Origin of the sequence: Streptomyces sp. NPDC093510 (assembly GCF_040683555.1) — a bacterium.
Classification (GTDB): Bacteria; Actinomycetota; Actinomycetes; order Streptomycetales; family Streptomycetaceae; genus Streptomyces.
The window spans coordinates 114932-228534 of sequence record NZ_JBFBEE010000011.1 but is presented as its reverse complement, the minus strand read 5'-3'; the positions used below and the strand labels follow the sequence as shown (position 1 = coordinate 228534).

102 protein-coding genes, 2 tRNA genes and 1 pseudogene (2 of these 105 running past the window's edge) are annotated in these 113603 nt (G+C 70.9%); 60 read left to right on the top strand and 45 right to left on the bottom strand.

All coding sequences use genetic code 11. The annotated features are described in order from the left end of the window. Positions 1-139: the 3' portion of a chaplin gene (locus tag AB0N81_RS19685; protein ID WP_365359883.1), read on the top strand. The gene continues 119 nt to the left of window position 1, outside the view; 139 of the gene's 258 nt are visible here — the last part of the coding sequence; the start codon falls outside the window, past its left edge; its stop codon occupies positions 137-139. A gap of 97 nt (positions 140-236) precedes the next feature. Beyond that, complete coding sequence (locus AB0N81_RS19680) at positions 237-1214, top strand: chaplin (RefSeq protein WP_365359881.1); 978 nt, start codon at positions 237-239, stop codon at positions 1212-1214. A 345-nt stretch (positions 1215-1559) separates the two neighbouring features. Here the strand turns inward: AB0N81_RS19680 and AB0N81_RS19675 are convergent, their stop codons facing one another. Beyond that, complete coding sequence (locus tag AB0N81_RS19675) at positions 1560-2816, bottom strand: FAD-dependent oxidoreductase (protein ID WP_365359879.1); 1257 nt, start codon at positions 2814-2816, stop codon at positions 1560-1562. Then, positions 2809-4119: an ATP-grasp domain-containing protein gene (locus AB0N81_RS19670; protein WP_365360077.1), complete on the bottom strand. Its 1311-nt coding sequence runs from the start codon at positions 4117-4119 to the stop codon at positions 2809-2811. The genes AB0N81_RS19675 and AB0N81_RS19670 overlap by 8 nt, the downstream gene beginning before the upstream one ends. 129 nt (positions 4120-4248) lie before the next feature. On the opposite strand from AB0N81_RS19670, the gene AB0N81_RS19665 reads away from it, so the two are divergent. Further along, the gene (locus AB0N81_RS19665) at positions 4249-5391 is read left to right on the top strand and encodes a glycosyl hydrolase (protein ID WP_365359877.1); all 1143 of its coding nucleotides are present in this window, start codon (positions 4249-4251) and stop codon (positions 5389-5391) included. Between the two features lie 30 nt (positions 5392-5421). On the opposite strand, the gene AB0N81_RS19660 is transcribed toward AB0N81_RS19665, so the two are convergent. The 8 genes from AB0N81_RS19660 to AB0N81_RS19625 all read right to left on the bottom strand — a co-directional run bounded on the left by AB0N81_RS19660 (position 5422) and on the right by AB0N81_RS19625 (position 14959). Further along, entirely contained in the window at positions 5422-6561 is a 1140-nt protein-coding gene (locus tag AB0N81_RS19660; protein WP_365359875.1) for a GNAT family N-acetyltransferase, read from the bottom strand. Continuing rightward, the gene (locus AB0N81_RS19655) at positions 6558-7208 is read right to left on the bottom strand and encodes a lipopolysaccharide biosynthesis protein (RefSeq protein ID WP_365359874.1); all 651 of its coding nucleotides are present in this window, start codon (positions 7206-7208) and stop codon (positions 6558-6560) included. The genes AB0N81_RS19660 and AB0N81_RS19655 overlap by 4 nt, the downstream gene beginning before the upstream one ends. Continuing rightward, positions 7205-8395 carry a glycosyltransferase gene (locus AB0N81_RS19650; RefSeq protein WP_365359872.1) on the bottom strand — a complete coding sequence of 397 codons (1191 nt, stop codon included), beginning with the start codon at positions 8393-8395 and terminating at the stop codon, positions 7205-7207. Before AB0N81_RS19650 ends, AB0N81_RS19655 begins: the two co-directional genes overlap by 4 nt. Then, positions 8392-9093, bottom strand: coding sequence for a polysaccharide deacetylase family protein (locus AB0N81_RS19645; RefSeq protein WP_365360075.1), 702 nt, complete (start codon positions 9091-9093; stop codon positions 8392-8394). The genes AB0N81_RS19650 and AB0N81_RS19645 overlap by 4 nt, the downstream gene beginning before the upstream one ends. Before the next feature lie 76 nt (positions 9094-9169). Beyond that, positions 9170-10924, bottom strand: coding sequence for a lipid II flippase MurJ (locus tag AB0N81_RS19640; protein ID WP_365359870.1), 1755 nt, complete (start codon positions 10922-10924; stop codon positions 9170-9172). Continuing rightward, entirely contained in the window at positions 10921-12264 is a 1344-nt protein-coding gene (locus tag AB0N81_RS19635; protein ID WP_365360073.1) for an O-antigen ligase family protein, read from the bottom strand. Before AB0N81_RS19635 ends, AB0N81_RS19640 begins: the two co-directional genes overlap by 4 nt. 53 nt (positions 12265-12317) lie before the next feature. Beyond that, positions 12318-13832: an exopolysaccharide biosynthesis polyprenyl glycosylphosphotransferase gene (locus AB0N81_RS19630; RefSeq protein WP_365359868.1), complete on the bottom strand. Its 1515-nt coding sequence runs from the start codon at positions 13830-13832 to the stop codon at positions 12318-12320. Next, positions 13829-14959, bottom strand: a complete 1131-nt coding sequence (locus AB0N81_RS19625) for a glycosyltransferase (protein WP_365359866.1) — start codon at positions 14957-14959, stop codon at positions 13829-13831. Before AB0N81_RS19625 ends, AB0N81_RS19630 begins: the two co-directional genes overlap by 4 nt. A 390-nt stretch (positions 14960-15349) precedes the next feature. Between AB0N81_RS19625 and AB0N81_RS19620 the strand changes: the two genes are divergently transcribed. The 7 genes from AB0N81_RS19620 to AB0N81_RS19590 all read left to right on the top strand — a co-directional run bounded on the left by AB0N81_RS19620 (position 15350) and on the right by AB0N81_RS19590 (position 19861). Further along, positions 15350-15589, top strand: a complete 240-nt coding sequence (locus AB0N81_RS19620) for a chaplin (RefSeq protein WP_365359864.1) — start codon at positions 15350-15352, stop codon at positions 15587-15589. 288 nt (positions 15590-15877) lie between these two features. Beyond that, positions 15878-16549, top strand: a complete 672-nt coding sequence (locus AB0N81_RS19615; protein ID WP_365359862.1) for a hypothetical protein — start codon at positions 15878-15880, stop codon at positions 16547-16549. Positions 16550-16830: 281 nt separating this feature from the next. Beyond that, positions 16831-17109: a hypothetical protein gene (locus AB0N81_RS19610; protein ID WP_365360071.1), complete on the top strand. Its 279-nt coding sequence runs from the start codon at positions 16831-16833 to the stop codon at positions 17107-17109. Between the two features lie 230 nt (positions 17110-17339). Beyond that, positions 17340-17840, top strand: coding sequence for a DUF5949 family protein (locus AB0N81_RS19605; protein WP_365359860.1), 501 nt, complete (start codon positions 17340-17342; stop codon positions 17838-17840). Beyond that, the gene (locus AB0N81_RS19600; protein WP_365359858.1) at positions 17840-18511 is read left to right on the top strand and encodes a vitamin K epoxide reductase family protein; all 672 of its coding nucleotides are present in this window, start codon (positions 17840-17842) and stop codon (positions 18509-18511) included. Before AB0N81_RS19605 ends, AB0N81_RS19600 begins: the two co-directional genes overlap by 1 nt. Then, complete coding sequence (locus AB0N81_RS19595) at positions 18490-18951, top strand: tyrosinase family oxidase copper chaperone (RefSeq protein WP_365359856.1); 462 nt, start codon at positions 18490-18492, stop codon at positions 18949-18951. Before AB0N81_RS19600 ends, AB0N81_RS19595 begins: the two co-directional genes overlap by 22 nt. A gap of 37 nt (positions 18952-18988) precedes the next feature. Further along, positions 18989-19861 (top strand): tyrosinase family protein, encoded by an 873-nt coding sequence (locus tag AB0N81_RS19590; RefSeq protein WP_365359854.1) that lies wholly within the window; start codon positions 18989-18991, stop codon positions 19859-19861. A 145-nt stretch (positions 19862-20006) separates the two neighbouring features. Here AB0N81_RS19590 and AB0N81_RS19585 read toward each other — a convergent pair whose 3' ends face one another. After that, positions 20007-20312, bottom strand: coding sequence for a chaplin (locus tag AB0N81_RS19585; protein WP_365359852.1), 306 nt, complete (start codon positions 20310-20312; stop codon positions 20007-20009). 269 nt (positions 20313-20581) lie between these two features. On the opposite strand from AB0N81_RS19585, the gene AB0N81_RS19580 reads away from it, so the two are divergent. Next, positions 20582-20872, top strand: coding sequence for a hypothetical protein (locus tag AB0N81_RS19580; RefSeq protein ID WP_365359850.1), 291 nt, complete (start codon positions 20582-20584; stop codon positions 20870-20872). 39 nt (positions 20873-20911) lie between these two features. Here AB0N81_RS19580 and AB0N81_RS19575 read toward each other — a convergent pair whose 3' ends face one another. Beyond that, positions 20912-21616 (bottom strand): M23 family metallopeptidase, encoded by a 705-nt coding sequence (locus AB0N81_RS19575; protein ID WP_365359848.1) that lies wholly within the window; start codon positions 21614-21616, stop codon positions 20912-20914. Positions 21617-21683: 67 nt separating this feature from the next. After that, complete coding sequence (locus tag AB0N81_RS19570) at positions 21684-22106, bottom strand: STAS domain-containing protein (RefSeq protein ID WP_365359846.1); 423 nt, start codon at positions 22104-22106, stop codon at positions 21684-21686. Between the two features lie 279 nt (positions 22107-22385). Between AB0N81_RS19570 and AB0N81_RS19565 the strand changes: the two genes are divergently transcribed. After that, positions 22386-23705, top strand: a complete 1320-nt coding sequence (locus AB0N81_RS19565) for an FAD-dependent monooxygenase (protein ID WP_365359844.1) — start codon at positions 22386-22388, stop codon at positions 23703-23705. 243 nt (positions 23706-23948) lie between these two features. Here the strand turns inward: AB0N81_RS19565 and AB0N81_RS19560 are convergent, their stop codons facing one another. Next, positions 23949-24200: a hypothetical protein gene (locus AB0N81_RS19560; protein WP_365359842.1), complete on the bottom strand. Its 252-nt coding sequence runs from the start codon at positions 24198-24200 to the stop codon at positions 23949-23951. A 101-nt stretch (positions 24201-24301) separates the two neighbouring features. Here AB0N81_RS19560 and AB0N81_RS19555 point away from each other — a divergent pair, with 101 nt between their 5' ends. After that, positions 24302-25678 carry a glutamate decarboxylase gene (locus tag AB0N81_RS19555; RefSeq protein WP_365359840.1) on the top strand — a complete coding sequence of 459 codons (1377 nt, stop codon included), beginning with the start codon at positions 24302-24304 and terminating at the stop codon, positions 25676-25678. Between the two features lie 79 nt (positions 25679-25757). Here AB0N81_RS19555 and AB0N81_RS19550 read toward each other — a convergent pair whose 3' ends face one another. Both AB0N81_RS19550 and AB0N81_RS19545 read right to left on the bottom strand, forming a co-directional pair. Next, the gene (locus tag AB0N81_RS19550) at positions 25758-26369 is read right to left on the bottom strand and encodes a hypothetical protein (protein ID WP_365359838.1); all 612 of its coding nucleotides are present in this window, start codon (positions 26367-26369) and stop codon (positions 25758-25760) included. Between the two features lie 113 nt (positions 26370-26482). Beyond that, positions 26483-26932, bottom strand: coding sequence for a DoxX family membrane protein (locus tag AB0N81_RS19545; RefSeq protein ID WP_365359836.1), 450 nt, complete (start codon positions 26930-26932; stop codon positions 26483-26485). A gap of 194 nt (positions 26933-27126) precedes the next feature. Here AB0N81_RS19545 and AB0N81_RS19540 point away from each other — a divergent pair, with 194 nt between their 5' ends. From AB0N81_RS19540 to AB0N81_RS19525, 4 genes are all read left to right on the top strand, one after another. After that, a complete protein-coding gene (locus tag AB0N81_RS19540; protein ID WP_365359834.1) occupies positions 27127-28350 on the top strand; it encodes an amidohydrolase family protein in 1224 nt (407 codons plus the stop codon). A gap of 54 nt (positions 28351-28404) precedes the next feature. Further along, complete coding sequence (locus tag AB0N81_RS19535) at positions 28405-29355, top strand: FkbM family methyltransferase (RefSeq protein ID WP_365359832.1); 951 nt, start codon at positions 28405-28407, stop codon at positions 29353-29355. An 88-nt stretch (positions 29356-29443) separates the two neighbouring features. Beyond that, on the top strand, positions 29444-30373 hold the full coding sequence (locus AB0N81_RS19530; RefSeq protein WP_365359830.1) for an alpha/beta hydrolase: 930 nt from the start codon (positions 29444-29446) through the stop codon (positions 30371-30373). 13 nt (positions 30374-30386) lie between these two features. Continuing rightward, complete coding sequence (locus AB0N81_RS19525; protein WP_365359828.1) at positions 30387-31211, top strand: MerR family transcriptional regulator; 825 nt, start codon at positions 30387-30389, stop codon at positions 31209-31211. 48 nt (positions 31212-31259) lie between these two features. Here AB0N81_RS19525 and AB0N81_RS19520 read toward each other — a convergent pair whose 3' ends face one another. The 4 genes from AB0N81_RS19520 to AB0N81_RS19505 all read right to left on the bottom strand — a co-directional run bounded on the left by AB0N81_RS19520 (position 31260) and on the right by AB0N81_RS19505 (position 39175). Next, complete coding sequence (locus AB0N81_RS19520) at positions 31260-32078, bottom strand: glycosyltransferase family 2 protein (RefSeq protein ID WP_365359826.1); 819 nt, start codon at positions 32076-32078, stop codon at positions 31260-31262. A 431-nt stretch (positions 32079-32509) separates the two neighbouring features. Next, positions 32510-36700 carry a WD40 repeat domain-containing protein gene (locus AB0N81_RS19515; RefSeq protein ID WP_365359824.1) on the bottom strand — a complete coding sequence of 1397 codons (4191 nt, stop codon included), beginning with the start codon at positions 36698-36700 and terminating at the stop codon, positions 32510-32512. 453 nt (positions 36701-37153) lie between these two features. After that, positions 37154-37651 (bottom strand): hypothetical protein, encoded by a 498-nt coding sequence (locus AB0N81_RS19510; protein ID WP_365359822.1) that lies wholly within the window; start codon positions 37649-37651, stop codon positions 37154-37156. Between the two features lie 327 nt (positions 37652-37978). Continuing rightward, complete coding sequence (locus tag AB0N81_RS19505; protein WP_365359820.1) at positions 37979-39175, bottom strand: DUF4365 domain-containing protein; 1197 nt, start codon at positions 39173-39175, stop codon at positions 37979-37981. A 374-nt stretch (positions 39176-39549) separates the two neighbouring features. Here AB0N81_RS19505 and AB0N81_RS19500 point away from each other — a divergent pair. Beyond that, a pseudogene (locus tag AB0N81_RS19500) lies at positions 39550-40017 on the top strand (LacI family transcriptional regulator); the annotation flags it as partial. Between the two features lie 4 nt (positions 40018-40021). Here the strand turns inward: AB0N81_RS19500 and AB0N81_RS19495 are convergent. From AB0N81_RS19495 to AB0N81_RS19480, 4 genes are all read right to left on the bottom strand, one after another. Beyond that, positions 40022-41158, bottom strand: coding sequence for a hypothetical protein (locus AB0N81_RS19495; protein WP_365359818.1), 1137 nt, complete (start codon positions 41156-41158; stop codon positions 40022-40024). 1 nt (position 41159) lies between these two features. Further along, positions 41160-41663 carry a DUF4365 domain-containing protein gene (locus tag AB0N81_RS19490; RefSeq protein ID WP_365359816.1) on the bottom strand — a complete coding sequence of 168 codons (504 nt, stop codon included), beginning with the start codon at positions 41661-41663 and terminating at the stop codon, positions 41160-41162. Positions 41664-41953: 290 nt separating this feature from the next. Beyond that, positions 41954-42027: transfer RNA gene (locus AB0N81_RS19485), tRNA-Pro, on the bottom strand. Between the two features lie 131 nt (positions 42028-42158). Beyond that, entirely contained in the window at positions 42159-43085 is a 927-nt protein-coding gene (locus AB0N81_RS19480) for a metallophosphoesterase (RefSeq protein ID WP_365359814.1), read from the bottom strand. Between the two features lie 127 nt (positions 43086-43212). Between AB0N81_RS19480 and AB0N81_RS19475 the strand changes: the two genes are divergently transcribed. Continuing rightward, positions 43213-43677: a GatB/YqeY domain-containing protein gene (locus AB0N81_RS19475; protein ID WP_365359812.1), complete on the top strand. Its 465-nt coding sequence runs from the start codon at positions 43213-43215 to the stop codon at positions 43675-43677. Between the two features lie 204 nt (positions 43678-43881). Here the strand turns inward: AB0N81_RS19475 and AB0N81_RS19470 are convergent, their stop codons facing one another. Next, entirely contained in the window at positions 43882-46194 is a 2313-nt protein-coding gene (locus tag AB0N81_RS19470; protein WP_365359810.1) for a transglycosylase domain-containing protein, read from the bottom strand. A 385-nt stretch (positions 46195-46579) separates the two neighbouring features. On the opposite strand from AB0N81_RS19470, the gene AB0N81_RS19465 reads away from it, so the two are divergent. Continuing rightward, on the top strand, positions 46580-46924 hold the full coding sequence (locus tag AB0N81_RS19465; RefSeq protein WP_030782081.1) for a WhiB family transcriptional regulator: 345 nt from the start codon (positions 46580-46582) through the stop codon (positions 46922-46924). A gap of 116 nt (positions 46925-47040) precedes the next feature. Here AB0N81_RS19465 and AB0N81_RS19460 read toward each other — a convergent pair whose 3' ends face one another. Next, entirely contained in the window at positions 47041-48393 is a 1353-nt protein-coding gene (locus AB0N81_RS19460; RefSeq protein WP_365359808.1) for an ArsA family ATPase, read from the bottom strand. After that, complete coding sequence (locus tag AB0N81_RS19455) at positions 48390-49370, bottom strand: ArsA-related P-loop ATPase (protein WP_365359806.1); 981 nt, start codon at positions 49368-49370, stop codon at positions 48390-48392. Before AB0N81_RS19455 ends, AB0N81_RS19460 begins: the two co-directional genes overlap by 4 nt. Before the next feature lie 82 nt (positions 49371-49452). On the opposite strand from AB0N81_RS19455, the gene AB0N81_RS19450 reads away from it, so the two are divergent. The 4 genes from AB0N81_RS19450 to AB0N81_RS19435 all read left to right on the top strand — a co-directional run bounded on the left by AB0N81_RS19450 (position 49453) and on the right by AB0N81_RS19435 (position 52400). Next, complete coding sequence (locus tag AB0N81_RS19450) at positions 49453-49614, top strand: DUF4177 domain-containing protein (protein WP_003975360.1); 162 nt, start codon at positions 49453-49455, stop codon at positions 49612-49614. Next, positions 49611-50081: a RidA family protein gene (locus AB0N81_RS19445; protein WP_365359804.1), complete on the top strand. Its 471-nt coding sequence runs from the start codon at positions 49611-49613 to the stop codon at positions 50079-50081. Before AB0N81_RS19450 ends, AB0N81_RS19445 begins: the two co-directional genes overlap by 4 nt. Before the next feature lie 98 nt (positions 50082-50179). Next, positions 50180-51055: an NUDIX hydrolase gene (locus AB0N81_RS19440; RefSeq protein ID WP_365359802.1), complete on the top strand. Its 876-nt coding sequence runs from the start codon at positions 50180-50182 to the stop codon at positions 51053-51055. A gap of 514 nt (positions 51056-51569) precedes the next feature. Beyond that, a complete protein-coding gene (locus tag AB0N81_RS19435; RefSeq protein ID WP_365359800.1) occupies positions 51570-52400 on the top strand; it encodes an MBL fold metallo-hydrolase in 831 nt (276 codons plus the stop codon). A gap of 187 nt (positions 52401-52587) precedes the next feature. Here the strand turns inward: AB0N81_RS19435 and AB0N81_RS19430 are convergent, their stop codons facing one another. Beyond that, positions 52588-53262 (bottom strand): Crp/Fnr family transcriptional regulator, encoded by a 675-nt coding sequence (locus AB0N81_RS19430; protein ID WP_016642758.1) that lies wholly within the window; start codon positions 53260-53262, stop codon positions 52588-52590. Positions 53263-53621: 359 nt separating this feature from the next. Here AB0N81_RS19430 and nth point away from each other — a divergent pair, with 359 nt between their 5' ends. The 3 genes from nth to AB0N81_RS19415 all read left to right on the top strand — a co-directional run bounded on the left by nth (position 53622) and on the right by AB0N81_RS19415 (position 56665). Then, positions 53622-54530 (top strand): endonuclease III, encoded by a 909-nt coding sequence (gene nth, locus AB0N81_RS19425; RefSeq protein ID WP_365359798.1) that lies wholly within the window; start codon positions 53622-53624, stop codon positions 54528-54530. 73 nt (positions 54531-54603) lie between these two features. Next, complete coding sequence (locus AB0N81_RS19420) at positions 54604-55410, top strand: CoA pyrophosphatase (RefSeq protein ID WP_365359796.1); 807 nt, start codon at positions 54604-54606, stop codon at positions 55408-55410. Between the two features lie 49 nt (positions 55411-55459). After that, positions 55460-56665 carry a MarP family serine protease gene (locus tag AB0N81_RS19415; RefSeq protein ID WP_365359794.1) on the top strand — a complete coding sequence of 402 codons (1206 nt, stop codon included), beginning with the start codon at positions 55460-55462 and terminating at the stop codon, positions 56663-56665. Positions 56666-56704: 39 nt separating this feature from the next. Here AB0N81_RS19415 and AB0N81_RS19410 read toward each other — a convergent pair whose 3' ends face one another. The 6 genes from AB0N81_RS19410 to AB0N81_RS19385 all read right to left on the bottom strand — a co-directional run bounded on the left by AB0N81_RS19410 (position 56705) and on the right by AB0N81_RS19385 (position 64624). Beyond that, the gene (locus AB0N81_RS19410) at positions 56705-56893 is read right to left on the bottom strand and encodes a hypothetical protein (RefSeq protein ID WP_365359792.1); all 189 of its coding nucleotides are present in this window, start codon (positions 56891-56893) and stop codon (positions 56705-56707) included. 129 nt (positions 56894-57022) lie between these two features. Continuing rightward, positions 57023-57994 (bottom strand): alpha/beta hydrolase, encoded by a 972-nt coding sequence (locus AB0N81_RS19405; RefSeq protein WP_365359790.1) that lies wholly within the window; start codon positions 57992-57994, stop codon positions 57023-57025. Further along, a complete protein-coding gene (locus tag AB0N81_RS19400; RefSeq protein ID WP_365359788.1) occupies positions 57991-58488 on the bottom strand; it encodes a phage holin family protein in 498 nt (165 codons plus the stop codon). Before AB0N81_RS19400 ends, AB0N81_RS19405 begins: the two co-directional genes overlap by 4 nt. Before the next feature lie 52 nt (positions 58489-58540). Continuing rightward, the gene (gene nhaA / locus AB0N81_RS19395; protein ID WP_365359786.1) at positions 58541-59944 is read right to left on the bottom strand and encodes a Na+/H+ antiporter NhaA; all 1404 of its coding nucleotides are present in this window, start codon (positions 59942-59944) and stop codon (positions 58541-58543) included. Positions 59945-60184: 240 nt separating this feature from the next. After that, complete coding sequence (gene acs / locus AB0N81_RS19390; RefSeq protein ID WP_365359784.1) at positions 60185-62143, bottom strand: acetate--CoA ligase; 1959 nt, start codon at positions 62141-62143, stop codon at positions 60185-60187. A gap of 117 nt (positions 62144-62260) precedes the next feature. Then, the gene (locus AB0N81_RS19385) at positions 62261-64624 is read right to left on the bottom strand and encodes a SulP family inorganic anion transporter (RefSeq protein ID WP_365359782.1); all 2364 of its coding nucleotides are present in this window, start codon (positions 64622-64624) and stop codon (positions 62261-62263) included. A 297-nt stretch (positions 64625-64921) separates the two neighbouring features. On the opposite strand from AB0N81_RS19385, the gene AB0N81_RS19380 reads away from it, so the two are divergent. Further along, a complete protein-coding gene (locus AB0N81_RS19380; RefSeq protein ID WP_365359780.1) occupies positions 64922-66193 on the top strand; it encodes a hypothetical protein in 1272 nt (423 codons plus the stop codon). Positions 66194-66254: 61 nt separating this feature from the next. Here AB0N81_RS19380 and AB0N81_RS19375 read toward each other — a convergent pair whose 3' ends face one another. Beyond that, positions 66255-67235, bottom strand: a complete 981-nt coding sequence (locus AB0N81_RS19375) for an ATP-binding protein (RefSeq protein WP_365359779.1) — start codon at positions 67233-67235, stop codon at positions 66255-66257. 101 nt (positions 67236-67336) lie between these two features. Between AB0N81_RS19375 and AB0N81_RS19370 the strand changes: the two genes are divergently transcribed. Next, positions 67337-68191, top strand: a complete 855-nt coding sequence (locus AB0N81_RS19370) for an oxidoreductase (RefSeq protein ID WP_365359778.1) — start codon at positions 67337-67339, stop codon at positions 68189-68191. Between the two features lie 394 nt (positions 68192-68585). On the opposite strand, the gene AB0N81_RS19365 is transcribed toward AB0N81_RS19370, so the two are convergent. Further along, entirely contained in the window at positions 68586-69410 is an 825-nt protein-coding gene (locus AB0N81_RS19365; RefSeq protein WP_365359776.1) for an HAD-IB family hydrolase, read from the bottom strand. A gap of 277 nt (positions 69411-69687) precedes the next feature. On the opposite strand from AB0N81_RS19365, the gene AB0N81_RS19360 reads away from it, so the two are divergent. From AB0N81_RS19360 to AB0N81_RS19325, 8 genes are all read left to right on the top strand, one after another. Further along, positions 69688-69945 (top strand): hypothetical protein, encoded by a 258-nt coding sequence (locus tag AB0N81_RS19360; RefSeq protein WP_365359774.1) that lies wholly within the window; start codon positions 69688-69690, stop codon positions 69943-69945. Beyond that, positions 69933-71054 carry a septum site-determining protein Ssd gene (gene ssd / locus AB0N81_RS19355; protein WP_365359772.1) on the top strand — a complete coding sequence of 374 codons (1122 nt, stop codon included), beginning with the start codon at positions 69933-69935 and terminating at the stop codon, positions 71052-71054. The genes AB0N81_RS19360 and ssd overlap by 13 nt, the downstream gene beginning before the upstream one ends. After that, a complete protein-coding gene (locus AB0N81_RS19350; RefSeq protein WP_365359770.1) occupies positions 71051-72226 on the top strand; it encodes a TadA family conjugal transfer-associated ATPase in 1176 nt (391 codons plus the stop codon). Before ssd ends, AB0N81_RS19350 begins: the two co-directional genes overlap by 4 nt. 8 nt (positions 72227-72234) lie before the next feature. Further along, entirely contained in the window at positions 72235-73086 is an 852-nt protein-coding gene (locus AB0N81_RS19345; RefSeq protein WP_365360069.1) for a type II secretion system F family protein, read from the top strand. Further along, positions 73083-73871, top strand: coding sequence for a type II secretion system F family protein (locus tag AB0N81_RS19340; protein ID WP_365359768.1), 789 nt, complete (start codon positions 73083-73085; stop codon positions 73869-73871). Before AB0N81_RS19345 ends, AB0N81_RS19340 begins: the two co-directional genes overlap by 4 nt. A gap of 201 nt (positions 73872-74072) precedes the next feature. Then, positions 74073-74249, top strand: a complete 177-nt coding sequence (locus AB0N81_RS19335) for a DUF4244 domain-containing protein (RefSeq protein ID WP_365360067.1) — start codon at positions 74073-74075, stop codon at positions 74247-74249. After that, positions 74236-74622: a TadE family type IV pilus minor pilin gene (locus tag AB0N81_RS19330; RefSeq protein ID WP_365359766.1), complete on the top strand. Its 387-nt coding sequence runs from the start codon at positions 74236-74238 to the stop codon at positions 74620-74622. Before AB0N81_RS19335 ends, AB0N81_RS19330 begins: the two co-directional genes overlap by 14 nt. Beyond that, on the top strand, positions 74619-75032 hold the full coding sequence (locus AB0N81_RS19325; RefSeq protein WP_365359764.1) for an Rv3654c family TadE-like protein: 414 nt from the start codon (positions 74619-74621) through the stop codon (positions 75030-75032). Before AB0N81_RS19330 ends, AB0N81_RS19325 begins: the two co-directional genes overlap by 4 nt. Positions 75033-75352: 320 nt before the next feature. Here the strand turns inward: AB0N81_RS19325 and AB0N81_RS19320 are convergent, their stop codons facing one another. Continuing rightward, positions 75353-77836 carry a DEAD/DEAH box helicase gene (locus AB0N81_RS19320; protein ID WP_365359762.1) on the bottom strand — a complete coding sequence of 828 codons (2484 nt, stop codon included), beginning with the start codon at positions 77834-77836 and terminating at the stop codon, positions 75353-75355. Between the two features lie 80 nt (positions 77837-77916). Here AB0N81_RS19320 and bldG point away from each other — a divergent pair, with 80 nt between their 5' ends. The 11 genes from bldG to AB0N81_RS19265 all read left to right on the top strand — a co-directional run bounded on the left by bldG (position 77917) and on the right by AB0N81_RS19265 (position 94191). Then, the gene (gene bldG / locus AB0N81_RS19315; protein ID WP_003975386.1) at positions 77917-78258 is read left to right on the top strand and encodes an anti-sigma factor antagonist BldG; all 342 of its coding nucleotides are present in this window, start codon (positions 77917-77919) and stop codon (positions 78256-78258) included. Between the two features lie 157 nt (positions 78259-78415). After that, on the top strand, positions 78416-78847 hold the full coding sequence (locus AB0N81_RS19310; RefSeq protein ID WP_365359760.1) for an ATP-binding protein: 432 nt from the start codon (positions 78416-78418) through the stop codon (positions 78845-78847). A 294-nt stretch (positions 78848-79141) separates the two neighbouring features. After that, positions 79142-81544, top strand: coding sequence for a sodium-translocating pyrophosphatase (locus AB0N81_RS19305; protein ID WP_365359758.1), 2403 nt, complete (start codon positions 79142-79144; stop codon positions 81542-81544). Positions 81545-81759: 215 nt separating this feature from the next. Beyond that, a complete protein-coding gene (locus AB0N81_RS19300; RefSeq protein ID WP_365359757.1) occupies positions 81760-82329 on the top strand; it encodes a small secreted protein in 570 nt (189 codons plus the stop codon). A gap of 85 nt (positions 82330-82414) precedes the next feature. Then, positions 82415-83941 carry a class I SAM-dependent methyltransferase gene (locus tag AB0N81_RS19295; RefSeq protein ID WP_365359755.1) on the top strand — a complete coding sequence of 509 codons (1527 nt, stop codon included), beginning with the start codon at positions 82415-82417 and terminating at the stop codon, positions 83939-83941. Positions 83942-84117: 176 nt separating this feature from the next. Next, the gene (locus AB0N81_RS19290; RefSeq protein WP_365359753.1) at positions 84118-84315 is read left to right on the top strand and encodes a hypothetical protein; all 198 of its coding nucleotides are present in this window, start codon (positions 84118-84120) and stop codon (positions 84313-84315) included. 325 nt (positions 84316-84640) lie between these two features. Further along, on the top strand, positions 84641-87469 hold the full coding sequence (gene topA, locus AB0N81_RS19285) for a type I DNA topoisomerase (RefSeq protein WP_365359751.1): 2829 nt from the start codon (positions 84641-84643) through the stop codon (positions 87467-87469). Positions 87470-87564: 95 nt separating this feature from the next. Then, entirely contained in the window at positions 87565-90867 is a 3303-nt protein-coding gene (gene tmk, locus AB0N81_RS19280) for a dTMP kinase (RefSeq protein ID WP_365359749.1), read from the top strand. Positions 90868-90973: 106 nt separating this feature from the next. Then, entirely contained in the window at positions 90974-92179 is a 1206-nt protein-coding gene (locus AB0N81_RS19275) for a DNA polymerase III subunit delta' (protein ID WP_365359747.1), read from the top strand. Positions 92180-92410: 231 nt separating this feature from the next. Then, positions 92411-94033 carry an alpha/beta hydrolase gene (locus AB0N81_RS19270; RefSeq protein WP_365359745.1) on the top strand — a complete coding sequence of 541 codons (1623 nt, stop codon included), beginning with the start codon at positions 92411-92413 and terminating at the stop codon, positions 94031-94033. Positions 94034-94117: 84 nt separating this feature from the next. Further along, positions 94118-94191: transfer RNA gene (locus tag AB0N81_RS19265), tRNA-Thr, on the top strand. Between the two features lie 273 nt (positions 94192-94464). On the opposite strand, the gene AB0N81_RS19260 is transcribed toward AB0N81_RS19265, so the two are convergent. Together AB0N81_RS19260 and AB0N81_RS19255 are read right to left on the bottom strand one after the other, a co-directional pair. After that, a complete protein-coding gene (locus tag AB0N81_RS19260; protein WP_365359743.1) occupies positions 94465-95133 on the bottom strand; it encodes a YdcF family protein in 669 nt (222 codons plus the stop codon). A gap of 14 nt (positions 95134-95147) precedes the next feature. Beyond that, positions 95148-96248: a helix-turn-helix domain-containing protein gene (locus AB0N81_RS19255; RefSeq protein WP_365359741.1), complete on the bottom strand. Its 1101-nt coding sequence runs from the start codon at positions 96246-96248 to the stop codon at positions 95148-95150. A 153-nt stretch (positions 96249-96401) separates the two neighbouring features. Between AB0N81_RS19255 and AB0N81_RS19250 the strand changes: the two genes are divergently transcribed. From AB0N81_RS19250 to AB0N81_RS19225, 6 genes are all read left to right on the top strand, one after another. Further along, entirely contained in the window at positions 96402-96827 is a 426-nt protein-coding gene (locus AB0N81_RS19250; RefSeq protein ID WP_365359739.1) for a hypothetical protein, read from the top strand. A gap of 11 nt (positions 96828-96838) precedes the next feature. Beyond that, positions 96839-97240, top strand: coding sequence for an ATP-binding protein (locus AB0N81_RS19245; protein ID WP_365359737.1), 402 nt, complete (start codon positions 96839-96841; stop codon positions 97238-97240). After that, the gene (locus AB0N81_RS19240) at positions 97237-97815 is read left to right on the top strand and encodes a hypothetical protein (protein WP_365359735.1); all 579 of its coding nucleotides are present in this window, start codon (positions 97237-97239) and stop codon (positions 97813-97815) included. Before AB0N81_RS19245 ends, AB0N81_RS19240 begins: the two co-directional genes overlap by 4 nt. A gap of 10 nt (positions 97816-97825) precedes the next feature. Next, the gene (locus AB0N81_RS19235) at positions 97826-98953 is read left to right on the top strand and encodes a radical SAM protein (protein WP_365359733.1); all 1128 of its coding nucleotides are present in this window, start codon (positions 97826-97828) and stop codon (positions 98951-98953) included. Further along, complete coding sequence (locus AB0N81_RS19230) at positions 98950-99117, top strand: hypothetical protein (RefSeq protein ID WP_365359731.1); 168 nt, start codon at positions 98950-98952, stop codon at positions 99115-99117. The genes AB0N81_RS19235 and AB0N81_RS19230 overlap by 4 nt, the downstream gene beginning before the upstream one ends. Positions 99118-99195: 78 nt before the next feature. Further along, positions 99196-100065 carry a GNAT family N-acetyltransferase gene (locus AB0N81_RS19225; protein WP_365359729.1) on the top strand — a complete coding sequence of 290 codons (870 nt, stop codon included), beginning with the start codon at positions 99196-99198 and terminating at the stop codon, positions 100063-100065. Between the two features lie 354 nt (positions 100066-100419). Here the strand turns inward: AB0N81_RS19225 and AB0N81_RS19220 are convergent, their stop codons facing one another. Together AB0N81_RS19220 and AB0N81_RS19215 are read right to left on the bottom strand one after the other, a co-directional pair. Then, positions 100420-101130, bottom strand: a complete 711-nt coding sequence (locus tag AB0N81_RS19220; protein WP_365359727.1) for a hypothetical protein — start codon at positions 101128-101130, stop codon at positions 100420-100422. A 144-nt stretch (positions 101131-101274) separates the two neighbouring features. Continuing rightward, positions 101275-102174, bottom strand: coding sequence for a LysR family transcriptional regulator (locus AB0N81_RS19215; RefSeq protein ID WP_365359725.1), 900 nt, complete (start codon positions 102172-102174; stop codon positions 101275-101277). A gap of 120 nt (positions 102175-102294) precedes the next feature. Between AB0N81_RS19215 and AB0N81_RS19210 the strand changes: the two genes are divergently transcribed. Further along, entirely contained in the window at positions 102295-102657 is a 363-nt protein-coding gene (locus AB0N81_RS19210; RefSeq protein WP_365359723.1) for a nuclear transport factor 2 family protein, read from the top strand. A 41-nt stretch (positions 102658-102698) separates the two neighbouring features. Here AB0N81_RS19210 and AB0N81_RS19205 read toward each other — a convergent pair whose 3' ends face one another. Next, complete coding sequence (locus tag AB0N81_RS19205; RefSeq protein WP_365359721.1) at positions 102699-104702, bottom strand: protein kinase; 2004 nt, start codon at positions 104700-104702, stop codon at positions 102699-102701. A 201-nt stretch (positions 104703-104903) separates the two neighbouring features. Between AB0N81_RS19205 and AB0N81_RS19200 the strand changes: the two genes are divergently transcribed. The 3 genes from AB0N81_RS19200 to AB0N81_RS19190 all read left to right on the top strand — a co-directional run bounded on the left by AB0N81_RS19200 (position 104904) and on the right by AB0N81_RS19190 (position 107037). Beyond that, a complete protein-coding gene (locus AB0N81_RS19200; protein WP_365359719.1) occupies positions 104904-105497 on the top strand; it encodes a TetR/AcrR family transcriptional regulator in 594 nt (197 codons plus the stop codon). A 114-nt stretch (positions 105498-105611) separates the two neighbouring features. Beyond that, a complete protein-coding gene (locus AB0N81_RS19195) occupies positions 105612-106172 on the top strand; it encodes a cupin domain-containing protein (protein ID WP_365359717.1) in 561 nt (186 codons plus the stop codon). Positions 106173-106260: 88 nt separating this feature from the next. Continuing rightward, positions 106261-107037: a glucose 1-dehydrogenase gene (locus tag AB0N81_RS19190; protein WP_365359715.1), complete on the top strand. Its 777-nt coding sequence runs from the start codon at positions 106261-106263 to the stop codon at positions 107035-107037. Between the two features lie 13 nt (positions 107038-107050). Here AB0N81_RS19190 and AB0N81_RS19185 read toward each other — a convergent pair whose 3' ends face one another. The 3 genes from AB0N81_RS19185 to AB0N81_RS19175 form a co-directional block, all read right to left on the bottom strand. Further along, positions 107051-107743 (bottom strand): response regulator transcription factor, encoded by a 693-nt coding sequence (locus AB0N81_RS19185; RefSeq protein WP_365359713.1) that lies wholly within the window; start codon positions 107741-107743, stop codon positions 107051-107053. Continuing rightward, the gene (locus AB0N81_RS19180) at positions 107707-109329 is read right to left on the bottom strand and encodes a histidine kinase (protein ID WP_365359711.1); all 1623 of its coding nucleotides are present in this window, start codon (positions 109327-109329) and stop codon (positions 107707-107709) included. The genes AB0N81_RS19185 and AB0N81_RS19180 overlap by 37 nt, the downstream gene beginning before the upstream one ends. Positions 109330-109641: 312 nt before the next feature. Continuing rightward, positions 109642-110598, bottom strand: a complete 957-nt coding sequence (locus AB0N81_RS19175) for an alpha/beta fold hydrolase (protein WP_365359709.1) — start codon at positions 110596-110598, stop codon at positions 109642-109644. Positions 110599-110803: 205 nt separating this feature from the next. On the opposite strand from AB0N81_RS19175, the gene AB0N81_RS19170 reads away from it, so the two are divergent. Next, on the top strand, positions 110804-111565 hold the full coding sequence (locus tag AB0N81_RS19170; RefSeq protein WP_365359707.1) for a response regulator transcription factor: 762 nt from the start codon (positions 110804-110806) through the stop codon (positions 111563-111565). Beyond that, positions 111555-113603: the 5' portion of a HAMP domain-containing sensor histidine kinase gene (locus AB0N81_RS19165; RefSeq protein WP_365359705.1), read on the top strand. Its footprint extends 258 nt past the window's final position; only the first 2049 of its 2307 coding nucleotides appear in the window; its start codon is at positions 111555-111557; its stop codon lies off the right edge, out of view. Before AB0N81_RS19170 ends, AB0N81_RS19165 begins: the two co-directional genes overlap by 11 nt.

Below are 113603 nucleotides of genomic sequence, written 5' to 3'. Positions count from 1 at the left end.
GGCCGCCAACTCCCCGGGTGTCATCTCCGGCAACGTCATCCAGGTGCCCGTCCACGTTCCCGTCAACCTGTGCGGCAACAGCATCGACATCGTCGGTCTCCTGAACCCGACGTTCGGCAACACCTGCGTCAACGACTGACGTAGCGGCCCAGCCTTTCCTGCTGTGCCTCAGCCGGCCTTGGCAGCCCTCCCGGCGCCAGGGCCGGCTTCCCATCGGACAGAGAAAGACCACTAGATTGCGACAGGCCCTCAGCAAAGGAATGCTCTCCGCCGCGGCCGCCACGAGCATCCTGTCCCTGTCCGGCACCCACGCGTTCGCCGCTTCCGGAGCGAACGGGCAGGCGCTGGACTCGCCAGGCTTCTTGTCGGGCAACAACGTGCAGGCCCCGCTGGAAGTGCCGGTGAACGTGTGCGGCAACTCAGCGGACGCCGCCGCGGGATTGAACCCCTCGTTCGGCAACAAGTGCGGCTCCGGCTCCCACTCCGGCTCCCACTCCGGACCCGTACGACAGAGCCCTGCCCGGCAGAGCCCCGCCCCGCAGCGCCCTGCCCCGCAGGCCCCCGCCCCGAGGAGCCCCGACGCCTCACACGGGGGGCAGAGCGCCCCGAAGGCGCCGCCGCGCGCCCGCGACCGCTCCGACGACCGCTCCGACAGCTCTCACAGCCGCGACAGCTCCACGTCCGGCTCCGCCGCCCGCGGTGACACGACCCGGTCGCCCGGCGTGGGGGCGGGCAACAGCGCGAAGGCCCCGGTCGACGCGCCGGTGAACGCCTGCGGCAACACCGTGGGCATCGTGAACGCCCTCTCCAGCACCTTCGGCAACCGCTGCGGTCAGGACGGCATGCACCAGGGGCCGCCCGCTGTCCGGCCACCCGCTCCCGGGCAGCAGCCGCCGGCCCCCGGTCAGCAGCCGCCCGGCGCCACGCCGGAGGACCCCGCCGGTCCGCGGCCCCGTGCCATGCCCCCCGAGTACCCCGGGGACCCCGGGACCCCCGGTAATCGGGCCCCCTCCAGGGTGTCGTCGGCAACGGCGCCGGACCACAAGCCGCAGGGCAGGCACGCCCGGCGGCCGGTCCACATGGAGGTGCCCGGAACCCATCTGGCCGCCACGGGCTCGGATGCCGGGTTGCTCGGAGCCACGGCCGCGAGTGCGGGCCTGCTCCTCGGCGGCGCGATCCTGTACCGGCGGGGGCGTGCCTCGTCCCGGCGCTGACCGGACGGAAATCACGGTGCCGGGAAATGCAGTACGCCGGCAGGGAAGCCCAGACGGAATTGCTGAATGGCTTCCCTGCCGGCGCAAGGGAGGTAGAGACTTTGGCCTGCCCTTTGGGGGCGTCGCTCACCCACGGCATAATGCCGACGGCTGGCGGGAAGCGACCCGGCCTGTCCCAGTGAAGCGAATTCAGTGCATCACCGAATGGGCCGCGCGGGAACCGAGGTTCACCCATTCGCCCGCCGTGTCACTCATAAGAGAACCGGTTGGTGGCTCGGCTTCGGTGGAGCGATCACGTACACGGAAGCCGAGCCCGGTGCCGTCTCCGCGTCACCTGAACCGAGGCTAGAAGCGCTGGAGTTGAGGGGCCGCGCGCCACGCCTTTTCCTCCGGGCTTCCCACCCGATCAGCGCGCCGCAGATACCGTTCGACGCCTTTCACCAGACGTCCCGCGGTGAACGAGGCCCCGTACACGAAGCGCATGGCGGGTCCGAAGCTCGACGCGGTCGTCAGGCCGGCCAGGAAGAGCCCGGGGAGCGAGGACTCGAATCGGTCGCCGACGAAGGGCGTCCCGTCGGCGAGGGAGCGCAGGCGGCCGCGGACGTCCGGGGGCAGGACGCCGATGCGGTGGGTCGTCGCCCGGAAGCCCGTGGCCGCGATGATGTGGTCTGTCTCGAACCGCAGGCCCCCGCCGGTGGTGCTGCCCGTGCGCACCCGGACGCGGCTCCCCGCGGGTTCGGCCGCCTCGACCCGGTGGCCGACCCGCACCTCGACGCCCGCCTCGACACGGTCCCTGACCCACCACGCGCCGGCCGGGCCCAGCGCGCCCGCGGCGACACGGGCCCGTGCCGACTCCGGGAGCCGTCGGAAGGCGCCGGGGGTGTCCGCGTAGAACTTGTTGCGCCAGCCGCAGCCGAGACCCGTGTGCGGGGCGCGCAGCGACTCACGCCAGGGGCGCTGCCGGGGCGGCGGCAGGGTGTTCCAGCTGACGCGCGGTGACCGGGCGAGGATTCGTACCCGGGTGCCCTGCTCGGCCAGCAGGGCGGCGGTCTCCAGGGCGGCCTGGCCCGCGCCGAGCACCGTCACGTCCTTGCCGCGGAAGCGCAGCAGGTCGGCGTGGTGGCTGCTGTGCGAGACGTGAGCGCCACTCAGGCCGCGTACGGCAGGGGGGATCTCCGTGAACGGCAGGACACCCACCGCCAGGGCCACGGCCCGCGCGTGGTGGATCTCGCCGTCCTCGGTCCGTGCCTCGTAGCCGCCCGGGCAGGTCCGGACGGAGGAGATGAGGCGTTCGTCGACCGGCGGCGCCGCCTGCTCGGCGAACCAGCAGCCGTACGAGGCGAAGTGTTCGACGGGGAGGGGGCGGCCGTGTTCGGCGGGCAGGCCTTCGCGGGCGCAGTACGCGGCCAGGCCGTACCGGCCCGCGGGGTCGGACAGGTCGGACGCCCACGGCTCCGACTTGAGGAACATGCCGCGCGGCATGTGATCCCGCCAGGACGCCATGGTCCTGCCGAAGACGCGTACGTCCAGGCCGGCCGCCGCGGCGTGCGAGGCGACCGACAGGCCGTAGGGGCCCGCTCCGACGATCAGCAGGTCATGCATCGGTGACTGCTCGCTCTCTGTTCGGTGTGCCGTGGAGGACCGCGGGCGCGTGCTGCCGCGCCCTGACCGACAGGGACGTCAGGACCTTGCGCGCCCGGTGGCGTACGCCGTCGCGCAGCCGCCGCAGCACGTGGTGGCGCCACAGGCGGCGCAGGGCGGCGGCGGGCGCGGGGTCGTCGGCGGCGTGCCAGGCGAGTTCGGTGGCCGGTGCGGGCGTGCGTCGGCCGGGGCGGGGCAGGGCGCGCAGCGCGGTGAGGGGGGCGTAGTTCTCCACCACGAAGGTGCGGCCCACCAGGGGCCGCGGGGCGGGCACCGGCCGGTGGGTGAGGTCGAGGTGCAGGGCGCGCACCACGTCCGTGTCCGTGCCGTCGGCGAAGAGGCGGAACTGGGCGCCGGGGCGCGGGTTGAAGTCGATGAGGTGGAAGGCGCCGGTGACGGCGTCCCTGCGGAAGTCCAGGTCGAAGATCCCCTGGTACTCCAGGGCCGACACCACCTGTGCGGCGGCGGTCCACAGCGCGGGGTTCTCGGCCCAGTCGCCGCTCACCGTCAGTCCGGCCGAGCGCGGCCACGACCGGTGCTTGCGGCCCGTGCCTCCGCCGCGTACGACACCGCTGCGGCCTGCGCACCCGTGGACGAACCAGTCCGCCTCGCGGGCACCCGGCACGAAGGCCTGGAGGAGCAGGCGGCTGCCGGCCTCGGCGCGGCGCTCGTACAGCGCGGTGGCCTCGTGGCGGGAGCCGATCAGGGTGGTGCTGCGCAGTCCGGCGTCGTGGGGCAGCAGCCACGGGCGGCTCCACTTCGCCACGACGGGGGTACCGGGTGCCCCGAGGCGGCCCATGGCCCCCGCGGCCTCGGCGGCGGACTCCGGTGCCAGGGTCGTCGGGTGCGCCACGCCCGCCTGCGCGCAGACCTGGGCGAGGGTCGCCTTGTCCGCGACGCGCTCGGCCACGTTGCCGGCCACGCGGGGCAGCAGGAAACGGTCGGTGAGTTCTCCGTACAGGGCGCTGACCGCGAGGGCGCCCGCGTCGTCCAGGGGGATGAGCACGGCCGGTCCGGCGAGCCGGTGCGAGACCCGCCGCAGCACGGCGGCCACCTCGGCGAGCGATGCCCCCGGTGCGGGTGGCGCGTGCATCCGGTGCAGATATCGGGACCGCTGTACGGGGCTGTCGCGGTCGTCGGCCACCAAATGGACCTCGATTCCCGCGCGGCCGAGCGAGCGCACGGCGCCCAGCGTTCCGTGGTGGAAGGGATTCCTGTCGATTCGCAAGAGGACCGCAGGAATGCGTGTATCCAGAGGCTGCAACGTCACCCTCGCTTAACGATCGCCCATGCGGGCGATGTGGCGGAACTCAGGATTAGAAACACGATTGGCGCAATAGAAATAAATATGACGGAGTGTCAGTGAAGTGAGGCAGCAGAACGAGGAGCAGGTATGGGCCCACACGCCCCACAGTGTCTTCGACGCGGTAAGCGTCTCGCCGTCATTGCCGCCGGAATCGTGTCGTCGTTGACCCTGGCCTCCGTGCCGGGACACGCCGTCGGCGTCGCGGACGACGGTGAGCCTCCCAAGGGCGTCGTCGCCGCCCCCGCCTTCGGCGCGTATCTCGACTACGGACCCCGCGGGGTCGAGCGCATCGGTGAACTCAGTGAGTGGCTCGGCGGCACCGAGCTGCGGGTCGGTCACACGTACCTTCCGGGCGATCGCTGGAGCAACATCGAGGGCGCCCCGGACTTCCTGGAGAACTGGGCACAGTGGCGCAAGGAGAAGGAGAACAGGCTCTTCGTGCTCAACGTCCCGATGCTCGAACGCAACGAGGAGGGCGTCGGCGACGACGAAGTGGCCCGGATGCTGGGACAGGGCGCCGCGGGGGACTTCGACCGCCACTACCGGGTGCTCGCCGAGCGCCTTGTGGACCTCGGCGTGCCCGACACGGTCGTCGTGCTCGGCTGGGAGATGAACGGCACGACGTACACCCATCGCTGCGGTCCTGACCCGGAGTCCTGGAAGAAGTACTGGAACAGGATCGTCACCACGATGCGGTCGGTGCCGGGGCAGAAATTCAAGTTCGACTTCACGCCGAGCAGAGGGCGGGACGCCGTTCCCTGGACGGAGTGTTATCCCGGTGACGACACCGTGGACATCGTCGGCATGGACTCGTACGACCAGCCGCGCGGAATGTCGTTCGACGAGCAGGTGAATGAGCCCTATGGGCTCCAGCGGCACGTGGATTTCGCGGCGGAGCACAAGAAGCCCATCTCGTATCCCGAATGGGGGCTTTTCCGCAACGGCGACAACGAGGACTACATGCGCCGCATGCTGAAATGGATGGACGAGAAGAAACCGCTGTACAACACGGTCACCGATTACTGCCCGCACGGAGTGTGGCAGTGCAAGGACAATCCCGCGTCGGCGGAGGTCTACCGCAAGCTGCTCTCGGGCCGCGACGAGCCGCCGACCGAGCCCGGGAAGCCCTCGGACTGCTCGGCGGTCGGATTCGGCGACTGGATCGAACACTGGCTGGGCGGCAAGGTGTGTCTGCGCTTCGACTGGTGGAAGGACGAGCAGAAGCGCTGAACCACCGGCGCGACACGGGGGCGCGAGCCGTCACGACGAGGCTCCGTCGCCCCCGCGTCGCGCCTCGCGTTCGCGCACCCGCCGCTTCGCCCACTGGCGGCCGGAAGCACCCCAGGCCACCGCGTACACCAGGGGTGCGGTGCGTCTGCGGGCCAGCAGGAAGCGGCGGTTGGGGACCGGTTCGGGCCGCCAGTGGTGCTTGTACGGCTCGTTGCCGCGCAGCAGGCTCAGCGCGCGCGGGTGCTCGCCCGCGGTGTGGCGGGTGCACGCCTCCAGGAGCATCGTCGCCACGTCCACCTTGCGCTCCCTGAGCCGCGGGTGGGCGCCGTACAGATAGCCGCCGGCCAGCGTGCCCGACAGCAGCGTCAGGTCCGCGGCCAGCACCTCGCCGTCCAGGCGGAACTCGGTCAGCACCGCCTCGCCCGCCGCGACCATCGGACGCATGGAGCGCAGCAGGTGCTCGTGGAACCGCGGCTGGAGGTGCTCGGAGGTCACCTTGCGCCCCTGCCACTGCAACTGGTGCAGGTGCAGCAGTGTCCGCACCGAGGACTCGACCTCCTCGACGGGCACGACACGGCTCTGCACGCCCATGGCCGCCAGCTTGCGCATCTTCGCCCGGGTGCGCTGGGCCCGTGGCGTCGGCAGCCGCTTGAGCAACCCTTCCATCGGCAGCGCGGGAAGTTCGAGGCAGTGTGACGCGGCCAGCGTGCGCCGGGGGGCCGGCCACCGTTCGTAGAGGCTCTCCACACACGCGCCCGGCCGGACCTCGCCGAAGTCGATCAGCGCGGTCCGTGCCAGCGCGTACAGCCCGGAGAGGAGCGCTTCGGTGCCCTCCTCCTCGTACGAACCGTCCAGCAGGACGTCGGTGAAGTCGGAGATCGCGCCGCCCAGCGGCTTCAGCGCCGGAAGCGGCCGGTCCACCCGCATCAGCGGCGCGGCGGCGATCAGCCGCCCGCCCTGGTGGACCAGGAGCACCCGCAGCCGCCCAGGACTGCCGTACGACCGCCACCAGGACGACAGCCACGCATGGCTCTGGAACGGGGTCGCCGCCGCACACGCCCGGTACAGCCGGCCCCACGGTTCGGCCAGCGCCTCGAAGTCGTCCTCGTCCACGCACAGTTCGGCCACGGGCAGGCTGCTCCGTACCGTGCTCGCCGGTGCCGTGCTCATGGCGCGCTCCGCACCAGGGCGGACGCGGGCCCTGGCACGGAGGGCCCCGCCGACGCCTCCGAACGCGCGCGCGGACGGACCAGGAGCCCGAGGCCGCCGAGCAGCCCGCCGGCGCAGCCGCCGACCAGGGCCGTCACGCCGGTGGAGAGCGACGAGGGCGCGTCGGGCAGCAGGGCGCGGGAGAACGGCAGCAGTTCGACCTGGGTGCTGTCCTTGGAGTGGTTGGCGCTCGTGGCCAGGGACCGTGCCACCGCGTTGGCGGTGACGGCGGCGGACGACGGCTTCTCCGCGGTCGCCGAGACCGCGATCATCGGCGCGTCGGGGGACGTGACCACCTGCACCCTGTCTTGCAGCTCCGTGGCCGACATGCCCGCCGCCACCTGCGCGTCGCCCAGCACGGCGAGCTGCGTGGCGACCCTGCCGTACGCCTGGGCGAAGCCGAGTGCCGTGGTCGGGTCCGCCTTCGCCTGCGGGACGGCGACGACGTAACTCGTGGCCGTGTACTGCGGGGTCTGCAGCACGCCGTACCCGGCACCGGCCAGCAGGCCGAGGACCGCGCAGGCGGGCAGGGCCGACCAGCGGGGCAGCAGGGCGAGGCGGTCGCGCAGGGGGCCGATGCGCGAGCGCACGTTCACGGAGTCACTCATCGAGGGGTCACCTCCAGGGTCGGGCCGGGCGCAACTGACGTGTAGACGCCCATCAGCTGGTCGGCGCTTCGGGTGATGCTGTAGTGCCGTACCGCCGCCGGTGCCTCGCGGTGCGGCGGTACGTCGCCGCGCAGGCCGCGGAGGGCCTGCGCGAAGGAGACCGGGTCGCTCGGGCAGTAGGCGGCGCCGGAGCGTTCCCCGGGGGCGAGGCCCTCGATGGCGGGGCAGGACGCGTAGAGGACCGGGAGCCCGCTGGCCAGGCCCTCGACGAGCGCGAGACCGAAGGCCTCCTCGGGGGAGGGGGAGGCCAGGGCGTCCATGGCGGACAGCAGCGAGGGCAGGTCGGGGACGCGGTCCGCGGCCGTGCTGCTGCAGGTACCGCTACCGGTGTCGGTACCGGTGTCGGTACCGGGGGTCTCGTGGGTGGATTCGCCGACGAACCGTACGCGTCCCGCGAGGCCGAGCCGGACCGCGAGCCGCCGCAGCTCGGGCTCCTGAGGACCGCTTCCCACCAGGACGACGACGACATCCTCGGGCAGCTGGGCGGCCGCCCTCAACAGGACGTCGAAACGCTTGCCGGGGGCCAGCCGCCCCACACCGCCGACGACGAACGCCGTTTCCGGCAGCTCCAGTTGGTGCCGCGTACGGGTGCGGGCCGCCGCGTCGAAACGGAAGCGCTCGACCTCGATGCCGTTCGGCACCACCCGGATGCGCTGGCGCGGCACGCCCCACCGGTGCAGCCGCGCCCCCACGGCGGGCGAGACCGCGACCGTCACCCGGCCGAGGCGCTCCCCGGCCAGATACAGCGCCCGGACCCCCGCGGTCAGCGGCCGCCCCTCCATCTGCGAGTCGCCCAGGGAGTGTTCGGTGGCCACCACCGCGCGCACCCCCGCCATGCGGGCCGCGATGCGTCCGTACAGGCAGGCACGGTAGAGGTGGGTGTGCACCACGTCGTACCGGCCCGCACGGATGAGCCGGACCAGCCGCGGCAGCGCCGCCAGATCGCGGTTTCCGGCCATGCCCAGGTCGATCACGCGGTGCCCGTCCGCCTCGATGCCCCGCGCGACGGTGCCCGCGTTGGTGAGCGCGACGACGTCGCTCGATGTGGGCAAGTGGCGCAGCAGCAGGCGGAGTTGCTGTTCGGCGCCGCCCACGCCGAGCCCGGTGATGATGTGCAGGACCCTCATCCGGTCACCGCCGAGCGGTCCAGCGCGCGGCGCCTGAGCCGGTTCGTGCGCAGCTTCAGCCGAAGGCGCCAGGCCGTGTCGCCCTGGCTGATGTGGACGCGGGGCAGGGCGTACGTCCCGGCGAGCGGTCCCGGCGCGATCGCGCAGGCGTACCCGTACCCGGCCTCCCGCACGGCGGTCACGACCCGCTCGTCCACGTGCCCGTACGGGTAGCAGAAGCCCCGCACCTCGCCGCCGGTCAGGTCGCGCAGCGCGGCACGGCTGTCGTGCAGCTCGCGGCGCAGCAGCCGGTCGTCGGCGGCCGTCAGGTCGACGTGGGTCAGCCCGTGCGAGCCGATCTCCATGCCGCACTCGGCGGCGTGCCGGATGCCGTCGGCCCCGAGGAGCGGTTTGCGCGGGCCGAGCGGGTCCCAGGCGTTGTCGCCGTCGAGGCGGCCCGGCAGGACGAACAGGGTGGCCGTGCAGTCGTGCTGCTGGAGCAGCGGCAGCGCGTGCTCGACGAAGTCGCGGTACCCGTCGTCGAAGGTGAGGCCCACCAGGTTGTGCTCCTGGCCCTGCGCACAAGCCTCCAGCAGGTACTTCATCGACACGCCGCGCAGCCCCTGGCGCCGCATCCACCGCAGCTGCGCGGCCAGCCGGTCGGGCGCGACCGTGATCTCGTACGGATCGTCGGACGGGTCCGCGACGGAGTGGTACATCGCCACCCACGCCGGGGTACGGGGCGGCCGGAACCGCAGGAAAGGCTCCGTGCCGGACGGCGCGGGCGGAGTGAGCTCAACGGACATGACGCAGCTTTCTGCTGACGGAACGGAGGGCGGTCGCCCAGGGCTGCGCCCCCAGGAGCAGGCCCAGGAGCACGAAAGAGACGGTCACCACCGTGAAACTCGTGAGGACGGCCGGGACGGGCCGGGCGATGTGCCGCACGACCAGCGCGCCGAGCACGGCGGCCCCTCCCGCGGCGAGCACCAGCCGGGCCAGCTGCCCGACGACGGCCCGCGTCCTGACCGGCACGGTGCGCGGGCCCGTGCCGCGCAGCAGGAGCACCGCGGTGACGCAGATGCCGGTCGCGTTGGCCGCGGCGATCCCGCGCACACCCCACGTGCCGACGGTCAGGAAGCCGATGCCCGCGGTGGTGACGATGCCGATGGACATCGCGAAAAGCGGGGCCCAGGTGGTCCTGGCGGCCGAGAAGTGCGCACGGGCCAGCGCGCCCACCATCGTGTGACCGAGCAGGCCCAGGGCGTAGACGCGCATGACCGACGCGGTGGCGGCGGTGTCCCGCGCGGTGAAGGCACCGCGCTGGAAGAGCAGTTCGACGAGCGGGTGCGCGGCGGCGATGACGGCCGCCGCGCCGACCAGCACGACGCACCCGGCGAGGACGAGGTCGCGCTCGACACGTTCGCGGGCGCGTTCCGTCTCGCCCTTGGCCAGGGCACGGGCGACCACGGGAAAGGTGACCGTGCACAGCATGAGGGAGAGGGCCATCGGCATCTGCGCGACCTTCTGCGCGTAGTTCAGATGCGAGATGGCCCCGGCGGGCAGCGACGAGGCGAGGAACCGCTCGATGAGGACCTGCGACTGGCGGCACAGGGCGAACAGCAGGACCGTCCAGATGAGGGTGGTCTGGAGGGTGGGCGTGGGCGCGGGTGCGGGTGCGGGCGCGGGTGCGGCTGTGGCTGTGGCTGCGGGTGTGGCTTCGGACGCGGGTTGGGGCTGGGGCTGGGGCTGGGCTTCCGGCCGGTACGGGCGCCGCAGCTGCCGCCACAGCGAAGGCGCCTGTACGACGACCATGAGGACGCCCCCCACCGCCACGCCCGCCGCGGCGGCCCGTACCCCCAGGGGCACCGCCAGCGCGAACAGGGCGGCGATGATGGCCGCGTTGTAGGCGACGTAGACCGTCGCGGGGGCGACGAACCGCTGGTGGGCCCGCAGCGCCGCGCTGCAGTAGCCGGTGAGACCGAAGGTCAGGGCGCAGGTGGCGGTCACCCGGGTGCAGTCGACGGCGGGCCCGGGGTCGGGCAGCCCGGGGGCGAGCACCGCGACCAGGTACGGGGCCCCCGCGATGAGCAGCACCGCCGCGCCCGCGAAACACAGGGCCATGCGCGGCAGCGACGCCCGTACGAACTCCCGCACCGGATCGACGGCGGCGCCGTCCCCGCGGCGGGCCAGCGCCAGGCTGAACGCGGGCACCAGGAAGAAGGCCAGCCCGTCCTCGATGAGCAACGTCGCGGCGAGCTCGGGGAGCGTCCACGCCACGAGGAAGGCGTCGGTGTCGGTGCCGGCACCGAAGAAGTGCGCGAGCGCCTGGTCGCGTACGAGCCCCAGGAGCGAACCGGCGACGGACAGCACGGCTGTGACCAGCGCGGCCTTGGCGAGGAACGAGCCGCCGGTCCTTCCGCCGGTCTCCCGGCCGCCCTCGGGCCCGGTGCCGCCTTCGGGCCCGATGCCGCCCTCGGCTGCGGGGCCGTCCGGGCCCGCAGCCGTGGCCGGTCCCGTCCCCGCGGCCACCGGCGGCGGCACGGTCGTCATCGCGTACCCGCCTCTCCGGGCCGCTCCCGTGCGCCGACCGCCCACCAGGCCGCCATGCCGAAGGCGATCGCCGTCAGGACGGTGGAGGGCCCGCCGATGTCGGCGTACACGAAGTCGATCAGCTGCCAGACCAGCAGCCCGCACGCCACCAGCGCGCAGTCCAGCTCGGGCCCCCCGGAACCGCCCCCGGCGCCGCCTCCGACGCGCTGCCGCCCCCACCGCCGCACCCCGCACACCAGGAGCGCCACCCAGCCGCCGGCCAGCGTGACGAGGCCGAGCAGACCCTGTTCGCCGAGCACGAGCAGGTACATGTTGTGCGGGGAGAGCAGCGGCTGGCGGACGAAGCCGCTGCCGGCGCCCGCCGTGTCACTGGCGGCGGACAGGGCCAGCGAGGCGTGGCTGTCGCGGTGCTCGGGGAAGCCCTTCAGGCCCACTCCGGTCACCGGCTGCCCGCGCCACATGTCGACCGACGCGGCCCACATCGTGTAGCGGTCGGTGACGGACTGGTCGGGTGTGTCCGTGACCTGGGTGATGCTGCTGAGGCGCTCCTCGAGCATCTCGGAGCCCACCCCGAGCCCGGCCACCAGGACCACCCCGGCCGCGCCCGCGGCCAGCAGCGCCCGGCCCGCTCTGCGCACCCCCGCGAGCAGCAGCACCGTCGTGCAGGCCGCCGCGGTGGCGATCCACGCGCCGCGGCTGAAGGACAGGGCGAGCGGCACGGTCAGCAGGGCCGCGCACACCACCGCCGCGGGGCGCCGGCGCGGCGTGTGCGGGCGGAAGGCGAGTGCCAGCGCGCTGACGAGCCCGTACGAGACGACGGTGGCCATTCCCATGACGTCCGTGGAGCCGAACGTCCCGACCGCGCGGATGTCCTCGCCCATGTACGAGGCGCCGGTGCCGGTCAGGTTCTGGTGTACGCCGATGCCGCCCTGCCACAGTCCGAGCGCCACGAACGACCAGGCGAGCAGGCGGAAGTGGTGCGCGTCGCGGATCAGCGTCAGGACGGCCGCCGGGACCAGGACGAAGATCTGGAGGTAGCGTGCGGCTCCCGCGACGCCGGTCGACGCGGACGAGGCGCCGAAGGCGGCCACGGTGATGCCGACGACCGGCATTCCGATGAGCACCGCGGCGGTGCGGGTCAGCGGGCGCCGCCCGGCCCGCACGGCGCGTACGACGCAGAAGCCGACGACCAGTGCGGACACCGCGTCGGCCACCGTGCCGGTACCTCCTCCGCCGCCTCCGGAGGAGGTCGCATCGGCGGGCACCGGCAGTGCGAGGAGGGCGACCAGGAGCACCACCGGCAGCACCGGAGCGCTGCGCCTCAGCTCGGGGAGGACCACGTCGGACAGGCGTGACCCGTGCGGCACGGCGACGGACGTGTGGGTCACCGTGGTCAGCTCCCCGTGCGGCGTACGAGGCAGCCGAGGGTGCGGAGCAGGATGCACAGGTCCTGCCAGAACGACCAGCTGTCGATGTAGGCGTTGTCGAAGCGGCACCGGTCCTCGATGGAGGTGTCGCCGCGCAGGCCGTGGATCTGGGCGAGGCCGGTGATGCCGGTCGGCATGCGGTGCCGGTGGGCGTAGTCCGGATAGCTCTGGCTGAACTGCGCGACGAAGAAGGGCCGTTCGGGCCGCGGGCCGACCAGGCTCATGTCGCCCCGGAGCACGTTCCACAGCTGGGGCAGCTCGTCGAGCGAGGTGCCCCGCAGGAACCGGCAGAAGGCGCTCATCCGGTGCTCGTCGGCGACGCTCCACCGGGTCGCCGCCTCCTGCTGGTCGGCGGGCCGGTGGGTGCGGAACTTCAGCAGGGTGAACAGCTGCCCGTCCTTGCCGACGCGTTCCTGCCGGAAGATCACGCCGGGTCCCTCCACGGCCCGCAGCACCAGGGCGCAGGCCGCGAGGACGGGCGCGGCCACCAGCAGCAGGACGCCCGACACCGCGATGTCCAGCAGCCGCTTGCCGATGCCGATGCCGCGGGACCCGGCGGCCGGCAGGGGGCGGCACGCGAACCCGGCCACGTACTGCCGGGGTCCGCCCGGCGCGTGCGCGGCCTCCGCGCAGCGCGGTTCGAGCTCCCACAGGTCGCAGCCGAGGCCGCGCAGCGCCGACAGCCGTGCGGCGGGCCCGGGCCCGGGGCCGTGGCCGTGGCCGGTGAGGAGGAGCACGGCCCGCACATCGTTCTGGATCACCGCCCGCTGCAGCTCGTCCTCCGTGCAGAGCACCGGCAGTCCGGGCCCGGCCTCCGCCGCCGTTCCGGGGGCGCCGTCCTCGTCCCGCTGGGGCGGGTCCGCCGTCTCGCTCACGATGCCGACGGGCCGCATGCCGCAGCCGGGGCGCCGCAGCAGCGCCGCCGCCACCGCGCGCGCCGGACCGCTCGCCCCGAGCACCAGCACCGGGCTCGGCCTGCGCAGGGTGGCGGCGCGCCGGTGCCGGTGGACGAGCGCGCGCCCGCAGAGGCTCAGCAGACACTGCGTCAGGGCCAGGCCGAGCAGCGTCCGGAGAGGGAGCGGCGCCGACCAGGGCAGCGCGGGGTAGAGGGCCGCGGTGAGGGACCAGGCGAGCGCGATCCGCCCGGTGACCGAAGGCACCTGGCCGAGCGTGTCGGGCATCGCGGTGTACTCGTACAGGCGGCCCTGGATGTTCAGGAGCAGCACGCCCGCCACGAGCAGGGGGGCCAGTACGGCCTGCTGTCGCGGTTCGCCGAGCAGCAGCAGGCCGAGGAGGGCGGCGGCGCAGTCGGCGGCCACCAGTGCGGCGGCCGGGCACCGCCGGCGGTCCTGCCGCCGCGCCGACGCCCCGGCGCGGCGTGCCGTCGCCTCGCGTGGTGCGACGACGAAGGTTCCGGGCGGGGCCTGGGTGTCCTGCCGTGGCTGAGCCGATGAGGAGGCAACGGTCCGTTCCGCACTCACGTGGTGGTGCACTCCCTGTATCCGGTGGGCGCCGTGCCCAGAAGCTCGTCGTAGACCTCGTCGATGGCGGCCGCGGCGCGCCGTGCGTCGTGGTGGTCCAGTACGTGGCGGCGGCCGCGCCGCCCCAGCGCGTCCCGCAGTTCTCCGTCCCGCAGCAGGGTGATCAGGGCCTCCGCCAGAGCCCGGGGGTCCTCCGGCGGTACGAGGGCGTGCGGGCGGTGGCCGGGCGGCAGGCTCTCCCGGGCGCCGTCCACATCGGTGACCACGACCGGGCGGCCGCAGGCCATGGCTTCGAGCGGGGCCAGCGCCATGCCCTCCCAGCGGGACGGCAGGACGACCACGTCGGCCGCCCGGTACCAGGGGGCGGCGTCGGCCGCGGCCCCGGCGAACGCGACCCGCGGCCCGGCCCGCTCCCGCAGCCGGCCGGCGTCGGGCCCGTCCCCGACCAGGACCAGCCGTGCCTCGGGCACCCGCGCGGCCACCGCGGGCCAGGCCCGCAGCAGTACGTCCTGCCCCTTCTGGCGGCAGAGCCGGCCGACGCACACCACCAGGGGGACGGCCGCGGGGTGCTGGTCGTCGGGGGCGAACCGGACGGTGTCGACCCCGTTGGGCACCACCGAGTAGGAACCGGTGATTCCGGCCCGCAGGCCGGTGCTCCGCTCCGCCTCGCTGACGCAGACGATGCGCGTCGCCCAGCGGGCCGCGCGGCGTTCCCAGAGGCGGGCCAGGAGCGCGGTGGGGCCGCCGACCGCCTCGAAGGACCAGGCGTGCGGCTGGAACACGGTGGGGACGCTCCCGCGCAGCGCGAGGCGCGCGGCGAGCCCGGCCTTCGCGCTGTGCGCGTGGACGAGTGCGGGCCGCACCGTGTCGACGACGCGCTTCAGGTCCCTCGTCTCGGCCCCGAGGCGCGGGCCGGGGGAGCGGGACGCCTCCCAGGGGTGGACGCGTACGCCGAGGGAGCTCAACGCCCGGGGCAGGAAGCCCTCCTGCGGACAGGCCACGTGTACGTCGGTGCCCGCCGCGGCCTGAGCCGCGGCCAGGTCGACGACGACCCGCGCCACGCCGCCGTCCACGGGCTGGCTGATGTGCAGGACCCGCGGCGGAGGGGGTGCTGAAGGCAGAGGCATGCGCGTCTCCCTCGAGTCAGTGCGGCAGAGGGACGACGAACACGCGACGCAGGCCCGGGGAGTGACGCATGACGGCGTTGGCCTTCCGAGTGTGAGAACTCTGAACCACAGCGGAGTTGGGGCGATTCGCAGCGAATATACGAATCTGAACGCGTATGAGTGGAATGCCCTAAAGGGGAAGCGCAACTGTAGCCGCTGGAACGAACGGCTCCGTCAACCTCTGCACGTGTGTCGGAATGGTGAAGGCCGCCGGTCCGGCTGACGTCACCGCAATGGATCGCGCCGCGTATCACCCGTCTGGGCGCACAACTCGGCGCGGCGGTCAGCAGTTGATCCCTCTAGACGGGCATCCCGCCCGTACGTCGCATCATCACCAAGGAGCAGCACCCCATGTCGCGTACCACCAAGGCTCTCGCCCTGTCCGCCGTCGCCGCCGCAGCTGTGGCCGGATCCGCGGGTGTCGCTGCCGCCGACAGCGGCGCGCAGGGCGCCGCCACCAACTCCCCCGGCGTCATCTCGGGCAACGCCGCTCAGGTGCCGGTCCACGTTCCCGTCAACGTGTGCGGCAACAGCGTCAACATCATCGGCCTGCTGAACCCGGCGTTCGGCAACCAGTGCGCCAACGACTGACGCACCGTCTGATGTGAACGGCCGTCCCCGTGGAAGCGGGGGCGGCCTTTCCGTGCGTCCGCACGGAGCCCGCCCGCTCCGACGGCAACGGACGGGCCTCGCGACGTGCCCCGAATGGAGTGTGCGCCGCCGAACAGCCGACCGACCGTCACATCCCCTCCCGACCTGCGCGGATGCCCGCGCTCCCCAGGCAGGGGCGATACCTCGCGCAGCCGCTCGGTTGCGGGCGGCCCGCGCCGCTCCCACGGTGATCACAAGATCCGACGCATCACCGAAAGGGAACCACCTATGCGCGCTCTGCCCGTACGGCGCCTCGCGACCACCGCTCTGTGCGCGACGCTGCTTCTCGGCACGGCCGGCCCGGCCCTCGCCTCCCAAGGTGACGCCACCCGCGACGAAGCCCCGAACGCCTCGAGCGCTCCCGCCCCTGATGCGAACACCCTGCTCGGCCAGGTCCAGCAGCTGAGCGGCCTCGGCGGTGTCCTCACCCCCGTCACCGACCTGCTCGCCGCGTTGCTCAAGGCGAAGGACAACAAACTGCCCGCCGAGGACGTCAAGCAGCGCACCGAAGCGGTGAAGAAGGCGATCGAGGCCGTCGCCAAGCCGCCCGTCAAGGCGCCCGCGGACCCGGCCGCCGCGATGCCGCAGGCCCCCGCCGTGCCGCAGCTGCCGACCGGGGGAGCGGAGCGCGCCGCAGGGGCGCCGCTCGACCCCAAGGGCGACGCCGTGGCCGCGCTCCAGAAGGCCGTCGACGCCCTGGTCAAGGCCACCACGGCCGGCGACCCCAAGGCGGTGCTCGCGGCGGTCCCGCCGGTCATCTCCAGTCTTGTCGACACCGTCGTCGCCACCGTGACGGGCGGCGGCCTGCCCAAGCCGAACGTCCCCGGGCTGCCCAAAGCGCCCGCGGCGGGCCTCCCGCAGACGCCCGCGGCGGATCTCCCGCAGACGCCCGCGGCCTGAGTCCGCTCCCGCCCGTCGTTCCGGACGCTGTCCGGCGCGGCGGGCTTCTCTTTGCGTGCCGTCAACCACCGCCATAAACAGGCCGGTCGATATGAGGATGAGACGCCTTCTTCATTCGTCCTCCATTCGGCCTTCATTCGAGTGGGTTCCCGGAAGTTTCAGGGCCAGGGGTTTCCGTACCGGGCCGTGCTCGTTAGTCCCGGTGAAGAGAGACGACAGGCAGACGAATGCCTGAACGGTGCTCGCCAAAGGCGACGCGCGTCGCCAAAGAAAGGAACATGATGAAGGCCCTGAAGGCTGCCGCTGTCCTCGCCGGTTCGATCGCCGTCGCCGGAACCGCCGCGCCCGCGTTCGCCGACAGCCTGACGCCCACCAGCCTGAACGGTGGTCTCGACGCCCTCACCAGCCAGTCGCTGCTCGACACCAAGCCGGTGGGCACGAACATGCTCGACACCGAGAACCCCAACTCCGTCGCCAACACGGTCATGGACACGGTGGAGGGCCTGAACTCCGCAGGCGGCCCCAGCGAGCTCCTCGGCGGCCTCCCCCTCGCCAAGTAGTGGGTCGACGGTCGCCCGAGGTCGCCCGAGGTCGCCCGAGGTCGCCCGAGATCGCCCGAGATCGCCCGAGGCCGTGCAAGGGCCGGTCATCTCCGCCACGAACCGGCCCTTCGGAGCACCCGTCACCGGAGCCGACCGGGTGACCCCTTCGTGTGATGGCGCGCCCCCGCTGGGCCAGTCGGGTGACAACCGGACCGGGCTCGTCCGCCCGCGTCGCTACGGTTCCCCCCATGACCACAACTTCCAGCGAAGAGCGCCCCTTTCAACCGGCCGACCTGGGCACCCTGGCTGTTCTCGCCTGGAGCGGCGAGCACCCCGATGACGAGAAGGACATGCCCTTCCTGCTGGCCTACTCCCTCGGTGACACCGAGGGCGGCCCGGAAGCCACGGCCGAAGCGATGCGCACCCTTCTCGACGACGCGGGCCTGCCCATCGGCGGCCCCCTCGTCGACGGCGCACGCCACCCCTCCCTGCCGGTGACCCTCCTCGTCCAAGGCGACCAGGCCGTCGTCAACATGCCGCACCTGAACGCCCAGTGCGTGGTGCCGCCCGAGTGGCTCGCCGCCGTCAAGCTGCGCGGTCACGCCTACTTCCTGGCCACCACGCGCGCGTGGCCCGAGGCCAAGCCCGGCGAGCCCGTGCCGAAAGAGACCCTCGGCGAGTTCGCCGCCGACGAGGAGACCCTCCTCAACGCCACGCACTGCCTGCTGCCCGCGCGCAGCCTGCGCTGATGCGCCGCACCACCGAACTGCCGCACCGGGTGCCACCGCAGGCCGCCGGCCCGTCCGGTGCGGCCGCCGCCCCGCCCCCCGAGGCCGTCGCCCGCGAGCAGCGGTCGGGCAGGCCGCTCGGGCTGCTCCTGGTGCTCACCGGCGCAGCCGGGCTGCTTGCGGCGTGGGTCATCACCCTCGACAAGCTCAAGCTGATGGCGAACCCGGACTTCGTGCCCGGGTGCAGCCTCAATCCGGTGGTCGCCTGCGGCAACATCATGAAGAGCGAGCAGGCGGCGGCATTCGGCTTTCCCAATCCGCTGCTCGGGCTCGTCGCGTACGCCGTCGTGATCTGTGTCGGCGCGGGCCTGATCGGCGGCGCACGCCATCCCCGCTGGTACTGGCTGACCTTCAACGCGGGCACCGCATTCGGCGTCGCGTTCTGCGGCTGGCTGCAATTCCAGTCCCTCTACCGCATCAATTCCCTCTGCCTGTGGTGCTGTCTGGCCTGGGCCGCCACCACCCTCATGTTCTGGTACGTGACGGCACACAATGTGCGGTCCGGATTCCTGCCGGCCCCCCGCGCTCTGCGCACCTTCCTGGGGGAGTTCACCTGGGTGCTTCCCTTCGCGCATCTGGGTGGCGTCGGCATGTTGATCCTGACGCGCTGGTGGGACTTCTGGACCGGATGAAGAAGCGCCTCACCGACCGTGTGACCCGTCGGCACCTCATCGGGACGGCGGCCGCCGCGGTCGTCGCCGCCGCGGGCATTGTCCGGTCCGTACCGGACCCGCCGGGGCCTGCCGCTCCCGTGCCTGCCGCTCCCGTACCGGACCCGCCCGTGCCGGGCCCGGCGGGCGCGTCCGGGGGCGTGCCGTTCGACGAGATGTACCGGGGCCGGCATCTCCAGGGCAGGCCGGTGCCCGAGCCGCCGGGCGGGCCGGCCGGGCATGACTCCGCAGGCTGGCACGTCACCGTCGACGGCCGGCGGCTCGGGCTGATGCGCCGCGCGGACGGCAGCTACCTGAGCATGGTGGACCACTACGAGTCGTACGCGACGCCGCTGGCCGCGACCCGCGCGGCCGTCGACGAACTCGGCCCACTCCAGGCCCTGAGCGGCCTCGGCCACTGAGCCGGACACCAGGCCCCTGAACGCGGAAGGGACGGACATGGCCCACACCCGCAGGAACCAGCGAAGCCTCGGCCGGGCAGAGCGGCGCCGCTTCGTCGACGCGGTGCTGAAACTCAAACGCCGCGGTGAGTACGACGAATTCGTCCGTATGCACATCGACTTCTACGTGTCGGACGGCGATAAGGAACTCAGGGTCGCCCATATGACCCCCTCGTTCTTTCCCTGGCACCGGCGTTTCCTGCTCGAATTCGAGCGGGCGCTGCAACGCCTCGACGCCGGCGTCGCCGTCCCCTACTGGGACTGGACGAAGGACCGCAGCCCGGCCGCCTCGCTGTGGGGCGCGGATCTGATGGGCGGGAACGGGCGGCGGGAGGACCGACAGGTCACGACGGGCCCGTTCGCGTACAAGAGCGGGCACTGGACCATCAAGGAGTCGGTCACCGACGGGGAGTTCCTGACGCGTGACCTCGGCCGCTCCAAGGAGCCGATCGGCCTGCCCACCGCGCGGGACGTGGAGCACGCCATGGCCGACCCCCTCTACGACGCACCGCCGTGGGACTCCACGTCTCCGGAGGGCTTCCGCAACAAACTGGAGGGCTGGACGTCGGCGCGGGGCCCGGAGCGGTGGCAGAACCACAACCGCGTCCACCGCTGGGTCGGCGGCCACATGCTGGGCGGCGCCTCGGTGAACGATCCCGTCTTCTGGCTCAACCACGCCTTCGTGGACCTGCTGTGGGACCGGTGGCAGCGCCGCCACCCCGGCTCCGCCCGCTATCTGCCCGAGCGGCCGCCGGGCCTCGGTTCGTCCCAGTACCGGCGCATCGTGGCCCGCGGCGAGCCGATGCCGCCGTGGGACGTCCCCCCGGACAAGCTGCTGGGGCACAAGGGGCTCTACGCGTACGGGGCGTAGGCCGGGCAGGGCGCGGGCCGGACGGGGTGTGGGCCGGGCGTGGTGTGGGCCGGACATGGCGAAGCCCCCGGCGGAACGCGCGGCGGGGGCTTCGTCAGCGTGCTTCGTCAGTCTGTTTCGTCAGCCTGTTTCGTCAGCGGGTTGGTCAGCCGCCGTAGCCGGAGCCGCCGTTGTGGCCGCCGTTGTGACCGTTGTGGCCGCCCTTGTGCTCACCGTTGTCGGCGCACTTGTTGCCGAAGGTGGGGTTCAGCAGGCCGATGATGTCGACGGTGTTGCCGCAGACGTTCACCGGGACGTTGAGCGGGACCTGGAGCAGGTTGCCCGAGATCACACCGGGGGAGCCGACGGCGGCACCCTCCGCACCCGCGTCCGCCATGGCCATGCCGGAGCCGCCGAGGACGACTGCGCCGGTGCTGAGGGTGACGGCGGCTGCCTTCGCGATGCGAGACATCACGTTCTCCTTTGATTTTGAAATAGAGCGGCTGCCCACACGCAACCGCATTTCCTCTAACGGCCGACGTCAACGCGAGGTCACGGCTCGGAAGTGCGACGGGATCATGCCGAACTTGATTTCCGTGGCAAGTGCCAGATTTTCTTTCGGCATTCCGATGCGGGGCCGTCGGGTCATCGCCGGTTGCGGCGTTGTCGATATGTGGGACTAATAGGCCGGCCGGGTGGCGGTACCCGTGACCTTCGGACGGCTCGAGCGGTTCTGAAAACATGACATCAGCACGACGACTCATCGCCGCCGTCTCGATGGCCGCCGGTGCGGCGGCTCTGGCCGCGCCGACAGCCCAGGCCTCCACCCCCACCGACGACACGGGGAAGCTCTCGGTGCTCCGCACCATCGACGGCATCGCCAGGGACGGCATGCCCGAGGACCAGGCCCGCCAGCTGCCGACCGTCGAGAGCCAGCTCCGCGGCATCGAGCAGCTCAACCAGTTGAACCAGCTGAACCAGATCACGGGCCTGGTGGCCCCCCTGACGAACCTCGTGCCCGGCATTCAGTAGAGACCGGCGGCGGGCGGCCGGCGGACGGTCCAAGGGCCGTCAGAGCAGCCGCACCCCGCGACTGGCCAGATAGCTCACCGGATCGATGTCCGAACCGTATGCGCGGCGGACCCGTACCTCCAGGTGGAGGTGCGGGCCCGTGGCACGCCCGGTGGCCCCGCTCCTGCCGAGGAGGTCACCGGCTGCGACGTCGGCTCCCTGGCGCACCGAGATGCTCGACAGGTGGGCCACGAGGGAGTAGTGGCCGTCCGGCATCCGCACCGTCACGGCGTTGCCGTACGCGCCCGACCACCGGGCGACGAGGACGACGCCCCCGCCCACGGCGTAGACCGGTGTTCCCTGCGGAACGGCGAGGTCGATGCCCGTGTGGTGTCCGGCGAGCCAGTTGCCGCGTACTCCGTAGGGCGCACTCACCCGGAATCCGCGGCGCAGGGGCTTCGCGTACTCCTGCGGCGGTCCTTCCGGAAGCCCACGGTGCTCGTCGGCGCCGAGACGGTCGTCCGCCTCCGCCAGGAACGCCTCGAACTCGGCGTCGTACTCGCCGGAGCAGACGTGATCCGGATCGTGGTGGTCCGGATCGTGGTGGTCCGATGCGTGGTGGTCCGATGCGTTGTGGTCCGGCCGGGCGACGGCGCGGGACGCTGTCAGCGGTACAGAACCGCCGACCAGCAGCGCCGCGGCGGCACCCAGAACGCGGCGCCGTGGTGTGGCCGCTTCTGCCGCGCTCGCTATGTCGTGTTCCATGTCCGTCAGCTCACTGGTGCCGGGCCCGGACCGCATCTCGGGTGAGCCGCCTGGCGTAGGGAGCCGGTCACGCCGGCGGGGTGATCCCTCCGTCCGTGCTGCGCTCGGCGGGTGGCGGCCAGTGGGGGCGCGCGGGTTCCGGGAGGGACCGCAGGGCCTGGCCGACCGAGGTGTGCGACGAGAACAGGGCCGTGCTCCCGCTGTGTTCGAGCAGCGCGGCGAGGCGGCGGCCCACGCCCGCGAGCATCAGGTCGCCGGCCCGCCGCCGCAGGAGCCAGTGCAGTGCGAGCAGGCAGTTCAGGCCGCGGGAGTCGCAGAAGGTCAGGGCGGTCACGTCGAGGACAATGTGGCGCCGGCCCGCGTCGACGGCGCCGGCCAGGGTGTCCATGAAGAACTTCTCGGATGCCTGGTCGAGCTCGCCGCTGAGCCGCACCACGGCACAGACGTCGGATTGGGCGAGGCCCGCAATGGACAGACGGTGGGACGGCATGCCCATCACACCTCCAGGGCCGTCGGGGTGCACCGGTCCGGCGGCAGATCCGGACCGGCTCGGAGATCCGCACTCCGGGTATACAGGATCGGCGGGGAGACGTCAGCCCGCACGGGCCAAGTCACAGCCGGCACCGGACGCACTCGGCCGTCCGACCGGAACGGACAATTCACCCGTCCGTCCGGCAGCGGGAAATGCCCTGGCCGCCCCGCCCGCGCTTACGTTGGTGCTCCCCGGCCCTCTCCCGTCGATCAGGCCGAAGACCTTGCAGGAGCGCGCGTGAAGATCGATTGCGTCGGTGGCGGCCCTGCCTCCCTCTACCTGGCCGTTCTGATCAAACTCCAGCAGCCGGATCACGAGGTCACGGTCCACGAGCGGCGCCCGGCCGGTGCCCGCCACGGCTGGGGCGTGACGTACTGGCCCGACCTCCTGGAGGACCTGTACGCCCACGACCCCGAGAGCGCACGGCTCATCGAGGAGCAGTCCGTGCGCTGGCAGGGCGGATTCGCCCATGTCGGTGACCGGACCACCGCGCACGACGGCGACCCGGGGCACGCCATCGCCCGGCACCGGCTGCGGACCGTCCTGGCCGACCGGGCCCGGTCCCTGGGCGTACGGCTGGAGTTCGGCAAGGAGATCGGCAGCAGTACGGACCTGCCCGACGCCCACCTGGTCGTCGCCGGTGACGGGGCGCACAGCAGGCTCCGCACGGAACACGCCGCGCCGCTCGGCACGCGGGTGACCACGGGCGCCAACCGCTTCATCTGGCTCGGCACGACCCGCGTCCTCACCGCGTTCACCTTCGCCTTCGTCGAGACCGAACACGGCTGGATCTGGTGCTACGCCTACGGCTTCAGCGCCGAGCACAGCACCTGCGTCGTCGAGTGCTCCGCCGCGACCTGGGCGGCGCTGGGCTTCGACCGGCTCGACCGCTCCGAGGCCCTGCGCCTGCTGGAGAAACTCTTCGCGGACCTCCTCGAAGGCCACGAGCTGCTCGACGGCCGTGGGTCGCCCGACGGCCGTGAGTCGCCCGGTCGCGGGAACCCCGAGAGCCATGGGAGCCGTGAGAGCCATGGGAGCCATGGGAGCCGTGAGAGTCCCGCCCAGTGGCAGGCCTTCCCCACCGTCACCAACGCGTCCTGGTCGTACGGCAATCTCGCGCTGATCGGCGACGCCGCACACACCACGCACTACTCCATCGGGGCCGGCACCACGCTCGCCCTGCGCGACGCGATGAGCCTGGCCCGTGCGCTGCGGACCGCCACCGCTCCGTCGGAGCTCCCCGCCGCCCTGGCCGCGTACGAACGCGAACGCAAGCAGGCCCTGCTCTCGGTGCAGAGCGCCGCCCGGCACAGCGCCCAGTGGTACGAGAACCTGCCCCGCTACATGGGCCTGGAGCCGCACCAGATGTTCGCGCTGCTCGGCCAGCGCCACTCGCCGCTCCTGCCCCACGTGCCGCCGCAGCTCTACTTCCACGTGGACCGGGCCGTCGGCCGCCTCCAGGTCCTGCGCTGGCTCAAGCAGCGCCTGGGGCCCCGCCTGGCCCGCACGCTGCAGAGCCGCCACGGGGCGGAGCGCAGCGGTTCTCGGACGGGCTAGACGTGACGTCCGGCAGCAGCACGCGGGCCCGGGCCAGGGCGAGGGAGCTGTCGTCGGTGTGGGACAGGACGCACACCTCGGGGATGCTCTCGATCCGGGCGATCAGGTCCTTCGCGTGCCGTCGCCCGACCAGCACCAGCACCAGCACCAGCACCAGCACGGTAAGCACACTCCCCATCCTCCTCCCGGCCCCGCACGTGTCCTGAGCGAGCGGCCGGAGGAGGACCGACACAGGCTGGTGCGTCAGGCGGTGGCGGCGTCCGTGCTGGTCCGTACGGAGTCAAGGCCGGTGTCGACCACGGACAGGGCGATCTTGCCCGCGTCCATCACCTGCTGGCCCTTCTCGGTCGGGTCCATCAGGGTCTCGCCGACCACCCGGCCGACGTTGCCCTTCCCCTCTTCGGCCGGGGGAGCGGCGGCGTGAGCGGGTGCGGTCGCGGCGACAGCGGCGGCGGCCAGGGTCAGAGTGGTGAGCAAGCGCTTCGAGTTGTTCATGGTCTCTCAAACGGCGGAGAGCGCCGGAGGGTGCGCCGACACCCCCGGTAACCCGGGCAATTCCGCCGTCCGAGCGATCCGCACCCGAAAGGATCATCACCGTGGGGTTGCACAAGGTGTCCGCCGGGACCCGGCAGGCGTACGACGACGTCTACAGCACGCCGATCAGCGCGCGCGGTCTGGCCGCGCACCGCGTCCCCGAGCACAGCTCCGACCCGCGCGCGGTGGCCGCGATGGTCGAGGACGAACTGGCGCTCGACGGCAACTCGTCGCAGAACCTGGCCACGTTCTGCACGACGTGGGCGGAGCCCGAGGTGCACCGCCTCATGGACGCGTGCATGGACAAGAACATGGTCGACAAGGACGAGTACCCGCAGACCGCGGAGATCGAGTCCCGCTGCGTGCACATGCTCGCCGACCTGTGGAACTCGCCCGAGGGGCGGACCACCATGGGCTGTTCCACCACCGGGTCCAGCGAGGCGGGCATGCTCGGCGGCCTCGCCCTCAAGTGGCGCTGGCGCGAGGCGCGCAGGGCGGCGGGCAAGCCGGCGGACCGGCCCAACCTCGTCTGCGGCCCCGTCCAGGTCTGCTGGGAGAAGTTCGCCCGCTACTTCGACGTGGAGCTGCGCCAGATTCCGCTGGAGCCCGGCGCGACGGGCCTGCGCCCGCACCAGCTCCGCCAGTACGTCGACGAGAACACCATCGGCGTCGTCGCGATCCTCGGCGTCACCTTCACCTGCGACTACGAGCCCGTCGCGGAGATCGCCGCCGAGCTCGACGCGATCCAGGCGGACACCGGCCTCGACGTGCCTGTCCACGTGGACGCGGCGAGCGGCGGCTTCGTGGCGCCCTTCCTCCAGCCGGACCTGGTCTGGGACTTCCGCGTGGAGAGGGTCGTCTCCATCAACTCCTCGGGCCACAAGTACGGCATGGCGCCGCTCGGCGTCGGCTGGATCGTCTGGCGCTCGGCGGACCACCTCCCGGAGGACCTGGTCTTCCGCGTCGACTACCTGGGCGGCGACATGCCGACCTTCGCCCTCAACTTCTCCCGTCCCGGCGGCGAGATCGTCGCGCAGTACTACACGCTGCTGCGGCTCGGCCGCGACGGCTACCGCAAGGTGTACGAGGCGTGTGCGGCGAGCGCGCGGGCGCTGGCCGACGAGGTCGCGGGCATGGGCCCCTTCACGCTCCTCTACGACGGCCGCGGCGCGCTCCCCGCGGTGTCCTGGACGCTCACCGATCCGACGACCGGGTTCACGCTGTACGACCTGACGGAGCAGCTGCGTACGCGCGGCTGGCAGGTTCCGGCGTACCCGCTGCCTCCGGAGCGCCACGAGACGGTGATCCAGCGGGTCCTGGTACGGCACGGCATCGGGCACGACAAGATCATGCTGCTGGCGAGGGACCTGCGGGCGGCCGTGGAGCGGCTGTCGGGCGGGTCGACCGGCGCACCGGAGAGCGCGGCGTTCCACCACTGAGGGACGGTGGCGCCATCCGGTGCGTCGTCCCTCCGGTGTGTCGTCCCTCCGGTGCGCCGCCCGTCGTACACGTCGTCTCTCAGAAGTGCATCATCGACATCAGTTCCGGGCTGCGCAGGCCGGTCGGCGTCTCCGGGAGGCGCCGGCCCTGCTGCATCCAGCCCGCGTGCTCCGCGGCGGCGACGGCGTCCGCCTCGGCCTCGTCCGCCGCGACGTTGAGCGTCTCGTCCGCGCCGAGTGCGTCCCGGCCCGCCGCGGTCGCGGCGGCCTGCGAGGCCTTGAGGGCGGCGCGGCAGGCGGTGGCGGCGGGCTCGCTGTCGCCGTCGTGCAGCCGGGCCATCTGGGCGGCCTGCGCGGCGGCGGCCGCGGCGTTGCGCGCGCAGCGGGAGTCCGCCGCGGGGTCGGGGGCGCTCTCGGAGAGCACGGCGAGGGCCTGGGCGGAGACGCGGGCCGCGTGGGCGGTCTTCCAGGAGGTGTTCTGCTCGGCGCCGTGCTGTTCGACGTAGTGGTGGATCGCGGCGGTGCGGAGGGCGGCGCTCTTGGCGCGTGCGGCGTGCCCGGTCCGCAGGGACGCGTGTCCGGTCCGCAGGGACGTGTGTCCAGCCTGTACGGGCGGTTCGGGGCCCGCGGCGAGGGGCGCGTCGGGCTCCGCTCCGGGGGAGACCTCTTCTTCGTGGGTGCGGTCGCTCATCGTCATCTCCTCGTCCGCGGGGTGGGCGGTGCCGGGTGACGGGCAGGGTGGCAGCTACGGCGGCAACAGGCCATACGCGTGCGGTACTTCGCCCGTGGACGGGCGGCTCGCGGTCAGACGAGGATGCCGAGGGCCGAGTCGAGTGACCACGTCTGCCAGCTCCAGGTGAAGAAGGCGACCAGTGAGGCCAGCGCCATCATGAGGTTCTGGCCCTGTTCGGCCCAGTCATGGATCATCAGGACCAGGTAGATCAGGTTGAGGACGAGTCCGCCGACGAGCGCGATCGGCGTGAGGAAGCCGAGGATCAGGCCGAGGCCGAGGGCCAGTTCGGCGTAGGCGACGACGTACGCCATCAGGCGGGGCCGGGGCTTCACCATGGTGTCGAACCCCTTGCGCACGACCGGCCACCGGTGTTTCTCGGCGATCCCCGCCGCCCAGCCGATCCCTCCGCCTCCAAACCACTCCTTCTTGTCCTTGTGGCGCCAGCTCTCCAGCCACCACAGGCCGATCCCGATCCGGAGTACGGCCACCCACTCGGCTCCGCCGAGCCAGATCGTCTGCATCGCGCGCCCTCCCGAGGCCGCCGCCATCAACTGACGGGGCGTCAGTTCAGCGGATCGGGTCGGAACGCGCAAGGGGCCCAGTTGCGGGCGGGCGCTTGCCGTCACCCATGGGAGGCCATAACCTCGGTTCGATGGAATCTGATGGAGCGTCAGATTTGGGTCGGGGAAACCGGCAGGCAGTAGGGGGCACAACAGTGGTCAGCAGCGAGGTCGGCACCAAGGAACTCCCCCGGGTCATCAGCGTGGACGACCACGTGATCGAGCCCGCGCACCTCTTCGAGAAGTGGCTCCCCGCCAAGTACCGCGACCGGGGCCCGAAGCCCTTCACGGCCGGCATCGGCGAGCTGGAGTACATCGGCGGCAAGTACAAATTCACGACGGACCCGGCGGGCCAGATCACCGACTGGTGGGAGTACGAGGGCAACATCTTCCCGTACAAGCGCATCATCGCGGCCGTCGGCTTCTCGCGCGACGAGATGACGCTGGACGGCATCACCCGCGAGCAGATGCGCAAGGGCTGCTGGGACCCGCAGGCCCGCCTCGCCGACATGGACCTCAACCACGTCGAGGCGTCCCTCTGCTTCCCGACCTTCCCCCGCTTCTGCGGGCAGACCTTCTCCGAGGCCAAGGACAAGGAGGTCGGCCTCGCCTGCGTCCGGGCGTACAACGACTGGATGGTCGAGGAGTGGTGCGGCGACAGCGGCGGCCGGCTGATCCCGCTCTGCCTGATCCCGCTCTGGGACGTGGACCTCGCCGTCGCCGAGATCAGGCGCAACGCCGCCCGCGGGGTGCGGGCCGTCACCTTCAGCGAGATCCCGACGTATCTGGGTCTGCCGTCGATCCACTCCGGATACTGGGACCCGTTCTTCGCGGCCTGCGAGGAGACCGGGACCGTCGTGAACATGCACATCGGCTCGTCGTCCCAGATGCCGGCCGCGTCCCCCGACGCGCCGCCCGCGGTGCAGGCGTCGCTCTCCTTCAACAACGCGATGGCGTCGATGATGGACTTCCTCTTCAGCGGCGTCCTGGTGAAGTTCCCGCGGCTGAAACTCGCGTACAGCGAAGGGCAGATGGGCTGGATTCCGTACGCCCTGGAGCGCGCCGACGACGTGTGGGAGGAGCACAGGGCCTGGGGCGGCGTGAAGGACCTGATCCCGGAGCCGCCCTCCACGTACTACTACCGGCAGATCTTCTGCTGCTTCTTCCGCGACAAGCACGGCATCGAGGCGATCGAGACGGTGGGCGTCGACAACGCCACCTTCGAGACCGACTACCCGCACGTCGACTCGACCTGGCCGCACACCAAGGAGGTCGCGGCCGATCACGTCGGCCACCTGCCGGCCGAGATCCAGTACAAACTGCTGCGCGGGAACGCGATCCGCATGCTGGACCTGCCGTTCGACCGGACCGGCAGGTAGGCGGCGACCGGGGGGCGGATACGGTTCATTCGACCGCGACGGAGAGGCGATCGGATGAGCACCCCCCACATGAGCGCGTCCCGCACGAGCACCCCCCTTTCGGAGACCCTCGTCACGCTCGGGCGCCGGTACGTGCGTGACGCGCCCGGCACCCTCGGCAAAGCGGCACTCGCGGCGAAGTTCCTGAACCCACACCTCCGCGAGAACCCTCGCCGACGGGTGGTCGAAGCCATGTTCGGGGCCAGATTCGCCGTCGACACCCAGGACCTCATCCAGCGGTACATCTACCTGTACGGGGCCTGGGAACCGCACATGATGCGCTGGCTCGCGACCCGGCTCGGGCCCGGGGACGTCTTCGTCGACGTCGGCGCCAACATCGGCTTCCTGAGCGTCTACGGCTCCCGGCTGGTGGGGCGTACGGGGCGGGTGGTGTCGATCGAGGCGTCCCCCGTCTTCCACGAGCGGGTGCTCCGGCACGCCGGGCTCAACAGGTGCGACAACATCCGCGCGGTCAACGCCGCGGTCTCGGACAGCCACAAGACGCTCACCTTCGTCCTCGCGAGCTCACGCAACATGGGCGCGAACAGCATCGTGCCCTGGGACGGGCCGGCGGAGTCCACCTTCGAGACGCAGGCGTGCCCGCTGCCCGAGCTCCTCGAGACCGACGAGATCGCACGGGCCCGGGTGATCAAGATCGATGTGGAGGGCGCGGAAGGCGGCGTCGTCCGCGGGCTCGCCCCGATGCTCGGCGAGCTCCGTCCCGACGCGGAGATCACCGTGGAGGTGACTCCGGAGCGCATGGAGCAACTCGGCGACTCCGTGGACGAGTTGCTGGACACGATGCGCGCCCATGGTTTCCACACGTACCGCCTGGCCAACGACTACGCGCCCGAGAGCTACCCGAGCGCCCTGCGCAGGCCCGAACCCCCCGTGCGGATGCGCGGACCGGTCACCGGTGAGAGCGACCTGATCTTCTCCCGGACCGACGCCGAGACGCTGGTCTGAACGGGAGCCCGAACGGAAGGGGTTGGACGGAAGGTTCTGGACGGACGGGGTTGACCTTGCCCCTGCGTCAGGGTTGGAACCTGATCGCATGACGAACGACAGCATCACGAACGACAACACCCCCTCGGTCCTGCCCGCGCCGCCGGTCGGGGGGTTCCAGGAGATCGACGGCCGCCGCCTCTACGTGCACCGGTCGGGCAGTGGCGGACCGGCCGTGGTGTTCCTGCCGGGCGCGAGCGCGGTCGGCCTCGACTACTTCGGCGTACAACAGGAGGTCTCGCAGTTCACCACGGCCGTCGTGTACGACCGTGGGGGCACGGGCTACAGCGACCCCCTGCCGCTGCCCCGCTCCGCCACCGCGGTCGCCACGGAACTCCACGAGCTGCTGCGCGCCCAGCACATCCCCGGCCCCTACGTCCTCGCGGCGCACTCCCTCGGCGGCTTCTACGCGCACCGGTTCGCGCAGCTGTATCCGGAGGACGTGGCCGGTCTCGTCTGGATGGACGCCCTCCACCGCGACTGGGACGACGTCATGCCGCCCGAGGCGAGGCTGGCCGCGGTCGAGCGGATGGGGCCCGACCGGGCGCAGTTGGAGCGGATGCGCCCGGCGATGAACGAGATGAGGGCCGAGTTGCTCGCGGAGTACCCGGAGCACGTGCGCGAGGCGCTGATCGACGCCAAGGGAAGTGACGCGTGGACCCGCGCGGGCCTCGCCGAGCGCACCGGGCTGGCCGCCGTCGCCACCGAACTGCGGGCCGGCCCCGGCGTTCCCGACGTCCCGGTGGTCGCCCTCACCGTGGTGGGCACCGACCCGGCTCAGAAGACTCTGACGACGGACAGGACGCTGCGGGAGATGCTCGACGGCAGGACGAAGCTGGACGCGGCCCTGGTGAGCGCCGTCTCGCACGGGGAACAGCGCGTCATCTCCGACACGGCCCACCACCGGCTCTGCTTCGACCGCCCCGACGCGGTGGTCCGGGCGATCCGGGACGTGCTGGCCCGCGCGGCAGGCTTCTAGACTCGACGCGACCATGTCGTACGACGACGAAGAGCTGAGGGGGACGGTGCTCACGATCGGACGGCTCGCCGCCACCGCGGGCGTGACCGTGCGCACCGTTCGCCACTACCACCACGTCGGCCTGCTGCCCGAGCCCGAGCGCGACGCCTCCGGCTACCGCCGCTACAGCGCGCAGGCGGCGGTGGACCTCATCCGGATCAGGACCCTCGCCGACGCCGGGGTGCCACTGGCCCGTATCGACGCGCTGCTGCACGCGCGGCCCGCCGAGTTCGCGGCGGCCGTCAGCGACATCGACGCCGAACTGCGGCGCAGGATCGACGAGCTCACGGAGTACCGCCGCCGGATCACCGAACTGGACAGCGGCGAAAGCCTCGTCCTGCCGCCCGAGGTGGTCGCCATCCTGAACCGGATGCGCGACCTCGGCGTCAGCGAGCGGAGAGTGCGGCTCGAACGCGACGCGTGGATTCTGATGCGGGCCCTGGACCCGCACGTCGTGCCGGAGCGGCTCCGGGACAAGAACGCCGCCCTCGACGACCCCGAGACGGTGCGCCTGTATCTCGCCTGCGACCGGTCCGTCGACTGGGACGTGCACGATCCGCGTCTGGACCGGCTCATCGACGACCTGGACGCCTGGGAGATCGCGCACGAACGGGATGGACAGGATGAACGGGGCGAACGGGGCGAACGGGGTGAACGGGGCGAACGGGGTGGCGCCCGGCCTGGGCACGTGCGGCTGGTCTCGTCCCGGATCTCCGAGGCGTCACCGGCCTGGCAGCGCATCGTCGAGACGCTCGACCACCGCGCCGAACAGCGCAGGGCCGCCGGACGCGACAGCTGAGAGGGCATGGCCGGGGGGGGAGGAGGGAAGGGGCGGGCGGCCGGCTGTTCAGCCGGCGGTGCCCGAAAAGCGCCACCCGTACGTGGCGAGCGCCCTGGCCCGCGCCTCCACCACCGCCATCCGCGCGGCCCGCTCACCCGTGTCGACATGGGCGCTCTGGCCGGTCGCCTGGCCCTCCCACTTCCGGTAGAAGAGGCCCACCTCGGACGAGAACCAGCCGCGGGCCACGGCGTTGAGCGCCAGCAGGAGCCCCGTGTCCTCGGAGGCTGGCAGCGCCATCCAGCCGCCCAAGGCGACGAGCAGGTCACGGCGGACGAAGAGCGTCGCGGGATGGACCGGCGCCCGGTAGTCGTGCTCCGCCCAGTGGTCGAGCACCGTGCCGCGCTCGACGGGCCCGTGCTCCGGATCGCCGGGGAACCCGGCCGTGGAGCCGTCGGGGAGCAGGTCGAGGGCCCGTGAGGTGGCCCACCCGATGGCCGGGTCCGCCTCGAGCGCCGCGAGGTCGCGGGCCAGCGCGCCGGGAGCGAGCCGGTCGTCGGCGTCCAGGACCTTCACGTACTCGCCGTCGGCGTGCGCGAGAGCCATGGTCCGCGCGACCCCCGGGCCGCCGGGCCGCCCCTGGCGGAACGTCACGCGCTCGTCGTCCGGGACATGCGGCGCGACCTGGTCGCCCCTGCCGTCCTCCTGGATGAGCCAGTGCCACTCCCACCCCGCCGGGAGCTCCTGCCGGCGGAGCGACTCGTAGGCGTCCGGCAGGAACGGGGCCGAGGGAGCGTGCACGGCGGTGACGATGATGACGCGCCGACGCACGCTGCGGCGGAAGTCGTCCGCGATCTCCTCGTATGCCTTGGGCGCCTGGCTCACCATGGGCCACACCCTACGACTCCTAAAGAGGAGCCACTGAGCGTCAAGAAGTTTCGGTACGAAACGATCTCGCGTTCTAAATCCTGAACGCCCGAACGGGCATCGCGTATGCCCGAATAGCGCCCGGTAATTGGATGCGCTGCGGAGGGTGATCCCCGAGGTCACGGGGGTGTCCGGACATGGAAGGGCCCGACCGCTGGCGACGGGGGATGCACCAGCGATCGGGCTCTGCGGACAACAGTAACAAGGCTTATTGCGCGGCGGGAGTCAACTCTGCGACCAAAGTATGGAGTTGTGATCGGGATCACGTCGGCTGATTCGTGCGGGACGGCGGGATTCACGCCAGGACAACGGGATTCGAGCCAGCGGAACGTTTAACAGGAGAGCGAACGGGTGCGCAAACGTGAGGAGTGGAGGGGAGAAACAGTCGGCCGTTACTCGTCGCACGGCGGGTCGTACGAGAGGCGGGGCAGATACTCATCCCATTTCTCCCGCGTCAGAACACCCCGCGTGGTCGCGCAAATACGGCGTACGGCGTCATCCGTGTCCAGGTCCCACAGCCGTACCGTGTCGGTGCCGCTCGACACCCCGATCATGTGGCTCTGCGGGCTGAACGTCAGGAAACTGCCCGTCTTGGCGTTGGGGCTCATCGACTGGCCGATGGGCGAGACCTCCGAGGGGTCGTCGACGTCCCAGAGCCGCACCGTGTTGTCGTTGCCGCCGGTCGCCAGGATCTGGCCGTCCGCGCTGAACGTCACCGACACGACCGCATCGGTGTGCCCGGTCAGCGGCGCGGCGAGCCGCGCGGGCCTGCGGGGGTCGCTGATGTCCCAGAGCCGGACCGTACCGTCGTCGCTGCCGCTGGCCAGGGTGCGGCCGTCCGGGCTGTGGACGATCTGGTTGACCGGGCCCTGATGCCCCTTGAGAGGCTTGCCGAGCGGAGTGGCGCGACGCGGGTCGGTCACCTCCCAGAGCCGGACGGTGCCGTCCGCGCTGCCGCTGACCAGCGTCCGGCCGTCGTTGCCGAACTCGAGGGAGTTGACGTACCCCTGATGGCCGGTGAGCGGCGGGCCGAGCCTGCGCGGGCGCGACGGCGAGCGGACGTCCCACAGCTGGATGGTGCGGTCGGTCTGGGGAGTCGCCAGCGTGCGCCCGTCGGGGCTGAAGGCGAGCGCCGCCGCGAACCGCGTGCGCAGCGCGATCGGCGGCCCGTGCGGGACGGGGCGCCCGGGATCGGCGACGTTCCACAGCCGCACCGCGTGGTTTCCCGTGAGCACCGCGAGGGTGCGGCCGTCGGGGGAGAAGACCGGCGAGCGGACGTTGCCCTCCCCGGGCCGGAACGGCTCGCCCAGCGCCACCGGCCGGTCCGGACGCCGCACGTTCCACAGCCGGACCTTCTCGTCCCGGCCGGCCGTCGCGAGCACCTTCCCGTCGGGACGGAACGCCCCGATACGTCCGAGCATGTCCGCCGTCGAGACCGACCAGAGCCGGACCTTGTTGTCGCCGGTCCCGGTGGCGAGCGTCCGCCCGTCCGGGCTGAACCCCAGCGCGTACATCTCCCCGCTGCTGCCCGCGAGAGGCTCGCCGACCTGCGAGGGATGCGCCGGATCGCGGACGTTCCACAGACTCGCCGTGCTGTCCGCGCTGGCCGCCGCGAGCATCGTGCCCGCCCGGTTGAAGGCCACGGACCACAGCGGACCGGTGTGGCCGGTGAGCGGCGTGCCGAGCGCCTTGCCGCGGCGGGGGTCCCTGACATCCCAGAGCCGGATGGTGCTGTCCGAGCCGCCGCTGGCGAGAGTGGAGCCGTCGGGGCTGAACGCCACGGAGTGCACCGTGCCGGCGTGCCCGCGCAGCACCTTGCCGATGGGCTCGGGGCGGCGCGGATCATCGGTGTCCCACAGCCTGATCACGCCGTTGTCGCCACCGGCCGCCAGCGTCCGCCCGTCGGGACCGAACGCCACGGAACGCACGGCGGCGGTGTGGCCGGTCAGCTTGGCGAGCGCCTTCGGCCGGGCCGGCTCGTCCACGTCCCACAGGCGTACGGCGTGATCCTCGTTGGCGGCGGCCAGGGTGCGCCCGTCCGGGCTGAAGGCGAGCAGGTAGATCGTGCCGCCGCGCCCGGGCACGGGCTGGCCGAGGAGCCGCGGGTGGCGGGGGTCCCGCACATCCCACAACCGGATCGTGCCGTCGTCCGAGGCGCTGGCGAGGGTCTTGCCGTCCGGGCTGAACACCGCGGTGCTCACCCAGCTCCTGTGCCCGGTGAGGGGCTTGCCCAGCGGTTTCGCGCGCGTCGGGTCCGAGACGTCCCACAGGCGGACCGTCCGGTCGTAGCTGGCGGTGGCCAGAAGCCGCCCGTTCGGGCTGAACGAGGTGAGGTACACGGCACCCTTGTGACCGAGGAGCGGTGTGGCGAGCGGCGCGTTCACGATCGAGATCAGCCGGTTCTGGATGCCCTCGTCGTCGGGCCGCAGGCGGTGCGCCACCAGATCCAGCTGCGCGGACAGGGACGAGTCCGCGCGCTGGGCCCGGTCGGCCTCCGCGACGACCTGCTCGAACACCGCGTCGTCCCGCTGCTGCCGCGCGTTCACCGCCGATACGACGGCCACGATCGCCAGAACGACCAGGACCGCCACCGCGCCGCGGCTGAGCCAGACCATGCGCCTGCGCAGCCTGCCCGAAGCCGCGAGGAACTCCACGGCGCCCCGCGTCAGATACGTGTCACCCGCGCTCTTCGCCCAGGCGCGTGCCTGCTCCAGCCGGGAACCCCGGTAGAGCAGCGACGAGTCGCGCCCCGACTCCTCCCACGCCTTGCCGTCCTCCTCCAGCCGCTGGCGCAGCAGGTGGTCGTTGCGGTCCTCGTCGATCCACTCGCGCAGCCGCGGCCAGGCGTGCAGCAGCGCCTCGTGCGTGATCTCCACGGTCTCCGCGTCGAGGGTCACGAGCCGGGCGCGGACCAGCGCCTCGAGCGACTCCTCCGTCTTGTCGGGGTCCGTCGACTCCTCCGCGAGCTGGCGGCGCGTCCCCCGTCTGCGGGTGGCCTGGGTGTCCTCGCCGAGCCGGACGAGCCGCATCAGGAGCAGCCGCGCGGCGGTGCGGGCCGCCGGGTCGAGGGCGGACCAGGCGCGCTCGGCGGTCGCCGCCACCGCGCCCTGGATGCCGCCCGCCGCGCGATATCCGGCCAGGGTCAGCCGCCCCGTCTTCCGCCGCTGCCAGGTGGCGAGCAGGGCGTGGGACAGGAGCGGCAGCACTCCCGCGTCGTGCGCCCCGCGCGGCCCGTCCGTGCACACTTCCCGGACGATGAGCTCCGCGAGGCCCGGTTCCAGTTCAAGACCCACGGCCTTGGCCGGTCCGGTCACCGCCTTGCGGAGCTCGGCGGTGGTCAGCGGGCCGAGCACCATGTGCCGGTGCTGGAGGGCGTCGGCCAGTTCGGGGTAGCCGAGGCACTCCTCGTAGAAGTCGGCGCGTATGCCGAGGACGACGAGCGCGGGCGCCCGGTCGTCGCCGTCGGCGGGGGAGCAGGCGGCGTGGAGCAGCTGGATGAAGGTACGCCGGTCCGTCTCGTCCGGGCAGAGGGTGAAGGTCTCCTCGAACTGGTCCGCGATGATGACGGGACGCGCGGCGACTGCTCGCGCATCGACCGGCCGGGCATCGACTGCCCGCGCATCGACCGGCCGGGTGGCCGGAGGCGTGCTCCCCGCCACGCCGCCCTCACGCCCGGACCCGGAACCGGACGCGGACCCGGACTCGGACGCCGTCCGCTCCGCCCACGCGACGACGGACTCCCGTACAACTCGGGCGAATTCGGGCGTACCGGGTTCGCCGACCGTACCGGGTTCGCTGGCCGCGCTGGCCGCGCCAGCCGCGCCGACCGCGCTAGCCGCACCGACCGTGCCGTCCTTCGGGACGGCGCGCGCGAGCTCCGGTATCTGCCGGATGAGCTCCCCGAGCGGATCGCTTCCCGGCATGAGCTGCAGGATCGGCCCGGTGGCCCGGCCGTCCCCATCGCACAGCGCACCGTTGCGCAGGGTGGGCACGAGCCCGGCGTGCAGAAGCGACGACTTCCCGGCGCCGGACGCGCCCACGAGCATGACGAGACCGCCCGCACCCTCCGCCGCGCGGAGCTGCGAGACGAGCGCCTCCGTACTCCGCTCCCGGCCGAAGAACCACTGGGCGTCCTGCTGACGGTACGAAGCGAGCCCCCGATACGGACAGACGCTCTGGACCTCCGGAGCCTCGCCGCCGCTCCCGTCCCCGTCCTCCGCCGACCCCGGGGCCCGCTCTCCGACCGGGTCGGCCACCGCGCGCTCCCACAAACGGTGCCACTGCGCCATGTCGTACAGACCGACGGAGACGGGCGCGGGCCGCTCCCGTCGCGCCTCGGGAATCAGCACGTGCAGCACCGCGGCGAGGGCGGCGAACTGGGCCGGCACGTTCTTGGCCCGCCGCCAGTCGCTGATCCGCTGCGCGGACACCCGTACGGGCCGCCCTCGCTCATCGACCCGCTGCAGCCGGACGACCGCTTCGGCCACACGCTTGAGGGGCGGGTTACCGGCTTCCTTGTACAGCAGCGCGAGACGTTCCGCGAAGCTCGTGCGTGCCCCTGAGTCGGAACTCAAGGCCTCCACCCCTTACTTCCGCCGCGCCTGAACATCCGGACCGGAAAACTCACTTTATACGGCTGACCTGCGGCGAAGGTGTCCGGACGAGGGGGCCACCTCCTCTGCGGGACCCGTAACTGGCAGGATCTCGTCGCAGTAGCGAACCCACCACGCAGCGTCCTGGCAGGTCACCGGTCCGGTGCTCGCCGAGGCGGCACACGCCACCGACGATTCTGAGCCCGGCTCGCGCCACAGTGACGACGGGCTCGTCGCGTGGCCCCAGAGTCCAGCGCAGCGAGCCATACCCGGATCTCGTCCACATCAAAGACTTTCCGGACATCCCCTGATCCGCGCCGAAACGGAGTTTCCTCCACTGATCGGCGCTGTACGCGTCGATCGGTGCCGGTCCCCACGAGGGGAGGGACCGGCACCGGTCCGACGCGGCCCTGCTCCGGAAGGGGCCACCGGAGGGGCACCGCCTCATCCGCTATGCGGGAGTCGGCACAGGACGATCGACCAGACAGTCGCGGGTTCCAGCCCGCCATGAGGCGGATCTCCTTCGACGTACACCGAGGAGCGGACCGCGGCCTCCCGGAAATGGCTGAACCCACCCATGGAGCGACCAGCCACTTCTTCAAGGACTCCTCCCCGAGCCTGTAGCGCTGCCCGGAACCGGTCGAAATGCACGTGCTCCGCGAACTCCCCGTACGACCGTGCGAGCGGAGGAGGAACCACCCCCGCGAGGCCGTGAGCCAGCCGATGGATCTGCAGCGAGGCCGACACGGATTCCCAGCGGCCGTCGCGCCTGGTGAAGGCGACTTCGACGAGCCCATAGTCGCGCCGCATGTGAGACTTCGTGACGTCGTCCAGAAAGTCGCCTCCGAGCCCCTCCTCCCAGACCTCCGGAGGGGCGCCGAGGGGGATGTCGAGCACCTCGTTCCGCAGGGCCGCGGTCACGTAGAAATCGATGTCCGGCATCAGTCGGCCTTCGGCTCGTTCGGCTTCTCCGCGATCTCCAGAGACGCGACAAGGGCCTGCCCCTCAGAGAGGATCAGGCCCTTGACCTGGTGTTTCAGCTGTCGGGGTGGCGGGATTTGAACCCACGACCTCTTCGTCCTGAATGAGGTTCGGTGGAGATGGCCATCAGCTTGGAGGTATTTTCCCTGGCCAGGGGGTTGTTACGAATAGATTTGGAATGGTTTTGCGGGGACTTGGGGAGCGAGTCGGCTCCCGAATGGCTCCCAGCAGCGACGAGCCTTGCCCAGGAGACGCTTGTCCCCATCCGGAGCCTGGAGCCCCACTGTTTCAGACACGCTTGGATACGGTGGGTTCCGGTTCGGGGATGCGCCAGACGATTCGGACCTGCTCGTCAAGGGGGAGCGAGGGGCCACCGACGTAGATGCGGTGGATGAGATACAGGACGGCCAGCCGGAATGCCTCTGGTTCGATGTCGTCCACACCGGCCACCTTCGCCCAGCTCAGCTTGTTCACCTGGCGGACGATGTGTGGCTCAGTTTCGAGAGGGCCTAGCTCGGCGACAATCTCTGGTTCGAGTTCGCCGTCCTCTCGCATGGCCAGGATCGAGCGCGCTATCAGGTCGGGCTCGGCTTCAATCCGGTCGAGAATGCGGGCGAGGACGTAATCGTGGATCACGTCCGCCTCGATCTTGCCATGCTCCTCGGACTCCTCGCCTGTGCAGCTCGGACACCCCTTGCATTCCATAGGTTCGAAGAGGTCGCCCTCAGGCCCTTCGTCGGCTTGCCGAGTGGAGATGAAGCACGAGGCTGCCCACATGATCTCGGATCGGCTCAGCTCCAGATCTTCGGCGGACCACAGGTCAGGGTCGGCGGGTCCGCTGCCTTGTTTGCCCTCCGGCACTGGAAGCTCGGAGCGCATCAGGGACTCCAGGCTGACCCAAATGGGCTCCCAGCCCTGGGTGCTGAGCAGCAGAGTCGCCACAGCGTCCCCTGGGCTTTTCCAGAAGATGAGGTCCTCGTCGTCGCCATTGACGAAGTGCAGAACGTGGTCCGCCGGGTCGAATTCGACTCCGGACATCTCGCCCAGGTGGGTGAGGACAGCTTGTCGGCCTCGATAACGTCCGACGTAGCGGCGGGCATGAGCGACGAAGGACTCCATGGTGGTGCCGTCCAGTACCGCGTTGGGGCTGACGCCGATGAATCGTGGCGGATTGAGTGGACCGAACCGGCGGAGCTGGTGGGTGGCATTCGCCCAGTGCAGTCTCGTGGTGTCCGGGTCGTACACCACGCAGTAGACAGGGATGTTCCCGTTCGCCCAGGTGTCGCCGTGCCGGTCGATGGGCACCGCGTAGCCGTTGCCTCGGCGCCAGCTGTCCCCACCCTTGACCTGGACTTTGATCGTGTCGCTCGTGACCTCCCCGTTGTCGGTGAAGGTGACATAGAAGTCCTCGCCGAAGTCGTTCTGCCCGGATATCTCTTGAACGATGTGATCGTGCTCTTCGAGTAGGGCGCGCAGCGCATTCACGGCAGCTTGTCCTACGCGCCGTCCTTTTGAGATCTTTGGCATGCCACATTCTCCGGAGGTTCCTCGCTTGCCCCAGGCGGGCCCAGGACGGTGTCTTCCTAGGTCACCATGCCTCACGCCTCTGACATCGTGCCTTGAAGGGACGGGGGCTCGGAGCCAATGGCGATGAGGGCTTGGCACAGCCGACACAACGAAGGCTCAGGTCGTTGACCGTGGGGCCTTTCATCCATGAGCGGTGGCACGAAGTGAGCCCGCGCTAGGGGCTTGGGAGTTTGGCAACCGGCCGCTGTGCTTGCCGGGCGCATCCTTTCGTAGGAACACTTGTGTATCAGCGGTGACCAAGACGCCCAGCTCGTTGCGACCTGGCTGTTTACCCGGTGGTCTCCAACTGGTACCCGAAGAAGGCTCCACAGGAGGCGCGGCCCATCCCGATCCTGGGCGAGCGGTGGCTCGGCGTCCCGGCCCAAAGACGCAATGCCAGCGAACGGGCTGACGCCTGCCGGCCTCTGATCGCCAAGGGCGTCACGACTCACGGCTTGCGCCACACCCACCGGACGATGATGGAGGACCTCGGCACCGAGAAGGCCCTCATGGACGAACGCGTGGGCCACATCGACGGCTCGGTCTCTGCACGCTATGCGCACGTCACTCCAGGCATGCGCAGGCGCCTTACGGTCGGCCTTACCGAACGGTGGGAGGCGGCGCTCGATGCGCGTCGGGTCATGTGCTCGACCTCGCCAGTGCGTGTTCTCGATCGCCTGCTGAGGTCGAGGGGGATAGAGCGGCTAGCAAGTCGCGAGAGGCGGGACTGTCGTTGGGACAGTCCCGCCTCGTCGTTTTGAGCTGCTAGTCGTCTGCTCCCAGCGATGGGTCAGGTCCGAAGCCGGTGACCTTCATGCGGGCGAGCCCGCCGGGTGGGCTGGTCAGCATGCCGCTCACTCGGACGGGGATTCCGGCATCGTGGCAGTGCACGGCCGTGTGATAGTCGCTGTCAGCGAGGTCCATCCATACCGTGCGGCTGCGGCGTTGAATGAGCGTTTGGACCCCGACGCGCCCGGTGTCGTCATCGGGGTGGCGACTGAGGTCTGTGACCACGCCGTAGATCAAGTGCTCCCGCGTGTAGACCTTGGTCTTGAGTTGTTCGGACACCAGGTCGACGATCTCGATCGCATCGCGGTTGAACTCAACGCGCGCTGGCGTACCTGGCGGTGGTGCAGCTACGCGGGACCAGTTGAATGCCACGTCGAGCGCACTGACGGACTCGGTGTTCACGACTTTGGCGAGGGCCTGACACAGTTCGTAGGAGACCCCCTCGCCGATGGAGTCATTGATCTCGCTGGGCGTGGGTTCGTGGTCAGCGCCTGCCATGTCTTCAAGTACGCCTAGTGCGCGAGACATCGTGGCAGTCACCCGGCGGTCGAAAAGAGTCTCCTCGACCTGGACGTCGATGTGATCCTGACGGGGTGAGTAGACGTCCTCGGGGGAGCGTGCCTGGCTGATGATGGGCACGATGTAGGAGCCGCGACGAGTCTGGCCCAGGCGAACCTCTCGCGCCTGATCACGTGCCCGAGTCGGGAAGTTCCGGAAGTGCCCTTGGCGCCGGATCGTTGCCGCGGCTGAGGCCACCCGAAGTCGTTTGGCGGAGACGAAGAGTTCGTACCCGGACTCCAGCGGGATCGATCCGTCGCTCATTGATGGGTGGGAGGCCCGGAGGTCAGTGACGTCGTTGTAGACCGTGGCGATGGCGTCGTGGACTGTCTGGACGTCTTCGAACTCGACCCTTGCCAGGTCCTGGGTGAGTATCCGAGCCCTCTTGGCGAAGTCTGGTGCGCCGGGCTTCATCGGGACCAGGACGACTTCGTCCGCCGGCCCTGGAAGGCTCCATAGTTCGGCTACGTCCCCGCCCGATACCGGGGCCCATCCGGTGACCTTGAGGTAGCTGCGAATCTCTTCGGGGCCAAAGTCTGGGGGGATGTCCGCCATGTCAGCTCAACCCCAGACCAGCGCTGTTGGTCATGCGACGCGCAGCATCGAACATGGTCCCCATGGCCTTCACGGTGAGCTCCTGGTGCTCAGGAAGGTGGATTGCGGTGGTGGAGCCACCAGGGGCGTGTCCCATCCCGTAGAGAGAGGACCAGTAGCCGTGGCAAGCAAGCACTATCGAATCCGGCTGGTGGACGACCCAGCGGCCGATGTCGGGCGGAACTATGAGCAGTGCAAGGTGACCAGGCGCTGAGCGCTCTGGGTCACGTAACTTGTCGTAGGTCTCAACGTCCAGGTTGAAGCTGTAGCCGCTTCTGATAGTGCGCGGGCTCTGTGTGCACTTGAGCTGGATATCGACCATGAGGCCGCGGGAACGGAGTGTGACGTCGACCCCGTCCTTGTCCACGTTCCAGTCGCAGATGGTGTACCCGCCTTGCGTTGCTAAGGCATGCACGTAAGCGCGACTGACTTGCTCCTTCTGCCAGCTCGTTGCCTCAGCAGCCATGCTCGCCCCCCCGGTAGCGTGATCGCGAGGATAAGTGGGATCTGCAAGTGAGGGAATACCGCGTACGCGGGCCATCTTCCGGCGCCCCTGTCGCGGGCACCATGGTTTACCGATTGGCGAACGCACAGGTTCAGCGGCGTGAGGGCTGATGTGCGCTGGGTGCGATATGCAGGACCGTCTGGGAGACCCCGACCAAGATCTTCTCCCAGATTTCTCCCAAACGATCTCCGGGAACGAGTCAGGGGCCCGACCCGCGATGCGGATCAGGCCCCTGACCTGGTACTTCACTGTCGGGGTGGCGGGATTTGAACCCACGACCTCTTCGTCCCGAACGAAGCGCGCTGCCAAGCTGCGCTACACCCCGATGTCGTTGGCCCACTGCCTGTGGTGCAGGTCGTGGCGACATCGATTACTTTAGCGGACCGGCGGCCGGAGACGAAATCCGGTTTCCCGGCCCGGGGGCCGGGGCCCCCGGGGGAGGCCGGGGAAGCCGTGTCAGGTCCGCGGCGCCAGTGTCAGCAGCGTCGCCTCCGGAGGGCACGCGAACCGCATCGGCGTGTAGCGGTTCGCCCCGCACCCCGCCGACACGTGGAGGAACGACGTCCGCCCCTCCGACTCGTGCCTGGAGAGACCCTTCACGCGGTCCGTGTCCAGGTCGCAGTTGGTGACCAGGGCCCCGTAGAAGGGGATGCAGACCTGTCCGCCGTGGGTGTGGCCGGCGAGGATCAGCGGGTAGCCGTCCGCGGTGAAGGCGTCCAGGGAGCGCAGGTACGGGGCGTGCACGATGCCCATGGAGAAGTCGGCGCCGGCATCCGGACCACCCGCCACGTGCGCGTACCGGTCGCGCTTGATGTGCGGGTCGTCCAGGCCCGTCATCGCGATCTCGTAGCCGTCGATCTTGAGGGAGCCCCGCGTGTTCGTGAGGTTGACCCAGCCCGCGGCGTCGAAACCGTCGCGCAGGCCCTCCCACGGGTTGTGGATGACGCCGACCGCGGGCGGGTTCCCGTTCAGACCGTGCTTGCCCTGGACCTTCTCGAGGAGGTAGCGGGCGGGGTTGCGCGGCTTCGGACCGTAGTAGTCGTTCGAGCCGAAGACGTACGCCCCGGGGAACTCCATCAGCGGGCCGAGCGCGTCCAGCGTCTCCGGGACGCCCTCCGGGTCGGACAGGTTGTCGCCCGTGTTGATCACGAAGTCGGGGCGCAGTCCGGCCAGCGAGCGCAGCCACCGCTGCTTCTTGTGCTGTCCGGACACCATGTGGATGTCGGAGACCTGGAGGACCCGCAAGGGACGCATCCCCGACGGCAGTACGGGCACCGTGACCCGCCTCAGCCGGAAGGAACGGGCCTCGAAGCCCACCGAGTAGGCGAGGCCGGCCGCGGCCGTCGCCGTGATGCCCAGGGGTACTGCGTATCGCGCGCGCATCACCCCATCGTCTCAGACCCCGGACCTCCGGAATCCGGAGGGCGTTGGGGTGCGGCCCGCGGCAACCGGCCCGCACCCCAAGGAAATCGATGGGCGGAGAATCATCCGCACCTGCCACAATCAACCCATGACCACGCTCAAGTCGAAGCTGCAGGATGACCTCACCGCCGCGATCCGGGGGCGCGACGAGCTGCGCTCCTCGACGCTCCGGCTGACCCTCACCGCCATCACGAAGGAGGAGGTCGCGGGCAAGGAAGCGCGCGAGCTCTCCGACGACGAGGTGCAGAAGGTGATCGCCCGCGAGGCGAAGAAGCGCCGTGAGGCCGCTGAGGCCTTCGCCGACGGCGGCCGCGCCGAGCAGGCCGCGAAGGAGAAGGCGGAGGGCGAGATCCTCGCCGAGTACCTGCCGAAGCAGCTCTCCGACGACGAGCTCCGGGAGATTGTCGCCCAGGCCGTCGAGGAGGCCAGGGCCGCGGGCGCCGAGGGGCCGCGCGCCATGGGCCAGGTCATGAAGATCGTGAACCCGAAGGTCGCGGGTCTGGCCGAGGGCGGCCGGGTCGCCGCCGTGGTCAAGAAGCTCCTCGCGGGCTGAGAGCACGCCGCCGACCGGCACCCGTACGCAGATGAGGGCGCCCCCTGAAGCAGGGGGCGCCCTCATCCACGTGCAGGAGGGGCCGTCGGGTCTCCACGTGCAGGAGGGGCCGTCGGGTCTCCACGTGCAGGAGGGATCGTCGGGCCTCCACGTACAGGAGGGATCGTCGGGCCTCCACGTACAGGAAGGGCCGTCGGGCCGGGACTACCGCGGCCAGCCGCCGCCGATCCCGCCGCCGATGCCGTTCCCGCCGTCCCCGTTGCCACCGTTCCCGTTGCCGCCGAGGACGTCCGGCGGGATCGAGATGTCGGGCCAGGGGTCACCGCCCCCGCCACCCCCGCCGTTGCCGCCACCACCGTGACCGCCGCCGACGGCGCCGCCCCCGTCTCCGTTGCCACCGCCGTCACCCGGCTTGCCGTCGTCGTGGCCGCCGCCGTGGTCCCGGTCCTTGTCCTTGTCCCCGCCGGGGATGTGGACGGTGTTGAAGTTCGGCGCCGGCTTGCCCGCGAGGGCGCCGCTCATCGCGTCGCGCCAGATCGGGCCCGGCACCTCGCCACCGTAGACCTTGTCGTACGGGACGCCGCCGATGGTGATGTTGGTCATCGGCCGCTTGTGCATCGGGTCGCCGACCCAGACCGCGCCCGACATGTTCGGGGTGTAGCCCACGAACCAGGCGGCGTAGCGGTAGTCGGTCGTACCCGTCTTGCCCGCGCTCTGGCGGGAGCCGAGACCGGCCTTCTTGCCCGTACCGTCCTCGACCACGCCCTGGAGCAGTGTGTTCATGGTGTCGGCGGTCTTCTCCGACATGGCGCGCGAGCAGGTCGATTTCGGCACCGGCAGCGACTTGCCACCGAGCGTCGTGATCGACTCGATGGCGATCGGCGTGCAGTACGTGCCGCGCGAGGCGAACGTCGCGTACGCGCCCGCCATCGTCAGCGGTGACATCTCCTGGGTGCCGAGGGCGATCGACGGGGCCTGGATCATCTCCTTGCCGTCGGCGCGCTCGACGCCCATCTTGTCGGCCATCTTCGTCACAGGACAGATGCCGATGTCGCCGATGAGCTGCACGTAGTAGGTGTTGACCGACTTCGCGGTCGCTTCCTTCATGCCGTACGGACCGACCTCGGACTCGTTCTCGTTGGTCAGCTTGTCGCCGCCCGAGTTCACCCACTGCTTGCCGTCACAGGCGGACACCCGCTCCGGATACGGCATCTCGTACGGAGACGAGTAGCTCTGCCCCGCCGACTTGCCGCCCTCCAGGGCCGCCGCCGCGACGATCGGCTTGAACGTCGAACCGGGCTGATAGCCCGCACCGCCGCCCATGGAGTCGTCCACGGAGAGGTTGATCGTGGTCTCGTCCTTCTTGAAGCCGTAGGGACGGGACTGGCCCATGCCGAGGATCTTGCCCGTGCCCGGCTCGACGATGGTGGCGGCGGTCGCCACCTCGTCGGTCTTGTTCACGTGATCCTTTATCGAGGCCTGCACCGAGTCCTGGGCCTGCGGATCCAGGGTCGTGCGGACCTTCAGGCCGCCGCGGTTCCAGACCTTGGCCCGCTCCTCCTTCGTCTTGCCGAAGACCGGGTCGTTGAGGAACACCTCACGCACGTAGTCACAGAAGAAGCCGGCGCCGCTGACCGAGGTGATGCAGCCGTTCTTGGGCCGGCTCACCTTCAGGCCGAGGTCGGTCTTCTTGGCCGCGTCGGCGTCCGCCTGCGAGATGTCGTGCGTGTCGGCCATCCGCTGCAGCACCACGTTGCGCCGCTTGGTGGCCTCGGCCGCGTCGTTGACGGGGTCGTACCTGCTGGGCGACTGCACGATGCCGGCGAGGAGCGCGGCCTCCTGGACCTTCAGGTCCTTGGCGTGCTTGGAGAAGTACCGCTGGGACGCGGCCTCGATGCCGTACGCCTGCTGACCGAAGTACGTGATGTTCAGGTAGTTCTTGAGGATGCGCTTCTTGCCCAGCTTGTCCTCGACCTGAATCGCGTACTTCAGCTCGCGGATCTTGCGGCCGAGCGTCTGCTGCGTGGCCTCGGCGACCTTCGTCGGGTCGTCGCCGGCCTCCTCCACGAAGACGTTCTTCACGTACTGCTGCGTGAGCGTGGACGCGCCCTGCGAGACACCGCCGCTCTGCGCGTTCTGGTTGAGCGCGCGCAGGATGCCCTTGAGGTCGACCGCCCCGTGTTCGTAGAAGCGGGCGTCCTCGATCGCGACGATCGCCTTCTGCATGTACGGCGAGATGTCCTTGAGCGGGACGACCGTGCGGTCACGTGAGTAGACCGTGGCGATCGAACCGCCCTTGTTGTCCAGGATCGTGGTGCGCTGACTGAGCGGCGGTTGCTTCAGGTTGGCGGGGATCTCGTCGAACCCCTCGACCGAGCCCTTGGCCGCGAGGCCGAGCGCCCCGGCCGCGGGCAGGGCGATCCCGGCCAGCACCGCACCCGCCAGGACGCTGACTCCTAGGAACTTCGCGGCCTGCTGAGTAGGTGACAGACCACCGCCCGAGCGCTTCTTTCCCATGAGGGCAGCCTACGTTCTGATTCGCCGGACAGGCCTTAATGCCTTGGCCTAAGCTGCTCACAACTGTCACAGCAGTGCGGTTCGGCAACAAGCCCTGCATCGCTCCCGGATCCGACGGATTTCATGTCCGAATTCGCCTTATGTGGCGCTCGGCGTCCGTTGTGACTCAACTGAACTGTCCCGGAATGCCGGGTTCCTCACGGATGTCGTCGGCTCACTCCGTCGGGTGATCTGCCGCTTACGCATAGTCCGTTCGGGCCATCCAAGATTGGGCCCGAAGGGGGTGTTGCGCTGTGCCCACCTTCCGTAACGTCCTCAACTGGCGGCGGTGCATATGCCGCTGCCGCCGTGGGGGAGCCTCGATTCGGGAGAGGACGGCGCCGGTATGGGCTGGGTAACCGACTGGAGTGCGCAGGCGGCCTGCCGCACTACCGATCCGGATGAACTGTTCGTTCAAGGAGCAGCGCAGAACAGGGCCAAGGCGGTGTGCACCGGATGTCCGGTGCGGACCGAGTGCCTGGCCGACGCGCTGGACAATCGCGTCGAGTTCGGCGTGTGGGGTGGCATGACGGAGCGAGAGCGCCGCGCCTTGCTGCGCAGGCGTCCCACCGTCACCTCATGGCGCAGGCTCCTGGAGACAGCGCGTTCCGAGTACGAGCGCGGCGCGGGCCTGCTGCCCGTGGACTTGGAGGACGAGGAGACGTACGAGAGCTACGCGGCGGTGGGGTAGGCCGTCGGGGCGATGCGAGCCGGGCGAGCCGGTGATTCCAGGCGAGCCGGGCAAGGTCGCGGACGGGGCGAGGAGCCCCGTGTCAGGGCATCCGGGCCGATGAACCCCACGTTCCGTCAGCCTGCCAGCCGGTCCCCTACGGCCCGGAGCCCAGCAAGGTCATGCACATCCCCGGGCAGCGCGGCCACTTCGGCCACCGCCACCTCGGGGTGACGCGCGGTGAAGCGATCGCGCGTGCGCTGCTCGCGGGAGAGCAGCTGCATGCGCTCCGCGTGCAGCCGCAGCAGGCCGGCGGTCAGCTGCTCGACGGATGGTTCGGAAGCCTCGGACGGTTCGGAGGCCTCGGATAGTTCGGGAACCTCGGACGGTTCGGGAACCTCGGACGTCTCGCGAGCCTCGGGCGCCGGGGGAGTCTCGGACGCCGGTTGAGCCTCGGGATTCTCTGAAGTCGCGTCATTCTCGGGGGAGTTACGAAGACCTACCTTCCCGTCCCCCTGATCCACAATGCCGCTCTCCTCAAGATTTTCCGCGGCGGCAAGCGCCCGCTCGGCGGACAGCTGGGCGGCGCCGCTGCCGTGCACACGGTTCAGCACGAGACCCGCCAGCGGCATGTCGTCCGCGGCCAGGCGCTCCACGAAGTACGCGGCCTCCCGCAGCGCGTCCCGCTCCGGCGAAGCCACCACCAGGAACGCCGTGCCGGGCGCCTGCAACAGCCGGTACGTCGCGTCGGCCCGCTTGCGGAAGCCGCCGAACATGCTGTCCATCGCCGTGACGAACATCTGCACGTCACGCAGCAGCTGCCCGCCGAGCAGCTTGCCGAGGGCGCCCGTCATCATCGACATGCCGACATTCAGGAACTTCATCCCGGCCCGGCCGCCCACCTTCGCCGGCGCCATCAGAAGCCGGATCAGCTTCCCGTCCAGGAAGGAACCGAGCCGCTTCGGAGCGTCGAGGAAATCCAGCGCCGAACGCGAGGGCGGCGTGTCCACGACGATCAGATCCCACTCGTCCCTGGACCGCAGCTGCCCCAGCTTCTCCATCGCCATGTACTCCTGCGTGCCCGCGAAGCCCGCCGAAAGCGACTGGTAGAAGGGGTTGTCGAGGATCGCCTTGGCGCGCTCCCTGTCCGTGTGCGCCTCGACGATCTCGTCGAAGGTGCGCTTCATGTCGAGCATCATCGCGTGCAGCTCGCCGCTGCCGTCGACGGTCTTGACCTGCCGCGGAACGTTGTCGAGCGAGTCGATGCCCATGGACTGGGCGAGCCTGCGCGCCGGGTCGATGGTGAGCACCACGACCTTGCGGCCCCGCTCCGCCGCGCGCAGCCCGATGGCGGCCGCCGTGGTCGTCTTGCCGACGCCTCCGGAGCCGCAGCACACCACGATGCGGGTCTTCGGGTCGTCGATCAGAGCGTCCACGTCCAGCGCGCGCCCGGGGGCCAGCGTCCGCTCCGCTTTCTGGCCGGTCGTCATGCGATCCCCTGCTTCCGCAGTGCCGAGGCGAGTTCGTAGAGACCCGCGAGGTCCATCCCGCCCGGGAGCAGCGGGAGTTCGTGCAGCGGCTGGCCGAACTCGGTCAGCTGGGCGCGCTGGTCGCGCTCCAGGGCGTACCGCTCCGCGTACTCGGCGGCCTGCTCGAGGAGCGGGTCGACCAGCCGCTCGGCGCCGCCGCCGCGCCGCGCCCCGCCGAGCCCGGCGGCGGACAGCGACTTGGCGATGGCCGCGCGCGGCGTCCGGTCGAGGCCGAGCTCCAGCGAGTCGCCGCCCAGCAGGACGGGGCGCACCATGTTGACGACGACCCGCCCCACGGGCAGCTGCGCGGCCCGCAGCTCGGCGATCCCGTCGGCGGTCTCCTGGACCGGCATCTCTTCGAGCAGGGTCACCAGGTGCACGGCCGTCTCGGCGGACTTCAGGACCCGCATCACGGCCTGCGCCTGATTGTGTATCGGCCCGATCTTCGCGAGCCCGGCGACCTCGTCGTTCACGTTGAGGAAGCGCGTGATGCGCCCGGTCGGCGGGGCGTCCATCACGACGCAGTCGTACGCGTACCGCCCGCTCTTGTCCTTGCGGCGCACCGCCTCGCAGGCCTTGCCGGTCAGCAGCACGTCCCTGAGGCCGGGCGCGATGGTGGTGGCGAAGTCGATGGCCCCGAGCTTCTTCAGGGCCCGTCCCGCGCCCCCCAGCTTGTAGAACATCTGGAGGTAGTCGAGCAGCGCCAGCTCGGGGTCGATGGCGAGGGCATACACCTCCCCGCCCCCGGGAGCGACGGCGATCTTCCGCTCCTCATAGGGCAGCGCTTCGGTTTCGAAGAGCTGCGCGATGCCCTGCCTGCCCTCGACCTCCACGAGGAGGGTGCGTTTGCCCTCCGTCGCGAGGGCGAGCGCGAGGGCCGCGGCCACCGTGGTCTTGCCGGTACCGCCCTTGCCACTGACGACCTGGAGCCTGCTCACCCTTCCGAGCCTAACCAGTCGCCGCCCGGACCATGCAGGAGCCCACCCTGAGCAGCCCCTCACACCGACTACAGTCGGCCATATGACCAAGTGGGAATACGCAACCGTGCCTCTGCTCGTCCACGCCACGAAGCAGATTCTGGACACCTGGGGCGAGGACGGCTGGGAGCTGGTCCAGGTCGTGCCCGGGCCGAACAACCCCGAGCAGCTCGTGGCCTACCTGAAGCGGGAGAAGCAGGCATGAGCGGCGCAGTCGAGGCCCGCCTCGCCGAACTCGGACTGACGCTGCCGGAGGTCGTGCCGCCGCTCGCCTCGTACCAGCCGGCCGTCCAGTCCGGCGTGTACGTCTACACCGCGGGCCAGCTCCCGATGGTGGAGGGCAAGCTCGCCGTGACCGGCAAGGTCGGCGCCGAGGTCACCCCCGAGGAGGCCAAGGACCTGGCCCGTACCTGCGCGCTGAACGCGCTGGCCGCGGTCAAGTCGGTCGCCGGTGACCTGGACCGCATCGCGCGCGTCGTGAAGGTCGTCGGCTTCGTCGCGTCGGCCCCCGACTTCACCGGCCAGCCCGGCGTGATCAACGGCGCCAGCGAACTCCTCGGAGAGGTCCTCGGCGACAAGGGCGTGCACGCCCGCAGCGCCGTGGGCGTCGCCGTGCTGCCGCTGGACGCACCGGTGGAGGTCGAGTTCCAGGTGGAGCTCACAGAGGCGTGAGCGGCCTCTCCGGAGTGGGCGGCTCAGGCCTCCCCACCCTCCGTAGAGCCCGATTGTTGCCTCTCGAACATCAGCCCACCAGGGGATAGCCTCCGCCCATGGCAAATGGGCAGTGGTACCCCCCGGAGTGGCCCGACCGCATCCGCGCCCTCGCGAGCGGCGAGCTGACTCCGGCCACACCGCGCCGCGCCGCGACCGTCATGCTGCTCAGGGACGGCGCGGGGACCGGCGCACCTGAAGTACACATGCTGCGCAGACGCGCCTCCATGGCTTTCGCCGGGGGCGCGTACGCGTATCCGGGCGGCGGCGTCGACCCGCGCGACGACGATCACCTGGTGCGTTGGGCGGGCCCTTCACGCGCGTCCTGGGCGGCCCGCCTGGGCGTCGACGACGAGGCGGCCGCCCAGGCGATCGTCTGCGCGGCGGTCCGTGAGACGTACGAAGAGGCGGGCGTCCTGCTCGCGGGCCGGACCCCGGAGACGGTCGTCGGCGACACCACGGGCGACGACTGGGAGTCGGACCGCGAGGCACTGGTGGCCCGCGACCTCTCCTTCGCGGACTTCCTGGACCGGCGCGACTTGTACCTGCGCAGCGACCTCCTGGCCGCCTGGGCCCGCTGGATCACCCCGGAGTTCGAACCGAGGCGCTACGACACGTTCTTCTTCGTGGCCGCGCTTCCTGAGGGCCAGCGCACCCGCAACGCCTCCACGGAGGCCGACCGCACGGTCTGGATCCGCCCCGCGGAGGCGGCCGCCGGCTACGACAAGGGCGACCTCCTCATGATGCCGCCCACCATCGCCACACTCCGCGCCCTGAGCCCTCACGAGACCCCCCAGGCCGCCCTGGCCGCCGCGCCCACCCAGGACATGACCCCGGTCCTGGCCCGGGCCCGCCTGGAGAACGACACAGTGGTCCTCACCTGGCCGGGCCACGACGAGTTCACCAAGCACATTCCCACCGGCACCAACCAGTGACACGTTCCTCGCCCCTCCGGGCCCCCGAGGAGCAGCAGAAGCCCCACCCGGCCGGGGGCCGTGGGGACCGTTGCCCCGCGACGTCCTGCCTGCGTAGGAGCACCAAGCCCGCCGCTCCGCGGCGGATGTATCCCACCCACCCGCCCGTTGGCCCCGCGACGCAGCTGCCAGGTAGGAGCCCAGGGGCGGGGGTCGGGGGCAAGCCCCAACCCCAGCCAAGGGCAGAAGTGGCGACGGGCCGCAGTCGCGCAACCGGCCGGAGGGGACGTGGGGGTATGTGCGCACGGAGCACCGAGCACACTCTGGCGTCTTTGGACTTGAGGCGCGACGCAGGGATAGCGAGTACGTACATACCCCCACGGCCCCGCCCCACAGACGCACAGCAGGCGAGAGCCCCGCGCGTACGCGCAGACGCCCGCGGCCCCGCCCCACAGACGAACAACAGGCGAGCCCGCACAAGGCGCCCCCGCCCGAAGACGGCCCCGACCCAAACCCAGACAGGAGCCACCCCCGCATGACCGACGCCGCCGCCCTCCCCGGCCAGCCCCGCGGCAGAGTCCTCACCGGCCCGGCCACCCCCCGCGCAGCCAACGTCCTCGCCCCCAACCCCTCCGCGATGACCCTGGACGGCACGAACACCTGGATCGTCTCCGAACCGGACTCCCCTCTGGCGGTGGTCATCGACCCGGGCCCCCTCGACGACACGCACCTGAGCCGCGTCATAGAGACGGCCGAAAAGATGGGCAAGCGGGTAGCGCTGACGCTGCTCACGCACGGCCACCCGGACCACGCGGAGGGCGCCTCCCGCTTCGCGGAGCTGACCCGCACCCACGTACGCGCCCTGGACCCCGCCCTGCGCCTCGGCGACGAGGGCCTGGCGCCCGGCGACGTCATCACCACGGGCGGCCTGGAGATGCGCGTCGTGGCGACCCCCGGCCACACGGCGGACTCGCTCTGCTTCCACCTCCCCGCCGACCGCGCGGTCCTGACGGGCGACACGATCCTCGGCCGCGGCACAACGGTCGTGGCGCACCCTGACGGCCGTCTGGGCGACTACCTGGACTCCCTGCGCAGGCTGCGCTCCCTGACGGTCGACGACGGCGTCCACATGGTCCTGCCGGGGCACGGTCCGGTCCTGGAGGACGCCCAGGGGGCCGTCGAGTTCTATCTCGCGCACAGGGCGAACCGTTTGGCGCAGGTGGAGACGGCCGTGGAGAACGGCCACACGGAGGCCGCGGACGTCGTGGCGCACGTGTACGCCGACGTGGACCGCTCCCTGTGGCCGGCCGCGGAACTCTCGGTCAGGGCGCAGCTGGACTACTTGCGGGAACACGGGCTGATCTGACGCCGACCCACCCGGGAAAGCGCGAATGGGCCCCGCCTCCAAAAGAGGCGGGGCCCATCCACGCACAGAAAAACATCCGGAACCAGCGCCAGCGCGACCGCTCAGACCCAGCGCAGCGCGACTGCTCAAACCCAGCGTCAGCGCGATCGCTCAGAACCAGCGCCAGCGCGACCGCTCAGAACCAGCGTCAGCGCGACCGCTTCGCCAGCCGCTCCACATCCAACAGGATCACCGCACGGGCCTCGAGCCGCAGCCACCCACGCCCGGCGAAGTCCGCGAGCGCCTTGTTGACCGTCTCGCGGGAGGCGCCGACCAGCTGGGCCAGCTCTTCCTGCGTGAGGTCGTGCACGACGTGGATGCCTTCCTCGGACTGCACGCCGAAGCGGCGCGACAGGTCGAGCAGCGCGCGGGCCACCCGCCCCGGCACGTCGGAGAAGACGAGGTCGGACATCTGGTCGTTGGTCTTGCGCAGGCGCCGGGCGACGGCGCGCAGCAGCGCGGCGGCCACCTCGGGCCGGGCGTTCAGCCACGGCTGGAGGTCGCCGTGGCCGAGGCCGAGCAGCTTGACCTCGGTGAGGGCGGACGCCGTGGCGGTCCGCGGGCCCGGGTCGAAGAGCGACAGCTCACCGATCAGCTCGCCGGGACCGAGCACCGCGAGCATGTTCTCGCGGCCGTCGGGCGAGGTGCGGTGGAGCTTCACCTTGCCCTCGGTGACCACGTACAGGCGGTCTCCGGGGTCGCCCTCATGGAAAAGAGCATCCCCGCGCGCGAGCGTCACCTCACTCATGGAGGCGCGGAGCTCCGCGGCCTGCTCGTCATCGAGCGCCGCGAAGAGCGGGGCGCGCCGCAGAACGTCGTCCACGAGTTCTCTCCTTGTCGACCTGCTCAGGGGATCTTGATTCCCCCGCATATCAGGGGACCGTGTTCCCCATTTTGCCGGACGGTCCAAACAGTGTGATCAGTCACAAGTCTGCCGCACCGGCGTCGCAAGCTGTGCGGGAGGGGGCCAATTGGGGGCCGTTCCATGGGGTCAGGGACGGATGTCAGTGCCGGGCTCTAGGCTGGCCGGGTGTCCAAAAAGCCGGTGAGAGCACAGGCCGAGGGGGCTGGGCCGGTGGCCGCCCTCCGTGATTCCGCTGTGGGCGAACACACGTCCACTCCTCACCGTAAAGCGACAAAACGGACAGCTTTCCTGATGTCCCCGGCGAAGAGGTCGGCCCTGTGAACGCGAAAAAGACGACTCCAGCGAAGGCGCCGGCCAAAAAGGCAACGGCCAAGACACCACCCGCCGAGACACCACCGGCCAAGAAGGCACCGGCCAAGAAGGCACCGGCCAAGAAGGCCCCCGCCAAGAAGGCACCCGCGGAGAAGCCCTCCCCCGCCCTCGTCCGCCGCGCCCGGCGGATCAACCGCGAGCTCGCCGAGGTGTATTCGTACGCCCATCCGGAGCTGGACTTCGAGAACCCCTTCGAGCTCCTGGTCGCCACGGTCCTCTCCGCCCAGACCACCGACCTCCGGGTGAACCAGACGACCCCGCGCCTCTTCGCCAAGTACCCCACTCCGGAGGACCTGGCCGCGGCGGTCCCCGAGGAGGTCGAGGAGCTGATCAGGCCCACCGGCTTCTTCCGGGCCAAGACCAAGTCGATCATGGGCCTGGCGAAGGCCCTGCGGGACGACTTCGGCGGTGAGGTGCCGGGCCGCATAGACGATCTCGTCAAGCTCCCCGGAGTGGGCCGCAAGACCGCCTTCGTCGTTTTGGGCAACGCCTTCGGAGTCCCCGGCATCACCGTGGACACCCACTTCGGCCGTCTGGTCCGTCGCTGGAAGTGGACCGAGGAGACCGACCCGGAGAAGGTCGAGACGGCCGTCGCCGCGCTCTTCCCGAAGAGCGAGTGGACGATGCTCTCGCACCGGGTGATCTTCCACGGCCGCCGCATCTGCCACTCCCGCAAGCCCGCCTGCGGCGCCTGCCCGATCGCCCCGCTCTGTCCGTCGTACGGGGAGGGTGAGACGGACCCGGAGAAGGCGAAGAAGCTGTTGAAGTACGAGATGGGCGGATTCCCGGGCCAGCGCCTCAAGCCGCCGCCGGACTACCCGGGCAAGCCGGCGCCGCCGCTCGCCGCGGAATGAGGCGCGGCGGACGACACCGGCGCGGGGCGGAACGAACAGCAGGGCAAAGAGCGTTGTCCAGAGACGGACGGGGGTGCCGATGACGCACGCGAGCGACACGACGGACAGCACGACCAGCACGACCAGCGATACGACCCACCCGAGCAAGACCCACCCGAGCAACGGCAGCAGCAGCGCCAACGGCAGCAGCGCCAGCGGTAGCAACAGCAACGGCAGCCCCCTGCTCAGCACCGCTGGCCTGCCCTCATGGCTCGACCCGGTCGTCCACGCGGCGGAGACCGTCGAGCCGCTGCAACTGAGCCGTTTCCTGCCCCCGGAGAGCGGCGCCGGACGCCAGTCCGCCGTGCTGGTCCTCTTCGGAGAGGGCGAGAAAGGCCCCGAGCTGCTCCTGATGGAGCGCGCCGGCTCCCTCCGCTCGCACGCGGGCCAGCCCTCCTTCCCGGGCGGCGCCCTCGACCCCGAGGACGGCGACCCCCAGGGCGAGGGACCGCTGCGCGCGGCCCTGCGCGAGGCCGAGGAGGAGACGGGACTCGACCCCCGGGGCGTCCAGCTCTTCGCCGAGCTGCCCCGCCTGTTCATCCCCGTGAGCGACTTCGTCGTGACGCCCGTGCTGGGCTGGTGGCGCACTCCGACCCCGGTGGGCGTCGTCGATCCGAACGAGACCGCCCGGGTCTTCACGGTCCCCGTGTCCGATCTCACGGACCCGGCGAACAGGGCGACGGCTGTCCATCCGCGCGGTCACCACGGCCCCGCGTTCCTCGTCGAGTCCGCTCTGGTCTGGGGTTTCACCGCAGGGGTGATCGATAGAATCCTCCACTTCGCGGGCTGGGAGCGGCCCTGGGACCGCAGCAGGCGGGTCCCGCTCGATTGGCACGCATGACAAGGTTGCGTGGAATGGGCGACCGCGATGCGAGGCGAGGATTGAATCGGTGAACGTGCTGGACGTCCTGTTGCTGCTCGCCGCCGTGTGGTTCGCGGTCGTGGGGTACCGCCAGGGCTTCGTGGTCGGCATCCTCTCGGTGATCGGATTCCTGGGCGGCGGCCTCGTCGCCGTCTATCTGCTGCCGGTCATCTGGGACGCCCTCAAGGACGACGAAGCGGCCACGGTGAGTACGACCGCGGCGGTGGTGGCCGTCGTCATCGTGATCGTCTGTGCCTCGATCGGCCAGGCGTTCACCACCCACCTCGGCAACAAGCTGCGCAGATACATCACTTGGCAGCCCGCGCGCGCCCTGGACGCGACGGGCGGCGCCCTGGTGAACGTCGTGGCGATGCTCCTCGTCGCCTGGCTGATCGGCTCCGCCCTTGCGGGTACGACGCTGCCGACGCTCGGCAAGGAAGTGCGCAGCTCCAAGGTGCTCCTCGGGGTTTCCCGCGCGCTGCCGGGCCAGGCCGACACGTGGTTCAACGACTTCTCGTCGGTTCTCGCGCAGAACGGCTTCCCGCAGGTCTTCAGCCCGTTCTCGAACGAACCCATCAAGGACGTCCGGCCCCCGGACCCCAAGCTCGCCAAGAGCCAGGTCGCCACGGTGGCCAAGCGCTCCATCGTGAAGGTCCGCGGTGAGGCACGCAGCTGCGGCAAGGTCCTCGAAGGCACCGGCTTCGTCTTCGCCGAGCGCCGCGTGATGACGAACGCGCACGTGGTCGGCGGTGTGGACGAACCGACGGTCCAGATAGGCGATCAGAACCAGGTGTACGACGCGAAGGTCGTCCTCTACGACTGGGAGAGGGACATCGCCGTATTGGACGTGCCCACGCTGAAGGCGCCCGCCCTGAAGTTCACGTCGAAGGACGCGCCCAGTGGTGCCGGCGCCATCGTGGCGGGCTTCCCCGAGGACGGGCCGTACGACGTCCGTCCCGCGCGGGTGCGCGGCCGCATCCAGGCCAAGGGCCCGGACATCTACCACCGCGACACCGTGCGCCGTGATGTGTACTCGCTCTACGCGACGGTCCGCCAGGGCAACTCCGGCGGCCCGCTCCTCACGCCCGACGGCAAGGTCTACGGCGTGGTCTTCGCGAAGTCCCTCGACGACCCGGACACCGGGTACGCACTGACGACGGACGAGGTCCGCGAGGACATCGAGCGGGGCCGCACCGCCAACCAAGAGGTCGACAGCCAGGGCTGCGCGCTCTAGAGCGGTGGTGGGAGAGCCCGGAGAGCCCGGAGAGCGGGGTCAGTCGCGCGTGTGCCGGAGCCGCGCGGAGACCCAGCGGGCCCTCCGGCGGAGGATGCGGGGAATGCCCATCGCCTGAGGGGGGCCGTGGTGGCCCGGGTCCTGCGGCCCGCCCCTCTCGTGGCTGTTCAGCGCTGTGGCCGAGCGGCGATTGCGTGCTACGTCACTGTAGTCGTGCGTCCAGCCCATACCCCGACGTGTGCCCGCGCCCCATGGTCGGTAACCGCGCGCAGGGGCCCCAATTGGCCTATGCGCGAGGCAATTGGCGTTCGTAGGACTGGTGTTCGCAACACCTCGCGGGCCCCGGCCCGCGCGGACTCACCGATCCGGTTCCGGGTCCTTCAGCCAGTTCACCAACTCCGTGGAGAACGCCACCGGGTCCTCCTCGTGCGGGAAGTGTCCGAGGCCGTCGAACAGGCGCCAGCGGTACGGGGCTTCGACGTACTCGCCGGAGCCCGCGGCGCTCCTCGTCCGCATCACGGGGTCCAGCGAACCGTGCAGATGGAGCGTCGGCACCCGCACCGGGCGCTTCATGCGCCGGTTGAACTGGAGCCCGTCGGGCCGCGCCATCGACCGCACCATCCAGCGGTACGGCTCGATCGAGCAGTGCGCCGTCGAGGGGATGCAGATGGCCCGCCGGTACGTCTCGACCGCCTCGTCGTCCGGCAGGCGTGGCCCCGACCAGTCCCGCACCAGACGGCCCACCAGGGCCCCGTCGTCGGCGACCAGTTGGCGTTCCGGCACCCACGGCCGCTGGAAGCCCCACACGTAGGAGGCGGCCGCGGTCTGCTTCCGGTCCGACAGCATCGCCGAGCGCCAGCGCCGAGGATGCGGCATGGAGGAGACGGCGAGGCGGCGCACCAGCTTGGGCCGCATCACGGCGGCCGTCCACGCCAGGTACCCGCCCAGGTCGTGCCCGACGAGCGCGGCGTCCGGCTCGCCGAGGGAACGTACGACTCCGGTGATGTCGAGCGCGAGGTTCGCCGGGTCGTAGCCGCGGGGCGTGCGGTCGCTGCCGCCCACGCCCCGCAGGTCCATCGCGACGGCCCGGAAGCCCGCGTCGGCGAGCGCCACCATCTGGTGCCGCCACGTCCACCAGAACTGCGGGAAGCCGTGCAGGAGAAGGACCAGCGGCCCGTCGCCCATCTCGGCGATGTGGAAGCGCGCGCCGTTGGCGGCCACGTCCCGGTGGGTCCAGGGTCCCTCGATGCGTACGGCCGAGGCGGGCTGCGCCGAACGGGCGGCGGGAACCTGCGTGGGGGCCTGGGTCTGATGGGCGGGGTCCGTCATGAGGACGAGCGTGCCACAGTGGCCCCCGTCTCACCGACTCGGACGTCGACAGCACCCGCAGGGCTCACCGCGCGAGGATGCGGCTTGACGTTCCCCAGTACGGCAGCCGTCTCCTTGGCCGAGGCGGCGACCTTCTGCGGGCCCTTGCCCTTCTTCGCCTTCTTCGCGAAGACGACGCCGATCAGCGCGAGCAGCCCGGCCACCAGCACGTTGGCGGCGAAGGACAGCAGGAAGCAGACGGCGAGGTTCCAGCCGCTCCAGGTACGGATGCCGTACGCGAGCGCGAAGCTCAGCATGGGCAGCGAGAAGATGAGGACCGCTCCGGCCGCGGCGAAGGCACCACCGCCGATCGCGCCGCGCTTGACGTCCTGGCGCAGCTGGGCCTTGGCCAGTGCGATCTCGTCGTGCACCAGCGCGGACATCTCGCCGGTCGCCGTGGCGACCAGCTGGCCGAGGCTGCGCTCGGCGCCGACAGGACCGTCGGGTGAGCTCATCGCGTTCTCCCCTTTTTCTCTTCTGATCTCTTCTGAGATATGTCTGCTCAGATCATGCCGGACCGTTGCCATCCTCGCGTTCCCCACCCGAGACTTCGGCAAGCCTTCGGTGCTCCGCCGCCTTCTTCTCGTAGATGGCGGCCATGCGGCGGTGGTACTCCGGATCGTCCTTCTCGTAGATGTCGGGTATGCCGCTGAGGTCCTCGTCGCGCTCCTCGTCCTCCCACAGCTTGCGGTACTTGGCGTTACGCATCTTCAGGAGGACTCCGGCGAGTACGGCCGCGATGAGGGAGCCCGACAGGACGGCCGCCTTGATCTCGTCGGTGAGCAGCGGGTTCTCGGTGAAGGCGAGTTCGCCGATCAGCAGCGAGACGGTGAAACCGATGCCGGCCAGTGAGGCGACCGCGAAGACGTCGGGCCAGGCCAGGTCGTCGTTCAGCTCGGCCTTGGTGAAGCGCGCCGCGAGCCATGTGCCGCCGAAGATGCCGACCGCCTTGCCGATGACCAGGCCGAGGACCACACCGAGCGTCTCCGGTTTGGTGAACACATCGCCGAGCGCGCCGCCCGAGACGACCACCCCGGCGCTGAACAGGGCGAACAGCGGCACGGCCAGGCCGGCGGAGAGGGGGCGTACGAGATGTTCGATGTGTTCGCCGGGGGAGTGCTCCTCGCTCTCGTCCTCCTTGTGGCAGCGCAGCATCAGGCCCATGGCGACGCCCGCGATGGTGGCGTGGATGCCGCTGTTGTACATCAGGCCCCAGATGGCGAGCGCCAGCGGAACGTAGATGTACCAGCCGCGCACCCGCTTCCTGAGCAGCAGCCAGAAGACGGCGAGGCCGAGGATGGCGCCGCCGAGCGCGGCGAAGTTGAGGTCGCTGGTGAAGAAGACCGCGATGATCAGGATCGCGAAGAGGTCGTCGACGACGGCGAGGGTGAGCAGGAAGGCGCGCAGGGCGGACGGCAGCGAGGTGCCGATGACCGCGAGGACCGCGAGGGCGAAGGCGATGTCGGTGGCGGTCGGGACGGCCCAGCCGTCGAGGGAGCCGCCGCCGACGGTGTTGGTGAGGACGTACACCAGCGCGGGCGCGGCCATGCCGCAGAGGGCCGCCACGACGGGCAGCGCCGCCGCTCTGGGGTCGCGCAGGTCGCCCGCGACCAGCTCGCGCTTGAGTTCGATGCCGGCGACGAAGAAGAAGACGGCGAGCAGCCCGTCGGCCGCCCAGTGCTGGATGGAGAGGTCGAGCCCGAGCGAGGCGGGGCCCAGGTGGAAGCCGCGCACCGAGTCGTAGGAGCCGCCGGCCGTGTTGGCCCAGATCAGTGCGGCGACGGCCGCGACCAGCAGCAGCACACCGCCGACGGTCTCGGCGCGCAGCGCGTCCGCCACGAAGTTCCGCTCGGGGAGCGAGAGGCGTCCGAGGACCTTGCGGTTGTTGTTGCTGGGCACGGGCGCGGTCACGAGAGTCGACCTCCGGTCGGTGGGCAGGGCGGAGCACATGCCGACCAGACTTCCCGGCGCACCTAGATCCTTCTCGTCGCGTCAGCTCGTCACGCGTTGACGTGATGTTGACGCGATCCTTAGCTTACCTAACGTACGCCCGGACGTATCCGGTGATCTTCACCTTAAGCACAAAGGAGCCGCCCGGCACGCTGCCGGACGGCCCCTTCGGTCGTACGAGAATCAGTCGCCTCCCGGCACTCAGTCCTCGCTGGGAGCGGCCGGGAGCCGCGTCTGGATCAGGTCCATCACCGAGGAGTCGGTGAGCGTGGTGACGTCACCGAGCTCACGGTTCTCCGCGACGTCCCGCAGCAGCCGGCGCATGATCTTGCCGGACCGGGTCTTCGGCAGCTCGGCCACCGGAAGGACCCGCTTCGGCTTGGCGATCGGGCCGAGCGTGGCGCCGACGTGGTTGCGCAGGTCCGCCACGAGCCCCTCGTCCTCGGCGTTCGCGGTGCCGCGCAGGATCACGAACGCCACGATGGCCTGGCCGGTCGTCTCGTCCGCCGCGCCCACGACCGCCGCCTCGGCGACCGCCGGGTGCGAGACGAGCGCGGACTCGACCTCGGTGGTGGAGATGTTGTGTCCGGAGACGAGCATCACGTCGTCCACGCGGCCGAGCAGCCAGATGTCGCCGTCGTCGTCCTTCTTGGCGCCGTCACCGGCGAAGTACCGGCCCTCGAAACGCGACCAGTACGTGTCGATGAACCGCTGGTCGTCGCCCCAGATGGTGCGCAGCATGGAGGGCCACGGCTCGGTCAGGACCAGGTAGCCACCGCCGCCGTCCGGCACCTCGTTCGCCTCGTCGTCGACGACGGTGGCGGCGATGCCCGGCAGGGCGCGCTGGGCGCTGCCCGGCTTGGTCTCGGTAACGCCCGGCAGCGGCGAGATCATCATCGCGCCGGTCTCGGTCTGCCACCAGGTGTCCACGATCGGGCAGCGGTCGCCGCCGATGTTCTTCCGGTACCACATCCACGCCTCGGGGTTGATCGGCTCGCCGACCGATCCGAGGACGCGCAGGCTGCTCAGGTCGAACTTCGCGGGGATGTCGTCGCCCCACTTCATGAACGTCCGGATCGCCGTGGGCGCGGTGTACAGGATGCTGACCTTGTACTTCTGGACGATCTCCCAGAAGCGGCCCTGGTGCGGGGTGTCCGGGGTGCCCTCGTACATCACCTGCGTCGCGCCGTTCGCCAGCGGGCCGTACGTGATGTACGAGTGGCCGGTGACCCAGCCGATGTCGGCCGTGCACCAGTAGACGTCGGTCTCGGGCTTGAGGTCGAAGACGGCGTGGTGGGTGTAGGCCGCCTGCGTGAGGTAGCCGCCGGAGGTGTGCAGGATGCCCTTCGGCTTACCCGTGGTGCCCGAGGTGTAGAGGACGAAGAGCGGGTGCTCCGCGTCGAACGCCTCGGGGGTGTGGTCGGCGGACTGCTTCTGCGTGATCTCGTGCCACCACACGTCGCGGCCCTCGGTCCACGCCACGTCCTGCTTGGTGCGCTGGACGACCAGGACGTGCCGGACCCCCTCGACGCGGCTGACGGCCTCGTCGACGGCGGGCTTGAGCGCGGAGGGCTTGCCCCGCCGGTAGCCGCCGTCGGAGGTGATGACGACCTTGGCGTCGGCGTCCTCGATGCGCTTGGCGATTGCGTCCGCGGAGAAGCCGCCGAAGACCACCGAGTGGGCGGCGCCGATGCGGGCGCAGGCCAGCATCGCGACGACCGCCTCGGGGATCATCGGCAGATAGACGGCGACGCGGTCGCCCTTTTGGACACCCAGCTCGGTCAGGGCGCCCGCGGCGCGGCTGACCTCGTCCTTCAGCTCGGCGTAGGTGATGGCCCGGCTGTCGCCGGGCTCACCCTCGAAGTGGATCGCGACACGGTCGCCGTTGCCCGCCTCGACGTGGCGGTCGACGCAGTTGTACGCGACGTTGAGCTTCCCGTCGGCGAACCACTTGGCGAACGGGGGGTTCGACCAGTCGAGCGTCTCGGTCGGCTCCGTGGCCCAGGTCAGCCGACGTGCCTGCTCTGCCCAGAAGCCGAGCCGGTCAGCCTTGGCCTGTTCGTACGCCTCCGCCGTGACGTTGGCCGCGGCGGCCAGCTCCGCCGGCGGCGCGAAGCGACGCTCCTCCTTAAGAAGGTTGGCCAGGCTTTCGTTGCTCACGACATCTCCCTTGCACTGCTTTGCCGGAGGCGACCGTTGTGTCCGAAGCCACAGCTCATCAGACACAACCCGTGGTGACAAGGGTCTGCCGAAAATTGGTTTAGACCTTTACCCGGTTTACCCGGAAGGCGTCCGCTCGGCCTCGTCCTGTGCCGTGGCGGACACCTGATCGAAGACCTCGTCGGGCAGCGGCTCGAGGCCGGTGCCCTCCGTCAGCAGATAGGCCTGCGCCTCTCCGACGTGGAAGTACATACCGTGCAGCTCAAGATCACCTTCGGCAAGTCGGCGCGCCACCGCGTCGTGCGCCTTCAAGTGCTCCAATTGCTGCACGACGTTGGTGAGGCAGAGCTGCTCCACCGCGTCGGCGGGCGCCCTTCCGGCCAGCCGCGCCCACGCCCTGTCCTGCGCTCCCATGCGCTCGACGCTCGGCAGGCCGTGCCGCAGCCACCGCTTCAACGGCGTCTGGGCGCCGCCGGGCGGGGCGCTGAGCAGCGCCTGCATGGCGCCGCACCCGGAGTGCCCGCACACGGTGATGGACCGCACCTTGAGCACATCGACCGCGTACTCGATGGCGGCGCCCACCGAATCGTCCCCGCTCTCGGCGCCCGGCAACGGCACCAGGTTGCCCACATTGCGGACGACGAACAGGTCACCGGGACCGCTCGACGTGATCATCGATGTGACCACTCGGGAGTCCGCGCAGGTCAGGAAGAGCTGTGCGGGCTGCTGGCCTTCACGCGCGAGCCTCGCGAGCTCGCCGCGCACATGGGGAGCCGTGTTCCGCTGGAACGCGCTGATCCCGCTGGCCAGTTGATGCCCGCTGGGCCGCCGCCGCACCTGTCCTTCCCGCTGCTGTTCCTCCTGCGGCCGGTCGCAGTGGTGGTTGCGCCACGGAGCCCAGGGCCTGCAACAGGAGTGGGAGGAGCTGGCGGGCTCGGCGATACGGGCCCCGGAGCGGCCCGTGATCTCGACGCTGCCGCCGTGTGCGGTGTGCGAGTCCTGCCAGCACTGCAGCGATTCGTACGCGGCGTGGTCCATGAAGGAGCCGTCCAGCTCCACGATGACGTCCGACCCTTGCGGGACGAGGTGCAGCGCCTTGCTGAGCCGCGGCACCGCGAGGAACGTCAACTGCCCGCGCACCCGCAGGCGGTGGACGCCGGCGTCGTCCTCGCAGTGGGTGATCCGGGTACGGGCGAGCCGGTGCAGCGAGACGGCCACGGCGACGGCGACGCCGAGCGCCACGCCTTCCAGGACACCGAGGAAGACCACGCCGAGGGTGGTGACGGCGTAGACGACGATCTCGCGGTGGCGGGTGATCGTACGGATGTGGTTCAGGCTGACCATCTGGATGCCGACGGCCATGACGAGGGCGGCGAGGGCGGCGAGCGGGATCAGCTCCAGGACGGGGACCAGGAGCAGCGCGGCCACTACCACCCAAACGCCGTGCAGCATCGTGGAGTTCCTGCTGACGGCGCCCGCGCGCACATTGGCCATGCTGCGCACCGCGACTCCGGCGACGGGAAGCCCGCCGAGCGCTCCGGACACGATGTTCGCCGAGCCCTGGCCGAGCAGCTCGCGGTCGAGGTCGGAGCGGCGCACGCCCGCGTGCAGCTCGGGCTGACCGCTGACGACCTTGTCGACGGCGACGGCGCCGAGCAGCGACTGCACGCTGCACACCAGCGTGATGGTGAGCACGGCCGCGACGAGGCCCAGTGCGGGCCCTTCGGGCAGTCCGGCCAGCGCGTGGCTGCGCCAGGACGGCAGGTCGACCCTGTCGACGTGCAGCCGGGCAGCCGAGGCGACGGCCGTCGCGGCGGCGACGGCGACCAGGGCCGCGGGCATGACACGGGCGATGCGGCCCGCCCGCCCGGGAATCCGGGGCCAGAGCAGCAGGATCGCCAGCGTCAGCACGCTGATCGTCAGGGCGGCCGGATGCAGGTCGGCCAGCTGGGCGGGGAGCGCCCGGAGGTTGTCGAGCACGACGCTCTGCGGGGTGCCGCCGAGCACGATGTGCAGCTGGGCGATGGCGATGGTGACGCCGATGCCGGCCAGCATGCCGTGGACGACGGCGGGGCTGACGGCGAGGGCCGTGCGGGCCACGCGCAGGCAGCCGAGTCCGAGTTGGGCAAGGCCGGCGAGGACCGTGATGGCGCAGGTGGTCCGCCAGCCGTACTGGTGGATGAGGTCGGCGGTGACCACGGTGAGACCGGCGGCGGGGCCGCTGACCTGGAGCGGTGATCCGCCGAGCGCTCCGACGAGGATGCCGCCGACGGCAGCGGCGACGAGGCCCGCCTGGAGCGGTGCGCCGGTGGCGAGGGCGATGCCGAGGGACAGCGGCAGGGCGATCAGGAAGACGGCGACCGACGCGGAGAGGTCGGCGCCCGCGATGCGGAATCTCTTGCCGGGCGGCGGGGCGTGGGGCTTGTGGGCAGGTGGCGTGTGAGCCGAGTCGGTGGTGCGAGTGGGGACGCAGGCAGACATGTTTCCCGTCTCCTCCGGGGCAGCGCGGTCGCGGACAAGGGGTCCTCCGGAGGGCTCCGGAGGGCGGATCGCGGCCGTGGGTCACGGCGTAACAGCGGCGGGATTACTCAACTCTCGGTAAACGAACCGTAATCCAGAGTAAAGGATTCGGGCGTACTTTCAGGGCAAATGGGGCAATAGGTCACTCTGATGAGTGAATAAAAAATGTAATCGGCTTGTCGTAAGATCAGCTTTCGACCTCCGTGCGAAGTTCGGTGTGATATGTCCCGACTTGCACGGAAAGTAGGTGGGCGGAACATGGCCGCCACCCGGAGGATCACCGCGAGCCTCACCGCCCTCGTGGCGTGTGCAGCGGCACTGGCCGGCTGTGCCGACGGAAACACCGGCACGAAGGAAGGCGCCCACGGCGCGAAGAAGGCGGCCGGTGCCCCGGCACCCAAGAACGCCGTCCGCATGATCGGCGACGGCTCCACGGCCTTCACCGGCAAGCAGCCGAACCTGCCGAGACCCGCCCGCCTGAAGCCGGGCCAGAAGCCACCGCAGTTCGTGGTCTTCTCCTGGGACGGGGCGGGCGAGGACAGCCAGAAGCTGTTCTCCCACTTCCGCAAGGTGGCCAAGCGGAACGACGCGACGATGACCTACTTCCTCAGCGGCGTGTACATGCTCCCCGAGGAGAAGCGCAGGCTCTACAAACCGCCGCAGCACCTGGCCGGCAGTTCGGACATCGGCTTCAATGACCGCGCGGGGATCAAGGACACCGTGGAGCAGCTCCGCGGCGCCTGGCTCGAGGGCAACGAGATCGGCACGCACTTCAACGGCCACTTCTGCGGCAGCGGCCGGGGCGTGGGCGAGTGGTCCGTCGCGGACTGGAAGAGCGAGATCAAGCAGGCCAAGTCCTTCGTGAAGGCCTGGAAGACGAACACGGGCGTGAAGAAGGCGCGGCCCCTGCCCTTCGACTACGACAAGGAGCTGATCGGCGCCCGCACCCCCTGCCTAGAGGGCCGCAAGAACTTCATGCGGGCAGCCGATCAGCTGGGCTTCCGCTACGACACCAGTGGCGTGAACGACCAGGTCTGGCCCAAGAAGAAGGAAGGGCTGTGGGACCTGTCCATGCAGCTCGTCCCGGTCCCCGGCCGCAAGTTCGAGACGCTCACCATGGACTACAACTTCATGGTCAACCAGTCCGGTTCGACCTCACAGGGCGACCCGGACAATCACGAGTACTGGGGCGACCAGATGCGTGACGGCCTGCTCCAGGGCTTCGACCGCGCCTATCACGGCAACCGCGCGCCGCTGATCATCGGCAACCACTTCGAGTCCTGGAACGGCGGCACGTACATGCGCGCCATCGAGGAGACCATCGAGACGGTCTGCACCAAGCGCGACGTGCGCTGTGTCTCCTTCCGCCAGCTCGCGGACTGGCTCGACGCGCAGGACCCGAAGACCTTGGCGAAGCTGACCGGGCTCAAGGTCGGCAAGGCGCCGAAGGAAGGCTGGGCGGCGTTCCTCTCCGCCCAGCCCGCACCCGCCCCGAAGGGCGTCCCGGGCGCACCGGCGGTCAAGCCGTAGCACCCAACGGCCGCGTCGGACCGTGGCGTTCAGCGGCCCGACCCGACTTGACCCGGCCCGGTCAGGCCGTGGCGGTCATGCGCTCGCGCAGCACGAAGGCGGGGTCGACCTGGGCGGCCAGGTCGGCTCCCGTCCGCTCGTTGCCCCAGCTCTGCGCGTTCTTCAGGTGGAAGTGGACCATCTGGCTGGTGTAGCGGTCCCAGTCGCGTCGGTCGTACGAGGCGTCGACGGTGTCCTGAAGCGCTTGCAGGGAACGGCGGTTGTCCTCCTCCAGGAACTCGAAGCGCGGCGGGTGGCCCTTCTCCATGGCGCGCACCCAGTCCGAGTGCCCGACGGTCACCAGGAGGTCGTCGCCGACCTGCTCGCGCAGGAAGTCCACGTCGTCCTGGCCCTGCACCTTGTTGCCGACGACCGCGAGGCTGACCCCGAAGTCCCGCGCGTAGTCCTTGTACTGGCGATAGACGGAGACTCCCTTCCTCGTCGGCTCCGCCACCAGGAACGTCATGTCGAAGCGCGTGAACATGCCGGAGGCGAAGGAGTCCGAACCCGCGGTCATGTCCACGACCGCGTACTCGTCGCGGCCGTCGACGAGGTGGTTCAGGCAGAGCTCCACCGCTCCCGTCTTGGAGTGGTAGCAGGCGACACCGAGGTCGGCTTCGGTGAACTGCCCGGTGACCATCAAACGCACGGTGGCGTCGTCGAGTTCCACGGGTCGCGCACACGCGTCGTACACGGGGTTGTCCTCGCGCACCCGCAGGAGCCGCGAGCCCTCGCCGGGGGGCGTCGTCTTGATCATCGTGTCCGCCGAGGCGATCCGCGGATTGGAGCCCCGCAGGTAGTCCTTGATCAGGGGCAGGCGTGCGCCCAGGGCGGGCAGCTCGGCCGCCTCCGCCTCGTCGAGGCCGAGGGCGGGACCCAGGTGCTGGTTGATGTCGGCGTCCACCGCGATGACGGGTGCACCGGTTGCGGCGAGGTGGCGGATGAAGAGCGAGGACAGCGTGGTCTTGCCGCTGCCGCCCTTCCCTACGAAAGCGATTTTCATAACCACGAAGAGTAGCGGCTCATGTGCAAGGAGTGCTCGGTCCGCGTGAAGAAGACCACTCCTTCGTGGAGCCGGGCCGGGAAGTACGTAGGGTCGTACTCATGAGTACGCCAGCCGATCCTTCCCCGAACCCCCGGTCCCGCGCGGGCGGGGAAGACCCCCTCGTGGCCCTGGGCGCGCTGCCCGGTGTGGCCGACTCCGTGGACTCCGTGCGCAAGGCCGTGGACCGGGTCTACGGGCACCGGATCATGCGGCGCCGGAGCAACGAGATCACCTCCGAGGCGGCACTGCGCGGCGCCCGCGGCTCCGCTGCGCTCTCCGGCGCCGAGTGGGCGCTCGAAGAGGTGCGGCGGCGTACCGACTTCCGTGGCGACGAGGAGGCGCGCACGATCGGCGCGGCCCTGCGGCTGACCGCCGAGTCCGGTCAACTCCTGTCCATCTGGCGGCAGTCTCCGCTCCGGGTCCTCGCGCGGTTGCACCTGGTCGCGGCGGCCGACTCCACCGAGGGCGCGGGGCGGCCGAGGCTGGCGGGCGAGCCCGTCGACGAACCGCTGATCGAGCTCCCCCTGCCGGACGCGGACGAGGTGGCGGGCCGCCTGGAAGGGCTGTCGCAGCTGATCATCGCGGGCAGTGCGGCGCCGGCCCTGGTGACGGCGGCCGTGGTCCATGGAGAGCTGCTCAGCCTGCGCGCCTTCGGCTCGCACAACGGCCTGGTCGCACGGGCCGCCGAGCGCATCGTCCTGGTGGGCAGCGGCCTCGACCCGAAGTCGATCTGTCCGGCTGAGGCTGGGCACGCGGAACAGGGCAGGGCGGCCTACGTAGCGGCCCTCGACGGCTACGCGTCCGGCACGCCGGAGGGCATGGCGGCCTGGATCGCCCACTGCGGCAGGGCGGTCGAACTCGGCGTCAGGGAATCGGCGGCGGTGTGCGAGGCGCTGCAGCGCGGCGCGGCGTGAGAGCCTGCGCCGGGGGGCTCCCGTAGGTCCTGAACAGGACTGGGGTCTGAACAGGGTTGCGGCGGTACGGAATCCGTACCGCCGCTGGCATGTTCACCGGGTTACCAAGCGTCCTCGAAGTGTTGCCCATCAGGTCGGGAACGTTGCCCGTCACCTGGTGCGACTGGCCCGTAATCGACGGGTCGACGTCGCGTGGGTGCTCGGTGTTCATGCTTCGGTCCGTGGGGCCTTTGCTGCGTTTAAAGGTGATCCTCTCGGATGTCCTTGGTCTCGCGGGCCGTTGACTCCTTTGTACTCCTGTCCTGGGGTAAGCGGAAGTGCTGGCCGCACTTCTTTACTTTTAGGTTCAAACAGGAGCGAATCCGGCATATGCGCCCGGCCTGTCTCCGCCTGGTCAGCTCGCGGTCGCGCGGCGCCGACTGGCGAGCCAGACGAGCCCCGCCGTGGCCGCCGCGGCGCCGACCGCGGCCGCCGCGACGAGCGCGGGGCGGGGAGGCGCGGGCAGGCGCTGCTTCAGGCGCACCGGCCGGTGGAAGTCGAGGATCGGCCACGCGCGCGTGAGGGCCTCGCGGCGCAGCGCCCGGTCCGGATTGACCACGAAGGGATGCCCCACGGACTGCAGCATCGGCAGATCGGTCGCCGAGTCGCTGTAGGCGTAGCAGCGGTCGAGGTCGTACCCCTCCGACTGCGCGAGCTCCTTGATCGCCACTGCCTTGGTGGGCCCGTACGCGTAGTACTCCACCTCGCCCGTGAAGCATCCGTCGTCGCCGACCACCATGCGGGTGGCCACCACCCGGTCCGCGCCGAGGAGCTCGCCGATCGGCTCGACGACCTCCGCGCCCGAGGTGGAGACGATGACGACGTCGCGGCCCGCGGCGTGGTGCTCCTCGATGAGGGACGCGGCCTCGTCGTAGATGATCGGGTCGATCAGGTCGTGCAGGGTCTCGGCGACGATCTCCTTGACCTGCTGCACGTTCCATCCACGGCAGAGCGCGGACAGGTACTCACGCATCCGCTCCATCTGATCGTGGTCCGCGCCGCCCGCGAGGAAGACGAACTGCGCGTAAGCGGTGCGCAGTACCGCTCTGCGGTTGATCAGGCCGCCTTGGTAGAACGACTTGCTGAAGGTGAGCGTGCTCGACTTCGCAATGACCGTCTTGTCCAGGTCAAAGAACGCGGCAGTGCGAGGCAAGGAGTGGTTTTCCACGAGGTCGAGCATAGGCGCCCACCATTCGGCGTAAGCTGAGGCGCGTGGGTTTGCCTGAGAAGGCTCTCGGGTACACCATGGAAGTCACGGATCGTTCGCGACCGTGCTAACCCGGTCTGGCTCCTCCCCCCCCCGAGTCGGACCGTGGGGACGACCCCCGCTCTCCCCCCCGGCGGGGGTCGTCGCATGTCCGGATGGGTTTTTGAACCCTCCGCTGATCCTCTTCCGGCCCTCGAGCCGTTCTCCGCGCCGACTCCACCCTCTCTCACCTCACCCATGATCCGTCACCGTGCGTAGCCGTGAGGCTGCGCTGTGGAAGTCGTGGGAAGACGGTGTGATGTCACCGGTATGGGTGATGGGGATATTCACAGGCATCGCCTTGTCCACAGTTATTGACCAAGATCCACACGATTTCCAGCAGCGCTGCACGCTGATTCCGCCCGTTCCGCTCGCGAAGTTCATGGCCGGATTGCCTGCCCGGTTCTTCGCGGTCGCGGGGCGCGGCATTCACAGGCGTCTTGCGGTGACAGGGGGATGGAGATCGTGAGTGGAGTCAGTGCGCGTGACGGGGCCGCGTCGGCCGACGGGCGGCAGGGTGGACCGCTGATCGTCACGGAGGACGTGGAGCTGCTGGACGACCTGCTGCGGCTGTGCGCCGCGGCGGGAGCACGGCCCGAGGTGCACCACGGCGGCCCCGGGCACAGGGAGGGCTGGGACTCGGCACCGCTCGTCCTCGTCGGGGACGACGCGGCGGACCGAGTGCGGGGAGCCGGACGGCGGCGTGGGGTCGTCCTGGTCGGGCGTGATCAGGACGACCCCGAGGTCTGGCGGCGGGCGGTGGAGATCGGCGCCGACCACGTGCTGCTCCTGCCGGACGGCGAGCAGTGGCTCGTGGACCGCATCGCGGACGTGGCGGAGGGCGTGGGACGGCCCGCGCTGACCGTCGGGGTCATCGGAGGCCGCGGCGGGGCCGGAGCCTCCACTTTGGCGTGCGCCCTCGCGGTCACGGCGGCACGGGCCGGGCGGCGCACGATGCTCGTCGACGCGGACCCACTGGGCGGCGGCCTCGACGTGCTCCTCGGCGGCGAGAGCGCCGAAGGACTCCGGTGGCCGGCGTTCGCCGCGTCGCGCGGCAGGGTCGGCGGCGGCGCGCTGGAGGAGTCACTGCCGGAGCTGCATGCGCTGCGGGTCCTGAGCTGGGACCGGGGCGAGACGGTCACGGTCGCCCCGGAGGCCGTGCGGGCAGTCGTCGCGGCGTCCCGCAGGCGTGGCGGCGCGGTCGTTGTCGACCTGCCCCGGAGGGTGGACGAGACGGTCGCCGAGGCGCTCGCACAGGTGGACCTCGGACTCCTGGTGGTGCCTCCCGAACTGCGCGCGGTGGCGGGGGCGCGCCGGGTGGCGTCGGTGGCCGGAATGGTCCTCCGGGATCTGCGAGTGGTGGTCGCCCAGGGCGCGGAGCCCGGAGGGCTCGACCCCGAAGAGGTCGCGCGCCTCCTCGGACTGCCACTGGCCGGTGAAGTGCCCTGGGAGGCCGGTCTGGCCGCGTCGCTGGCCGCGGGGGCCCCACCCGGAGGCGCCGCGCGCGGCCCCCTCGCGCGGTTCTGCACCGCCTTCTGGGACCGGCTGCCCGCCGATGCCGCGGGAGGGGGCGCATGAGCGCGGTGGTCGGGGCCCGGATGCTGGACGGGGTGCGGCAGTGGCTCGCGGAGAGCGGCACGGAGCCGACCCCGGCCCGGGTCGCCGAAGCGCTGCGGGCCCAGGGCCGGGTGCTCGGGGACACCGAAGTCCTCGGCGCGGCGGCCCAGTTGCGCTCGGAGCTGGTCGGAGCCGGGCCCTTGGAGCCGCTGCTCGCGGATGCCTCGGTGACCGACGTGCTGGTCTCCGCGCCCGACCGGGTGTGGGTGGACCGGGGCGGCGGTCTGGAGCTCACGGGCGTCACGTTTCGGGACGCGACCGCGGTGCGGCGGCTCGCCCAGCGCCTCGCGTCCGTGGCCGGGCGCCGCCTCGACGACGCGCGGCCCTGGGTGGACGCACGCCTCCCGGACGGCACCCGTCTGCACGCGGTGCTTCCACCGGTCGCCGTGGGCTCGACGTGCCTCTCCCTGCGAGTCGTGCGGCCCCATGCCTTCACCCTCACGGAACTGGTCGCCGCGGGTACGGTCCCGCCCGGCGGCGACCGCATCCTGCGGGCACTGCTCGACGCCCGGCTGTCCTTTCTGATCAGCGGCGGCACCGGCAGCGGCAAGACGACCCTGCTGAGCGCCCTCCTCGGCCTGGTGGGCCCCGACGAGCGGATCGTGCTCGCGGAGGACTCCGCGGAGCTGAAACCCGAACACCCCCACGTGGTCCGCCTGGAATCGAGGCCCGCGAACCAGGAAGGCGCGGGTCACGTCGGCCTGGACGACCTGGTGCGGCAAGCCCTGCGGATGCGTCCCGACCGGCTCGTCGTCGGCGAGGTGCGGGGCGCGGAAGTGGTGCATCTGCTGGCCGCGTTGAACACGGGGCATGAGGGCGGCTGCGGCACGGTCCACGCCAACGCCGCGTCGGACGTGCCCGCTCGCCTGGAGGCCCTGGGGACGGCCGCGGGCCTGGACCGGGCTGCCCTGCACAGCCAGCTGGCGGCCGCACTGTCGGTGGTGATCCATCTGGTACGGGACAGGGCGGGGCGTCGCCGTATCGCCGAGGTGCATGTGCTGGAGCGGGCCGACTCCGGCCTGGTGGTGACCGCGCCGGCACTGCGGTGGGGCGAGACGGCCTTCACCCGCGAGCGCGGCTGGGAGCGGCTGAACTCACTGCTCTCGACCGAAGCCCGGGGTGAAGCCCGGTGAACACCTCGATGTGGGCGGCGGCCGTGTGCGCCGGAAGCGCGGCCCTGCTCCTGATGGACCGCCGGGGCCATGAGTCCCGCCGCGCACGATCACTGTTCGAGGACACGAAGACAGAACTCACCGAAGCCCGGCCCTGGCGCCGGACACTCGCGGCCGGGCGTGGCCGGGTGCGCCACGAATGGTGGTGCCTGGCAGCCGGATCGGCGGTCGCGCTGCTGGGGGAGTCCGTGCTGCCGCTCGTCGTGGGCGTGGCGGGGGTGCCGGTGGCGGCGCGGGTGCGACGGGCCAGGGACGCGCGCCGGGAACGCGGGCGACGGGGCGACGCGGTGATCGCTCTGTGCGGTGAACTCGCGGGCGACGTGCGCGCGGGACGGCAGCCCGCGGAGTCACTGCGACGGGCCCTGGACGAAGCCACCGCCGCAGGTGCCGGAGTCGGGGCGTCCCGGAGCGCGGTGCTGGCGGCGGCACGGTTCGGCGGAGATGTGCCGGAGGCGCTGCGGCAGGCGGCTCGGGAGCCGGGCGCCGAGGGGCTGCTGGGGCTCGCGGCGTGCTGGCGGGTGGCGGTGGACCGCGGCGCGGGCCTCGGCGCCGGCCTGGAGCGCCTGGAGGGCGCCCTGCGCGCCGAGCGCGACCGACGGGCTGACCTGCGGGCCCAGTTGGCGGGCGCCCGGTCGACAGCCGTGATGCTCGCCGGGCTCCCGGTGCTGGGCCTGCTGATGGGCAGCGCGCTGGGCGCGCAGCCGCTGCGAGTGCTGCTCCACACGGGGCCGGGGCTGGCGTGCCTGGCGGCGGGCGGAGTGCTGGAGGCCGCCGGGGTGTGGTGGGCGCTGCGGATCGTACGAGGGGCGGAGGAGCGATGAACGTTGTCCACAGGCTGGGGGTGGCCGTGTGGGAAGGCGCGGCGATCCTCTGGCTCGGCCTGACGGTGCTGGCCGCACGCCGGGAGAGGGCACTGCGGTCCCGTACGGCAAGGACGCTGGACACAGCGAACCGCCCCGCACGCCGCACGACACCCCTGTCGGCCCGCTGGGCCCGGGCACGGGAATGGCTCCCCTTGGCCGGGACGGCGAGCGCTGCCTACGTCCTGGTGGGCGGAGTACCGGGCCTGCTGGCCGGGGCGGCCGCCGGATACATCGCCTGGCGCCACAAACAGCGAAAACGAGCATCCCTCCAGACCCCGGACGACCCATCCGATACAGAGCGAGCGGCAAACCAACTCCCCTTGGCAGCCGACCTCCTGGCGGCCTGCGTCGCCGCCGGGGCGAGCCCTGTCGCAGCCGCCCACGCGGTCGGGGAGTCCCTGCAAGGCCCGATCGGCATACGACTGGCACGCGGCGCGGCGGAAGTGAGGCTCGGCGGCGAACCAACGGACGCCTGGCGGCATCTGGGTGCCGTACCCGGCGCCGCTCCACTGGCCCGACTCCTGGAGCGGGCGGGCGAATCCGGAGCACCGGCCGCGGACCCGGTGGCCCGCCTGGCGGCGGACGCCAGGGCGGAACGTTCCCGGGCGGCGACGGCCGGAGCGCGCAGAGCAGCGGTCCTGATGACGGCTCCAGTGGGCCTGTGCTTCTTGCCGGCGTTCGTGGCGGTCGGGGTACTACCGGTGGTGATCGGCCTGGCCCATGGCTTGCTGACCGAGCCCTGAACACCCGAGCAGCCACGACAAGTTCAGCGGAGCACCAAGAACCCCCCACAACCAGTGAGCCGAGAAGCACCACCAACTAACGCGATCTACAGGGAGATCGAAATGCAGGGGCAAACAATGCAACAACAGCCACAGACACAACAACCAACACAACAACCAACACAGCGACGCAACCAGAGGACTCGATGGCGGCTCCGCGAGCTGAGCCGACGAGGGTGCTCGCTGCGCACGGACACGGGAATGGTCACGTCCGAGTACGCGATGGGCCTGATCGCGGCGGTGGGCTTCGCCGGCTTGCTCTACAAGGTGGTGACGAGCGGGCAGGTCAGAGCGGCGCTGCAGGCGGTCGTGGAAAGGGCGCTCGATGTTCCGTTCTGACGCCATGCGAAGCGGACGCTTCGCGGACCGTGGGTTCGTGACAGCTGAGGCGGCTGTCGTGCTGCCGACGCTGGTGCTGTTCACCATGGCGCTGATCTGGACACTGCTGGCGGCCTCGGCGCAGATCCAGTGTGTGGACGCCGCGCGGGCGGGGGCTCGCGCGGCGGCCCGGCAGGACCCCGACGGCGCGGCCGCCGCTGCGGCACGGCAGGCGGCCCCGGGCGGGGCGAGCGTGTCCGTGCGGCGCGAGGGCGACCTGGTGCGGGTCGAGGTGGCGGCGGACGTGCCGGGCCCCCAGGTGCTGGGCCTGGGCCTGCGGCTGCGGTCCGACGCGGTGGCGTTGGCCGAGGAGACGGTGGGGGTGGGCGTATGAGGGCCGGACGGTGGCGCGCGGACCGTGGGGCCGCCACGGTGTGGGTGGTCGTCGTGATGGCTGTGCTCGGCGTGGTCTGCGGCGCGGTGCTCGCGATGGCGCAGGCCGTCGTGGTCCGGCACCGGGCGGGCGGCGCGGCGGACCTGGCGGCGCTCGCGGCGGCGGACCGGTGGACGGCGGGTTCCGCGAGAGCGTGCGCGGGGGCGGTGCGGGTGGCGGAGGCGCAGGGTGCGCGGGTGGTGCGGTGCGTGCTCCGCGGCGACCTCTCCGAGGTTACGGCTTCCTCCTCGGCGGGTCCCTTCTCCGCCACGATCAGATCCCGTGCGGGCCCGCCCCAACTCCCTCCCTCCCCTCACCCCCACCGCCCCGCAGGACCGGGAGCCCCAAGCCCGCCGCTCCACGACGGGTAACTCCCACCCACCCACCCACCCACCCCCACCCGGCGCTCAGCCGCGAAACCGGCCGGGAGACCGTGGGGCCCGGGGCACAGGCACCCCCACCGGCGGACGGCCGCGCAACCGGCCGGAGGGGACGTGGGGGTATGTGCGCACGGAGCACCGAGGAGACATCGGCGTCTTTGTCCTTGTGCCGTGGCGAAGGGATAGCGAGTACGTACATACCCCCGCGGCCCCGCCCCACAGACGAACCCCAGGCGAGCCCGGCGAGCACACGCAGACGCCCACGGACCGCCCCACAGCCGAACCCAAGGCGCCCCCGCCCCCAGCCGAACCTATGGCGCCCCCGCCCCGGACACCCCCGCCCCCACCCCACCCGCATCCCGCAACAAAACCGAAAGGAGCCGAACCGCCCCCCGCTTGTGCAGAGGATCGTTGCCGTTGCCGCACTTGGGGGACTGGATGCACGAAGGGCAGCCCGCCTCGCACTCACAGGAAGCGATCGCTTCCCGCGTAGCCGTCAGCCACTCCCGCGCCGTGTGGAAGGCCCGCTCGGCGAACCCCGCCCCGCCCGGATGACCGTCGTACACGAAGACCGTGGGAAGGAGCGTGTCCGGGTGCAGCGGGACGGAGACGCCACCGATGTCCCATCGGTCACACGTGGCGAACAGCGGCAGCATGCCGATGGACGCGTGCTCGGCGGCGTGCAGCGCGCCGCCGAGGATCTCGGGATTGACGCGGGCGGCGTCGAGTTGGTCCTCGGTCACGGTCCACCAGACGGCCCGCGTCCGGAGCGTACGGGGAGGGAGGTCCAGCTTGGTCTCGCCGAGGACCTCTCCGGTGAGGAGACGACGACGGAGGAAGGAGACGACTTGGTTGGTGACTTCGACGGAGCCGTAGCAGAGCCGCCCGGCGCCCCAGGGGACCTCGGTGTCCGTCTCCAGGATGGAGATGGCCGTCGTGTCGCGGGCGGTCGTGGAGTAGGGCGGCGCGGCCTCTTCGACGAGGGCCACCGAGTCCTCCAGGTCGAGGTGGCGAACGAGATACGTACGGCCTTGGTGGAGGTGGACCGCGCCCTCGTGCACGGTGGTGTGCGCGGCGGACGCGTCGACCGTGCCGAGGAGCCGCCCCGTGCCCTCCTCGACGATCTGGACGGGCTTCCCGCCCTCGCCCCGGATGTCGGTGAGGTCGGCGGCCCGCTCGCGACGGGTCCAGTGCCACGCCTTGGTCCGGCGCCGGAGCAGTTTCGCGGCTTCCAGCTGTGGGAGCAGTTCCTCGGCGGCGGGCCCGAAGAGGGCCATGTCCTCGTTCACGAGGGGGAGTTCGGAGGCGGCGGCGCAGAGGTGGGGCGCGAGGACGTACGGGTTGTCGGGGTCGAGGACCGTGGACTCCACGGGCTGCTGGAACAGCGCTTCGGGGTGGTGGACGAGATACGTGTCCAGCGGGTCGTCGCGGGCGACGAGCACGGCCAGGGCCCCCTGCCCCGTCCGCCCCGCACGCCCGGCCTGCTGCCAGAGGGAGGCCCGGGTGCCGGGGTAGCCGGCGATGACGACGGCGTCGAGCCCGGAGACGTCCACGCCGAGTTCGAGCGCGGTGGTGGCGGCGAGCCCGAGGAGTTCGCCGGAGTGCAGGGCGCGCTCCAGGGCGCGGCGCTCTTCGGGGAGGTAGCCGCCGCGGTAGGCGGCGACGCGCCGGACGAGGGAGCGGTCGACCTCGGCGAGGCGTTCCTGGGCGATCACCGAGATCAGCTCGGCGCCGCGCCGGGAGCGTACGAAGGCGACGGAGCGGACGCCCTGGACGGTGAGGTCGGTGAGGAGGTCCGCGGTCTCGGCGGTGGCGGTGCGGCGCACGGGGGCGCCCTTCTCGCCGTGGAGATCGGTGAGAGGGGGTTCCCAGAGGGCGAAGACGAGGTCGCCGCGGGGTGAGGCGTCGTCGGCGACCTCGCGGACGGGCAGCCCGATGAGGCGCTCCGCGGACGCGGCGGGCTCGGCGGAGGTGGCGGAGGCGAGGAGGAAGACGGGCTCGGAGCCGTAGCGGGCGCAGAGGCGGCGCAGGCGGCGCAGGACCTGGGCGACGTGGGAGCCGAAGACGCCCCGGTAGGTGTGACATTCGTCGATGACGACGTAGCGAAGGGCGCGCAGGAAGGAGGACCAGCGGGGGTGGGAGGGGAGGATCCCGCGGTGCAGCATGTCGGGGTTGGTCAGGACGTAGTTGGCGTACTGACGTACCCATTCGCGTTCTTCGAAGGGCGTGTCGCCGTCGTACACGGCGGGGCGCACCGCGTTGCCGAGGGGGGCCGCCAGCTCGCGGACGGCCCGGCGCTGGTCGGCGGCGAGGGCCTTCGTGGGGGCCAGGTACAGGGCGGTGGCGCCGCGGCCGTTGGGCGCTTCGGAGCCGTCCAGGAGGGCGGAGAGGACGGGGGTGAGGTAGGCCAGCGACTTGCCGGACGCCGTGCCGGTGGCGACGACCACGGACTCGCCGTCCAGGGCGTGCTCGGCGGCCTGCGCCTGGTGGGCCCAGGGGTGCTCGATGCCCGCGGCTCGGACGGCGGATATGACCTCGGGCCGGATGCGGTCGGGCCAGACTGCATACCGGGCCTCGCGCGGGGGCAGGTGCTCCGTATGAGTGACGCGCGATGCACGGCTCGGCCCCGCGGTGAGCCGGTCAAGAACGGTCCGCGGGGACGTGCGTGCCGGGGCTCCCACAGCGGGTCCTCCGGGAGGAGAAAATTTGGCCATCGGCATCGAGTGTGTCACTGGCGGGATGGACAATGAGCCCAAGGCGTCGTGCACGCCTGCCTGTAAGTGATTGAATGCCATCGCGGCTGGCGATCCGTCCTGGGGGCTCTGCCGAGGTGTCCCGAGGGATGACCGCTCGATAGCAAGGTGCTGGAGGATCCGTGGACCTGTCCCTGTCGACCCGTACCGTCGGCGATCGTACGGTCGTCGAGGTCGGTGGCGAAATCGATGTGTATACCGCGCCCAAGCTGCGCGAACAGTTGGTAGAGCTGGTGAACGACGGCAGTTTTCATCTGGTCGTCGACATGGAGGGCGTGGACTTCCTCGACTCCACCGGGCTCGGCGTGCTGGTCGGCGGCCTGAAGCGGGTGCGTGCCCATGAGGGCTCGCTGCGCCTGGTCTGCAACCAGGAGCGCATTCTCAAGATCTTCCGCATCACCGGCCTGACCAAGGTGTTCCCGATTCACACCTCGGTCGAGGAAGCGGTCGCGGCCACCGACTGAGTGGTCGGCGGATGATCGGCCACCGATTGAGTGGCGGCCGAGCTTCGGCCGACCGGAAGCCGGACGTCCCGGGCCCGGGGCCCGGGACGGCAGTACAGCAGGGGACCGGGCCTGCGGCCCGGCCCCCTGACAGCACGCGCGTCGTCGAGGGGGATGCATGGCCACCGTTGAACTCCGCTTCAGCGCGCTGCCCGAACACGTCAGGACCGCCCGACTCGTGGCGGCCGCGGTGGCGCGCAAGGCCGGGGTGGACGAGGCCGTTCTCGACGAGGTCAGGCTCGCGGTCGGGGAAGCCTGCACGCGCGCCGTCGGGCTGCATCAGAGCAGCGGTGTGACGGCCCCCGTGCGGGTGGCGCTGATCGAGGACGAGAAGCAGTTCTCCATCGAGGTCGGTGACGAGGCGCCCCGTGCGGCGCCCGGTGACCGGGCGCCCGGCGCGCGCCTCGACGGCGACGACGCCGAGGGCGAGGACGAGATGGGCCTCGCGGTCATCAGCGGCCTCGTGGATGACGTAGAGGTCACGGCCGGCGAGTCCGGCGGCATCATCCGTATGCGCTGGCCCACCACGCCGGCCGCGCTGCTCCCCTGACGCCGGTCGCGGCGTCTTCCCGTCTCCCCGACGTCGCCGTCCCGCGACCCTTTCGGCCCTGTCACCGCCACGGTGAACAGGGCCTTTTCTTATTCTGATCATTTATTTCCTAGATCAACGATCTCCCGTCAACGGTTTTGAGGCATTACCGCTTTCGGGGTCAATCGTGACGCCGGATCATTTGCTGAGAAGCGATCTCAGGTCAATTCCGTTTGTGGCGCTCTGTTTTGATCAGGTTCCGCTCCCTACAATCCGTCCACATCTTGAGCTCAGCCCAAGCGTCAAGGAGGACGAATGGCGGGGCTTTCTACCCCTCATCAGTTTGACCACCCCTCAACCTTCGCAGCCGCAGTCCTGACCAACGACAATCGCCTCATCGTGATGGCCATCGCGGCCGTCGCGGTCGCGGCTCTTGTTGTCGCGGGTGTGCTCGTACGACAAGTACTCGCGGCAGGCGAGGGCACCGACAGCATGAAGAAGATCGCGAAGGCGATCCAGGTGGGCGCGAATGCCTATCTGGGACGCCAGCTGCGCACTGTCGGCGTATTCGCCGTCGTGGTGTTCTTCCTGCTCATGCTGCTGCCCGCGGACGACTGGAATCAGCGCGCCGGACGATCGATCTTCTTCTTGGTCGGAGCGGCGTTCTCGGCGACCACCGGCTATATCGGCATGTGGCTCGCCGTACGCAGCAACGTTCGTGTGGCAGCCGCCGCCCGAGAGGCCACTCCGGCAGAAGGTGAGCCCGAAAAGGATCTCACCGCCGTTTCGCACAAGGCCATGAAGATCGCTTTCCGCACGGGCGGCGTAGTCGGCATGTTCACGGTGGGGCTCGGTCTTCTGGGCGCCTCCTGTGTGGTGCTCGTCTACGCGGCCGACGCGCCGAAGGTGCTCGAAGGTTTCGGCCTCGGCGCCGCACTGATCGCGATGTTCATGCGTGTCGGCGGCGGCATCTTCACCAAGGCCGCCGACGTCGGCGCCGACCTGGTCGGCAAGGTCGAGCAGGGCATTCCGGAGGACGATCCGCGCAATGCCGCGACCATCGCCGACAACGTGGGCGACAACGTCGGCGACTGCGCCGGCATGGCCGCCGACCTCTTCGAGTCCTATGCCGTGACGCTCGTCGCCGCGCTGATCCTCGGAAAGGTGGCGTTCGGCGACTCCGGGCTCGCCTTCCCGCTGATCGTCCCGGCCATCGGTGTCGTCACGGCGATGATCGGCATCTTCGCGGTGGCGCCCCGGCGCTCCGACCGCAGCGGCATGAGCGCCATCAACCGCGGCTTCTTCATCTCCGCCGTCATCTCGCTCGTGCTCGTGGCCGTGGCCGTCTTCGTCTACCTGCCGTCCACGTACGCGGACCTGGACGGCGTCACGGACACGGCGATCAAGGGGCACGACGGCGATCCGCGGGTTCTCGCGCTCGTCGCCGTGGCCATCGGCATCGTGATGGCCGCGCTGATCCAGCAGCTCACCGGCTACTTCACCGAGACCAACCGGCGTCCCGTCCAGGACATCGGGAAAACCTCGCTCACCGGCCCGGCCACCGTCGTCCTCGCCGGCATCTCGCTCGGTCTGGAATCGGCCGTCTACACCGCGCTGCTGATCGGGCTCGGCGTGTACGGGGCGTTCCTGCTCGGCGGCACGTCGATCATGCTCGCCCTCTTCGCGGTCGCCCTCGCCGGTACGGGACTGCTGACCACGGTCGGCGTCATCGTCGCCATGGACACCTTCGGTCCCGTCTCCGACAACGCGCAGGGCATCGCCGAGATGTCCGGCGACGTCCAGGGCGCGGGCGCGCAGGTCCTCACCGACCTGGACGCCGTCGGCAACACCACCAAGGCCATCACCAAGGGCATCGCCATCGCGACCGCGGTCCTCGCGGCCTCGGCGCTCTTCGGCTCCTACCGCGACGCCATCGCGGAAGCGGCCAAGGACGTCGGCGAGAAACTCGGCGACGGCGCTCCGATGAACCTCGTGATGGACATCTCACAGCCCAACAACCTGGTGGGCCTGATTCTCGGCGCCGCGGTCGTCTTCCTCTTCTCGGGGCTCGCGATCAACGCGGTGTCGCGGTCGGCGGGAGCCGTGGTCTACGAGGTGCGGCGGCAGTTCCGCGAGCACCCCGGGATCATGGACTACACGGAGGAGCCCGAGTACGGGCGCGTCGTCGACATCTGCACCAAGGACGCGCTGCGCGAGCTGGCCACACCGGGCCTGCTCGCCGTGCTCACGCCGATCGCGGTCGGCTTCTCGCTCGGCGTCGGCGCGCTCGGCTCGTTCCTCGCGGGCGCGATCGGCACGGGCACGCTGATGGCGGTCTTCCTCGCCAACTCCGGCGGTGCCTGGGACAACGCGAAGAAGCTCGTCGAGGACGGCCATCACGGCGGCAAGGGCAGCGAGGCCCACGCCGCGGTCGTCATCGGCGACACCGTGGGTGACCCGTTCAAGGACACGGCCGGCCCGGCGATCAACCCTCTGCTGAAGGTGATGAACCTGGTGGCGCTGCTCATCGCGCCCGCGGTCGTCAAGTTCAGCTACGGGGACGACGCCAGTGTCGGGATGCGGGTGCTGATCGCGGGGCTCTCCATCGCGGTCATCATCGGCGCGGTCTACGTCTCCAAGCGGCGCGGTATCGCCGTCGGGGACGAGGGCAACTCCGGACGGGTGGCCAAGCCGGCCGACCCGGCCGTGGTCTCGTAGCCCTCTGTGCAACACGCGGGCGGACGGTGCTTTTTGATGCACCGTCCGCCCGTCGGCATGTACAGGAGAGCCGTGAGGCTTCTCTCGCGCCCCGTACTGTTCCCCCGCTTGGTGCAAATGGCTGCAATAGCGCTGGTACCGGGCCCCCGGCATGCGGATGTCGCCCAGTTGGCGTGTAAGTTCCGGGGCCGAGAGCCACGGAAGGGACCAATCCGGTGAACAAGAAGCTTGCAGCCGCACTGTCCGGCGGTGCGGTACTGGTACTCGCTTTGTCAGGGTGCAGCAGCGACGACGGCAACAAGGAACTCGACGACTGGGCCAAGAAGGTCTGCGACTCCGTGCAGCCCCAGTCCAAGAAGATCGCGGACGCCAACGCCGCCATCCAGAAGGAGACCTCCGACAACAGCTCGCCGGCCGACGTCCAGAAGACCGACTCCAAGGCGTTCAAGGACATGTCCGACGCCTACAAGTCGATGGGTGACGCCGTGAAGAAGGCGGGTGCGCCGCCGGTCGACGACGGCAAGAAGAAGACGGACGACGCCGTCAAGGAGCTCAACGCCATCTCCAAGTCGTACGGAGACCTGAAGAAGCAGGTCGACGGCCTGGACACCAAGAACCAGGCGGACTTCGCGGACGGCCTCAAGGACGTCGCGGGAGAGCTGGACAAGCTGAGCAAGAGCGGCAACGAGGCGCTGGAGAAGCTCCAGGAGGGTGACGTCGGCAAGGCGATGGGCAAGCAGGACAGCTGCAAGAGCGCGTCCGCCACGCCCTCCGCGAAGAGCTGATCCCTTCCGGCCGTACGTTCCCGATGCCCTCGGCGCCCTGGCGGCGCCGAGGGCATCGGCGCACCCGGCGGGCCACAATGGGGGAGTGAGTAACGCCAGCCGTAACGCCAGCCTTCCCCTGCCCGTGTCCGACCGCACCGATGTGGCCGCCGCTCTGCGGGACGCGCTGCTCGCCGTCGACTTCACCGCCGACGGGCTGCTCGAGCTGCTCGGCGCCCCCGCCTATGCGGCGCTCGCCCGCAGCGAGACCGTTCCGGCGCTGCGGGCCACGCGCGGGGACGGTGCTCTCGCGGCGCTCGTACGCCTCTTTCTGCTGCAGGAACCGGTGCCCCACGCGCGCGTGGCGGGCGTTCTGCCCGTCGACGTACTCCTGGAGAGCGATTGGCTGACCGAGCGGGACGGTGAGCTGTGGGCGACGGTGGACGTGCGGCCGTACGGCGGACCGAGCGGTGAGGACTGGTTCATCGTCTCCGACCTGGGCTGCGCGGTCGGCGGGGCCGGCGGCATCGGCAGCCACGAGGAGGGCGTCGTCCTCGGGGTCGGCGGCGCGTCCACCACACTGGCCGGCATCACGGTCCGTACGCCCGTCGCGAGCGCCCTCGACCTCGGCACCGGCTCCGGCATCCAGGCGCTGCACGCCGCCCAGCACGCCACGCGCGTGACGGCCACCGACCTGAACCCCAGGGCGCTGGAGTTCACCCGCCTCACGCTGGCGCTCTCCGGGGCGCAGGAGGCGGACCTGCGCGAGGGCTCGCTCTTCGAACCGGTGGGGGACGAGACGTACGACCTGATCGTGTCCAATCCGCCCTTCGTGATCTCGCCGGGGGCGCGGCTCACCTACCGCGACGGCGGGATGGGCGGGGACGATCTGTGCCGGTCGCTCGTTCAGGAGGCGGGGGAGCGGTTGAACGAAGGGGGGTACGCGCACTTCCTGGCCAACTGGCAGCACTTGGCGGGCGAGGAATGGCAGGACCGGCTGCGCTCCTGGGTGCCGCGCGGCTGCGACGCCTGGATCGTGCAGCGCGAGGTGCAGGACATCACCCAGTACGCCGAGCTGTGGCTGCGGGACGCGGGGGACCACCGCACGGACCCCGGGCAGTACGCGGCGCGGTACGACGCGTGGCTGGACGAGTTCGAGGCGCGGGAGACGCGCGCCATCGGATTCGGCTGGATCACGCTCCGGAAGTCCGGTGCCGATGAGCCGTCCATCACTATCGAGGAGTGGCCGCACCCCGTCGAGCAGCCGCTCGGCGACACGGTGCGGGAGTTCTTCGAGCGGCAGGACTACCTGCGCACGCACGACGACGCCGCGCTGCTCGCCGGGCATTTCAAGCTCGCCGACGAGGTCGTCCAGGAGCAGGTCGGGCTGCCGGGCGCCGAGGACCCCGAGCACGTCGTGCTGCGCCAGAACCGCGGGATGCGGCGGGCCACCAAGGTGGACACGGTGGGCGCCGGGTTCGCGGGCGTCTGCGACGGCTCGCTCAGCGCCGGGCGGATTCTGGACGCCATCGCGCAACTGGTCGGGGAGGACCCGGTGTTGCTGCGGGACCGGACGCCGGCGCAGATCAGGCTCCTCGTGGAGCAGGGCTTCCTGCTGCCGGTCGGGGCGTAGCGGGCCTGCGCATCGTCGGCGAGAGGAGGGGCAGAACCGGCCAACATCCCGCCGGTACGGCGCATTTCGGATGAGGTGCGCCAGCGGTCCGCTCGCCGTTCACCCCGATTTCGTCCGCCCGATTCCCGTGCGTGCAAGCCTCCCGACAGGGGAACTCGGCACGGGGAGGCACGACCATGGAGAGCGGACCAGCGATCTTCGCAGGAACGGTGTTCGCACTGTTCGGCGCCGGGCTTCTGCTGTGGACCGGCGCGCGTGTCGCGCACCGCGCCCCCGTCGCCCAGGGTGTGAACCCCGTCGCATCGGCGACGTTCGCCATGCTCGCGGGATCGGGTGCGCTGCTGCTCGGGATGTGGTGCTTCACGCGGCTGTGACGTGGTGTCGGCGATGCGACGGACCCTCTCCTTCCCGTTGCCGTCCGGGCTCCGGCCGAGCCGGGTGCCGAAACAGCGGTGGCTGCTCCGGGCGGCAGGAATGGCGGTAGTCGGGTTACCGTTCGAGTGGCCGTTGCGGGCTTTTCCCGTTTGACACGGGGGCGGGATGTACCGTCACACTCCGCAGCGACAGCGCAACGCAAGCCATGCGGGCACTGCCACCGCACTGCCACGAGCCCCGCCACCGTGCGGGGTGACCGAGCAGTGCGGCCGAGCAATGCCGCCGCGCACTGCCACCGAGCGCCGACCGGAGAGAAGAGCGAAGTTGTCCCCGACCAGCGAGACCGCACAGGGCGGCCGCCGACTCGTCATCGTCGAGTCGCCTGCCAAGGCGAAGACGATCAAGAGCTACCTCGGCCCCGGCTACGTAGTCGAGGCCAGCGTCGGGCACATCCGCGACCTCCCCAACGGCGCCGCGGAGGTGCCCGAGAAGTACACCGGCGAGGTGCGCCGCCTCGGCGTGGACGTCGAGCATGACTTCGCGCCCATCTATGTCGTCAACGCCGACAAGAAGGCGCAGGTCAAGAAGCTCAAGGACCTGCTGAAGGACTCCGACGAACTCTTCCTCGCCACCGATGAGGACCGCGAGGGCGAAGCCATCGCGTGGCACCTCCTCGAGGTCCTGAAGCCCAAGGTCCCCGTCCACCGCATGGTCTTCCACGAGATCACCAAGGACGCGATCCGCAGCGCCGTCGCCAACCCGCGCGAGCTCAACAAGCGCATGGTCGACGCCCAGGAGACCCGCCGCATCCTCGACCGCCTCTACGGCTACGAGGTCTCGCCGGTCCTCTGGAAGAAGGTCATGCCGCGCCTGTCGGCCGGCCGCGTCCAGTCCGTCGCCACCCGCCTCGTCGTCGAGCGGGAGCGCGAGCGCATCGCCTTCCGCTCCGCCGAGTACTGGGACCTGACCGGCACCTTCGGCACCGGCCGCGCCGGTGACGCCTCCGACCCGGCGCAGCTCGTCGCGCGCCTCACCACGGTCGACGGGAAGCGCATCGCGCAGGGCCGCGACTTCAACTCCGTCGGACAGCTCAAATCCGACACCCTGCACCTGGACGAGGCGAACGCCCGAGCGCTGGCCGCCGCCCTCCAGGACACGGACTTCTCCGTACGATCCGTCGAGTCGAAGCCGTACCGCCGCTCGCCGTACGCGCCCTTCCGTACGACGACGATGCAGCAGGAGGCCTCGCGCAAGCTGGGCTTCGGCGCCAAGGCGACCATGCAGGTGGCCCAGAAGCTGTACGAGAACGGCTTCATCACCTACATGCGTACGGACTCCACGACGCTGTCCGACACGGCGGTCGCGGCCGCCCGCGCCCAGGTCACGCAGCTCTACGGCAGCGACTACCTGCCGGACAAGCCGCGTACGTACGCCGGGAAGGTCAAGAACGCGCAGGAGGCGCACGAGGCGATCCGCCCCTCGGGTGATCGTTTCCGCACGCCCGCCGAGACCGGCCTGACCGGCGACCAGTTCCGGCTCTACGAGCTGATCTGGAAGCGGACCGTCGCCTCTCAGATGAAGGACGCGACCGGAAACTCGGTCACGGTCAAGATCGGCGGCCGCGCCTCCGACGGCCGCGACGCCGAGTTCAGCGCGTCCGGCAAGACCATCACCTTCCACGGCTTCCTCAAGGCCTACGTAGAGGGCGCCGACGACCCGAACGCCGAGCTGGACGACCGCGAGCGCAGGCTCCCGCAGGTCAACGAGGGCGACCCGCTCACCGCCGACGAGCTCTCGGTCGACGGCCACGCCACCAAGCCCCCGGCCCGCTACACCGAGGCCAGCCTCGTCAAGGAGCTCGAAGAGCGCGAGATCGGCCGCCCGTCGACGTACGCGTCGATCCTCGGCACGATCCTCGACCGCGGGTATGTCTTCAAGAAGGGGACGGCCCTGGTGCCCTCCTTCCTGAGCTTCGCCGTCGTCAACCTCCTGGAGAAGCACTTCGGGCGGCTCGTCGACTACGACTTCACCGCCAGGATGGAGGACGACCTCGACCGCATCGCCCGCGGCGAGGCGCAGGCCGTGCCGTGGCTGCGGCGCTTCTACTTCGGCGAGGGTGAGCCCTCCGGAGGCGCGGCCGACGCGGGCAACGGCGACGGCGACCACCTCGGCGGCCTCAAGGAACTCGTCACCGACCTCGGCGCCATCGACGCCCGTGAGGTGTCGTCCTTCCCCGTCGGCGACGGCATCATGCTGCGAGTGGGCCGCTACGGCCCCTACATCGAGCGTGGCGAGCGCGACTCCGAGAACCACCAGCGCGCGGACGTCCCCGACGACCTGGCGCCCGACGAGCTGACCGTCGAGTACGCGGAGGAGCTGCTCGCCAAGCCGAGCGGCGACTTCGAGCTGGGCGCCGACCCGGTCTCCGGCAACCAGATCGTCGCCAAGGACGGCCGCTACGGCCCGTACGTGACGGAGATCCTCCCCGAGGGCACCCCGAAGACTGGCAAGAACGCGGTCAAGCCGCGTACGGCCTCCCTCTTCAAGTCCATGTCGCTCGACACGGTCACCCTGGAGGACGCCCTCAAGCTGATGTCCCTGCCGCGCGTGGTCGGTGCCGATGCCGAGGGCGTCGAGATCACCGCGCAGAACGGCCGGTACGGCCCGTATCTGAAGAAGGGCACCGACTCGCGGTCCATCGAGACCGAGGAGCAGCTCTTCACCATCACGCTGGAAGAGGCCCTGGAGATCTACTCCAAGCCGAAGCAGCGTGGCCGCGCCGCCGCGAAGCCGCCGCTCAAGGAGCTCGGCGAGGACCCGGTCAGCGGACAGCCGGTCGTCGTCAAGGACGGCCGCTTCGGGGCGTACGTCACGGACGGCGAGACGAACGCGACGCTGCGGGCGGCGGACTCCGTGGAGGACATCACTCCGGAGCGGGGCTACGAACTGCTCGCGGAGAAGCGGGCGAAGGGCCCTGCCAAGAAGACGGCGAAGAAGGCCGCCAAGAAGGCACCCGCGAAGAAGGCGCCGGCCAAGAAGACGGCCGCCAAGAAGACCGCGGCCAAGAAGACCACCGCCGCGAAGACCACGGCCAAGAAGACGACCGCCAAGAAGACGGCCGCTTCCAGCAAGGCAGCCGCTTCGGAGGACTGACCTCCGACACCTCCACAGCGGGCGCCACCCGGACCGGACGGTCGTTTGTTCGGGTGGCTCCGCAGGGAGTGGGTCCGTCCAGATAGGCTGGACGGATGACGCGTGCCGAGCAGCCAACGGCCGGAATTCCGGCCCCCGACGACGCCCTGGTCGCAGATTCCCGAGAGCGCGCAGTCCGCGCCTTGCTGCGCGTACCGCAGCTGAAGAGGCTGTGGAGCGCCCAGCTCGTCGACAGTGTCGGCGACGCGCTCGCGCTGCTCGTCCTGGTGATCCTCGCGCTCCAGTCGTCCATCGCCGAAGGCGCCTTCGGAGGCGGCTACCGGGGAGCGGCCTTCGCCGTGACCGCTGTCTTCGGAGCACGCGTTCTCGCGACGCTGCTCTTCGGAGCGGTGCTTCTCGGACCGCTCACCTCCCTCACCTCTCCGGGCGGCCCGCTCGACCGCCGATGGACCATGATCGGCGCCGACGGGGTGCGGGCCGCACTGCTGGTCGTCGCGCCGCTGTGGATCGACTGGACCCCGGACGACGCCCTCGCGGTGATCCTTGTGACGTCCTTCGTCGTCGGCGTCGCCGAGCGCTTCTGGACGGTCGCCAAGGAGAGCGCGGCACCCGCCCTGCTGCCCGCGCCGCCCCTGGAGGGCGCGACGGTACGGCCGCTGCCGGACCACATGGACGCGCTGCGGCGCCTGTCCCTGCGCACGGGATTCCTCGCGCTGCCCGTCGCGGCCGCGATCCTCATCGCCATCACCCTCATCGGGAACGCCCTCGGCGCCGGCCTCGACTGGTTCGAGCTGCACCAAGCCGGGCTCGCCTCCTTCGTGGCGGCCGGACTCTTCGCCGCGTCGCTCTCGATCATCTACTTCCTCGAACTTCCCGGTACGCAGACGCCCCGCGCGCGCAGCCCCCTCGAAGGGCTGCGCAGGCCGCGCACGGGCACCGGCACCGACAAGGGCCGCACCGGCTCGATCCCGCTCTTCGTCGCGGCTTGCGCAGCCGTCGCCGGGGCCGTCGCGGCGGCCGTCGCCGTCGCCGTGCTGCACGCCAAGGACCTGGGCGGCGGACCCGTCACGTACGGCCTGATCGTCCTCGCCCTGACCGGCGGCACCACCGTCGGCATCCGCGTCGCACCGTCCCTGCTGACCTCGCTCTCGCGCCGCCGGCTGCTCGCGCTCGCCATCGCCCTCACGGGCGTCGCGCTGCTCGCCGCGGGCCTCGTGCCCGACGTGACGACCGTGCTGCTGCTCCTGGCCCTCACGGGGGTCTGCGCGGGCGTCGCCGCGAACATCGGCCACGCGCTCCTCGACCAGGAGGTCGAGGACTACCGCAGGGCCCGCACCACGGAGCACCTCCACGCGGTCGTACGTCTCGTCCTCGCGCTCGGCGCGCTGGTGGCCCCGATGGTCGCCGCGGCGATCGGGCCGCACCGCATGGTCAACGGAAAGTTCGTCTTCGACCACGGCGGCGCCGCCTTCACGCTGATGCTGGTCGGCGCGCTGCTGCTGCCCGTGGCCGCACTGGTCCTCGCCAAGGCCGACGACCGGCAGGGCATACCGCTCAGGCATGACCTGCTGGACGCCCTGCGCGGCGGCGACGACCCGGCACAGGCGCCCTGCGCCACCGGCTTCTTCATCGCCCTGGAGGGCGGCGACGGGGCGGGCAAATCGACGCAGGCCGAGGCACTCGCCGAGTGGATCCGCGCCAAGGGACACGAGGTCGTCGTGACGCGCGAGCCGGGGGCGACGCCCGTCGGCAAGCGGCTGCGGTCGATCCTCCTCGACGTGTCGTCGGCCGGTCTCTCGCACCGCGCCGAAGCGCTTCTGTACGCCGCTGACCGCGCGGAGCACGTCGACACCGTCGTACGCCCCGCCCTCGAACGCGGCGCCGTGGTCATCTCCGACCGCTACATCGACTCGTCCGTCGCCTACCAGGGCGCGGGCCGCGACCTGTCGCCGACCGAGATCGCCCGCATCAACCGCTGGGCGACCGGCGGCCTCGTACCGAACCTGACGTGCCTGCTCGACGTGTCCCCCGAAGCCGCCCGCGAGCGGTTCACGGAGGCACCCGACCGCCTCGAGTCGGAGCCCGCCGAGTTCCACGCGCGCGTGCGCTCCGGTTTCCTCACGCTCGCCGCCGCCGACCCGGGGCGGTACCTGATCGTCGACGCCGCCCAGGAGCCGGAGGCCGTCACGACGGTCATCCGGCACCGGCTCGACCTCGTACTGCCCCTCTCCGAGGCCGAGGTGAAGGCTCAGGAGGAGGCCCGCAGGGCCGCCGAGGAAGAGGCGCGCCGCAAGGCCGAGGAAGAGGCCGCGCGCAAGGCCGAGGAGGAGCGGCTCGAACGCGAGCGCCAGGAGCAGCTCGCCAAGCTCCGCGCCGAGGAGGAGGAGCGCAAGCGGCGCGAGCTGGAGGAGGCCCAGCGCCGCGAGGCCGAGCGCCAGGCCGAGGAGGCCAGGAAGCGGGCCGAGGAGGCGCGCCGCAAGGCCGAGGAGGAGCAGGCCAGGCTCCTCGCCGAGGAGAAGGCGCGGGCGGCCGAGGAGGAGCGGCGGCGCCGGGAGGCCGAGGAAGAGGCGCGGCTGCGCGCCGAGGCGGAGGAGCGGCGCCTGGAGAAGCAGCGGAAGGCGGAGGCGGCGTTGCTGCGGGCGGAGGAGGCGCGGCGGCTCGCGGCGGCTTCGGCGGCCGCGGCCACGGCTGCCTCGACTCCGGCTCCGGCTCCGGCGCCCGCGCCGGCGCGGAAGGCGCCGGCTGCTGAGCGGAAGGCGCCGTCTCCGGAGGGGGAGGCTTCGGCCTCTGGGCGGAAGGCTTCGTCTCCGGAGGGGGAGGTTTCGGCTTCTGGGCGGAAGGCTTCGTCTCCGGAGGGGGAGGCTTCGGCCTCTGGGCGGGAGGCTTCGGCCGCCTCGTCCGTGCCGGACAACGAGACCACCGTGCCCACACCGGTCGTGACGCCGCCCACCGGAGCGGCCGACGAGACGGCCGTGCTGCCGGCGATCGGTCCCGACGGGCCCGAAGGTGGTCCCGGCGCGGAGGACACCGCGGTGCTGCCGCAGCCGCCCGCCCCCGAGGGAGCCGCGGACGAGACGGCCGTGCTGCCGGCCGTCCATGAGGACAAGGTGCCGCCGGGGTACTTCCGGGACGAGCGGCCCGCGAGTGCGCCCTCGCCCGACGGGTCCGACGACCGGACCCGCGAGCTGCCCCAGATCGAGGTCGACGAGCAGGGCGTGCCCCGGCGCTCGACCTCCGACTGGGCCGAGGAGACGCCGCTGGACGACCTGCCGTCGCTGGCGGACGAGCTGCTCGGGTCGCACGAGGACGAGGTCGAGGGCGGCGGGGACGGCGGGGACGGCAGGGACGGCGACGGGGACGGGGACGGCCGGGGGCGGCGCGGCCGACGAGGTCGCTGAACACCGCGGCCGGGCCGGATTGTCAGTGGCGTCCTCCACAATGGGCAGTCCGGGCAGGAAGTGGCAGTCCGGGCAGGAGCAGAGCGCAGCGTAAGGCGGTGACCCCATGAGCGTGTGGGACGACCTGGTGGGGCAGGAGCGGGTGAGCGAGCAGCTGGGCGCCGCCGCCCGGGACGCCGACGCGCTGGTGACCGCGGTCGCCGCGGACACTCCGCCTCCGGAGTCGTCGAAGATGACGCACGCCTGGCTGTTCACGGGCCCGCCCGGCTCCGGGCGGGCCACCGCCGCGCGTGCGTTCGCCGCCGCCCTGCAGTGCACGAGCCCGGACCGCGCGCTCGGCGGCGCCCCGGGCTGCGGGTTCTGCGACGGCTGCCACACCAGCCTGATCGGCACCCACGCCGACGTGGAAGTGGTGCGCACGGACATGCTCTCCATCGGTGTGAAGGAGACCCGCGACCTCGTCCGGCGCGCCCAGCTGTCGCCCGCTGTCGGGCGGTGGCAGGTCATCGTCCTGGAGGACGCCGACCGCCTCACCGAGGGCGCGGGAAACGTCCTGCTGAAGGCAGTCGAGGAGCCCGCTCCCCGCACGGTGTGGCTGCTCTGCGCGCCCTCTCTGGAGGACGTGCTGCCGACCATCCGCTCCCGCTGCCGGCACCTGACACTGAGTACGCCCCGGGTGGACGCGGTCGCCGACGTGCTCGTACGCAGAGACGGCATCGAGCCGGAAGCCGCGGCCGCCGCGGCGCGCGCCACACAGGGGCACATCGGCCGTGCGCGGCGGCTCGCGACCGACCCGCGCGCGCGTGAGCGCAGGGCCGCCGTCCTGAAGCTGCCGATGCGGGTGTCGGATATCGGCGGCTGCCTGAAGGCGGCGCAGGAGCTGATCGACACGGCGACCGAGGACGCGAAGCAGGTCGCCGAGGAGGTCGACGGCAAGGAGACCGAGGAGCTGAAGGCGGCGCTCGGCGGCGGGCAGGGCAGCCGGATGCCGCGCGGCACGGCGGGCGCGATGAAGGAGCTGGAGGACCGTCAGAAGCGGCGCAGGACGCGTACGCAGCGCGACAGCCTCGACCTCGCGCTCACCGACCTGACCGGGCTCTACAGAGACGTCCTCGCGCTGCAGCTGGGATCGCGCGTGGCCATCGCCAACACCGAGGTGCAGGACATGCTGCAGCGCATGGCCCTGGGAACCTCGCCCGAGTCCACGCTGCGCCGCATCGAGGCGATCAGCGCCTGCCGCACCGCCCTCGACCGCAATGTGGCGCCGCTGCTCGCGGTCGAGGCGATGACGGTGGCGCTGCGGGCGGGATGAACGCATGCCCCTGGTGGACGTTTGCTGGTGACCGCCCCAGTGCACGGCCCCAGTGCACGGCCTCAGTGCACCGCCCCCGTGAACGGCCTCAGTGAGCGGTCCCAGTGAGCGCCCTGCTGAACGCCCTGCTGAACGCCCTGGTGAACGTGCCCGTCCCGGACGAGGGTTGACGTATTCACTCGTACGAGCGCGTTGAGTGATCACTCCCTCGCGGACAGTTACTCTCGCGTGATGGACATCAGCCGTCGCGGCCGCCGCAGCCGACACCTCCCCTTCCGTACGTGCGGCACCCTGCTCCTGACCACCGGGCTGCTCATCTCCGGCTGCTCGTCGGGAAGTTCGACGGCCGACGCTTCCATGGCGTCGCTGGCCCACTCGACGCCCGCGGAGCTCGCCCCGTACTACGGACAGAAACTGAGCTGGCACGAGTGCGGAGCCCCCGGCTTCGAGTGCGCCTCCATGAAGGCGCCGCTCGACTACGCCGAGCCCTCGGCGGGCGACATCGAGCTGGCGGTCGCCCGCAAACAGGCCACCAAGAAGAAGGGCCGCCTCGGCTCACTCCTGGTCAACCCCGGCGGCCCCGGCGGCTCAGCGATCGGCTACCTCCAGTCGTACGCGGCACTCGGCTACCCCGCGGAGGTCCGCGCCCGCTACGACATGGTTGCCGTCGACCCGCGCGGAGTGGCCCGCAGTGAGCCCGTGACCTGCCTCGACGGCGAGCGCATGGACACGTACACGCAGACCGACGTCACCCCCGACGACCGCCCCGAGACGGACGCCCTGCGCACCGCCTTCCAGACGTTCGCGGCCGGCTGCAAGGAGCACTCGGCCGACGTCCTGCCCCACGTCTCCACGGTCGAGGCGGCCCGCGACATGGACGTTCTGCGGGCGGCGCTCGGCGACAAGAAGCTGTCGTACGTCGGCGCCTCCTACGGGACCTTCCTCGGCGCGACGTACGCCGAGCTCTTCCCGCGGCGCGTGGGCCGCCTGGTCCTGGACGGCGCGATGGACCCGGCGCTGCCCGCGCGCCGCATGAACCGCGAGCAGACCGCAGGCTTCGAGACGGCGTTCCGGTCCTTCGCGAAGGACTGCGTGGCGCGCGGCGCGGAGTGCCCGCTGGGCACCAAGAGCCCCGACGACGCGGGTCGGCGCCTCAAGGCCTTCTTCGGCGCCCTGGACCGCGAGCCGCTGGCCACGGGCGGCGGCGTGGGCAGCGGCAGCGGCGTCGGCAGCGGCGGCTCCCGCGGTGGCGGTATGGGGGGCAGGAAGCTCGGTGAGGCGCTCGCCACGACGGGTGTGATCGCCGCGATGTACGACGAGGCGGGCTGGCCCCAGCTGCGCGACGCGCTCACCTCGGCGATGAAGAACAAGGACGGATCGGGTCTGCTCGCCCTCTCCGACGGCTACTACGAGCGCGGGGACGACGGGAAGTACGCGAACCTGATGTTCGCCAACGCCGCCGTGAACTGCCTGGACCTGCCGCCCGCCTTCAGCTCCCCGGCCGAGGTCCGAAAGGCGCTGCCCTCCTTCCGTGAGGCCTCCCCGGTCTTCGGCGAAGGCCTCGCCTGGTCCTCGCTGAACTGCGCGTACTGGCCGGTGCGGGCCACGGGCGAGCCGCACCGCATCGAGGCGGAGGGCGCGGCTCCGATCCTGGTCGCCGGCACGACCCGCGACCCGGCCACCCCCTACCGCTGGGCGAAGGCCCTGGCCTCCCAGCTCTCCTCCGGCCACCTCCTCACCTACGAGGGCGACGGCCACACGGCGTACGGCCGCGGCAGCGAGTGCGTCGACGCGACGATCAACGCCTACCTCCTGAAGGGCACCGTCCCGCAGGACGGAAAGCGCTGCTCATAGCCGTCCGAAGGGGGTGTGCGGAGCACCCTCGAAAACTGTGTAGACTTGGCCGCGTTGCTGATCGCACCATGGTGCGGACGGCGCGCCGCCTTAGCTCAGATGGCCAGAGCAACGCACTCGTAATGCGTAGGTCTCGGGTTCGAATCCCGAAGGCGGCTCGGATTAACCCCAGGACTCACTCGCCGTGACCTGGGGTTTTTTCATGCCTGGGGCGTGACGGGCCGCACGACGGGGATGCCGTGGGAGTGCTTGCGTGAGCGATGCGTGAGCGGAGCCGCTCGGGGACCTACTTCTTGGGCTTTCGGCGCTCTTGCCCGCCTTGGCCTGGGCTTACGATTCAACAGTCCGCCGCGAACAGCTTGGCCAGCGTCGTCAGCCTTGGTAACAGATTGGGTTGGTGGATCGCCCACAGCCCGCCGGGAGCAGCCTGCTCATGAGGCGATGAGGCGGCTGGTGAAGCCGGAGCGAATGAGAGATTCGTAAGCTGCATGGACGTCCTCGGGGACTTCCTGCTCGATGGCGAATCCGAGTTTCGGATACTCGATGACCCGCTGGAGGTCGCCGGCGAGCATGTCCAGAACGAGCTTTTCGTCCCCGATGCTCTTCAGGTAGTCGTCGAACTCCAGCGGCTCCGACGTGCAGAGAAACTCGATGTCGGGCCATAGCTTTCGGGCGGTCGCGAACGATCGTCGTTCCATGTACGGCTTGGAGACCAGCAGCACCATGGCTGGATGGATGCCGGAGGCGGCGAGGACCTCACGGGAGAGTGTGATGTTCTGTCCGGTGTTAGCCGCGTGGGGCTCCAGCAGGATGGCATCGGTGGGGACACCGAGGTCGATGGCGTGCTCACGGAAGTGGATCGCCTCCCCGCGAGGAAAGACCTTGGCGGTGGTAGGGCTGTTGCCGCCGGTGAACACCAGCGTCTGGAACAGCCCGGCACGGTACAGCTCGGCGGAGCGGGTTGCGACGCCGAGATCGTGGCTGCCCAGTCCGATTGCCACGTCGACGGGCCGCAGCGCGTGCTGCATCTGGTGGTAGTCCCAGATCAGCTTGGCCTGATGCCACTGGTCCTCGGTGATGCCCTGATGGTCGTTGCGCACGCGTTTCTCCCTGCTCACCGTTGCCGGGGGCCGGTCGGCCCCTCGCTCATGGCCTTGACGCCCTCGATGCTGCGCAGTTGGTGCACGAGTCCGTACTGCGCGGCCGCCTTGGCGGCCTGGTCGAGGACGAGGATTCCATCATCCTGGGTCGCCGTATCGGAGAGCAGGATGTGGCCATGAGCGGTGTCCAGTCGTACGCGTTGCATCGGTGAGTCCGTCGTCCCGCTGCTTCGGGCGATATCAATGAAGTGCAGGGCTTGAGAGAGGTCGTCGGCACCACGGCGGGCCAGAGCAAGCTTCTGATGGGCCACCGACCAGTCGTCCGGTTCGGTGAGGTCTTCGAACTCGCGGGTCGCTCCCTGCATGACGCGGGTCGCGTAGTCGTGCTCGCCGTCTTTGCTCAGCGCCGTCCCCACCCACAGCCGTGCACGAGCCCGGTCGCGGCGAGAGAGCCGGTCGTCCACGGCGAGGGCCTCGTAGTTGCGTGCGGCGACTTCCAGCTTGCCGGACATCTCGGTGACGACTGCGAGCGACAGATCGAGTTGGGCGACGCGGCGGGGGATGTCGAGCTGGGTGAAGACCGTCCGGGCACCGGCGTAGGAGTGCTGGGCCGAGAGCGGGCCCAGGACAACGCCTTGGTCGCGCTTGAGGTAGCCGAGTAAGGCGGTGGAGCGGGCAAAGAGGTACAGGCCCTTCTCGTCCAACTCATGGGCCTTGAACCGGCCCAGCCATCGAGTGAGAAGGCTGTCGGCGAAGGCGAAGTTCTGCCCGGACAGGGCGACCACGACACGGTCGAGGTCATCGGCCCATGACTCGTACTCCCATGCCCTGGGGCCGGACGAGGTGACACGTCTGCCGGCAGTCGCGACGGTGCTGGTCATCTCCGACAGGAGCGTCTCGAAGCGCAGGTGGACTGCGACGCCCGCTCGTCCGAGGGCGGTGTCGAGGATGGCCTGGGTATCGGGTCTTGGCTCAGTGGAGGCGAGCTTGCTCTCCCACTTGGACACGGTCGCGACCGCCAGGCCCAGACGCTCTGCGAAGGCCCGCACGCTCAGCCGCAGGGCGAGCCGCAGCGCCTTGGCCTCAAGCCCGGTCCAGTGGTGCACGGTCGCCACGCGTCACTCCCTTCCACCAGCCATCGAAGCAGACCCGACTGCGCGGCGGGACGGAAGTGGAACGGAAGTAGAACAGGCGGTGATTTGCAGCGAGTTGGTCCGCCGACATGCTCGAAGCGTCACCAGGTGTCGAGCCATTGGACGGTCCTGAGCATGGAACCCCTCACGGAACATCGCCTTGTCAGCGGCCCGGTCGTTTACGGCTTCCTGCGGCTGGTGCGTGTATCCCGAGCACGGCAGGAAGCACTGGCCGCCTCGCTTGCCGAGTACTGCCGTAAGCACGAGCTGCAACTGTCCGGCGTCTTCACCGACCGTGACGCTGCCGGGTCCGCCTCGGCGGCGTTCACCGGCCTCCTCGACGTGCTTGCGCTGCCGGACGTCTACGGCGTCGTCGCCCCCGCCATGTCGCACCTGGGCCCGAAGGCCGTAGGGGCCGAACGCGCGCGACAGATCGAATCGGCCGGTGCCCGGCTGCTGCTGGTCCGGCGCCCGTGTCCCACGCGCTCGGGCGTCTCGCGAAGCGGCCCCACCCATCATCTGCACTCCGGCACCACCCGTGTCGTGGACGTCGAGTCATGAGGACCATCGCGATGACCAAGACGATCCAGAGGTTCTTCGCGTCCCGGCCCGAGTCGGTAGGCGAGGCGCGGACTTTCATCACCGAGGCCCTGAACAGCTGGGGTCTGCTGGACCGAGGCGAAGACGTCCGGCTCTGCGTCTCCGAACTCGCCATCAACGCCGTGCTCCACGGGACTGATCCCGGCCGCGGCTTTCTCGTCAGACTCGACGCCGACGACGAAGTCGTGCGCCTGGAAGTACACGACAGCCGCCGCCAGCACCCCCACCCCCGTCATCCCGGTGACACGGACACCGCCGGCCGCGGGCTGCTCCTGGTGACCGCGCTTGCCGACGGCTGGGGCGTGGAGGACCGCACCCCGTTCGGGAAGATCGTCTGGTCGTGCTTCAAAGCCCCGGGTGGGACGTCAGCATGAGCGTCGCACTCACCCCGCCGGGCCCTGATCTACGCCTGTTGGTGTCACTCGCCGCCTGGACCTGGCGGGGTGCCGGACTGGACGGCCGGGAGATCGCGCACATCCTGCTCGCGCACACCCCGGTCCTGGCTGATGGCGGCACCGCCGTGCCGGCCGAGGACCGAATGCGGCGACTGTCCGCGTGCCTCGGTGGCCTGACCGGAGCCCCTGAAGTCATCCCTGAGCTGGAGAGCTGCCTACAACTCGTCGGCGACCGCGTGCTGCTGTATATCCCTGAGGCTTCCCGGCGACTGCAGCTACCCACTCGTCGTACCTGGACCGAACTGGTCACCCGCAGCGGCCAGGTGATCCTCCTGCTCGGTCTCGACCCGCTGCCGCAGTCCGCAGACGCCGCTCGCCTCGACACCTACCTGGACGCCGCCTTTGCAGGCGACCGACTGCTGTTCGGGCGCGTCCAGCTCCCGCCGCCAACCCTGAGCGCTGACGTCTGCTCGACCTGCGGCGGCAGCGGCACCGACCCGATCTCGGGCCGCGCATGCCCGGACTGCACCCTGCACTGCCGACTCGAACTATGAAGGGCACGCCATGCATCAGCTCATCGCCGCCCCGTTTCTCGACGGCCACCTCCTGCTGCGCCCCGGAGCACGATCCGGCGCCCGAATCCCGGCCACCCACTACGAGCAACTCCACGCCGCCGATGGCGCGCAGCCCCTGCCCGATTGGGCGGTCGACCTGGCGGCCGAAGCCTGGGGTCTCGATGTCGCCGGCGCCCCGACCGCGGACACGGTCCTGATCCGCGAGCCGTCCACGTACGGATACTGCCGGGCCTCCTGGGAGATCAACCTCGGATGCAACTTCGGCTGCAAGCACTGCTATCTCGGCGAACGTCCCTTCTCCGGCCTCACCTGGGAGGACAAGGTCAAGCTCCTGGACATCATGCGCGAGGCCGGCGTCATCTGGCTCCAGATCACCGGCGGCGAACCGACCATGGACCCGCACTTCCACAACGCCTACCGGTACGCCTGGCTGGCCGGAATGATGCTCACGATCTCCACCAACGGTTCCCTGCTGTTCCGCCCCGACCTGCTCCAGCTCTTCAGGGAGTGCCCGCCGTACCGCCTCGTCGTCAGCATGTACGGCGCGAGCGAGGAGTCCTTCGACGCGCTCACCCAGCGGCGCGGAGCCTGGAGGGCCTTCCGGCGGGGCATGGACGCCGCCCGCGCCGCAGGGCTGCCGCTGCGCATCAACATCGTCGTCACCGAGGACAACGCGAGCGAGGCCGACGCGATGGCCGTGCTCGCTCGGGAGTGGGGCGTGGAGCACCACGCGTACACCAACATGACTCCGACGATCTACGGCGGCGGCGAACCTCTTCTCGCTCAGTCCGCAGACCACCTGCGCCAGCGCAAACCGTTCGCCGGATGCAACGCCGGCCACACCTTCTTTCACGCCGACCCGCACGCCAAGGTTTCGATCTGCAAGGTCGGCCGCGACGACCAGATCGACCTCATGGCCGAAGGCATCGAAGGACTGCGACGGCTCGGCGCGATCGCCGACTGCCTGATGCTTCGCACCGGAGGGTGCGAGGGCTGCGCCCTGTCCGGCACATGCCGGGTCTGCCGTCCCCTGGCCAAGCACTACCAGGAGGCCCGGGCGCCGCTGCACAGCTACTGCCAGCACGGAGACACGGAGAAAGAGAAGGTGACCCCATGACGCCCCGACCCGTACCGGTACAGATCCTGACCGGCCCGCCCAGCAGCGCCCGTCGCGCGGCGCCCCCGGTGGCCTCGGCCGCCGTGACGCTCGTCGCGGACTTGGACGATGTCGTCGAGAGCGCCGAGTGCTCCTGCGACGCCGGCGACGACAACCCACACTGATTCCGGCCCGACCGATGTGCTCCGACCCGTCCCACCGACGGGCCGGAGCACCCTCACGTACAGCGCTAAGGTGCCCGCATGCTCTTCCGCTGGGACTGGCTCCGCCCCGTGCTCACCGCACCGGTCGTGCCCACCCTCGGCCCCGTCCATCCACACGCCCTGACCGTCGACCTCTTCGAGGCCACCCTCGTTGCGGCTGCCGCCGAGCGCCACTTCCTGCCGTACGACAAGGATCGCCGCTGGGGCACGGAGAAGCAGGAGGTCGTCCTCGCCGAGGACGTGGTGCACCACCCCGACCACACGCTCATCCCCACCTTGTGGACCCGCGGCCGCGGAGCGTTGAAGGTCTTCGCTTACGGCCACCGAACCGACGTCCTGGACCAGGCCGCCGAGCTCGCCGTCAAACTCGCTGCCGTCCACGGGGCAGGCACCGCCCGCGTCGTCCGGCCACTGGGCCCGGAGACATCACGCCCCCGCGGTGTCCGCATCCAGCTCCAGGACTTCTCGACGCGGCACTGTCCGGCACCTGATGGCCCGGTCCGCCGCCTGGACGACTGGCCCGCCCTGGTGCGCGGCACCTTCAGCGCCTTCGCCCACATCATGGAAGCCGACGGCTTCGCTTTCCTCGACCGCCAGGTCCAGGCCGGATGCTGCGGGCCGATCCTCGCCGCCGTGCTGGAGGAGCACGTCGTTGGCGCCATCGGCCCCATGGAGATCCGTCCCGACCCCGCAGGAATCGCCCAGCTCATGCCGCAGTACTTCGCCGTGCACCCCGACGCACGTGGGCACGGGCTTGGCCGGCACCTGTGGCGCGCCGCTATGTGCTGGGGGCAGGTGCACGGCGCGGCCTACCAGCTGTTCCAGACCGAAGTCGGCGGCGCCTCGGACCACCTGTGCCGCACTGAGGGACTCACGACGCTGGGGTTCGTCCATACCCGGACGGTGTGACCTTCAAATTTCCGTCCCAGAGGGCTGCCGCACGATTAGGTGACATCCTGACCCGAGTGCGCGTATCTCTGCTCGGAGCTCGGCGAGGTCGACCGTGTCGACCTTGAGTCGCGTCTGGTCCGGCTTCACTCCGTGGGAACCGACCCATTCGGGATTCTCCGAGAGCGCCGGGCGGCGCTGGTTGCCGCTGCGTTGGCGGTCACGGTCCAGGGGATCGCCGCGCGGTGAACACTGCTGAGAACGTCAGGGCGATCGAGAGGCGGATCACCGTGTTGACCACAACGTCCGAGCCCGAGGGTGCGGCGCCCACCTCCAATGAGTCGGGAACCTGTCACGCGAGGTTGAGGGCCGAGGTCAGTCGCTGATAGGCGTGGGCTCCGTACCGCGTGCAGCCGGCACGGACGGTTGCACTACCTGCCGTTTGTTGCCCTTGAGGCCGAGCTCTTCCTTCTGCCTTTCGAAGTCGATGTCCGGAGTTCCGATACGTCCCACAGCCCGACTGTGCCCCGTCAACATCGCCTCCGCGAAGGGACTGTCGAGAGTGGCGACACGGCGTAGGGCGCGGACCACGTCCAAGGGGAGAGACGTGACGTCCTCGAAGTCCACCAGTAGATCCGGTACGTCGAGGTACTTCGGGAGCACCCGGTAGCGGTTGTGATCGGTTCGGAAGAGATCGGAGACGCGCCGCTTGTTGCCCCCGTTGGCCTGCCAGTCGGCGACAGGCGGGGACGTGTGCAGCACGTGGGCGCGTGCCAGTCGGACGAACTCAGCCTTTGCGTGGCGCTTCTTGGTCACTTCAGCTGTGGGCGGGTCCTCGTAGAGGTCGCACGCGGGCGTGAGGACGAGCCACCAGTCGCCGGTGGGCGACGTCAGGATGTCGGCCGCGGTGACGTGATGCGTCACCGGCGGCTTGAGATAGACCCTCGCGGCCGAGGAATGCCCCACGACATTTCCGCCATTGGCCGAGATCACGGAGTCGAGCTCGCGAACCGCGTTCTCCTTCAGCCACGCGGCCAGCTGGTTGATCAGCACAAGAGGGATCTCGTGCTGGTCCGACTCGGCCATCTCCTCCCAGTTCGGGGCGATGGTGTCCGATCCGACAACTCGTCATGCGTAGGTCTCGGGTTCGAATCCCGAAGGCGGCTCGGGGAAAGCCCAGGACACGTAACCCGTGGCCTGGGCTTTTTTCATGCTGTGGTGTGGCGGGGCTCATGGGTGCTGGGGCGGGGTCGGGGGGTTGAAGGATTGGTGGCAGTGGTGGATTAGGTGGCGTAGGGCCGGGTTTTCTGATGGGGACCAGGTCAGGGAGAGGACGGGCTCCGTGTGGACGTCCTTGATTCGGCGGGTCGTCAGGCGTGGGCGGTGTTGGGCGGCGAGGGACTCGGAGAGGATGGCGACGCCCAGGCCACGGATCGCCAGGTCGGCGATCGCGGTGGGTGCCCCGGCCTGGAACGCGATCTCCACGTCGATGCCCGCCGCCGCGCACGCTTCGTCGAAGACCCTGCGCACCCCGGAGCCGGCGGGGAGGCTCACCACCGGGTGACGGGCCAGGTCCTCCAGGGTCAGCTCGGGCTTGTCGCAGAGCGGGTGGTCGACCGCCATGGCCGCGACCAGGGGCTCGCGGATGATCTCGTACGACTCCAGTCCCGGCGGTGTCGACCCGGCGGTGCTGACCAGGACCATGTCGGCGCGGCCCGCCCGCAGCCGTTCGAGCAGCCTGTCCGAGGTGTCCTCCAGGAGCATGATCTCCACGCCCGGATGCCTGTGGTGGAAGGCGGACAGGGCGTCGAAGAGGGGCGTGACCGTGCACGCGGTCACCATGCCCACCACGAGCCTGCCCCGGATGAGACCGTTCACCTCGTCCACCGCCTGGCGGACGGCGTCGGCTGCGGCCAGCGCCGACCGGGCGTGCCGCAGTGCGGCCACCCCGGCCGTGGTGAGCCTGACGCTGCGGCCCGTGCGGTCGAACAGGGACGTCCCGAGGTCGTTCTCCAACTGCCGGATCTGGGCGCTCACTCCGGACTGGCTGATGTGCACGCGCTCCGCGGCACGGGTGAAATTCTCCTCCTCGGCCACCGCGACGAAGTATTCGAGCTGCCTGAGTTCCATGGCCCGCGATTCTAGATCCATTGCTTCTGGCTGCCAGAAGAAAGGGGAGTTGGACGTGCAGGGCTCTCGTGACCAAGCTTGTCCGCAGTGGAAATCAGCTCTGAAACGAGAGGTTCTCCTGTGACCGAGTACGAGAAGGCCTACCGGCCCGAAGACATCACGCGGCTGATCGTCGAGCGCGCCAACAAGGGCGACACGGCCGGCGTCGCCGAGCTCTACGCGGAGGACGCCGTCATCGCCTTCCCGCCCGGGCAGACCACCCAAGGGCGGGCTGCCATCCGGGAGTTGTGGGAGGCGTTGATGGCACAGGGCGCCAAACTCGAACCGGAGGAGCCCCTTCCGACTCTGGTCACCGGTGACATCGCGCTCACCTCCACCCCGCCGAAGGACGGTGCGGGCGCCCGCGCCCAGGTGGTGCGCCGTCAGCCTGACGGCTCATGGCTGCGGATTCTCGACCAGCCCGAGTTCGTTCAGCCCAAGTAGCCGCAGTAGCCGCAGTAGCCGAGGAGTTGTGGCGGGGCTGGTCATCTTGCCCAGTGCTGCGACGCTTTGCCGGACTGGCAGGTCGACGCGGAGACACCGCCGCCGTACGCCAGGTCGAGACAGCCGCCGTTGCTGGTGCTCTTCAACGTGCCGCCCGAGCCCCAGCGCCAGAGCCGCGCGCCGCCCTGGGTGCAGTCACCGACGAAGACGGCCTGGCCGAGCATGTTGGCGACCAGGCAGGAGCCGGACTGCTTGTTGACCACCTTGAAGCTGTTGTTCTCCGCACGCACGGTCTTCCAGGAGGCGCTCGGATCGCCGCAACTCCCGTCGTCGGCCGAGCCGTACACCTGGGTCAGGCAGGCGTCGTTATCGGCGTTCTTCAGGCGGAAGGGGCCGGAGGAGGGGGCGGGTGGAGAGTCTTCGGAGCCTGTGCCGGCCGAGTCGGAATCGGAGTCGGAGTTGTTGTTGGAGTCGGCTCCGGTGCCGGTGCCGGAGGAGCTTTCGGTCGAACCGGAGCCGGCGTTGGAGGCGTCGCCCCCGTTCCTGTCGCCCTTTCCGGCCCCGCCGTCCTTGTTCCCGGAGCCCACGGGCCCGTCCTCCGTCCCCTCCCGCGACTTGTCCTTACCCTTTGCGTCCTTCTCGTCCTTCGGCTTCTTCGGCGAGGACTTCGACGGGGCGCCGGACGGCTGCGTCGGGTCGGCCGGGGCCGTGACCGGCGCCGACGGCGTCGAACCCGATGCCCGGTCCGGGCCCGTGACGTACGGCAGGTTCTGCAGGGCGAGAGTCGTCCCCGCGGCGACCACCACGACGGGGACGGCGGCCATCACGATGCGCGTACGACGCCGCTCGCGCCGCGGCGGCCGGGCGTCGGGCGTGGTCTCGGATATGGGTAGCGGTGCGGGTGTGGGTGAGTGTGTGGGGGTGGGCGTAGGAGTAGGCGTGGCGGTCGGCTCCGGGGGTGGCTCGGGCGCGGCCGCCGGGATTCGCGCGGCGAACGCGGCCCGCTCCGTCAGTACGTCGAGCACGGGGGCGGGCCAGACAGGCGTGCCCGAGGCGGACGGAGTGTGCCGGGCGGCGGCTTCCACCAGTTCGGGGGCGGTCGGGCGGCCCTCCGGGTCCTTGTCCAGGCAGGTCGCGACGAGCTCCGCGAGCTCGGGGTCGAGCTCGCGCAGCGGCGCCAGGTCGGGCTCGTCGTGCACGATCCGGTAGAGCGGGCTGCCCTCGCCCGCGTCCGTGAACGGCCAGCGGCCGCTCGCCGCGTACCCGACGAGGAGCCCCAGCGCGAAGATGTCGGACGCGCTGGTCAGGCCCCGCTTTCCCGAGGCCTGTTCGGGCGACATGTACGCGGGTGTGCCGACGACGAGCCCGGTCTGCGTCAGCTGGCTCTGCTCGGCGGCACGGGCGATGCCGAAGTCGATGAGGGTGACGCCGTCGAGGGTCAGCATGACGTTCGACGGCTTGAGGTCCCGGTGCACCATGTCGAGGCCGTGCACCGCCTTCAGGCCCGCGGCGACCTCCCGGAGCAGCAGCCACAAGGCGTCGCTGGACAAGGTGTCGCTGGACAAGGCGTCACCGGGCAAGGCGTCGCTGGGCAAGGCGACGGTCGGCCTAGGGGGCGTCGGCGACGGGGCAACGTTCGATCCGGCCTCGGCGAGCCGCTCGACGGCCTCGGAGAGGGTGATGCCGGGCACGTACGCCGTGGCGAACCAGGGTGGTTCGGCGGTGCGGTCGCTCGCCAGGAGGGGCGCGGTGGCTTCGGCCGGCAGCCGCCCGAGGTTGTCCATCTCCTGCCCGAAGCGGCGCAGGAAGCCCCGGTCCTCGGCGACGACGGAGGCCAGCATCTGTTTGACGGCGGCGTACCGACCGTCGACGACGCCGAGGTACACCCGTCCCATGCCGCCGGCGCCCAGCCGGCCCACCAGCGGGATCGTCCCGATCCGCCGCGGGTCCTGCGCGCGCAGCGGTTCGGCACCGCTGCCCGCCAGATCGAACCCGTCGAACCCGTCGAACTCGCTGTCCCCGTTCGTCCCGCCTGCCGCGTTCACACTCTCCCCGTTCACCGGCCTCCCCGTGGCCGGACCCGTGCACAGTGTGGCCCATCGGTCCATCGAAGTGGAAGATCTTTCTAGAACTGCGTTTCACTGACTGCCCATCGACTGGCCATCGACTGCCCATCGACCGCCCGACTTCGTTTCGCTTCTGCGCGCCGCGTTTCACTGCCGCGGGGCTTTACGCTGGTCATCACGATGAGTCCCAAGCAACAACGCGGCGAGGAAACCGCCGAACGTCTCCTGGCCGCCGCCCTGCGGGTGTACGCGGAGTCGGGCGAGCAGGGCGTCACCGTCAACGCCCTCGGCAGGGCCAGCGGGGTCAGCCTCGGCAGTCTCTACCACCACTTCGGCAGCGTCGACGGCCTCATGAACGTCCTGCTGCAGCGCTGGCTCGGCCGGCTGCTCGGTGAGCTGATCACGGCCGTGGAGCGTTCCCGCACCGCCCGGACCGGTGTCCGGGCCATCGTGCGGGCGTATCTGGCGTTCATCCAGGAACATCCGGACGCGGCCCGCCTCCTGCACTCCTCCTACGCCGACCGGCTCGGCATGGCGCAGGCCAAGCAGCTCCGCGACGCCCAGGAGGCCAGGCTGTCGCCGCTCACCGACTGGGTGAGCCTGCACATCGCGTCGGGCGAGCTCGCCCCGCTCTCCGTGCCCATGGTCGAGGCGCTGGTCATGGGGCCCGTCGTCGCGACCGCGCGTCGGTGGCTCTCCGGTCTCGACGACGTCGACCTCGACGAGGCCGCGCGTGTCCTGCCGGACCGGATCTGGCGCTCGCTCGTCCCGTGAGGCACCCGCACGAACATGCCTCCTCCGTACCTCCTCCGTACCTCTTCCATGCCTCCTCCATGACGTTCGGTTCGCGCGCGGTTACGACGGTCCCGGGCAGGGGAGCGATCGACCATGGGCGAGACAGGCGAGACAGGCGAGACAGCTGAAGAAGTGGCCGCGCGGCACGGGTTGCGGCCGTTGCCGGTCGAGGGCGGACTGTTCCGGCGGACCTGGGCGGGGCCGCCGGACGCCGACGGGCGCCCGGCGGGGTCGGCGATCATCGCGCTGCTCACCACGGCACCCGGTGACTTCTCCGCCCTGCACCGTCTTCCCATCGACGAGGTCTGGCACTTCTACGAGGGCGACGCGCTGGAACTGCTGCTCCTCGCGCCCGACGGCACGGACCGGACGGTCGTCCTCGGCACCGAATGTGCTGAAGGGCAGGTGCAGTGCGTGGTTCCGGCCGGGACGTGGATGGGGGCGCGTGTCCGGGCCGGCGGGCGGTCCGGGTGTGGAGACGGGTGGGCGCTCTTCGGGACGACCATGGCGCCCGGGTTCATACCCGAGGATTACGAGGGTGGGGACCCGGAAGAGTTGAGTGCTCGGTATCCGGGGCGTGCCGGGCTCATCCGGGAGCTGTGCCGGTCAGGGGAACCGCTGCGGATGCGGGGAGAGGATGGTCCAAGTGCGTGACTCGATGCGTGACTCAAGGCATGACTCGATGCGTGGCTCGAGGCGTGACTCGATGCGTGGCTCGAGGCGTGACTCAAGGCATGACTCGATGCGTGACGAGGCACTGCCCGGGCTGCCGGGGCGCGTCGCCCTGGTCACCGGGGCGAGCGGGGGCATCGGCGCCGGGATCGCCTTCCGGTTCGCCCAGGCGGGGGCCGCGGTCGTCGTCCACTACCGGAGCGGCGGGGAGCGCGCCGAGGAGCTGGTCGGGCGGATCGTGGCGGCGGGCGGTGACGCCGTCGCCGTACCGGCGGACCTGACGCGTGAGGAGGAGTGCCACCGCCTCGTCGAGGAGGCGCGCGCCTGGCGGGGGCGCCTGGACGCGTTGGTCAACAGCGCCGGTATCCAGCCGGTGCGGGAGCTCGCGGGTATGACGGCGGCGGAGTGGCGGCAGCTGTCCGAGGCGAACGTGACGAGTGCGTTCTGCTGCACGCAGGCGGCCGCCGACGTCATGGCCGGGCAGGACGGCGGCGGTACGGTCACGCACATCGCGTCCATCGAGGGGTCGAACCCCGCCTCCGGCCATGCGCACTACAGCGCGTCGAAGGCGGCCCTGATCATGTTCGCCCGCTCGGCGGCCCTGGAGTACGGTCCGCGCGGCATCCGCGTCAACAGCGTCTCGCCCGGTCTCGTCGACCGGCCGGGACTCGCCGAGGACTGGCCCGAGGGCGTGGCACGGTGGGGCCGGGCGGCGCCGCTCGGGCGGCTCGGCACGCCCGAGGACATCGGCAGCGCCTGCGTGTTCCTCGCCTCGGACGCGGCGTCCTGGATCACCGGGACGGACCTGGTGGTGGACGGTGGGGTGGGGGCGCGGCCGACCTGGTAGTTCAGTGGCACCGCTACAGGTCCGTGTGCATGTCTGTGTGCGTGTCCGGGTGCCTGCCCGGGTGCAGGTTCAGGTAGGCGAGGACCGCCAGGACACGGCGGTTCGCGGTGTCCGAGGGAGGCAGGGCCAGCTTGGGGAAGATGTTGCCGATGTGCTTGGCGACGGCCTTCTCCGAGATGAACAGGGACTCCGCGATCCCCGCGTTGGACCGCCCCTGCGCCAGGCACTCCAGGACCTCGCGCTCGCGGGCGGTGAGCGTCGCCATGGCGGCGTCGCGGCCCTTGCGGACCAGGAGCTGGGAGACCACCTCCGGGTCCATCGCGGTGCCGCCCGAGGCGACGCGCTCGATCGTTGAAATGAACGCGGCGCCGTTCGAGACCCGGTCCTTCAACACGTAGCCGACGCCCTCGGAGCCCGTGGCCAGCAACTCGTGGGCGTACAGCGGTTCCACGTACTGGGAGAGCAGCAGGACCGGCAGTCCGGGCATCCGCTCCCGGGCCGTCACGGCGGCGCGCAGGCCCTCGTCGCTGAAGCCCGGGGGGAGCCGGACGTCGACGATCGCGACGTCCGGCACCGACTCCGTGAGCGCGGCGAGGAGTTCGGGGCCGTTGTCGACGGCCGCCACGACTTCGTGCCCGAAGGCGGTGAGGAGCCTGCTGAGGCCGTCCCTCAGCAGGAAGTGGTCTTCGGCGAGGACAACGCGCACGGCACCTCCAGTGTCACCAGGGTCGGCCCGCCGGGCGGGCTGCTCATGGCGAGGACGCCGTCGAAGGTCGCCAGGCGCTGTTCGATGCCCCGCAGCCCCGAGCCGAGGGACGCGTCGGCGCCGCCGTGGCCGTCGTCGGTGACGGTGATGCGGAGGGTGCCCCGGCCCTCTGGAGCCGGGTCCGCGCCGCTGCCCCGGCCGTCTGGAGCCGGGTCCGCGCCGCTGCCCGGGCCCTCTGGAGCCGGGTCCGCGCCGCTGCCCGCGGCTGTCCCGCCGCGGCTGCCTGGGGCGGTCCCGGTGGGGTCGGTGGTGGTGGTTCGGCTGGTGTCCGGGGTGGTCCTGGTGGGGTCGGTGGTGGTGGTTCGGCTGGTGTCCGGGGTGGTCCTGGTGGGGTCGGTGGTGGTGGTTCGGCTGGTGTCCGGGGCGGTCCTGGTGGCGTCCGCGGTGGTTCGGCTGGTGTGCGCGGCTGTTCCGCTGCTGCCCGGGGCCGTCGCGTCGGCGTCCGGGGCGGTCCCGCTGTTGCCCCGGGTGGCCCCGCAGGTGCGTGCGGCGGTCCCGCTGCTGCGCGCGGCGGTCCCGGTCTCGTGGCGGATGTCGATCCAGGCCCGTTCCGCCCCGGAGTGCTTGGCGGCGTTGGCCATGATCTCCGAGACCGCGAAGTAGGCGGCCGACTCCACCGGCGGGTCGAGGCGGGCCGGCAGCTCGGCGGTGACCTCGGTCGCGAGGGGGCTGAGCATCGCCAAGGACCGTACGGCATCGGCGAGTCCGCGGTCCGCGAGGACGGGCGGGTGGATGCCGCGGACCAGGTCGCGCAGTTCCTGGAGGGCCTTGGTGGAGTTCTCGCGGGCCTCGACGAGCAGGGCACGCACGGCCTCCGGGTTGGACTCCAGGAGGTGCTCGGCCGCGTCGAGCGTCATGCCCATCGCCACGAGACGGACCTGCGCGCCGTCGTGCAGATCGCGTTCGATGCGGCGGATCTCCGCCATCTGCGTGTCGACGGCGGCGGTACGGGTGGTGGTGAGGTGGTCGATGCGATGCGCCATCTCGGCCATCTCCGCGCGCAGTTCACTCTCGCTCGGGGCGAGCATGGCGCGCAGGTAGCGCTCGTGCATCCGGACGGCGCGGGGTGCGGCCCAGAAGAAAGCGAGGGGGAACTGCAGGGCGCCGAGTACGCCGGCGAGGACGGCCGTCGGCCAGTTCTGCACCGGCACGAACAAGTACCAGACGCTGTCCCACTCCTGGGAGAGCCGCACCCCGAACGCGGCCGTGAACAGGCCCCACACCCCGCTCAGCAGCAGGGCGAGGGGACCGAAGGCGATCATGCCACCGAGGCAGGGATCGAGGCCGACCCAACGCCGGTCGCGCCACACCTGACCCTGCTTGCCGGCCAACTGGGCCCGCAGCGCGAGCCCTTGGCCCGTGGCAGGCAGGTCGGGGTAGGGCGCGGAGAAGTCCCGGCCCGACCACTCGCCGGCCAGCTCGCGCTGCCGGTCCGCGAGCCTTCGTACGCTCCGCATGGCGGCCGGGAGCAGCCGGGCGGCGGGACCTCCGCCGAGGAGCTGGACGTGGACCACCCACAGGGACACCCAGAACGCCTTCAGGGAGAGGGTCCAGAGGAGGAGGGAGCGGGTGAAGGCGCCACTCGGGGCTTCTCTTGTGGCCGTGCTTGGTGGGGTGCTCGGTGGGTTGCTGCGTGGGGTGCCTGGCGCGGCATCTGGTGCGGTGCCTGGTGTGGTGCCTGGCGTCGTCATGTCTTCCCCCTAGCGCCGTGAACTGCGGTTTCCTGCGGCGGCGGCCTTCCGCGGGTTCATTATGGGGCGGGGCGAGGGCGGAAGTCGGTGGTGAAAACTCCCCTCTTCGCGGTGCGGAGCGGGCGGATCCCGGCGGGGCGAGTGGCCTCAGCCGACGCGGGCCAGCCAGGCCCGCAGTGCGGAGTTGAACTCCTCGGGGCGTTCCAGGTTCGGCATGTGCGCCGCCGACTCGACGACGTGCAGGGCGGAGTCGGGGAGCGCGGCGTGCATGGCCTCGGCGTCGGAGACCGGGGTGAACGCGTCGTCGCGGCCCACGACGACGAGGGACGGCACGTCGACGCGGGTCAACAGGTCGCGGTAGTCGTGGCGTTCGGCCCGGCCGCGCAGGGCCGCGGCCGCTCCCTCGGGCGGGGCGGCGAGCATCATGCGGTGGACGTACGCGGATGCCTCCGTGTTGTACGGGGCCACCATCTTGTCCCGCACCTCGTCCGCGTACCCCTTCATGCCCTCCGCGAGGAGGCGGTCGGCGAGGGAGTTGCGGAAGACCTTGCCGTCCGGGGTCTCGGCCGCGGGGAACGTGTCCGCGAGCAGGAGTCCCGTGATGCGCTCCGGGAAGAGGCGGTAGCACTCCATGACGATCTGGCCGCCCATGGAGAGCCCGCCGAGCGCGAACTCCCGTATGCCCAGGTGGTCCATGAGGGCGGCGACGTCCTCGGCGAACGTGGCGAAGCCGGTGGTGCCGGGCACGACGGTGGACGCGCCGTAACCGCGGAGGTCCGGGGTGATCACGCGGTGGGTCGTGGCGAGCGCGGTGCGCTGAGGGGTCCACATTGAGCGGTCGAAGGGGTGACCGTGGATGAGTACGAGGGCGGGGGTACGGGCGCGGGTGTTCCGGTCTTCGCCCTGGCCCCCGTTTCCGCCTTCAGTCCCGTCCGCGTTTCCGTTGGCGTTTCCGCCTCCAGTCCCGGCCGCGTTCCCGTCCGCGTTCCCGCCCCCAGTCCCGTCCGCGTTCCCGTCCCCGGTCCCGTCCGCGTCCCCGTTTCCGCCGTCGCTGCCGGTGTCGTCGTAGCCGATGGTTATCCCGTTGAGCTGTGCGGTTGCCATGCGGGGAGGCTAAGCGGGGGGCAGGGGCGGTGCAACGAGTTACGGGTGATGCGGGGGTGCCCCGGGGGCCGAACGCCGAGGTGGTTCGTCCGCTCGCCTTCAGCCACGCGCCTTCACCCACACACTTATGAGGATCCTGTCAGGCCGCTGTCCGGATTCCATTTGCCTCACCTGAACCGGACGGGACATGCATATCCTCAACGCCATGTGCGCTTTTGTCCTGGTCGCGGAGGACGACGAGAAACAGGCCGAGCTGATCCGCCGCTACCTGGAGCGCGAGGGTCACGCGGTCGCGGTCGTCCACGACGGTACCGCCGCCCTCGCCGAGGTGCGGCGCCGGCTGCCCGACCTGCTGATCCTCGACGTGATGATGCCGGGTGCCGACGGCCTCGAGGTCACCCGTGTCCTGCGGGACGGCGGCGGGCCGCCCGAGCTGACGCGGCTACCGGTCCTGATGCTGACCGCCCGCTCCACCGAGGACGACCTGCTCGCGGGCCTCGACACGGGCGCCGACGACTACCTCACCAAGCCGTACAGCCCGCGCGAGCTGATGGCCCGTGTACGGACGCTGCTGCGCCGCGCGGCCGGCATCCAGCCGCCGCTGCCGGACGCCGACCGGCGAATCCTGCGCGTCGGCGGACTCGTCGTCGACCCGCTGCGGCACGAGGTGACGGTCGACGGGCGCCACGTCGACTGCACACCGGGCGAGTTCGACCTGCTCACCGCACTCGCTGAGGAGCCGGACCGGGTCTTCACCCGCCCGCAGCTCCTCGACCGCATCCACGGCTCGTCCGGCTACATATCCGCCCGCACGGTGGACGTGCACATCCTCAACCTCCGCAAGAAGATCGAAGCCGATCCCCGCAGGCCGGACCGTCTGGTGACGGTGTTCGGGGTGGGGTACAAGCTGGCGGCGAGAGCGGGAGCCCCTGTGAGCGACGGGGCGGCGGCGCTGCGTGGTGCGTGACGTTCCGCTTCGTAAGAGTCTGCTGGCGCGTCTCCTCGTCGTCTCCGTACTGGTCTCCATCGGTTCGATCGCCGCCACCGCGTGGCTCGCGGCGCAGACCACGACCGGGGCGCTGCGGCAGGAGCAGGGGCAGGTGCTCGCCGACGACGCCCGTATCTACGACAGGCTCCTCGGCGTCGGCGCGAGTGCTCCGGAGTGGCGGGGCGCCGAGGAGGCCGTCCGTGAACTGTCCCGGCAGACCGGCCGCCGTGTCGCCCTGACCACCCAGGACCGCAAGGTCATCGCGGACTCGGCGGCCCCTGGGAAGCCGGGCTCGTCGGCGGGTGGGGGTGGGGGCGGGGGCTCCGACTCTGGCCCTGGCTCCGACTCTGGCCCTGGCTCCGACTCTGGCCCTGGCTCTGGCTCCGGGGCTGGCTCCGGGTCTGCCTCCGGCGCCGGAGGCCCCTCCGAGAGCGGCTCGGCCAAGGACGGCTCCGGCTCCTCCGGCTCCTCCGGCACCTCAGGCAGCGGTTCAGCCAAGAGTGACCCCGGCAAGGGCGACAAGAGTGACCCCGGCAAGGGTGACCCGGGCAAAGACGCCCCCCGCAGGAACGCCCCCGCCAAAGACACCCCCCAAGACACCCCCACAGACACCGCCAAGAACACCTCCCTGCCCCCCACCGCCTCCGCCGTCCTCGACCCGCTCGCCGTCGACAGCATGCTCGCACCGGGACGTACGGACGCGGACACCTCGACGGCCGGTGAAGCGACGACCGACGACGCGGCGACCGGCGACGGGGCGACCGGCGACGCGACGACCGGAGACGCGGCGGCCGACCGTATCGACCCGCGCGCGATCGGCCCCTACCGCCTCACCAAGGCGGAACGCACACGGTTGAAGAAGGAAGCCGACCGGAGCGCAGCCTGTCTGACGGACCTCGGCATGAGCCCTCGGGTCGTCGTCGGCCCCGGCGGGCGGCCCGCCGTCCAGCTCGACCACGATCCGGGCGGGTTCCTGCCGACCCACTGCCGCAGCGCCGTCCTCGACCTGCCCACCGCGACCGAGGAGAAGGCCCTCAAGAAGCTCAACTCCCTCACCAACGCGTGCATGGCGCGGCACGGTCTCGACCCGGTCGCGGTCGACCTCGACCTGATCGGACGCTCCGGCGCGAAGCCCGTCGGCGCCGCCGTCCCCACGTACCTTCCGGACATAGGGTCCGAGAGCGAGCCCCTGTCGTTGCCCGCCCGCTCGGGGGCCATCGGGCCCGGCGTCACCTCCGCCGTCACCGCGTCCTGCGTCGACACCGCGCGCCGCGAACAGCTCGGCCCCTACGTCTCCTCGCCCGCGCTGCTCTTCATCACCAGCTCCGACGGCACGCGGAGCACGCCCGGCTTCAGCCTCTCGCGGGCCAACACGATCCGGCTCGCCGGGCTCGCCGCCGCCGTCCTCGCCGTCACGGTGGCCGTCACCGCGCTCGCCGCGACCCGGCTCACCCGGCCGCTGCGCGCGCTCACTGCCGCGACCCGGCGGATGAAGGCGGGCGAGCCGGGCGAACCGGTGCCCGCGCGGGTCACCCGTTCCGCGGGCGAGATCAGCCAACTGGCCGCCGCTTTCAATGACATGGCGACCCATCGCAAGGCCCTGGAGGAACAGCGCAAGGCCATGGTGAGCGACGTGGCGCACGAACTGCGCACCCCGCTGTCCAACATCCGCGGCTGGCTGGAGGCCGCGGAGGACGGCGTCGTCGACACCGACCCCGAACTGGTCACCTCGCTCCTCGAAGAAGCCCTGCTGCTCCAGCACATCGTCGACGACCTGCAAGATCTGGCGGCGGCCGACGCGGGCACGCTCCGGCTGCACCGCGAGCCGGTGCGCGCCGCCGACATCGCCGACCAGGTGGCGGCGGCGCACCAGGCGCGCGCGGACGGGGCCGGGGTGCGGCTCAGGGCCACCGCGTTCGGCGACCCGTGGGTGAAGGCCGACCCGCTGCGGCTGCGCCAGGCGATCGGCAACCTCGTCTCCAACGCGATCCGTCACACGCCCGAGGGCGGCAGCGTC

Excerpts from the sequence above, each read along its gene's own strand:
- AB0N81_RS19675 (WP_365359879.1), bottom strand. The coding sequence starts at position 2,816 with ATGCATGACCTGCTGATCGTCGGAGCGGGCCCCTACGGCCTGTCGGTC.
- AB0N81_RS19665 (WP_365359877.1), top strand. The coding sequence starts at position 4,249 with ATGGGCCCACACGCCCCACAGTGTCTTCGACGCGGTAAGCGTCTCGCC.
- AB0N81_RS19660 (WP_365359875.1), bottom strand. The coding sequence starts at position 6,561 with ATGAGCACGGCACCGGCGAGCACGGTACGGAGCAGCCTGCCCGTGGCC.
- AB0N81_RS19655 (WP_365359874.1), bottom strand. The coding sequence starts at position 7,208 with ATGAGTGACTCCGTGAACGTGCGCTCGCGCATCGGCCCCCTGCGCGAC.
- AB0N81_RS19650 (WP_365359872.1), bottom strand. The coding sequence starts at position 8,395 with ATGAGGGTCCTGCACATCATCACCGGGCTCGGCGTGGGCGGCGCCGAA.
- AB0N81_RS19645 (WP_365360075.1), bottom strand. The coding sequence starts at position 9,093 with ATGTACCACTCCGTCGCGGACCCGTCCGACGATCCGTACGAGATCACG.
- AB0N81_RS19640 (WP_365359870.1), bottom strand. The coding sequence starts at position 10,924 with ATGACGACCGTGCCGCCGCCGGTGGCCGCGGGGACGGGACCGGCCACG.
- AB0N81_RS19625 (WP_365359866.1), bottom strand. The coding sequence starts at position 14,959 with ATGCCTCTGCCTTCAGCACCCCCTCCGCCGCGGGTCCTGCACATCAGC.
- AB0N81_RS19620 (WP_365359864.1), top strand. The coding sequence starts at position 15,350 with ATGTCGCGTACCACCAAGGCTCTCGCCCTGTCCGCCGTCGCCGCCGCA.
- AB0N81_RS19615 (WP_365359862.1), top strand. The coding sequence starts at position 15,878 with ATGCGCGCTCTGCCCGTACGGCGCCTCGCGACCACCGCTCTGTGCGCG.
- AB0N81_RS19610 (WP_365360071.1), top strand. The coding sequence starts at position 16,831 with ATGAAGGCCCTGAAGGCTGCCGCTGTCCTCGCCGGTTCGATCGCCGTC.
- AB0N81_RS19605 (WP_365359860.1), top strand. The coding sequence starts at position 17,340 with ATGACCACAACTTCCAGCGAAGAGCGCCCCTTTCAACCGGCCGACCTG.
- AB0N81_RS19600 (WP_365359858.1), top strand. The coding sequence starts at position 17,840 with ATGCGCCGCACCACCGAACTGCCGCACCGGGTGCCACCGCAGGCCGCC.
- AB0N81_RS19590 (WP_365359854.1), top strand. The coding sequence starts at position 18,989 with ATGGCCCACACCCGCAGGAACCAGCGAAGCCTCGGCCGGGCAGAGCGG.
- AB0N81_RS19585 (WP_365359852.1), bottom strand. The coding sequence starts at position 20,312 with ATGTCTCGCATCGCGAAGGCAGCCGCCGTCACCCTCAGCACCGGCGCA.
- AB0N81_RS19580 (WP_365359850.1), top strand. The coding sequence starts at position 20,582 with ATGACATCAGCACGACGACTCATCGCCGCCGTCTCGATGGCCGCCGGT.
- AB0N81_RS19575 (WP_365359848.1), bottom strand. The coding sequence starts at position 21,616 with ATGGAACACGACATAGCGAGCGCGGCAGAAGCGGCCACACCACGGCGC.
- AB0N81_RS19570 (WP_365359846.1), bottom strand. The coding sequence starts at position 22,106 with ATGCCGTCCCACCGTCTGTCCATTGCGGGCCTCGCCCAATCCGACGTC.
- AB0N81_RS19560 (WP_365359842.1), bottom strand. The coding sequence starts at position 24,200 with ATGAACAACTCGAAGCGCTTGCTCACCACTCTGACCCTGGCCGCCGCC.
- AB0N81_RS19550 (WP_365359838.1), bottom strand. The coding sequence starts at position 26,369 with ATGAGCGACCGCACCCACGAAGAAGAGGTCTCCCCCGGAGCGGAGCCC.
- AB0N81_RS19545 (WP_365359836.1), bottom strand. The coding sequence starts at position 26,932 with ATGCAGACGATCTGGCTCGGCGGAGCCGAGTGGGTGGCCGTACTCCGG.
- AB0N81_RS19535 (WP_365359832.1), top strand. The coding sequence starts at position 28,405 with ATGAGCACCCCCCACATGAGCGCGTCCCGCACGAGCACCCCCCTTTCG.
- AB0N81_RS19530 (WP_365359830.1), top strand. The coding sequence starts at position 29,444 with ATGACGAACGACAGCATCACGAACGACAACACCCCCTCGGTCCTGCCC.
- AB0N81_RS19525 (WP_365359828.1), top strand. The coding sequence starts at position 30,387 with ATGTCGTACGACGACGAAGAGCTGAGGGGGACGGTGCTCACGATCGGA.
- AB0N81_RS19520 (WP_365359826.1), bottom strand. The coding sequence starts at position 32,078 with ATGGTGAGCCAGGCGCCCAAGGCATACGAGGAGATCGCGGACGACTTC.
- AB0N81_RS19510 (WP_365359822.1), bottom strand. The coding sequence starts at position 37,651 with ATGCCGGACATCGATTTCTACGTGACCGCGGCCCTGCGGAACGAGGTG.
- AB0N81_RS19495 (WP_365359818.1), bottom strand. The coding sequence starts at position 41,158 with ATGGCGGACATCCCCCCAGACTTTGGCCCCGAAGAGATTCGCAGCTAC.
- AB0N81_RS19490 (WP_365359816.1), bottom strand. The coding sequence starts at position 41,663 with ATGGCTGCTGAGGCAACGAGCTGGCAGAAGGAGCAAGTCAGTCGCGCT.
- AB0N81_RS19480 (WP_365359814.1), bottom strand. The coding sequence starts at position 43,085 with ATGCGCGCGCGATACGCAGTACCCCTGGGCATCACGGCGACGGCCGCG.
- AB0N81_RS19475 (WP_365359812.1), top strand. The coding sequence starts at position 43,213 with ATGACCACGCTCAAGTCGAAGCTGCAGGATGACCTCACCGCCGCGATC.
- AB0N81_RS19470 (WP_365359810.1), bottom strand. The coding sequence starts at position 46,194 with ATGGGAAAGAAGCGCTCGGGCGGTGGTCTGTCACCTACTCAGCAGGCC.
- AB0N81_RS19465 (WP_030782081.1), top strand. The coding sequence starts at position 46,580 with ATGGGCTGGGTAACCGACTGGAGTGCGCAGGCGGCCTGCCGCACTACC.
- AB0N81_RS19460 (WP_365359808.1), bottom strand. The coding sequence starts at position 48,393 with ATGACGACCGGCCAGAAAGCGGAGCGGACGCTGGCCCCCGGGCGCGCG.
- AB0N81_RS19450 (WP_003975360.1), top strand. The coding sequence starts at position 49,453 with ATGACCAAGTGGGAATACGCAACCGTGCCTCTGCTCGTCCACGCCACG.
- AB0N81_RS19445 (WP_365359804.1), top strand. The coding sequence starts at position 49,611 with ATGAGCGGCGCAGTCGAGGCCCGCCTCGCCGAACTCGGACTGACGCTG.
- AB0N81_RS19440 (WP_365359802.1), top strand. The coding sequence starts at position 50,180 with ATGGCAAATGGGCAGTGGTACCCCCCGGAGTGGCCCGACCGCATCCGC.
- AB0N81_RS19435 (WP_365359800.1), top strand. The coding sequence starts at position 51,570 with ATGACCGACGCCGCCGCCCTCCCCGGCCAGCCCCGCGGCAGAGTCCTC.
- AB0N81_RS19410 (WP_365359792.1), bottom strand. The coding sequence starts at position 56,893 with ATGGGCTGGACGCACGACTACAGTGACGTAGCACGCAATCGCCGCTCG.
- AB0N81_RS19405 (WP_365359790.1), bottom strand. The coding sequence starts at position 57,994 with ATGACGGACCCCGCCCATCAGACCCAGGCCCCCACGCAGGTTCCCGCC.
- AB0N81_RS19400 (WP_365359788.1), bottom strand. The coding sequence starts at position 58,488 with ATGAGCTCACCCGACGGTCCTGTCGGCGCCGAGCGCAGCCTCGGCCAG.
- AB0N81_RS19385 (WP_365359782.1), bottom strand. The coding sequence starts at position 64,624 with ATGTCTGCCTGCGTCCCCACTCGCACCACCGACTCGGCTCACACGCCA.
- AB0N81_RS19380 (WP_365359780.1), top strand. The coding sequence starts at position 64,922 with ATGGCCGCCACCCGGAGGATCACCGCGAGCCTCACCGCCCTCGTGGCG.
- AB0N81_RS19375 (WP_365359779.1), bottom strand. The coding sequence starts at position 67,235 with ATGAAAATCGCTTTCGTAGGGAAGGGCGGCAGCGGCAAGACCACGCTG.
- AB0N81_RS19370 (WP_365359778.1), top strand. The coding sequence starts at position 67,337 with ATGAGTACGCCAGCCGATCCTTCCCCGAACCCCCGGTCCCGCGCGGGC.
- AB0N81_RS19365 (WP_365359776.1), bottom strand. The coding sequence starts at position 69,410 with ATGCTCGACCTCGTGGAAAACCACTCCTTGCCTCGCACTGCCGCGTTC.
- ssd (WP_365359772.1), top strand. The coding sequence starts at position 69,933 with ATGGAGATCGTGAGTGGAGTCAGTGCGCGTGACGGGGCCGCGTCGGCC.
- AB0N81_RS19350 (WP_365359770.1), top strand. The coding sequence starts at position 71,051 with ATGAGCGCGGTGGTCGGGGCCCGGATGCTGGACGGGGTGCGGCAGTGG.
- AB0N81_RS19345 (WP_365360069.1), top strand. The coding sequence starts at position 72,235 with ATGTGGGCGGCGGCCGTGTGCGCCGGAAGCGCGGCCCTGCTCCTGATG.
- AB0N81_RS19340 (WP_365359768.1), top strand. The coding sequence starts at position 73,083 with ATGAACGTTGTCCACAGGCTGGGGGTGGCCGTGTGGGAAGGCGCGGCG.
- AB0N81_RS19330 (WP_365359766.1), top strand. The coding sequence starts at position 74,236 with ATGTTCCGTTCTGACGCCATGCGAAGCGGACGCTTCGCGGACCGTGGG.
- AB0N81_RS19325 (WP_365359764.1), top strand. The coding sequence starts at position 74,619 with ATGAGGGCCGGACGGTGGCGCGCGGACCGTGGGGCCGCCACGGTGTGG.
- AB0N81_RS19320 (WP_365359762.1), bottom strand. The coding sequence starts at position 77,836 with ATGGCATTCAATCACTTACAGGCAGGCGTGCACGACGCCTTGGGCTCA.
- AB0N81_RS19310 (WP_365359760.1), top strand. The coding sequence starts at position 78,416 with ATGGCCACCGTTGAACTCCGCTTCAGCGCGCTGCCCGAACACGTCAGG.
- AB0N81_RS19305 (WP_365359758.1), top strand. The coding sequence starts at position 79,142 with ATGGCGGGGCTTTCTACCCCTCATCAGTTTGACCACCCCTCAACCTTC.
- AB0N81_RS19290 (WP_365359753.1), top strand. The coding sequence starts at position 84,118 with ATGGAGAGCGGACCAGCGATCTTCGCAGGAACGGTGTTCGCACTGTTC.
- tmk (WP_365359749.1), top strand. The coding sequence starts at position 87,565 with ATGACGCGTGCCGAGCAGCCAACGGCCGGAATTCCGGCCCCCGACGAC.
- AB0N81_RS19275 (WP_365359747.1), top strand. The coding sequence starts at position 90,974 with ATGAGCGTGTGGGACGACCTGGTGGGGCAGGAGCGGGTGAGCGAGCAG.
- AB0N81_RS19270 (WP_365359745.1), top strand. The coding sequence starts at position 92,411 with ATGGACATCAGCCGTCGCGGCCGCCGCAGCCGACACCTCCCCTTCCGT.
- AB0N81_RS19250 (WP_365359739.1), top strand. The coding sequence starts at position 96,402 with ATGGAACCCCTCACGGAACATCGCCTTGTCAGCGGCCCGGTCGTTTAC.
- AB0N81_RS19245 (WP_365359737.1), top strand. The coding sequence starts at position 96,839 with ATGACCAAGACGATCCAGAGGTTCTTCGCGTCCCGGCCCGAGTCGGTA.
- AB0N81_RS19240 (WP_365359735.1), top strand. The coding sequence starts at position 97,237 with ATGAGCGTCGCACTCACCCCGCCGGGCCCTGATCTACGCCTGTTGGTG.
- AB0N81_RS19235 (WP_365359733.1), top strand. The coding sequence starts at position 97,826 with ATGCATCAGCTCATCGCCGCCCCGTTTCTCGACGGCCACCTCCTGCTG.
- AB0N81_RS19230 (WP_365359731.1), top strand. The coding sequence starts at position 98,950 with ATGACGCCCCGACCCGTACCGGTACAGATCCTGACCGGCCCGCCCAGC.
- AB0N81_RS19225 (WP_365359729.1), top strand. The coding sequence starts at position 99,196 with ATGCTCTTCCGCTGGGACTGGCTCCGCCCCGTGCTCACCGCACCGGTC.
- AB0N81_RS19220 (WP_365359727.1), bottom strand. The coding sequence starts at position 101,130 with ATGGCCGAGTCGGACCAGCACGAGATCCCTCTTGTGCTGATCAACCAG.
- AB0N81_RS19215 (WP_365359725.1), bottom strand. The coding sequence starts at position 102,174 with ATGGAACTCAGGCAGCTCGAATACTTCGTCGCGGTGGCCGAGGAGGAG.
- AB0N81_RS19200 (WP_365359719.1), top strand. The coding sequence starts at position 104,904 with ATGAGTCCCAAGCAACAACGCGGCGAGGAAACCGCCGAACGTCTCCTG.
- AB0N81_RS19195 (WP_365359717.1), top strand. The coding sequence starts at position 105,612 with ATGGGCGAGACAGGCGAGACAGGCGAGACAGCTGAAGAAGTGGCCGCG.
- AB0N81_RS19190 (WP_365359715.1), top strand. The coding sequence starts at position 106,261 with ATGCGTGACGAGGCACTGCCCGGGCTGCCGGGGCGCGTCGCCCTGGTC.
- AB0N81_RS19175 (WP_365359709.1), bottom strand. The coding sequence starts at position 110,598 with ATGGCAACCGCACAGCTCAACGGGATAACCATCGGCTACGACGACACC.
- AB0N81_RS19170 (WP_365359707.1), top strand. The coding sequence starts at position 110,804 with ATGTGCGCTTTTGTCCTGGTCGCGGAGGACGACGAGAAACAGGCCGAG.